The 115,343-nt window shown below is 46.4% G+C and carries 111 protein-coding genes, 6 tRNA genes, 1 pseudogene and 3 riboswitches (2 of these 121 running past the window's edge); of the genes and pseudogenes, 84 read left to right on the forward strand and 34 right to left on the reverse strand.

Features of this window, described 5'->3' with window-relative positions:
• The 3 genes from BM415_RS01260 to BM415_RS01270 form a co-directional block, all read left to right on the forward strand.
• Positions 1-250, forward strand: partial view of an ABC transporter ATP-binding protein gene (locus BM415_RS01260; RefSeq protein ID WP_091153752.1) — the 3' end only. Its footprint begins 656 nt before the window's first position; only the last 250 of its 906 coding nucleotides appear in the window; its start codon lies off the left edge, out of view; the stop codon is at positions 248-250.
• Entirely contained in the window at positions 247-1,026 is a 780-nt protein-coding gene (locus BM415_RS01265; RefSeq protein ID WP_091153754.1) for an ABC transporter permease, read from the forward strand. The genes BM415_RS01260 and BM415_RS01265 overlap by 4 nt, the downstream gene beginning before the upstream one ends.
• A 138-nt stretch (positions 1,027-1,164) precedes the next feature.
• The gene (locus BM415_RS01270; protein WP_091153756.1) at positions 1,165-2,244 is read left to right on the forward strand and encodes an AI-2E family transporter; all 1,080 of its coding nucleotides are present in this window, start codon (positions 1,165-1,167) and stop codon (positions 2,242-2,244) included.
• Positions 2,245-2,351: 107 nt separating this feature from the next.
• Here BM415_RS01270 and BM415_RS01275 read toward each other — a convergent pair whose 3' ends face one another.
• Positions 2,352-3,704 carry a hemolysin family protein gene (locus BM415_RS01275; RefSeq protein WP_091153758.1) on the reverse strand — a complete coding sequence of 451 codons (1,353 nt, stop codon included), beginning with the start codon at positions 3,702-3,704 and terminating at the stop codon, positions 2,352-2,354.
• Between the two features lie 279 nt (positions 3,705-3,983).
• On the opposite strand from BM415_RS01275, the gene cls reads away from it, so the two are divergent.
• Positions 3,984-5,423: a cardiolipin synthase gene (cls, locus tag BM415_RS01280; RefSeq protein ID WP_091153761.1), complete on the forward strand. Its 1,440-nt coding sequence runs from the start codon at positions 3,984-3,986 to the stop codon at positions 5,421-5,423.
• A gap of 183 nt (positions 5,424-5,606) precedes the next feature.
• Positions 5,607-6,494: a YitT family protein gene (locus BM415_RS01285; RefSeq protein ID WP_091158969.1), complete on the forward strand. Its 888-nt coding sequence runs from the start codon at positions 5,607-5,609 to the stop codon at positions 6,492-6,494.
• A 137-nt stretch (positions 6,495-6,631) separates the two neighbouring features.
• Here the strand turns inward: BM415_RS01285 and ligD are convergent, their stop codons facing one another.
• The 4 genes from ligD to BM415_RS01305 all read right to left on the reverse strand — a co-directional run bounded on the left by ligD (position 6,632) and on the right by BM415_RS01305 (position 10,505).
• Positions 6,632-7,522: a non-homologous end-joining DNA ligase gene (gene ligD / locus BM415_RS01290; protein WP_091153764.1), complete on the reverse strand. Its 891-nt coding sequence runs from the start codon at positions 7,520-7,522 to the stop codon at positions 6,632-6,634.
• Between the two features lie 3 nt (positions 7,523-7,525).
• Positions 7,526-8,482 (reverse strand): ATP-dependent DNA ligase, encoded by a 957-nt coding sequence (locus BM415_RS01295; RefSeq protein ID WP_091153767.1) that lies wholly within the window; start codon positions 8,480-8,482, stop codon positions 7,526-7,528.
• A 33-nt stretch (positions 8,483-8,515) separates the two neighbouring features.
• Entirely contained in the window at positions 8,516-9,376 is an 861-nt protein-coding gene (locus BM415_RS01300; RefSeq protein ID WP_091153769.1) for a VOC family protein, read from the reverse strand.
• Between the two features lie 205 nt (positions 9,377-9,581).
• The gene (locus BM415_RS01305) at positions 9,582-10,505 is read right to left on the reverse strand and encodes a non-homologous end joining protein Ku (protein ID WP_091153773.1); all 924 of its coding nucleotides are present in this window, start codon (positions 10,503-10,505) and stop codon (positions 9,582-9,584) included.
• A 184-nt stretch (positions 10,506-10,689) separates the two neighbouring features.
• Between BM415_RS01305 and BM415_RS01310 the strand changes: the two genes are divergently transcribed.
• The 6 genes from BM415_RS01310 to tsaD all read left to right on the forward strand — a co-directional run bounded on the left by BM415_RS01310 (position 10,690) and on the right by tsaD (position 14,261).
• Positions 10,690-11,013 (forward strand): hypothetical protein, encoded by a 324-nt coding sequence (locus tag BM415_RS01310; protein WP_091153775.1) that lies wholly within the window; start codon positions 10,690-10,692, stop codon positions 11,011-11,013.
• 4 nt (positions 11,014-11,017) lie between these two features.
• Complete coding sequence (locus BM415_RS01315) at positions 11,018-11,200, forward strand: H-type small acid-soluble spore protein (RefSeq protein ID WP_091158971.1); 183 nt, start codon at positions 11,018-11,020, stop codon at positions 11,198-11,200.
• A gap of 142 nt (positions 11,201-11,342) precedes the next feature.
• Positions 11,343-11,852: a tRNA (adenosine(37)-N6)-threonylcarbamoyltransferase complex ATPase subunit type 1 TsaE gene (tsaE, locus tag BM415_RS01320; protein ID WP_091153778.1), complete on the forward strand. Its 510-nt coding sequence runs from the start codon at positions 11,343-11,345 to the stop codon at positions 11,850-11,852.
• Positions 11,853-11,854: 2 nt separating this feature from the next.
• Positions 11,855-12,676, forward strand: a complete 822-nt coding sequence (gene tsaB, locus BM415_RS01325; RefSeq protein ID WP_091153781.1) for a tRNA (adenosine(37)-N6)-threonylcarbamoyltransferase complex dimerization subunit type 1 TsaB — start codon at positions 11,855-11,857, stop codon at positions 12,674-12,676.
• 20 nt (positions 12,677-12,696) lie between these two features.
• Positions 12,697-13,218: a ribosomal protein S18-alanine N-acetyltransferase gene (gene rimI, locus BM415_RS01330; RefSeq protein ID WP_091153783.1), complete on the forward strand. Its 522-nt coding sequence runs from the start codon at positions 12,697-12,699 to the stop codon at positions 13,216-13,218.
• Positions 13,215-14,261, forward strand: coding sequence for a tRNA (adenosine(37)-N6)-threonylcarbamoyltransferase complex transferase subunit TsaD (tsaD, locus tag BM415_RS01335; RefSeq protein ID WP_091153785.1), 1,047 nt, complete (start codon positions 13,215-13,217; stop codon positions 14,259-14,261). The genes rimI and tsaD overlap by 4 nt, the downstream gene beginning before the upstream one ends.
• Before the next feature lie 653 nt (positions 14,262-14,914).
• On the opposite strand, the gene BM415_RS01340 is transcribed toward tsaD, so the two are convergent.
• Positions 14,915-16,861: an ABC-F family ATP-binding cassette domain-containing protein gene (locus tag BM415_RS01340; RefSeq protein WP_091153787.1), complete on the reverse strand. Its 1,947-nt coding sequence runs from the start codon at positions 16,859-16,861 to the stop codon at positions 14,915-14,917.
• A gap of 269 nt (positions 16,862-17,130) precedes the next feature.
• Here BM415_RS01340 and BM415_RS01345 point away from each other — a divergent pair, with 269 nt between their 5' ends.
• From BM415_RS01345 to groL, 7 genes are all read left to right on the forward strand, one after another.
• The gene (locus BM415_RS01345; protein ID WP_091153789.1) at positions 17,131-17,814 is read left to right on the forward strand and encodes a 5-formyltetrahydrofolate cyclo-ligase; all 684 of its coding nucleotides are present in this window, start codon (positions 17,131-17,133) and stop codon (positions 17,812-17,814) included.
• A 21-nt stretch (positions 17,815-17,835) separates the two neighbouring features.
• Positions 17,836-18,342 (forward strand): cyclic pyranopterin monophosphate synthase MoaC, encoded by a 507-nt coding sequence (gene moaC / locus BM415_RS01350; RefSeq protein ID WP_280142836.1) that lies wholly within the window; start codon positions 17,836-17,838, stop codon positions 18,340-18,342.
• Positions 18,343-18,358: 16 nt separating this feature from the next.
• Positions 18,359-18,853: a MogA/MoaB family molybdenum cofactor biosynthesis protein gene (locus BM415_RS01355; RefSeq protein WP_047912169.1), complete on the forward strand. Its 495-nt coding sequence runs from the start codon at positions 18,359-18,361 to the stop codon at positions 18,851-18,853.
• A gap of 148 nt (positions 18,854-19,001) precedes the next feature.
• Positions 19,002-19,244: a twin-arginine translocase TatA/TatE family subunit gene (locus BM415_RS01360; RefSeq protein ID WP_091153791.1), complete on the forward strand. Its 243-nt coding sequence runs from the start codon at positions 19,002-19,004 to the stop codon at positions 19,242-19,244.
• A gap of 108 nt (positions 19,245-19,352) precedes the next feature.
• Positions 19,353-20,138 (forward strand): twin-arginine translocase subunit TatC, encoded by a 786-nt coding sequence (gene tatC / locus BM415_RS01365; protein WP_091153794.1) that lies wholly within the window; start codon positions 19,353-19,355, stop codon positions 20,136-20,138.
• A gap of 217 nt (positions 20,139-20,355) precedes the next feature.
• Complete coding sequence (groES, locus tag BM415_RS01370; protein WP_047912166.1) at positions 20,356-20,637, forward strand: co-chaperone GroES; 282 nt, start codon at positions 20,356-20,358, stop codon at positions 20,635-20,637.
• A 139-nt stretch (positions 20,638-20,776) separates the two neighbouring features.
• On the forward strand, positions 20,777-22,411 hold the full coding sequence (gene groL, locus BM415_RS01375) for a chaperonin GroEL (protein ID WP_091153796.1): 1,635 nt from the start codon (positions 20,777-20,779) through the stop codon (positions 22,409-22,411).
• 718 nt (positions 22,412-23,129) lie between these two features.
• On the opposite strand, the gene BM415_RS01385 is transcribed toward groL, so the two are convergent.
• From BM415_RS01385 to BM415_RS01400, 4 genes are all read right to left on the reverse strand, one after another.
• Positions 23,130-23,351, reverse strand: a complete 222-nt coding sequence (locus tag BM415_RS01385) for a hypothetical protein (RefSeq protein WP_244533109.1) — start codon at positions 23,349-23,351, stop codon at positions 23,130-23,132.
• Positions 23,352-23,452: 101 nt separating this feature from the next.
• Positions 23,453-24,526, reverse strand: coding sequence for a Ger(x)C family spore germination protein (locus tag BM415_RS01390; protein WP_091153802.1), 1,074 nt, complete (start codon positions 24,524-24,526; stop codon positions 23,453-23,455).
• Positions 24,513-25,589 carry a GerAB/ArcD/ProY family transporter gene (locus BM415_RS01395; RefSeq protein ID WP_244533110.1) on the reverse strand — a complete coding sequence of 359 codons (1,077 nt, stop codon included), beginning with the start codon at positions 25,587-25,589 and terminating at the stop codon, positions 24,513-24,515. Before BM415_RS01395 ends, BM415_RS01390 begins: the two co-directional genes overlap by 14 nt.
• On the reverse strand, positions 25,582-26,916 hold the full coding sequence (locus BM415_RS01400) for a spore germination protein (RefSeq protein WP_091153805.1): 1,335 nt from the start codon (positions 26,914-26,916) through the stop codon (positions 25,582-25,584). Before BM415_RS01400 ends, BM415_RS01395 begins: the two co-directional genes overlap by 8 nt.
• A 381-nt stretch (positions 26,917-27,297) precedes the next feature.
• On the opposite strand from BM415_RS01400, the gene BM415_RS01405 reads away from it, so the two are divergent.
• From BM415_RS01405 to BM415_RS01425, 5 genes are all read left to right on the forward strand, one after another.
• The gene (locus tag BM415_RS01405; protein ID WP_091153807.1) at positions 27,298-28,029 is read left to right on the forward strand and encodes a DUF6081 family protein; all 732 of its coding nucleotides are present in this window, start codon (positions 27,298-27,300) and stop codon (positions 28,027-28,029) included.
• Positions 28,030-28,231: 202 nt separating this feature from the next.
• A complete protein-coding gene (locus tag BM415_RS01410; protein WP_091153809.1) occupies positions 28,232-28,789 on the forward strand; it encodes a YdhK family protein in 558 nt (185 codons plus the stop codon).
• 226 nt (positions 28,790-29,015) lie between these two features.
• The gene (gene cdaS / locus BM415_RS01415) at positions 29,016-29,639 is read left to right on the forward strand and encodes a sporulation-specific diadenylate cyclase CdaS (RefSeq protein WP_211753645.1); all 624 of its coding nucleotides are present in this window, start codon (positions 29,016-29,018) and stop codon (positions 29,637-29,639) included.
• Between the two features lie 180 nt (positions 29,640-29,819).
• A complete protein-coding gene (locus tag BM415_RS01420) occupies positions 29,820-30,803 on the forward strand; it encodes a ring-cleaving dioxygenase (RefSeq protein ID WP_091153811.1) in 984 nt (327 codons plus the stop codon).
• Between the two features lie 86 nt (positions 30,804-30,889).
• A complete protein-coding gene (locus BM415_RS01425) occupies positions 30,890-31,174 on the forward strand; it encodes a phage holin family protein (RefSeq protein WP_091153814.1) in 285 nt (94 codons plus the stop codon).
• A 162-nt stretch (positions 31,175-31,336) separates the two neighbouring features.
• Here the strand turns inward: BM415_RS01425 and BM415_RS01430 are convergent, their stop codons facing one another.
• A complete protein-coding gene (locus tag BM415_RS01430) occupies positions 31,337-33,085 on the reverse strand; it encodes a glycine betaine ABC transporter substrate-binding protein (protein WP_091153817.1) in 1,749 nt (582 codons plus the stop codon).
• The gene (locus BM415_RS01435; RefSeq protein ID WP_091153818.1) at positions 33,078-34,283 is read right to left on the reverse strand and encodes a quaternary amine ABC transporter ATP-binding protein; all 1,206 of its coding nucleotides are present in this window, start codon (positions 34,281-34,283) and stop codon (positions 33,078-33,080) included. Before BM415_RS01435 ends, BM415_RS01430 begins: the two co-directional genes overlap by 8 nt.
• Positions 34,284-34,707: 424 nt before the next feature.
• On the opposite strand from BM415_RS01435, the gene BM415_RS01440 reads away from it, so the two are divergent.
• The 7 genes from BM415_RS01440 to BM415_RS01470 all read left to right on the forward strand — a co-directional run bounded on the left by BM415_RS01440 (position 34,708) and on the right by BM415_RS01470 (position 44,229).
• The gene (locus BM415_RS01440; protein ID WP_091153821.1) at positions 34,708-35,271 is read left to right on the forward strand and encodes a GbsR/MarR family transcriptional regulator; all 564 of its coding nucleotides are present in this window, start codon (positions 34,708-34,710) and stop codon (positions 35,269-35,271) included.
• A gap of 174 nt (positions 35,272-35,445) precedes the next feature.
• Positions 35,446-36,678, forward strand: coding sequence for an outer membrane lipoprotein-sorting protein (locus tag BM415_RS01445; protein WP_091153822.1), 1,233 nt, complete (start codon positions 35,446-35,448; stop codon positions 36,676-36,678).
• 290 nt (positions 36,679-36,968) lie between these two features.
• Positions 36,969-38,165: an alanine racemase gene (alr, locus tag BM415_RS01450; RefSeq protein WP_091153825.1), complete on the forward strand. Its 1,197-nt coding sequence runs from the start codon at positions 36,969-36,971 to the stop codon at positions 38,163-38,165.
• A 227-nt stretch (positions 38,166-38,392) separates the two neighbouring features.
• Complete coding sequence (locus tag BM415_RS01455) at positions 38,393-38,674, forward strand: CopG family ribbon-helix-helix protein (RefSeq protein WP_047912143.1); 282 nt, start codon at positions 38,393-38,395, stop codon at positions 38,672-38,674.
• Between the two features lie 3 nt (positions 38,675-38,677).
• Positions 38,678-39,028: a type II toxin-antitoxin system PemK/MazF family toxin gene (locus BM415_RS01460; RefSeq protein ID WP_047912142.1), complete on the forward strand. Its 351-nt coding sequence runs from the start codon at positions 38,678-38,680 to the stop codon at positions 39,026-39,028.
• Between the two features lie 251 nt (positions 39,029-39,279).
• A complete protein-coding gene (locus BM415_RS01465) occupies positions 39,280-41,469 on the forward strand; it encodes an alpha-galactosidase (protein ID WP_091153827.1) in 2,190 nt (729 codons plus the stop codon).
• A 570-nt stretch (positions 41,470-42,039) separates the two neighbouring features.
• The gene (locus BM415_RS01470) at positions 42,040-44,229 is read left to right on the forward strand and encodes a Tex family protein (RefSeq protein WP_091158977.1); all 2,190 of its coding nucleotides are present in this window, start codon (positions 42,040-42,042) and stop codon (positions 44,227-44,229) included.
• A gap of 72 nt (positions 44,230-44,301) precedes the next feature.
• Here the strand turns inward: BM415_RS01470 and cmpA are convergent, their stop codons facing one another.
• Positions 44,302-44,448: a cortex morphogenetic protein CmpA gene (gene cmpA / locus BM415_RS01475; protein WP_091153829.1), complete on the reverse strand. Its 147-nt coding sequence runs from the start codon at positions 44,446-44,448 to the stop codon at positions 44,302-44,304.
• A 178-nt stretch (positions 44,449-44,626) separates the two neighbouring features.
• Entirely contained in the window at positions 44,627-44,980 is a 354-nt protein-coding gene (locus tag BM415_RS01480; protein ID WP_091153832.1) for a hydrolase/acyltransferase, read from the reverse strand.
• Positions 44,981-45,099: 119 nt separating this feature from the next.
• On the opposite strand from BM415_RS01480, the gene BM415_RS01485 reads away from it, so the two are divergent.
• From BM415_RS01485 to BM415_RS01495, 3 genes are all read left to right on the forward strand, one after another.
• Positions 45,100-45,570, forward strand: a complete 471-nt coding sequence (locus BM415_RS01485) for a SprT family protein (RefSeq protein WP_170862335.1) — start codon at positions 45,100-45,102, stop codon at positions 45,568-45,570.
• Between the two features lie 43 nt (positions 45,571-45,613).
• Positions 45,614-45,689, forward strand: a tRNA-Asn gene (locus BM415_RS01490).
• A gap of 1 nt (position 45,690) precedes the next feature.
• Positions 45,691-45,779, forward strand: a tRNA-Ser gene (locus tag BM415_RS01495).
• Between the two features lie 265 nt (positions 45,780-46,044).
• Here the strand turns inward: BM415_RS01495 and BM415_RS01500 are convergent.
• A complete protein-coding gene (locus tag BM415_RS01500) occupies positions 46,045-46,923 on the reverse strand; it encodes a Cof-type HAD-IIB family hydrolase (RefSeq protein WP_091158979.1) in 879 nt (292 codons plus the stop codon).
• 2 nt (positions 46,924-46,925) lie between these two features.
• Positions 46,926-47,699 carry a DeoR/GlpR family DNA-binding transcription regulator gene (locus BM415_RS01505; RefSeq protein WP_091153838.1) on the reverse strand — a complete coding sequence of 258 codons (774 nt, stop codon included), beginning with the start codon at positions 47,697-47,699 and terminating at the stop codon, positions 46,926-46,928.
• Between the two features lie 237 nt (positions 47,700-47,936).
• Between BM415_RS01505 and BM415_RS01510 the strand changes: the two genes are divergently transcribed.
• From BM415_RS01510 to BM415_RS01520, 3 genes are all read left to right on the forward strand, one after another.
• Positions 47,937-48,008, forward strand: a tRNA-Glu gene (locus tag BM415_RS01510).
• Positions 48,009-48,186: 178 nt separating this feature from the next.
• A tRNA-Lys gene (locus BM415_RS01515) sits at positions 48,187-48,262 on the forward strand.
• An 11-nt stretch (positions 48,263-48,273) separates the two neighbouring features.
• Positions 48,274-48,356: transfer RNA gene (locus BM415_RS01520), tRNA-Leu, on the forward strand.
• A gap of 213 nt (positions 48,357-48,569) precedes the next feature.
• Here the strand turns inward: BM415_RS01520 and BM415_RS01525 are convergent.
• Entirely contained in the window at positions 48,570-49,412 is an 843-nt protein-coding gene (locus BM415_RS01525) for a DegV family protein (protein ID WP_091153841.1), read from the reverse strand.
• 257 nt (positions 49,413-49,669) lie between these two features.
• Here BM415_RS01525 and BM415_RS01530 point away from each other — a divergent pair, with 257 nt between their 5' ends.
• On the forward strand, positions 49,670-50,050 hold the full coding sequence (locus tag BM415_RS01530; protein WP_091153843.1) for a helix-turn-helix domain-containing protein: 381 nt from the start codon (positions 49,670-49,672) through the stop codon (positions 50,048-50,050).
• A gap of 71 nt (positions 50,051-50,121) precedes the next feature.
• Here the strand turns inward: BM415_RS01530 and BM415_RS01535 are convergent, their stop codons facing one another.
• The 6 genes from BM415_RS01535 to BM415_RS01560 are packed head-to-tail and all read right to left on the reverse strand — an operon-like array spanning position 50,122 to position 54,927.
• Positions 50,122-51,042, reverse strand: a complete 921-nt coding sequence (locus tag BM415_RS01535; RefSeq protein ID WP_091153846.1) for an urease accessory protein UreD — start codon at positions 51,040-51,042, stop codon at positions 50,122-50,124.
• Entirely contained in the window at positions 50,981-51,700 is a 720-nt protein-coding gene (gene ureG, locus BM415_RS01540; protein WP_091153848.1) for an urease accessory protein UreG, read from the reverse strand. Before ureG ends, BM415_RS01535 begins: the two co-directional genes overlap by 62 nt.
• 37 nt (positions 51,701-51,737) lie before the next feature.
• Positions 51,738-52,436 carry an urease accessory protein UreF gene (locus BM415_RS01545; RefSeq protein WP_170862336.1) on the reverse strand — a complete coding sequence of 233 codons (699 nt, stop codon included), beginning with the start codon at positions 52,434-52,436 and terminating at the stop codon, positions 51,738-51,740.
• Between the two features lie 33 nt (positions 52,437-52,469).
• Entirely contained in the window at positions 52,470-54,188 is a 1,719-nt protein-coding gene (ureC, locus tag BM415_RS01550; RefSeq protein ID WP_091153852.1) for an urease subunit alpha, read from the reverse strand.
• Complete coding sequence (locus BM415_RS01555; protein ID WP_091153854.1) at positions 54,185-54,574, reverse strand: urease subunit beta; 390 nt, start codon at positions 54,572-54,574, stop codon at positions 54,185-54,187. The genes ureC and BM415_RS01555 overlap by 4 nt, the downstream gene beginning before the upstream one ends.
• A gap of 50 nt (positions 54,575-54,624) precedes the next feature.
• On the reverse strand, positions 54,625-54,927 hold the full coding sequence (locus BM415_RS01560) for an urease subunit gamma (protein WP_047912301.1): 303 nt from the start codon (positions 54,925-54,927) through the stop codon (positions 54,625-54,627).
• Positions 54,928-55,332: 405 nt separating this feature from the next.
• Here BM415_RS01560 and urtA point away from each other — a divergent pair, with 405 nt between their 5' ends.
• Genes urtA through urtE form a run of 5 tightly spaced genes read left to right on the forward strand, consistent with a single transcriptional unit; the run spans position 55,333 to position 60,095 of the window.
• Entirely contained in the window at positions 55,333-56,595 is a 1,263-nt protein-coding gene (gene urtA, locus BM415_RS01565) for an urea ABC transporter substrate-binding protein (protein ID WP_244533111.1), read from the forward strand.
• Positions 56,596-56,636: 41 nt separating this feature from the next.
• On the forward strand, positions 56,637-57,542 hold the full coding sequence (urtB, locus tag BM415_RS01570; protein ID WP_091153856.1) for an urea ABC transporter permease subunit UrtB: 906 nt from the start codon (positions 56,637-56,639) through the stop codon (positions 57,540-57,542).
• 13 nt (positions 57,543-57,555) lie between these two features.
• Positions 57,556-58,650, forward strand: a complete 1,095-nt coding sequence (gene urtC / locus BM415_RS01575) for an urea ABC transporter permease subunit UrtC (RefSeq protein WP_091153858.1) — start codon at positions 57,556-57,558, stop codon at positions 58,648-58,650.
• On the forward strand, positions 58,610-59,413 hold the full coding sequence (gene urtD / locus BM415_RS01580) for an urea ABC transporter ATP-binding protein UrtD (protein WP_091153861.1): 804 nt from the start codon (positions 58,610-58,612) through the stop codon (positions 59,411-59,413). Before urtC ends, urtD begins: the two co-directional genes overlap by 41 nt.
• On the forward strand, positions 59,400-60,095 hold the full coding sequence (gene urtE, locus BM415_RS01585; protein ID WP_091153863.1) for an urea ABC transporter ATP-binding subunit UrtE: 696 nt from the start codon (positions 59,400-59,402) through the stop codon (positions 60,093-60,095). Before urtD ends, urtE begins: the two co-directional genes overlap by 14 nt.
• Before the next feature lie 114 nt (positions 60,096-60,209).
• Here urtE and BM415_RS01590 read toward each other — a convergent pair whose 3' ends face one another.
• Both BM415_RS01590 and BM415_RS01595 read right to left on the reverse strand, forming a co-directional pair.
• On the reverse strand, positions 60,210-60,836 hold the full coding sequence (locus BM415_RS01590; protein ID WP_091153866.1) for a nitrogen regulation protein NR(II): 627 nt from the start codon (positions 60,834-60,836) through the stop codon (positions 60,210-60,212).
• A gap of 276 nt (positions 60,837-61,112) precedes the next feature.
• Positions 61,113-61,811, reverse strand: coding sequence for an urease accessory protein UreF (locus tag BM415_RS01595; RefSeq protein ID WP_091153868.1), 699 nt, complete (start codon positions 61,809-61,811; stop codon positions 61,113-61,115).
• Between the two features lie 317 nt (positions 61,812-62,128).
• Here BM415_RS01595 and BM415_RS01600 point away from each other — a divergent pair.
• A tRNA-Leu gene (locus tag BM415_RS01600) sits at positions 62,129-62,211 on the forward strand.
• A gap of 178 nt (positions 62,212-62,389) precedes the next feature.
• On the opposite strand, the gene BM415_RS01605 is transcribed toward BM415_RS01600, so the two are convergent.
• Positions 62,390-62,869 (reverse strand): glutathione peroxidase, encoded by a 480-nt coding sequence (locus tag BM415_RS01605; RefSeq protein ID WP_091158982.1) that lies wholly within the window; start codon positions 62,867-62,869, stop codon positions 62,390-62,392.
• A gap of 377 nt (positions 62,870-63,246) precedes the next feature.
• Positions 63,247-63,472: riboswitch (cyclic di-AMP (ydaO/yuaA leader) on the forward strand.
• A gap of 139 nt (positions 63,473-63,611) precedes the next feature.
• A riboswitch (cyclic di-AMP (ydaO/yuaA leader) is annotated at positions 63,612-63,771 on the forward strand.
• Between the two features lie 142 nt (positions 63,772-63,913).
• Between BM415_RS01605 and BM415_RS01610 the strand changes: the two genes are divergently transcribed.
• Together BM415_RS01610 and BM415_RS01615 are read left to right on the forward strand one after the other, a co-directional pair.
• The gene (locus BM415_RS01610; RefSeq protein ID WP_091153870.1) at positions 63,914-64,327 is read left to right on the forward strand and encodes a hypothetical protein; all 414 of its coding nucleotides are present in this window, start codon (positions 63,914-63,916) and stop codon (positions 64,325-64,327) included.
• Between the two features lie 194 nt (positions 64,328-64,521).
• On the forward strand, positions 64,522-65,193 hold the full coding sequence (locus tag BM415_RS01615; RefSeq protein ID WP_091153873.1) for an HAD family hydrolase: 672 nt from the start codon (positions 64,522-64,524) through the stop codon (positions 65,191-65,193).
• Positions 65,194-65,294: 101 nt separating this feature from the next.
• Here the strand turns inward: BM415_RS01615 and BM415_RS01620 are convergent, their stop codons facing one another.
• Positions 65,295-66,209, reverse strand: coding sequence for a serine hydrolase domain-containing protein (locus BM415_RS01620; protein ID WP_091153874.1), 915 nt, complete (start codon positions 66,207-66,209; stop codon positions 65,295-65,297).
• A 153-nt stretch (positions 66,210-66,362) separates the two neighbouring features.
• Between BM415_RS01620 and BM415_RS01625 the strand changes: the two are divergent.
• The 5 genes and pseudogenes from BM415_RS01625 to BM415_RS01645 form a co-directional block, all read left to right on the forward strand.
• Positions 66,363-68,030: pseudogene (locus BM415_RS01625) on the forward strand (cellobiose phosphorylase); the annotation flags it as partial.
• Between the two features lie 210 nt (positions 68,031-68,240).
• Positions 68,241-69,206, forward strand: a complete 966-nt coding sequence (locus BM415_RS01630) for a LacI family DNA-binding transcriptional regulator (RefSeq protein ID WP_091153879.1) — start codon at positions 68,241-68,243, stop codon at positions 69,204-69,206.
• 189 nt (positions 69,207-69,395) lie between these two features.
• Complete coding sequence (locus BM415_RS01635) at positions 69,396-69,815, forward strand: organic hydroperoxide resistance protein (RefSeq protein WP_091153882.1); 420 nt, start codon at positions 69,396-69,398, stop codon at positions 69,813-69,815.
• 183 nt (positions 69,816-69,998) lie between these two features.
• Positions 69,999-70,304: a hypothetical protein gene (locus tag BM415_RS01640; protein ID WP_091153884.1), complete on the forward strand. Its 306-nt coding sequence runs from the start codon at positions 69,999-70,001 to the stop codon at positions 70,302-70,304.
• 94 nt (positions 70,305-70,398) lie between these two features.
• Complete coding sequence (locus BM415_RS01645; protein ID WP_091153887.1) at positions 70,399-70,815, forward strand: thiol-disulfide oxidoreductase DCC family protein; 417 nt, start codon at positions 70,399-70,401, stop codon at positions 70,813-70,815.
• A gap of 152 nt (positions 70,816-70,967) precedes the next feature.
• On the opposite strand, the gene BM415_RS01650 is transcribed toward BM415_RS01645, so the two are convergent.
• Positions 70,968-71,672 carry a thermonuclease family protein gene (locus BM415_RS01650; RefSeq protein ID WP_244533242.1) on the reverse strand — a complete coding sequence of 235 codons (705 nt, stop codon included), beginning with the start codon at positions 71,670-71,672 and terminating at the stop codon, positions 70,968-70,970.
• 265 nt (positions 71,673-71,937) lie between these two features.
• Here BM415_RS01650 and BM415_RS01655 point away from each other — a divergent pair, with 265 nt between their 5' ends.
• The 10 genes from BM415_RS01655 to BM415_RS01700 all read left to right on the forward strand — a co-directional run bounded on the left by BM415_RS01655 (position 71,938) and on the right by BM415_RS01700 (position 82,916).
• Entirely contained in the window at positions 71,938-73,140 is a 1,203-nt protein-coding gene (locus BM415_RS01655; RefSeq protein ID WP_091153892.1) for a nucleotide-binding protein, read from the forward strand.
• Positions 73,137-74,390, forward strand: a complete 1,254-nt coding sequence (locus tag BM415_RS01660; protein ID WP_091153895.1) for a TadA family conjugal transfer-associated ATPase — start codon at positions 73,137-73,139, stop codon at positions 74,388-74,390. The genes BM415_RS01655 and BM415_RS01660 overlap by 4 nt, the downstream gene beginning before the upstream one ends.
• Positions 74,391-74,398: 8 nt before the next feature.
• The gene (locus tag BM415_RS01665; RefSeq protein ID WP_091158984.1) at positions 74,399-75,193 is read left to right on the forward strand and encodes a type II secretion system F family protein; all 795 of its coding nucleotides are present in this window, start codon (positions 74,399-74,401) and stop codon (positions 75,191-75,193) included.
• Between the two features lie 15 nt (positions 75,194-75,208).
• On the forward strand, positions 75,209-76,081 hold the full coding sequence (locus BM415_RS01670) for a type II secretion system F family protein (RefSeq protein ID WP_091158985.1): 873 nt from the start codon (positions 75,209-75,211) through the stop codon (positions 76,079-76,081).
• A 12-nt stretch (positions 76,082-76,093) separates the two neighbouring features.
• Complete coding sequence (locus BM415_RS01675; RefSeq protein WP_091153897.1) at positions 76,094-76,279, forward strand: Flp1 family type IVb pilin; 186 nt, start codon at positions 76,094-76,096, stop codon at positions 76,277-76,279.
• Positions 76,266-76,937, forward strand: a complete 672-nt coding sequence (locus tag BM415_RS01680; RefSeq protein ID WP_091153899.1) for a TadE family protein — start codon at positions 76,266-76,268, stop codon at positions 76,935-76,937. The genes BM415_RS01675 and BM415_RS01680 overlap by 14 nt, the downstream gene beginning before the upstream one ends.
• A 6-nt stretch (positions 76,938-76,943) precedes the next feature.
• The gene (locus BM415_RS01685; RefSeq protein ID WP_091153901.1) at positions 76,944-79,157 is read left to right on the forward strand and encodes a TadE/TadG family type IV pilus assembly protein; all 2,214 of its coding nucleotides are present in this window, start codon (positions 76,944-76,946) and stop codon (positions 79,155-79,157) included.
• 42 nt (positions 79,158-79,199) lie between these two features.
• Positions 79,200-80,207 (forward strand): TadE/TadG family type IV pilus assembly protein, encoded by a 1,008-nt coding sequence (locus BM415_RS01690; protein ID WP_091153902.1) that lies wholly within the window; start codon positions 79,200-79,202, stop codon positions 80,205-80,207.
• Positions 80,208-80,223: 16 nt separating this feature from the next.
• Positions 80,224-80,778: an A24 family peptidase gene (locus tag BM415_RS01695; protein WP_091153905.1), complete on the forward strand. Its 555-nt coding sequence runs from the start codon at positions 80,224-80,226 to the stop codon at positions 80,776-80,778.
• Between the two features lie 182 nt (positions 80,779-80,960).
• Positions 80,961-82,916 (forward strand): DUF6382 domain-containing protein, encoded by a 1,956-nt coding sequence (locus BM415_RS01700; protein WP_091153907.1) that lies wholly within the window; start codon positions 80,961-80,963, stop codon positions 82,914-82,916.
• A gap of 10 nt (positions 82,917-82,926) precedes the next feature.
• On the opposite strand, the gene BM415_RS01705 is transcribed toward BM415_RS01700, so the two are convergent.
• Positions 82,927-83,829, reverse strand: a complete 903-nt coding sequence (locus tag BM415_RS01705; RefSeq protein ID WP_091153909.1) for a TIGR01777 family oxidoreductase — start codon at positions 83,827-83,829, stop codon at positions 82,927-82,929.
• Between the two features lie 197 nt (positions 83,830-84,026).
• The gene (locus tag BM415_RS01710; protein ID WP_091153912.1) at positions 84,027-84,503 is read right to left on the reverse strand and encodes a DUF2621 domain-containing protein; all 477 of its coding nucleotides are present in this window, start codon (positions 84,501-84,503) and stop codon (positions 84,027-84,029) included.
• Between the two features lie 400 nt (positions 84,504-84,903).
• Between BM415_RS01710 and BM415_RS01715 the strand changes: the two genes are divergently transcribed.
• The 9 genes from BM415_RS01715 (at position 84,904) to BM415_RS01755 (ending at position 95,412) form a co-directional block, all read left to right on the forward strand.
• Complete coding sequence (locus tag BM415_RS01715) at positions 84,904-86,031, forward strand: deoxyribonuclease IV (protein ID WP_091153915.1); 1,128 nt, start codon at positions 84,904-84,906, stop codon at positions 86,029-86,031.
• A 31-nt stretch (positions 86,032-86,062) separates the two neighbouring features.
• A complete protein-coding gene (gene purU, locus BM415_RS01720; RefSeq protein WP_091153917.1) occupies positions 86,063-86,959 on the forward strand; it encodes a formyltetrahydrofolate deformylase in 897 nt (298 codons plus the stop codon).
• A gap of 573 nt (positions 86,960-87,532) precedes the next feature.
• Complete coding sequence (gene tkt, locus BM415_RS01725; protein WP_091153920.1) at positions 87,533-89,584, forward strand: transketolase; 2,052 nt, start codon at positions 87,533-87,535, stop codon at positions 89,582-89,584.
• A 260-nt stretch (positions 89,585-89,844) separates the two neighbouring features.
• Complete coding sequence (locus BM415_RS01730; protein WP_091153923.1) at positions 89,845-91,200, forward strand: glucose-6-phosphate isomerase; 1,356 nt, start codon at positions 89,845-89,847, stop codon at positions 91,198-91,200.
• 124 nt (positions 91,201-91,324) lie between these two features.
• Entirely contained in the window at positions 91,325-91,957 is a 633-nt protein-coding gene (locus tag BM415_RS01735) for a YigZ family protein (RefSeq protein WP_091158987.1), read from the forward strand.
• 3 nt (positions 91,958-91,960) lie between these two features.
• Positions 91,961-92,542 (forward strand): TetR/AcrR family transcriptional regulator, encoded by a 582-nt coding sequence (locus BM415_RS01740; protein WP_091153925.1) that lies wholly within the window; start codon positions 91,961-91,963, stop codon positions 92,540-92,542.
• A 308-nt stretch (positions 92,543-92,850) separates the two neighbouring features.
• Entirely contained in the window at positions 92,851-93,915 is a 1,065-nt protein-coding gene (gene cysA / locus BM415_RS01745; RefSeq protein WP_091153927.1) for a sulfate/molybdate ABC transporter ATP-binding protein, read from the forward strand.
• Positions 93,916-94,143: 228 nt separating this feature from the next.
• A complete protein-coding gene (locus BM415_RS01750) occupies positions 94,144-94,593 on the forward strand; it encodes a hypothetical protein (RefSeq protein WP_091153930.1) in 450 nt (149 codons plus the stop codon).
• A 39-nt stretch (positions 94,594-94,632) separates the two neighbouring features.
• Positions 94,633-95,412 carry an MBL fold metallo-hydrolase gene (locus BM415_RS01755; protein WP_091153931.1) on the forward strand — a complete coding sequence of 260 codons (780 nt, stop codon included), beginning with the start codon at positions 94,633-94,635 and terminating at the stop codon, positions 95,410-95,412.
• A gap of 132 nt (positions 95,413-95,544) precedes the next feature.
• On the opposite strand, the gene BM415_RS01760 is transcribed toward BM415_RS01755, so the two are convergent.
• Complete coding sequence (locus BM415_RS01760) at positions 95,545-97,050, reverse strand: aminotransferase-like domain-containing protein (protein WP_091158988.1); 1,506 nt, start codon at positions 97,048-97,050, stop codon at positions 95,545-95,547.
• Between the two features lie 131 nt (positions 97,051-97,181).
• Between BM415_RS01760 and BM415_RS01765 the strand changes: the two genes are divergently transcribed.
• From BM415_RS01765 to clpP, 3 genes are all read left to right on the forward strand, one after another.
• The gene (locus BM415_RS01765) at positions 97,182-98,123 is read left to right on the forward strand and encodes a DMT family transporter (RefSeq protein ID WP_091153933.1); all 942 of its coding nucleotides are present in this window, start codon (positions 97,182-97,184) and stop codon (positions 98,121-98,123) included.
• A 196-nt stretch (positions 98,124-98,319) separates the two neighbouring features.
• Positions 98,320-99,126: an RNA polymerase sigma factor gene (locus BM415_RS01770; protein WP_091153935.1), complete on the forward strand. Its 807-nt coding sequence runs from the start codon at positions 98,320-98,322 to the stop codon at positions 99,124-99,126.
• An 18-nt stretch (positions 99,127-99,144) separates the two neighbouring features.
• Positions 99,145-99,729 (forward strand): ATP-dependent Clp endopeptidase proteolytic subunit ClpP, encoded by a 585-nt coding sequence (gene clpP / locus BM415_RS01775; RefSeq protein WP_091153938.1) that lies wholly within the window; start codon positions 99,145-99,147, stop codon positions 99,727-99,729.
• 100 nt (positions 99,730-99,829) lie between these two features.
• Here the strand turns inward: clpP and BM415_RS01780 are convergent, their stop codons facing one another.
• A complete protein-coding gene (locus BM415_RS01780; protein ID WP_091153940.1) occupies positions 99,830-100,630 on the reverse strand; it encodes a Cof-type HAD-IIB family hydrolase in 801 nt (266 codons plus the stop codon).
• Between the two features lie 45 nt (positions 100,631-100,675).
• Positions 100,676-101,677 (reverse strand): lipoate--protein ligase, encoded by a 1,002-nt coding sequence (locus BM415_RS01785; protein ID WP_091153942.1) that lies wholly within the window; start codon positions 101,675-101,677, stop codon positions 100,676-100,678.
• A 252-nt stretch (positions 101,678-101,929) separates the two neighbouring features.
• Between BM415_RS01785 and cobD the strand changes: the two genes are divergently transcribed.
• The 12 genes from cobD to BM415_RS01845 all read left to right on the forward strand — a co-directional run bounded on the left by cobD (position 101,930) and on the right by BM415_RS01845 (position 115,008).
• Entirely contained in the window at positions 101,930-103,018 is a 1,089-nt protein-coding gene (gene cobD / locus BM415_RS01790; RefSeq protein ID WP_091153945.1) for a threonine-phosphate decarboxylase CobD, read from the forward strand.
• A 3-nt stretch (positions 103,019-103,021) separates the two neighbouring features.
• Positions 103,022-103,780, forward strand: a complete 759-nt coding sequence (locus tag BM415_RS01795) for an adenosylcobinamide amidohydrolase (protein ID WP_091153948.1) — start codon at positions 103,022-103,024, stop codon at positions 103,778-103,780.
• A complete protein-coding gene (gene cbiB / locus BM415_RS01800) occupies positions 103,777-104,760 on the forward strand; it encodes an adenosylcobinamide-phosphate synthase CbiB (RefSeq protein WP_091153949.1) in 984 nt (327 codons plus the stop codon). The genes BM415_RS01795 and cbiB overlap by 4 nt, the downstream gene beginning before the upstream one ends.
• A complete protein-coding gene (locus BM415_RS01805) occupies positions 104,757-105,416 on the forward strand; it encodes a histidine phosphatase family protein (protein WP_280142837.1) in 660 nt (219 codons plus the stop codon). Before cbiB ends, BM415_RS01805 begins: the two co-directional genes overlap by 4 nt.
• 134 nt (positions 105,417-105,550) lie before the next feature.
• Positions 105,551-105,768, forward strand: a riboswitch (cobalamin riboswitch).
• Positions 105,769-105,961: 193 nt separating this feature from the next.
• The gene (locus tag BM415_RS01810; RefSeq protein WP_170862338.1) at positions 105,962-106,969 is read left to right on the forward strand and encodes an ABC transporter substrate-binding protein; all 1,008 of its coding nucleotides are present in this window, start codon (positions 105,962-105,964) and stop codon (positions 106,967-106,969) included.
• Positions 106,966-108,012 carry a FecCD family ABC transporter permease gene (locus tag BM415_RS01815; RefSeq protein WP_091153954.1) on the forward strand — a complete coding sequence of 349 codons (1,047 nt, stop codon included), beginning with the start codon at positions 106,966-106,968 and terminating at the stop codon, positions 108,010-108,012. The genes BM415_RS01810 and BM415_RS01815 overlap by 4 nt, the downstream gene beginning before the upstream one ends.
• Positions 108,013-108,134: 122 nt before the next feature.
• A complete protein-coding gene (locus tag BM415_RS01820; protein ID WP_244533243.1) occupies positions 108,135-108,869 on the forward strand; it encodes an ABC transporter ATP-binding protein in 735 nt (244 codons plus the stop codon).
• A gap of 204 nt (positions 108,870-109,073) precedes the next feature.
• Positions 109,074-110,159: a nicotinate-nucleotide--dimethylbenzimidazole phosphoribosyltransferase gene (cobT, locus tag BM415_RS01825; protein WP_091153959.1), complete on the forward strand. Its 1,086-nt coding sequence runs from the start codon at positions 109,074-109,076 to the stop codon at positions 110,157-110,159.
• Positions 110,156-110,710: a bifunctional adenosylcobinamide kinase/adenosylcobinamide-phosphate guanylyltransferase gene (cobU, locus tag BM415_RS01830; protein WP_091153962.1), complete on the forward strand. Its 555-nt coding sequence runs from the start codon at positions 110,156-110,158 to the stop codon at positions 110,708-110,710. The genes cobT and cobU overlap by 4 nt, the downstream gene beginning before the upstream one ends.
• Positions 110,707-111,522: an adenosylcobinamide-GDP ribazoletransferase gene (gene cobS, locus BM415_RS01835; protein WP_091153965.1), complete on the forward strand. Its 816-nt coding sequence runs from the start codon at positions 110,707-110,709 to the stop codon at positions 111,520-111,522. The genes cobU and cobS overlap by 4 nt, the downstream gene beginning before the upstream one ends.
• Before the next feature lie 19 nt (positions 111,523-111,541).
• A complete protein-coding gene (locus BM415_RS01840) occupies positions 111,542-113,185 on the forward strand; it encodes a cobyric acid synthase (RefSeq protein ID WP_244533112.1) in 1,644 nt (547 codons plus the stop codon).
• A gap of 425 nt (positions 113,186-113,610) precedes the next feature.
• The gene (locus BM415_RS01845; RefSeq protein WP_091153968.1) at positions 113,611-115,008 is read left to right on the forward strand and encodes an L-cystine transporter; all 1,398 of its coding nucleotides are present in this window, start codon (positions 113,611-113,613) and stop codon (positions 115,006-115,008) included.
• A gap of 131 nt (positions 115,009-115,139) precedes the next feature.
• On the opposite strand, the gene BM415_RS01850 is transcribed toward BM415_RS01845, so the two are convergent.
• Positions 115,140-115,343, reverse strand: partial view of a M24 family metallopeptidase gene (locus tag BM415_RS01850; RefSeq protein ID WP_091153970.1) — the 3' end only. 888 nt of this gene lie beyond the right edge of the window; the window shows 204 of its 1,092 coding nt (coding positions 889-1,092); its start codon lies off the right edge, out of view — the gene reads right to left on this strand; it ends in the stop codon at positions 115,140-115,142.

Raw genomic sequence — 115,343 nt, forward strand, 5'->3', positions numbered from 1 at the left:
GAGACCGGAGAACGGCGCTCTTGAGGTTCAAGAATATACGTTCGAGGTGAGCGATACCGAGGCAGCATTCAGGCTGGCAGGACAGGGACGTACTGAGGGTCCTGTGCTGAGCATATCTTGTACAAGAGACGAAGCCGCCGAGCTGAATGCAAGATTGGTTCAGCATGGCATTAAGGTCTATGGCATTCGTTCCAGAACCAGCTCCCTCGAAGATCAGTTCCTTGCAATGACGGGAGGTGAGCGTACTTGAGTAACTTTTTGATGCTGATACATAATGAGAATATGAAGATCTACCGCCGTATACGGACCTGGGTGATGCTCGGGATTATCATTGTGATGTCAATCCTCATTCCTTATCTGCTATCTAGCACGGGGGGAGGAGCCTCAACCTACTATTGGGAAGGGGCTATGCTCACGGTGTCGTTCATCAGCTTCCTGAATACGATCTTTGCGGTCGTGATTGCGGCCGATTCGGTGGCAGGTGAATTCTCTTGGGGTACGATTAAGCTGCTGCTGATTCGTCCGTGGACCCGAAGCAAGATTCTGGCTTCCAAATATGTATCCGTACTGCTATTCAGTCTGCTGACTACGCTCCTTATGACAGGGTTATCCCTGCTTACGTGCTCGGTTCTGATGTCTACGGAGGCTGTCGTGTCACAGATGTCGGGAGTTTACACACCTGCAGGTTATGCGTTCGTCAGCTGGCTGTATGAATATGTGGACTTGTTTATCACTTTGGCGATTGCATTTATGCTATCCACGGTATTCAGATCAGGAGCCCTTGCCATCGGGTTATCTCTATTTATCTTGTTTACGCAAGGGATCTTTGGTTTAATCTTTGATCCGGATCGTTATTTCTGGGGGAAATACGTTCTGTTCACTAACATGGACCTCAGTCAATATATGTTCGGTTCAGGTAACAGTGTGATGAGCCTGGGCTTCTCTATTGCGGTGCTTGCTGTTTATTATGTTCTATTTATGGGTATTACCTTTTATGTCTTTCATAAGAGAGACGTGGCTGCTTAGAATAGTAGTCTTGTCATTCGATTGTGGATACCTTCATTTGCTATAATGTCTAGGAATGCTGCGGAAGAAGAGGTTGCATAACTTGTTGTGTGACTTACATATTTACAATAGAAATAGACATGAATGGAGGAAGTGAACTTGGCTCAAACCAACAGGTTTTTCCGATTCTGTATCGGTATAATCCTGATCCTGCTTGTTATCTTCTTGGGTGACAAGGTCAAATTTATTTTTAATCCGCTATTTTCTCTACTTAGTGTGATACTAGTTCCGGCGATGCTGGCAGGCTTCTTCTATTATCTGCTAAGGCCGCTTGTTGAGCTGATGCATAAACGAAGAGTCAATCGAACGCTCGCCATTTTTCTCATATACCTGGTATTCGGTCTGATTATGGCTGGATTTATTATCGGGATCTGGCCGTCGCTTCGGGAACAGTTCCTCGCATTCATCGAGAATGCGCCGAATTTGGTTCGAATGCTGACAGAGCAAGTAGAGGATCTGGAAGAGAGTGGAATACTGGCACAGATCTTGCCAGAGGGAACTAACATTCTATCTCGTATCACTGAAGTCATTGATCAAGGATTTACGGTACTGACCAATTACATGTCCAGTGTGGTATCATTCTTCTCCGGCTTCATTATGGTGTTGTTTGTCACACCGATTATTCTGTACTTCATGCTGAAGGAAGGCGGGAAATTCGGGGAGAAGATTGTAGGCTTCATGCCTAAGCGTTTCCGTGACGAGGGCACGGATCTGATGGATGAAATCGACAGCTCTCTCAGTGGATTTATCGTCGGTCGTGTCATCATTAATGTGTCGCTTGGTGTACTAATGTACATCGGATTTCTGATCATTGATCTGCCGTACGCGCTGCTGTTGACGGTCATTGCGGTCATTATGAATTTCATCCCCTTCATCGGGGCATTCTTGTCTTCGGTGCCGATTGTCATCATTGCCTTCATCCAGTCACCTTCCATGGCAATCTGGGCTTTGGTGATTATCCTTGCCGCACAGCAAATTCAGGATAACCTGCTAGCGCCGTATATCTTCAACAAATCGCTCGATATCCATCCGATTACGACGATTGTCGTTGTGCTTGTGGGTGGTGATATTGCAGGCTTGTTGGGGGTTATTCTTGCCATTCCGCTCTATATGACGCTGAAGATTGTAATTACCAAAGTGTACCATATTTTCTTCAAGGACAAATGGGAGAAGGCGTAGCCCATGGAGCTGTTCCCTTAGTGGAGTCTCTCTAGATCTAACACAGTAAGGCCCGCAGATCTGTCACGAACAGACATGCGGGCCTTATCAATTTATATAGTAACGAATTACTCTGCAAGTGCGGATTCCTCTTCGCCGCTCGCGGCAGGCAGAGGTTCTCTCGGAATAACAGCCACCTTCAGGAAGCGGTTCTTCTCCTTCTCCAGCAGAATGAAGGTGAGTCCTTCGAATTCGTATTCTTCTTGTTCATTCATCTCGGGCTGATGGCTGTACAGCCATCCTCCAATGGTATCCCACTCGTTAGTGTCAAGTGTGGCGAGGAGTAGATCATTTACCTTGGACAGAGATACCTTCCCATTAAATATAATGTAGTTATTATCCATAATCTGGATTTCTTCTTCTTCATCTGCGTCGAATTCATCCCGAATCTCTCCGACGATCTGCTCCAGCACGTCTTCAATCGTGACGATACCCGAGGTTCCGCCATATTCATCAACGAGGATGGCAATATGATTGCCTTCCTGCTGCATCTTGTGAAGCAGTTCTTTAACCGGTGTTGTTTCGTGAACTGCGGGAATCGGTTGAATAAGACCGGTAATGTCAATATCGGAGGAGTTGTCTCCGTAATATTCCAGGAAAAATTGCTTCGTATTAATGATGCCGATAATATCGTCCTTATTCTCATTCACGACCGGGAACCGGGTGTACTGCTCTTCACGAATGATGGCGAGATTCTCTTCAACAGATTTGTTGACGTACAAGCATACCATATCGGTTCTCGGAACCATGATTTCCTTGGCGAGCATTTCATCAAAAGCGAAGATCCGGCTTACATATCCAAATTCGCTCTGATTAATCTTGCCGCTCTCGAAGCTCTCATTAATAATAATCTGCAGCTCTTCCTCAGAGTGAGCCTCTTCGTGCCCAGAAGCAGGTTTAACGCCAAACAGCTTAACAAGACCGTTAGCAGAGCCGTTCAAGACGAAAATAAATGGGTACATTAATTTGTTAAACCAAATGATCGGTTTGGCCGTTAACATGGCGACCGTTTCTGCCTTTCGAATCGCAACCGTCTTAGGTGCCAGCTCGCCGACTACGACATGTAAGTAAGTAATCGCCATAAAGGCGATAAAGAAGGATAAGAAGGATCCTACGGCCTCCGGTACATGCATTCTTTCAAAAAGAGGGTGCAGTATCTTCTCTACGGTTGGCTCTCCCAGCCATCCGAGTCCCAGCGAGGTAATCGTGATCCCCAGCTGACAGGCGGATAGATAGCCGTCCAGATTAGCAACCACTTGCCTAACTGCGGCGGCTCGCTTGTTCCCTTCTGCGATCAGTTGATCCAATCGACTCGTCCTTACACGTACAATCGCAAACTCCACTGCGACAAAAAATGCCGAAAAACCAATCAATACGGCCACGAAGGCCAGGTTTAACGCGTACCTACTACCTTCTTCCATTTCACATCTCTTCCTCTTCATGAATTTAAACTATAAAGTCGAATCAAATTCATTTGATGAATAATTTATGAATTTGATTCAGTTTAACGAATATTATAGCTCAATTCAGGCCGTCTGAAAATACGCCCTAATGCACAGCGAATGTCAAGCGATTTGATTACATCACTGTATCTTGAGTCCATATCCCATATTTTTTAGCTCGGACATGCATGTTTCTTGCAAAAATTTGTCACACTGTATAGATGACTCCGAATCTATACATAAGAAGGGGGCTGGCTCATGATTTGGCTGGTCATCGTTATACTGATCTTATTTTATTTCCTGCAAACGGTCCTCTTATTTGTACTGGAGTATGAGAGACCGGTCAAGGCGGGAGTATGGATTCTTCTATCCATCTGCCTGCCTGTTATTGGAATCATTCTCTATTTCCTGGCCGGCCGGCCCTATCATCGGATGAGGAAGCATGTGAAGAGTGAGGTGTGGGAGCACATTCATCAGCATCTCTCTTCGCAGACCAAAGTGATAACGACTGTAGAAGACATGCACAGCGCAACATTTACAGCTCACAACCGGCTGTTTAACTTGATGTCCCACATGCCGAATAGTGCAATTACGGGGTGCAACGAGACGAAGTATTTTACGGAAGGTGAGCCGTTGTTTGCTTCCCTGCTCCATGATATAGAACTGGCACAGCATCATATTCACATCCAGTTTTATATTTTTCGCGATGATATTATCGGCACCATGTTTCAGGATCTCCTTATTGAAAAAGCTGAGCAGGGCGTAAAAGTCAGCATCATCTGCGACGGGGTCGGCAGCAAAGCCCTTCCGAAGCCCTTCATTCAGAGAATGAAGAAGGCGGGGATCGAGATTCACTTCTTCCTGCCCCCGGGCCTTGCGATGAAGCTGCGTAAGCTGAACTACCGTAACCATCGCAAGATAGTCGTTATCGACGGTACCATCGGGTATACCGGAGGAATGAATATCGGGGATGAGTACCGGGGGCAATCGCAGAAAATGGGCTTCTGGCGTGATACGCATATGCGGATCAGCGGCGACGCTGTATATTTCCTGCAGACGACCTTTCTCAAGGACTGGGAGATGGTATCCGGGCAGACCGTAGAAGAGGATCGCATTCCTTCCTTATTCCCACCACATGACTGCCAGGTTGATGAGCAGGTTCAGATTGTGGAGAGCGGACCGGATGAGACGCGGCATTTGATTCAGGAAGTTTGCTTCAGTGCCATTACACAAGCGAGCAAGCGGATCTACATTACAACGCCGTATTTTATACCGGACGATGCGCTCATGACTGCACTGAAGACGGCTGTCTATGCAGGAGTGGATGTGCGAATTCTCATTCCGTATGAGGCAGACTATGCGGTCGTGCTTCAGGCAACGCTGTCTTATGTGGAAGAGCTGCTGACGGCGGGAGTTCAGTTCTATCGTTATAAGAAAGGCTTCATTCATTCCAAGGTCATCATTGTTGATGATTTGCTGGCGTCTGTCGGCTCGGCTAACCTGGATATGCGCAGCTTCTACAGCAATTTTGAATTGACCTCGGTCATGTATTCAGAGAGTGCGATCAAGAGACTGGTGACTGATTTTGAAGGGGATCTAAGCCATAGCATGAAGCTCGAATTAAGCACGTTTATTAAGCGTTCGAAATTAGGCAAATCCACTGAAATCCTGTGTAGGTTATTATCTCCTCTGCTCTAAGGATTTTGGGTGATTTCTGTGGGAAAAACCAGCTTTCTATTCCATTATCTCGTCGTTGCTGACTCTTTTCGTGATTTCTGGATGTGGAGTATGGTATAATAGTGTATCAGGTCATGTCTTTCGGACATAGAAAGGTTAAAAGAATAGGGGGATTCTATGTCAAATATGACAACGAAGGAAATGATGCCAAGTCCGGGCAAACAGACGAAGGCAAACAGTTCTCCAATTAGTCTGCGGCTGCTGCAGCGTGCGATTATGATCGTCGTCGGCGCATCGCTCATGGCTGTAGCTCTTGAGATTTTTCTAATTCCCAATGGCGTTATTGACGGTGGTATTACAGGGATATCGATTATGGTGTCTCAGCTCTTCGGTCTGCCGCTTGGTGTATTGCTGACACTGTTCAATCTGCCGTTTCTTCTGATTGGGTATAAGCAGATTGGCAAGACCTTTGCGGTATCTACACTGTTCGGTATTATCATTATGTCGATCGGTACACACCTATTGCATCATGTTCAGGCATTAACGCCGAATGAGCCGCTGCTTGGCGCTGTCTTTGGCGGTGTTATCCTCGGAGTGGGAGTAGGACTCGTTATCCGCTCGGGAGGTTCTCTTGATGGAACAGAGATTGTCGCAATTCTGGTGAGTGGAAGGTCTCCATTTTCCGTCGGACAGGTCGTTCTGGTCATTAATGTGTTCATCTTCGTTATGGCAGGCTTCGTGTTTGGATGGCCGAACGCGATGTATTCCATGATTGCGTATTATATTGCGATGAAGATGATCGACGTCACAATTGAAGGATTGGATCAATCCAAGTCGGTATGGATCATTAGTGAGAAGTACCGTGATATCGGAGAAGCTCTTGCAGATCGTCTAGGCCGCGGGGTTACATACCTGGATGGAGAAGGCGGATTCAGCGGGGACGAGAAGAAGGTGATCTTCGTCGTCATTACGCGTCTGGAGGAAGCCAAGCTGAAGAACATCGTAGAGGACTGGGATCCACAGGCCTTTGTGGCGATTGGTAATATTCATGATGTAAAAGGCGGACGTTTCAAGAAAAAAGGCATTCACTAGCGATGACTTCTGTTATTGGTATATGTATAGAGAACCCGGTATCCCTAAGATTCATTAGGGTACCGGGTATTTTTTATGCGCGGATGTGATCTGCCTCACTTCATGACACATCATATCAGCTTCGGTTCTGTCATAACCTACTTCTTGTTCAGGTGCTTCAATATATTCTCCAGTGGCTGCGGCGGCAGAGCAGCGAGAAGATCACCCTTCTCTGCTAGACGTGCGCCAATATTTAGCAGATGGAAGTCCTTCGGCCGTACGTCTGCTGCCACCTCATCCCATAACAGAGGCGTCGAGACGGAGGCGTGTTCTCTGGCGCGCGGAGTGTAGGGGGCAGCCAAGGTTTTACCCCCATAATGCTGGAGATAATCAAAATAGATCTTGTCGCCCCGGTCCTTCTTCATCCGTTCCAATGTGAATAAGTCTGGATGCTTCTGACATACATACATACCGACAAAATGACCGAGCGTACGGAGCTCCTCGAACGTAATCCCGCTCTGGATGGGCACAATGATCTGCACACCTGTGGCACCTGATGTCTTGGGTACGGATTGAATGCCAAGTGAACTTAGGGTCTGCCCGACGAGGTGCGCGGCTTCCATAATTCGGGGCTCTTCCGGCAGGCTGGGGTCCAGATCGATCATCCATTCACAGGGCAGCTTACTGCCAACATAATGAAGAGAAGGGTGAAACTCAAGTGCAGCCAGATTGCCAAGCCATAGAAGGACAGGCAGGTCCTCCATCACAATGTAGTTGATCCCTTCATGAACCGCCGTCTTGGCATAAGGAGGGAGAGGCTCAGGTGCATTTTTCTGATAAAAAAATTCGCCGTGAATCCCATGTGGATACCGGATGGTCGTGAGCAGCCGGTTCCTGCAGTATTTCAGCAGATAAGGGGAGAGCTCTGCCAGCTTCTGCAAATACATCGATTTCGTGACACCGGCTTCGGGCCAGAGAGGCTTGTCTGGATTCGTAATTGTAATATCCTGTCCTTCAATTTGAATCGTGCCCTTAATCGAACGCGGCATAGGTCAGTTCTCCTCCTTCTGTGCTACTCGGCATTCTGCTGCAGGGATATGAGGGGCGAGGCTCTCTATCGTAGGGTGACGCATCGTTCCGCCGGGTGTCCATTCGAGAAAGGTAACACGCACGACAAGCTCGGGCTGTATCCACAGTGCGCCTTGATTCCTACCGGGTATATTGACAAAAGGCATATGCTTCACACCCATGCTCAGCGCTTGTTCCGTTAGTGTCCGCCAGTCCTGGACGGTAAATCTGCCAGTTCCGGCATGCCCGATATATTCAAGCTCTCCCTGTTCATTATACAGACCCAGCAGAAGTGAGTTGACGAGCTTGTCCCTGAACGTAACCCCGCCGATAACGGCATATAAATCCCCGTTCTTCTTGCGTTTCTGCCACCGATTGTCCTTGCCGTCCATGGCGTAGGTGCTGTTCAGGTCTTTGACCACGACACCTTCAAGCTGCTGGGCTTTGACCGCTTCAAACAAGGCATTGCCATCCGGAAAATTCTGAACCAGTTGTACCTGCGGGTGAGGCTTGATCATCTCAGCGAGCAGCTGCTGCCTCTCCGACAGCGGTCTGTCCGTAACCCATACACCATTCAGGTACAAAATATCAAATACCATGTAGGTAACCGGAACGCTCTTGAGGCCTTGCCCGATACTGCGTTCGCTCCTTAGGCTGTCCCGTCTCATGATCTCGTGAAAAGACGGCTTGCCCTCTCTGAATGCAATCAGCTCTCCGTCAAGGATAAAAGAAGAAGCGGATGAATAGACATCCGCTTGTGTAAATTCGGGGTACTGCAGGGTCCGGTCATTCCGTTTGCGATTAATGAGCTTCACTTCATGCCCGTCGTAATACGTTAGCATGCGGACACCGTCCCATTTCACCTGGGCAATCCAGGGAGGGCCGACAGGAAAAAGATTCGTTCGGATCGGTTCAAAGGGAATGACCGGCGTAAGTTCCATTATCAGCTGCTTCTCCTTTAATACAATAATTAATTACTTATAAACCATGCGAATTCCAATACCAAATGGATCTGTAACATAGGCTTCAGACTCCTGAGTTGTTACGGCATATCCGCCGGATTGAAGACGCAGCAGCGTTTCATCGAACGCTTCTTTACCCTCAAATATGATAGTGAAGTAATCAATTCCTAGCGCATCGTGAGGGGTGGCCGGCGCATTCTGACCGGCCCAAATATTAAGCCCGATATGATGGTGATATCCACCAGCAGACACAAATACCGCTTGAAAGCGTGGATCATCCAGCACAATATCAAATCCAAGCAGCTTGTTGTAGAATTCGCGGGCTGCTGGGAGGCTGGATATATGAAAATGCACATGGCCGATGACGGTGTCTGCAGGCAGTCCGGTAAACGGCTTATCGCCCGCCAGCGCGAGCAGTCCGTGAACATCGACAGGATCACTTCCCATAATATAATGATTCTTCTCATCGCGGCGCCATACACTTCTTGGCCGGTCAGCATAAATCTCAATGCCGTGTCCATCCGGATCGTTAATGTACAGTGCTTCACTGACACTGTGATCGCCTTGACCAATTTCAATACCGCTGTCAATCAGTTGACGAAGTGCAAGACCCAGGGATTCCCGGTCTGGCAGAAGAATGGCAAAGTGGTACAGCCCGGCATGGCTTCTTGAGCGGATCGGCTTGGGATCCGTAAGCTCCTCCAATACGACAAGTGAACGGACACCGTCACTGGTTAGTACGGCCTGTTTTCCATGCTGAGACAGCACCTTGAGTCCTACGACTCGTTCATAAAAATCGATAGAGCGTGTAAGCTCGCTGACGCGAAGCTTCACTTCGCCCAGCGTTGTAGCGGGATGAATAGAGTATGTCATGTGTTTAATAGCCTCCTTGATCATGTCCATATGAACTAAAAAATTACTAACTTACATTAAGTTACTTTATGTAAGTTAGTATATAGTGTCTCTATGGACGCGTCAATGATAACGTACATACATGTAAACAAGAATCCAGATGACCAAATAATCAAATGACGGACGATCAGGCCAAAGCTGTAATGTAAAGCTTCTCAAGCTAAGATTAAGCACCTGTCTCTTTCTTTTTGGCGGTTTTGCGCTTCGTCTTCGGCTTGACGACCGGTTCTTCGCGGTTGTCTTCTGCGGAGGCATCCTTTTTACGAGTAGTCCGTTTCTTGGCAGGCTTGGCCGGTCCTGGATCGGTTACAATCGGTGGCTGCTGCTGAGTGGCCTCAATACTTGCTTGAAGCGCCGCCATAAGATCGACGACATTCGCTTCCGGCTTGGCTGGAGCAATCTTGTACTCTTCCCCTGCGACTTTATGATTTATGAGTTCAAGCAGTTTTTCGCGATAATCGTCAGTATATTTCTCCGGGTCGAATGGCGTACTGAGCTGATCGATCAGCATTTTGGCCATCGTGAGCTCCTTGTCGTTGACCGCAATATTCTCGGGAAGATTAGGTACCTGGGACACAGGACGGATCTCATCAGGGTAAAATATCGTCTCAATCGCAAGACAATCCTCCAGCACTCGAATAGCCGCAAGGCTGCTCTTTGAACGGATGGAGATTTTGGCAATTCCAATCTTGCCTGTTTCCCGCATGGCAGTCATCAGCAGCTGATAAGCATTGCCTCCAGACTGATCAGGAGATAAATAATAGGTCTTCTGAAAGTAAATCGGATCAATATCCGTTAAATTGACGAAATCAAGTATCGAAATGCTCTTATTGGCCTGCTCGGACAGCTGATCCAGCTCATCCTTCTCAAACAGCACAAATTTTCCTTTCTCGTATTCGTACCCCTTAGTAATTTCCTCCCATTTCACTTCTTCATCGCAGGATGGACATTTGCGAATATAACTGAGCGGACTGCCGCATTCGGTATGAATATATCGCATCGAAATATCCTTGTCCTCGGTAGCAGAGAACATTTTGACTGGGACATGAACCAGTCCGAAGCTGATCGCGCCTTTCCAGACGGTATGCATGATCATCCCTCCTTATATAATTTGTTGTATTATCCTTCTTGCTATTATGGGCAAAAAGAGACGGTTATAACCTTATTGAATGGAAGCTGAAGAAGCTTTAGGAGGCATAATTTAAGAACTTCGTGCATGAATATCGCTTCATCTGGACATATTACGGATTAAAAAATGGTGAAGGGGAGACGACATGTCCAGAACAAGCGATATGTACGAGCCGGAGAGAAGAGACAGGGAGAATGGAGATGCAGGTGGATTTGATCAATTCTTGGATGCTCTCAGCGGGACGGATATGCTTGCTGTCGATATGGTGGATTGGCATGAGGTAACAACGCCAGAAGCAAGAGATGAAGAGACGATGGAGGAAACAGCGTTCGACGTCGATCGTATGGTGAACGAGGGCCTGGGCGGTGGACAGGTCACTTACGACAATGGATATATCGGAGACAGCACTTCAGATGCATTATTTGATGAGCATGAGCTGGAGATTAATAAGGAAGAAGGAGATCTATAACATGATGAATGCAAACCGTGCAAAAGCAATTTATGAGGCGAAGGAAAATATCCCCGTCAAGCTGGACGGGGAACAACCCGTATGGATTGAGCATGTGGACGTAGAGAACCAAATGGCAACCGTGCAGATCGGTAACAATCCGCTGGAGACGCATACGGTCCGAGTGGATCGTCTGGTCGAGAGCTAATCATACGATAATGAATATGAACCCGGGGTCATAGTACCCCGGGTTTTGTGTGTCTTCCTTACCTTGCTTGGGAAGATGGAGAACTATATAATAAGATGAAGGATTTGACCTGAAACTAGTGAAATGCATTGTTATTGCTTGAATGATAGACCGAAAGAAGGTTAGCATATTGAATCACGAGCATCAGGAGTGGGAGTACCACTCCAGTAGTGTACAGGATACAGAGCGGCTTGCTGCCCATCTGGCCAGACTCGCGGTGCCTGGCTCGGTTATCGCCCTTGATGGTGATCTGGGTGCAGGGAAGACGGCATTTTCCAAATATTTTGCACAGTACCTAGGTGTAGAGGGCGTCGTGAATAGTCCAACCTTTACATTGATCAAGGAATATGAAGGCAGACTTGCACTGTATCATATGGATGTCTACCGGATTACGCTCGATGAAGCAGAGGGGCTCGGGCTGGATGAATATTTCTATGGCAATGGTGTAAGCCTGGTCGAATGGTCCAGTATTATCTCTGAGCTGCTGCCGGAGGCTCATCTGCATATCCAGATGACGGTGACGGAGACGGGAGAACGTGTCATTCGTTTGAATGGTTACGGCTCGCCTTACACGGACTGGTGCGAAGATTTGAAGAGAAGTGGAGTCGATTGAGGATGAACGAAGAACGGAAGCCGCGTGAGCGGTTTTTGGCGTTGGATACGTCAACAGCGGTACTTGCTGCGGCATTGATGGAGAACGAGACGGTGCTCTCTGAGTCGAATTCACGTACGGAGCGGAATCATGCCGTGCATGTGGTTCAGGCGCTAGAGGACCTTATGAAAGAACAACATATAGAACGAACGGAGATCGGCGGTATTGCCGTTGGAATTGGCCCCGGCTCCTACACCGGTATCCGCATCGCGGTAACGGCTGCGAAGACGCTTGCCTGGGCGTGGGGTGTGCCTGTTGCATCCGTGTCCAGCCTGGAAGCACTGGCTTGGGGAGGAATTGGTTCTCTCAAGGACAACAAGAAGATTGGAGCAGCTTCAACGGATTCAGGAAATCGAGTGAAGGCAGAGCAGGTACAATACTGGGTCGTTCCCCTGATGGATGCGAGAAGAGGACAAGCCTACACCGCATGGTTTGAAGGATACGATGCTGAGAAGCCAATGCACCGGCTTGAAGAGGACGGCATTCGGCTGGTCGAGCCATGGACGGAGAAGCTTGCTGAGCAGTATGAGCAGGCAGAAGCTTCAAGCCGGCCTGCAGGCATTATTTTTGCAGGGGAAGTGTCGCAACACGCAGAGACGATCGAGAAGCTGAGAGACCGTTTGTCTTGTGAGCTTGTGCTTATGCCGTATGACATGGAAGGAAGATATGTGGGCAAGCTGGGTGCTATGAAGCTTAAGGCGGGTCAACACGATGATGTGCATACGCTCATTCCGAATTACACACAGCTTGCGGAAGCAGAAGCCAATCTTCTACGCAAAGGATGAAGGGAGTCGTACGTTGGGGCATGGAGAGCAAGGAGCAAACCGGACGGTTGGAATTTAGATTTATGAAGCTGGAGGATATTCCAGATGTACTCGTCATAGAGCAAGAGTGTTTTACCCTGCCGTGGACGGAAACGGCGTTCGTGAATGAGCTGACACAGAATCATTTTGCGAAATATATGATCATGGAATTGGACGGTAAGGCTATCGGGTATGCCGGAATGTGGACGATTGTTGATGAAGCCCATATTACGAATATTGCGGTGAGAGAAGCCTACCGTGGACGGAAGCTGGGCGAGAAGCTGCTCCATGAGATAATGAAGACGGCAGCTTACCTGGGGATGTCGAGAATGACACTCGAAGTACGATTATCCAATACCGTAGCCCAGAACCTGTATAAGAAAAAAGGATTCAAGCCTTCAGGACTCCGTAAGGGGTATTATTCGGATAATAATGAAGATGCGCTTATTATGTGGGCTGACCTGCCTGCCAGCATTGATCATGGTTCTGATGGTGAAGAGGAAGGAAGTTTAAAGGATTCATGACACACTCATCCGATACATTACAATCCAGTTATATACTTGCTGTCGAAACCAGCTGTGATGAAACCTCGGTGTCTGTCGTCAAGGACGGACACGAGGTACTAGCGAACCTCATCTCCAGCCAGGTGGAGACGCACAAAGCATTTGGCGGCGTTGTTCCGGAGGTCGCATCCCGCAAGCACGTAGAGGTCATTACCCTGATGCTCGAAGAGGCGATTACCACTTCGGGAATTAAACCGCAGGATCTATCGGCTATTGCCGTCACCCAGGGGCCGGGCCTTGTCGGGGCTCTGCTGGTAGGGATTGTTGCAGCGAAGACACTCGCGATGGCACTTGGCAAGCCGCTCATTGCAACTCATCATATTGCTGGGCACATCTATGCGAACCGTTTAATTGAAGAGCTGGAGTATCCGGCAATGTCACTCGTCGTATCCGGGGGACATACGGAGCTTGTGCATATGGAAGCAGAAGGGAAATTCGAAGTGATTGGCCGAACGCGCGATGATGCGGTGGGCGAAGCCTATGACAAGGTGGCTCGTGCACTGGGTTGTCCCTACCCGGGAGGTCCCCATGTGGATCGCATGGCGCATGAGGCGGATCACGCGGTGACCCTTCCCAGGGTATGGCTGGAGGCTGATTCCTATGATTTCAGCTTCAGCGGACTTAAATCTGCCGTGCTCAATGTGGTGAACCAAGCATCCATGAAGAAGGAAACGCTTGACCCGGCAGCGGTGGCCCGGGGGTTCCAGGAGTCCGTTGTTGAGGTGCTGGTCGAAAAAGCCATTCGAGCCGTGCGTGCCTATGGATCGAAGCAGCTTCTATTAAGCGGAGGCGTAGCGGCAAACCGTGGACTGCGCAAGGCGCTGGAGGAGCGTTGTGCCAAGGAGGGCATTCATCTTCTGATCCCACCGATGGAGTTTTGCACAGATAATGCAGCTATGATTGGCGCGGCAGCACATCTGAAATGGCAGCGAGGCGAGCTGGCCGGCCTTGATTTGCAGGCACAGCCGGGGCTGTCACTCGAAGCGTGGTCCGTTAAATCCTAAGTGCGATAAAGATTATATAGACTAGTACAAGCTCGTCCATCAATAAGGACGAGCTTCTTTGCATTTGTCGAGGGACACGAACTTGTATCGATTGTCGAAATGGACAATAACATAGTCCCATTACCGATCAGGCAAAGTACGAACATAATTATATTTTATGATTGGGAGGTCAGCATAATGGATTTAGTAAAACAAATAGGAAGTGAATGCTAACAGTTGATGAGTATTTACAAGGGGCTTATTGATGGTGGTTTTGTTTATCCAGATGTAGAAGATTTCTGAGAAGGAAACATCAAACGTGATGCTTCCCCTCTTGTCGAAATCAAGCATAGCAATTACTCAAAAGTCGTAAAATGTCAATATGTGCACAATTTTATCCACATATCCGGAAGAATTTGGGGATAAATCCCGAAAGTCGAATTTGGACATGTTTTCGAAAATGAATGAAAATGGCCTCATCTAGTTATTAAAAAAATGTGGATAATGTGGACAATTTGGTGGATAATATTGGTTTTTCTATAAAACACCCACTATAACGCCAAAAAAACAGCCTTAACGGCTGTTCTAATGGATATATTATCCACTTTTGTTGTGGATAATGTTGTTAATTATTGCAATGAAGAAAAATGTGAAGATATTTTGAATGCTTTATATTACTCGGCCAGAGCTTCCCATTCTTCATAAGCTGTGCTGAGATTCGACTTTAATGTCTCAATATGCTGCTGAATCTCCTGGAGCTTCATATAATCCTGATACACTTCAGGCTTGGCCATTTCTGCCTGTTGAGCTTCAATCTGCTCCTCAAGGGTAGAAATTTGTACTTCCAGGCTGTCCAGCTTCCGCTGCCGGTTTCTTTCCTCTCGCTTGGCTTGCTTCTCTGCCTGGAAGCTCGCGGCTCCGGATTTCTCAGGAGCTGTCTCAACTACAGTCGTTTTATTGGCAGCTGTTTGCTGCTCAAGACGTTCCTGGGCAATCTCCTCAAGGTCTTGTTTCTTCTGGACATAGTCATCATAATTTCCTAGGAAATGCTGGGTGCCTTCCGGATTCAATTCAATGATCTGCTCTGCCATTTTGTTCAGGAAGTAGCGGTCATGCGAGATGAACAGCAGGGTGCCTTCATAGTCGATCAGAGCAGATTCCAACACTTCCTTGCTGAACAGATCCAGATGGTTCGTCGGCTCGTCCAGAATGAGGACGTTGGATTCCTGCAGCATAAGCTTGGCAAGGGAGACACGGGCTTTTTCTCCGCCGCTTAAGGAGCTGATCTTCTTGGTCACATCATCACCGCTGAAGAGGAAATTACCAAGCACGGTCCGAATACGCGCTTCCTCCATGTGAGGATACTCGCTCCATAGCTCTTCAAGCACTGTGTTTTGTGGATTGAGGCCGGTCTGCTCCTGGTCGTAGTAGCCTACCTTAATCTTGGTGCCCCAGTTGATGGTCCCAGTTCTCGGATTCATCTGTCCGGTGAGACATTTCAGTAACGTAGATTTGCCAATACCGTTGGGTCCGATGAGGGCGACCGTCTCGCCGCGGCGCAGATCAAAGGCAGCATGCTCGAACAGCGGCTTGCTCGGATCTTCAAAGCTTACAGAGAGGTCTCGGACCTGCAGCACCTCTTTGCCAGACATATAAGCGATATCAAATGAGAAGTGGGCCTTCTTCAGCTCGCCCTGCGGACGATCCAGACGATCCATCTTCTCCAGTGCCCTACGCCGGCTCTGCGCTCTCTTGGTCGTGGATGCACGGACGATATTCCGCTGTACAAAAGCCTCCATCTTCGCGATTTCATCCTGCTGCTTCTCATATTGCTTCAGCTGAGACTCGTACTCTGCAGCCTTGATCTCCATGTAACGGCTGTAATTGCCTGTATATTTCTTGGAGCGATGACGCTCAATTTCAACGATGCTCGTCACCAGCCGGTCGAGAAAATACCGGTCATGGGATACGACGAGCAGTGCGCCGGAGTAACTGCGAAGATAGTCTTCAAGCCAGGTTAGTGTTTCAATGTCCAGATGGTTCGTCGGCTCATCCAGCATGAGCAGATCAGGGGCCAGCAGCAATATCCGTGCAAGGGCAAGTCTGGTCTTCTGACCGCCGCTTAGTGTGGATATCTTCGTATCTGCCGGGAATTCTCCAAAGCCCATACCGTGCAGTACACTGCGGATCCTTGTTTCAATCTCATAACCGCCCCGATCCTTGAACCAATCGGAACGTCTGGCGTATCGCTCGAGTAATTCTGCGTATTTCTTCTCGTCTTCCATTTGCTTCGGATCAGAGATCTGCTGCTCCATGCGCCGAAGCTCGGCTTCTGCTTCTATCAGGTCGGCAAATACCTTGCGCATCTCCTCCCAGATCGTCCCGTCCGATTCAAGTCCGCTGTTCTGAGCGAGATATCCGAGCGTGGTTTCCTTGGCTTTGAAGATCTGACCTCCGTCATAGGACATTTCTCCTGCGAGGATCTTCAGCAGTGTAGATTTGCCTGCGCCGTTGACACCGACAAGTCCGATGCGTTCACGCTCTAATATTTGTAGGCTGACACCTTCAAGAATACTGTCAATGCCGTATCTTTTAATAATTCCACTAGCCTGAAAAAGCATGATGGTTCCTCCGTTAATATAATCTTCGTTCTAAAGCTGAACATGCCTATAAACATACTATTTCTAGTGTACATGAAAAAGGGCAGCTTTGCATTGCATAGAACATGTTAAAACATTTAGATAGAGCGTTTTAATGTGCTTTATTCTCTCCTTGAGGCTTATAGTCTTTTCTTCAAATAGATGATAAACTAAAAAATGAAATGAAAGCATGTAATCCATTTCATATGTTTCATTCATATAATGATTAGTGGATTGGAAGGTGCGGATCAATGGAGATGGATCAACAGCTTGACAGCAAGAAGCAGCTCCGCTCTATGATGCATCGGATTCGAAATGACCTATCCATTGACATACGGTTACAAATTTCCGAGAAGCTGTGCGAACAGGCGATCCATGAGATAGAGCAGCTGAGAATACTTAAGAACAAGGACAGGCTGGTCGTATTCTCGTATATTGCATACCGCAGCGAGGCCGATACTTCCCTGATTCTTAAGCATGGTTTCGAGCAGCAGGATATTGTACTTGTTCCCAGAGTAACAGAGGATTCTTCGCTAATGGAGCTTCGTAGAATTCAGGGAATGCAGGATGCTCAGCCTGGCAGATGGGGAATTCTTGAACCTGCTGACCATACCGAGGTATGGGAGCGGGAGCGATGGACAGACATTGATCTCGTTATTGTTCCGGGTCTTGCCTATGATCATCGTGGCGGCCGAATTGGATACGGCGGAGGCTATTATGACCGGTTCGCTGGAGAGGTTCGCGCCAGAAGCCTCAAGCTTCAGAGGTCTAACCAGCAGGTGTCGGAGCAGATGACAGAGCAGGTGATAGAGCCCGTATATGCAGGGCTTGTACTGCCTGGACAGCTGCTTCCGCCGGGAGATATCCCCATGGAGCCGCAGGACTTCAGATTGAACATGCTGTTCACGGAACACGGCGTATTACATATACAATGAATGAAGGATTGTGATTAAGTCATGAATATGAATTCAGGAGATGGACAGGCCGGGAATGGTTCACTTACGCATTTTAACGAGCAGGGTCGTGCACGCATGGTGGATATATCCGGCAAGGCGGTTACCGCGAGAACAGCCGTTGCAGAATCGAAGCTCACGATGGCGGAGACCACGCTCCAGGCGATCAAGGAAGGACGGGTCGGTAAAGGCGATGTGCTCGCCGTGGCTCAGGTTGCCGGGATTCAGGGAGCGAAGAGAACCTCGGACTGGATTCCCATGTGCCATCCACTTCCACTGACAGGTGTGAATATCTCATTCAGCGATAATGACGTGAATGAACTGTATATCGAAGTAACAGTCAAGACAGAAGGAAAAACCGGTGTGGAAATGGAAGCTTTAACAGCAGCATCTGCCGCCGCACTGACCATATATGATATGTGTAAGGCATTACAGAAGGATATGGTGATCGGGCCTACACAGCTCGTCTCCAAAACAGGTGGTAAAAACGGAGATTATTATTCCAAATAGGGGGAAGGGTGATCTTATGTTGTGGAAGACAGCGATCCTGACGGCAAGTGACAAGGGAGCGCGAGGAGAACGGGAAGATACGAGTGCACAGGTCATCCGTGAACTTGTGGAAGAAGAGCTCGGGGGAGAAATCATCGAGTATCGGATCGTCCCTGATGAGCCGGATGAGATCATTGCCGCGCTTATTGAAATGACCGATTATTTTCATGCGGACCTCGTCCTTACGACGGGTGGAACCGAGCTCGCCATAAGGGATGTTACACCGGAAGCGACACGGAGAATTATTGACCGTGAGGTTCCCGGCATGGCGGAAGCCATGCGGAGCACGGTGCTCCAGAAGAATCGGGCAGCCATGCTGTTCAGAGGGATCGTCGGCATTCGGGGCAGAACACTGATTGTGAACCTGCCGGGCACACCGAAGGGTGTTCATGAGAATCTAGCCGCGATTATGGATCAGCTTCCTGAAGCGCTGCTTATGGTCACAGGACAATTCAGACAACCAGATTTATAGTATAAATAGGATGTATAGTTGAATAAGCTCATTTTTCCAGATTCTTGAGATATGGTCTATGTATGCTTTTACATTTATGATATGATTCAAATCAGATGGACTTGGATTTTATTGGATACATATCCATACACAAGAAGGAGGAGCAGGAATGCCAAGTATTGGACCTACAGGTTTTATTCTTATCGTTGTTGTTGCTTTGCTGCTGTTTGGACCTAATAAATTGCCTGAGCTTGGACGGGCTGTGGGCAGAACCTTCCGGGAATTCAAGAATGGCGCACAGGAGATTATGTCTGATGACAGCTCGAATTCCAAGAAGGAGTCTGGCATAGCAGCATCGAAGATTGAGGAGACCAAGGCGACTACGGTGGAGGACAAGCGTCTGCCGGAATAACGTGCCGGTTACACTTTTTATGCACACAGAATGAAGATAGCATCCCTTCTCTTTTAGAAGGGTTTTGTTTTTTCTATCATGAGAGAGCAGAGAGGGAGTGTATTCAAGATGTCGGAATTTAAAGAGGGAATGTCGCTGGTAGATCACCTGGGGGAACTTAGAAGACGTCTTGTTGCCGTGCTGGCCGTTTTTGTACTAGGGCTTGTTGGTGGTTTTTTTGTCAGTGATCCCATCTACACGTATTTAACACAAGAGGGGCCGATCTCCAATTACGATATTGAGCTTCATGCTTTAACCTTATGGGATGGGCTTAGTATGTATATGAAGATTGCGCTGCTCTTTTCTTTAATCGTTACTCTTCCCTTCACAGCCTATCAGGTGTGGAAATTTGTCAGTCCCGGCCTTAAGGCCCATGAGCAGACAGCCACGCTTCGTTACATTCCTTATGTCTTTTTACTGTTTCTTGTGGGGATTGCTTTTTCATATTTCGTCGTTTTTCCCATGGCTGTAGGCTTCACGAATAATATCAATGCCAGCCTGGGCCTGGTAGAGACCTATGGTATGGCACAATTCTTTACATTTATGTTCAATCTCATCCTTCCCATCTCGCTGCTGTTCGAGCTGCCGGTTATCGTCATGTTCCTGACGAAGCTAAGAATTATTAATCCACTCCGTTTGAAGAAAATGCGCAAAATTTCTTACTTCGTGCTGGTCGTCATCGCTGTATTTGTTACTCCGCCTGATTTTATCTCGGATGTCATTGTCATTATTCCCTTGATTCTGCTCTATGAATTCAGTGTGTTCTTATCTGCAGTTGTCTATCGCAAGCAGCTCGAAGAGAAGGAAGAGTATGATGCGCAGTATGTTAAGTTAGATTCGGGTGAGAAAGCTTAATTCTCCAAGGCATATTTTTGACGAGTATGGATAGACTGGTAGAGGGCTTGCCAATGGATGGGCAAAACTTCATCTGAATTTGTTCAAAAGGACTTGAAATCATTCTCTAATTTCAGTATCATGAAATTGGTTGTTAGCACTGACGACTGTCGAGTGCTAATAGTAAGTGCAACAACCGTAACATATGTAACAATATTAATTAAGGAGGCTATTTTTCATGATCAGACCTTTAGGTGAACGCGTATTGGTAGAACCGATCGAACAAGAACAAACAACGGCTTTAGGAATCGTACTTCCGGATTCTGCTAAGGAAAAACCGCAAGAGGGCAAAATTATTGCTGTTGGCGCTGGAAGCTTGAAAGACGGTGTTCGTGTTCCTCTTGAAGTAAAAGAAGGCGACCGCGTTATCTTCTCCAAATATGCTGGCACAGAGATCAAATATGAAGGTAAAGAATATTTGATTATGAAAGAAAGCGACATTCACGCGATTCTTGGCTAATTCCTAGAGTCTGGTGAATAAGTTTGAATTCAGCAGCTTACTTATCGGTTAAGGCATTTGACTTACACTTATATGTCCGCTCTTACGACGGCTTGTACTTAGAATATTGCATATAAATTTTTAGGGAGGTTTTTCAGCAATGGCAAAAGATATTAAATTCAGTGAAGACGCTCGCCGTTCCATGCTTCGTGGTGTGGACGCTTTGGCTAACGCAGTAAAAGTAACGCTTGGACCAAAAGGACGCAACGTCGTTCTTGAGAAGAAATTCGGCAGCCCGCTCATTACAAATGACGGTGTAACGATTGCAAAAGAAATCGAGCTGGAAGATGCATTCGAGAACATGGGTGCTCAGCTGGTTAAAGAAGTTGCAACCAAAACCAACGATGTTGCTGGTGACGGTACAACGACGGCAACGGTACTTGCTCAAGCCCTGATCACAGAAGGTCTTAAGAACGTAACTGCGGGCGCTAGCCCAATCGGTATCCGTAAAGGGATCGACAAAGCGGTTCGTGCAGCAGTAGAAGAACTGCGCAGCATTTCCAAACCTGTTGAGAACAAACAATCCATCGCTCAAGTTGCAGCAATCTCCGCAGCGGACGATGAAGTAGGCGAACTGATCGCTGAAGCTATGGAAAAAGTGGGTAACGACGGTGTGATCACGGTTGAAGAATCCCGCGGATTCGAAACAGAGCTTGAAGTGGTTGAAGGTATGCAGTTCGACCGTGGATATATTTCTCCATACATGATTACAGACACGGACAAAATGGAAGCTGTCCTCGACAACCCTTACATTTTGATCACAGACAAGAAGATCACAAACACGCAAGAAATCTTGCCTGTACTTGAGAAGATCGTTCAACAATCCAAACCACTTCTCTTGATCGCAGAAGATATCGAAGGCGAAGCGCAAGCGATGCTGATCGTGAATAAACTGCGCGGTACATTCAATGCAGTAGCGGTGAAAGCTCCTGGATTCGGTGACCGTCGTAAAGCAATGCTGCAAGATATCGCTGCTCTGACTGGCGGCCAAGTGATCACAGAAGAACTGGGTCTTGACCTGAAAACGGCTTCCATCGATCAACTGGGTACTGCTCGTCAAGTACGTGTTACCAAAGAAAACACAATCATCGTTGACGGTGCAGGAAGCAAAGAAGACATCGATGCACGTGTTAAACAAATTCGTTCCCAATTGGAAGAAACGACTTCCGAATTCGATAAAGAGAAATTGCAAGAGCGTCTGGCTAAACTGGCTGGCGGCGTAGCAGTCATCAAAGTCGGTGCTGCAACAGAAACTGAGCTCAAAGAGCGTAAACTGCGTATCGAAGATGCGCTGAACGCAACTCGTGCTGCAGTTGAAGAAGGTATCGTATCTGGTGGTGGTACTGCCCTGGTTAACGTATACGGCGCTGTATCTGCGGTTGCTGACCAATTGCAAGGTGACGAGCAAACAGGTGTGAACATCGTGCTTCGCGCGCTCGAAGCTCCAATCCGTACGATCGCTGCTAACGCAGGTGAAGAAGGTTCCGTAATCGTGGACCGTCTGAAACGCGAAGAAGTTGGCGTAGGCTACAACGCTGCAAACGGCGAATGGGTGAACATGATCGACGCAGGTATCGTTGACCCTGCCAAAGTAACTCGTTATGCATTGCAAAATGCAGCTTCCGTAGCAGCTATGTTCTTGACGACTGAAGCGGTTATCGCTGACAAGCCAGAACCAGCAGCTCCTGCAGCTCCAGACATGGGCGGCATGGGTGGAATGGGCGGCATGATGTAATTCAGGCATACAAAGCCTATAATAGCAGTAAATAAAAGACTCCCGAGAGGGAGTCTTTTTTATTAAGTCGCAAAAAATATGGGAGTTAAACGCCGTTTAACTCGAAGAACAAGGTATTACAACAACTTGTATTGAAGATCACTAACCCTAAAACTTCTGGATTTACACCTCAATGGTCACAATTTAGAGGTTTTTCAATTGTATACAATAAGCAAGCTTTGGATTCAAACAGTTAATATATTTACCCTAATACATCTGGGGTAATGGAGTTCCTGGAGGTCTCCACCAAGATTCAACCGTTCTCCAAGCGGTATCAAAATCGTAGCCTTTTCCCATTAAATATCCAATGGCAACTGCTTCTGTTAATGCATGATGATACCCAAGGTAATGGGCTTCTCGTAATCCATGTCTAACAGCAGGGCTTATAGTTGTAAGAGTCTGGTGTTGAAGATGTTGTTGATTAGTCATATTCATTTTGTTATTCCTCACTTTTTATTAAATGATTTGTAATAAGTTATGAGGGTATAGGTAGATGTGGAACATGTCTTTTAAATATTTCAGGTCCGATTGTGGGATTATACCCCAAGAGTAAACCACCCGTTGGTCGGGTGGTCATGATTAAGTCGCAAAAAAATATGAGAGTTAAACGCCGTTTAACTCGAAATTCAATTGTATACAATAAGTTAATCTTTGGATTCAAACAGTTAATATATTTATCCTAATACATCTGAGGTAATGGAGTTCCTGGAGGTCTCCACCAAGATTCAACCGTTCTCCAAGCGGTATCATAATCGTAGCCTTTTCCCATTAAATATCCAATGGCAACTGCTTCTGTTAATGCATGTCGATACCCAAGGTAATGGGCTTCTCGTAATCCATGTCTAACAGCAGGGCTTATAGTTGTAAGAGTTTGGTGTTGAAGATGTTCTTGATTAGTCATACTCATTTTATTACTCCTCACTTTTTATTAAATGATTTGTAATAAGTTATGAGGGTATAGGTAGATGTGGAACATGTCTTTTAAATATTTCAGGTCCGATTTTATATTGTTTTTAAATACCCTTTATTTTGAATATCTATTTCGAATTGGATATCCATTTTCATATTTCGATAATAATCGGATCTCCAGTTTTTTAATTCTTTCAGTGAAATTTTGTTGCGGTAAAACTGGCCTATACCCAAAATATCCGCTTCACTCTTTTGAATTTTCGCAAACATTTTATTGAATCGCTCGGTTAGAAGTGTTTTCAATTCCTCTTTGATTAAACTGGTTGAGGTTTCCCCTTTTGTCTCCAAGATGACGACCTTTAAGTTAACCCGGGTTTTTAGAAATGGCTTATTATCAACTAATACGCTTTTATGATGCATGGAATTACCAGTAATCATGACACTTGCATGCTCCATTACTTCTACTTTCCCCTGGGTGCTTTCTCCTTCAAAAGCATTAAATAGCAGGGTTTCGTTTGAGCTGATTTGTTCTACCATCTTTCCACTCTTTATTACGGCAGAGCCAGATTGTTCAATAGCTGTTGTTCTTCCTGTACCAATTATAGGGATCGCAACATCGCGTGTATAGGAATGGATACTCCGGTAAACCTCCCATATCCTTGTAAGGGCGATATCCGGATTCCATCCTGCATTTTTTTCAAAAAAGTCGAACATGGTGGTTGCTTTAACATTTGAATCTTGCAGTTTTTTGAAAAACTCATTTAAATCTTCTTTACAAATCGCGACTAATGCTTTTGGAGGGATTTCGCGTGATCGCATAAAGCCAGCCATGATATCATTCATTCCTTTCTCAGCGGTTTTCTGCTCAATCAATATTAGTTTTACATGAAGCAAATCTACGCTACTCTCCATATTCCTGCTGACTGAATCAACCGCCATTGAAATCGTTTCTCCTGTTCCGGATACAATTTTGTTTTTCGACATATCATCAGACTTCGGAATTTTTAGAAAAACCTTGTATTGTTCGTCAACCGTCGATATACCAAGGACAACTGGGAGAACCCGATGATTAATGTCCCTATTGTCCCAGCAACCGCTTAGGGTAATGATCGCCAAAAGCAGGAAAATAGTGATAAGGACTTTGGATTTTGGCTTAAATGGTTTCATTTTTATCCTTCCTCTTTTTAAGAAGTCCAAAGATAAAGATAGATAAGGGAATCGTAATCAAGATGTAAAATCGTAAAAAAGTATTCCACCAAAATAATTGCTCGATATCCTTCCAGTCCGGAATTAAAAAACATGAAAAAAAGACGGCCGCTGAAAGTACTATCGACAGGTTAAATGGTTTTATCGAAGGAAGGTAATGGCTCAAGATACGGATTATTTTCCATGTTACGAGAGAAAGGAAAAGCATAATAAAGGAAAGTAGACTTAACAGAAAAAACATGGTAACCCTGTCAAACATCAGCCATCTAATATTTATGGCGTCCACAGTAACAACGTAGGGCAGTAAGGTCGTTGCTGATGTGGGTTGTCCCAATGTAAGAACAGGTATATAGACTGAAAATATAAAAAAGGGAATAAGGAAGGCTGCAGCCCATAAAACATACTTTTTGTCGTAAGAATAATAGGGCTGTACAAAGCCAAGAAACAGAAATCCTCCCGAAAAGGCAAAAAAACCTTCTAAGTAGGAACGCTCTGTAATGAAGCTGAAATCAGTATTGAATGGAATTGCATATCTCCAATCTACGTTTTGAAATGAAGCAAAGAAGATAAATAAAATGATGGGAAGAAACAGAATGGATAAGAGAAACACGGTGCGAAACATCACTTCGACACCTTTAGCTGCAATATAGGATGAAATAGAAATCAATAATAGTATGATGGCCCATAAGGGTGTTTTTGATAAAAAGACAATGGTGATGATTCCAGAGTAAGCCCGGACGGTTATCAATAAAATCATGATGAAATAAAGGAAAATAGGGACAATAAATAAGAAAGCTGTGCCTTTTCCAATCTCTGAGTAGATAGTGATGATATCTTTTTTCGGAAAAAAGCTTAATCCCTTCATATAAATATATATAAATATAAAATGAACGGTTATGCCTATGAGGATGGGAAGCCAGTGGCCCTGCTCTGTACTAGAAATGATATTATCCGGGTACAAAAAGAAAATAAGTCCCAAATGGCTTACAATATACATCAGCATGACATGCAAACTTTTACCCATTATTGCTTTCATCCCCTTTTATGTTTATGTAGAGATAGGACTTGCCGAAGGTGTTTAGGTTTGCTAAGTAAGCGCTAATTAGAACCATGCCCGCAACAATGCCTAATAGGCCAAAAATCGCTGCAAGAAATAAAATGGCATATTTAAATAACCTGATGGAAACATTGTTTTGAACCCCAACTATTGTTGAATTAGCAATGGTAGTAGCTGCAAGAATAATGATGAGCAGATTGCTGACTAATTTAGCTTCAACTGCAGCCTGTCCCAGGATAATCCCGCCGACCATTGTAATCGTTGGACCAATGGATTTGGGTAGCCTAACACTTGCTTCCAGAATTAATTCAAGAATAACGAGCATGATCATAATCTCCACCAATGCTGGATATGGAACTCCTTGACGGCTTTCGACAACGGATAAAGCAAGCTGAATCTGCAGCACTTCAGGATTTATTGAAACTAATGCCACGTACAGGCCCGGACTGATCAGAGTCACTAAAAAACCTATAACTCTTATAGCTCGAATGGCAACCATAATGGGCAGAGGAAAGTTCCGGTCATTGTCTTCCGCAAACATATCCCAGAGAAGGTTGGGAAGAATGAGCGCAAAGGGCAATTGATCCACAAAAAGAATGACTCTTCCTTTTTTCAGATATTGAATTGCTTGAAGAGGCAGCTGAGTGGTATTAAATTTCGAAACTGCTTCCATGGATGGAAACCCCAACATTTTAGACAGTCCCTGCACATCACTTATTTCCATATTGTAATTTTTTTGGATATGGGCATGAAGATTATCAACCATTTCTGAATCAGCTTGACCCTCTATATAAAGCAAGGAGAGCTTCTTTTTCTCATTATGTCCTTTTGAATAAGAGTGTAAGTGAAACTTATCCGTGTTCAGTTGTTTTCGGACCATTCCGATATTTGCATCAATGTCCTCTGTGAAGGAAATTAACGGACCTAGAATCACATTTTCATTAGAAGGAGGTTCAATGGAACGATCCAGCATTTTCAATACAGGCTCCATGATTATATACCGATTGGTATTTTCAATATTAATAATCAGTTTGCCTGCATATATGGATGAAATGGCTTCCTTTGCATCTCCTTCTTTCATTTCACCTATTGCACTCCATAGCTCTTCAGAGGATCTATCTTGAAAAATGATGCTCTCAGCATGCTTTTGAAGGACGGTTCTCGTTTTTATAAAATCAACTAAACTATTAAATCCTAAAAGGAAAACGGGTGTATCAGCAAGGTAATCCCTCTTCAAAAGAAAATCAACGTTTTTGCCAAGCTCTGCTTTAATTTCCTGAACTACTCGATCCATAGCTGAATATCCCTTCAAAAAGTAATATTATTAGTTTTCTCATTTTGGAGATTTTTATTCGTAGGCTCATATATTAGGTGATGGAGAATATCAGGCAACCGTATACTCTTTGGTCATATGAAAGACGAGCTTTATTTCAATTGATTCTAACGAAGACAAGCAGATGATAAGGTCTATGGAAAATGCTTCTCGGGAGGAATTATTCAGTGTTTTCCTTTATACTAAAACAAGATGCGGCTTGTTAATGCACTGAGTATATTCTTAGTTGCATATGTGTAATTAGCCAGTCTTCCTTCGGGACGAAGGGGAAGCATTTCATGTAAAAGGCTTGATATAGATGGAGCCTCATGTTGAATATTCTTTAGAAAGAAGGATCGATCAATGGAGCAACAACGCGTTTTTGGAGATTTTCACTCCATTTTAGATGAAGGTAAAGTGTGGAAGATTGGAGGGTTCGCTCTTCCGGACGGGTCGTTCTGGGAATACCGGGAGCCGGATGCGGTGGTCATCGTACGCAACGGAATATTATATGTACGTGCACCGCTGAGCCGGCAGCATAACCAGGTTCAGATCCTGGATAATGCGAAGCATATGTATTATTCTGTTGAGGAAGTAGAAGTGCCGGAATCCGGAGAAGTGACATTTGAGCTGCAAATTCGTGCTCGTACAAGAGGAACCGTTCTCGGGGATTTTTATGATGGATATGTATCCTTGAACCTGCTTGATTTCAGCACCGGAGCAGCACTCGACTTCTTTGCTAACAATGAGCAATTCTGCAGTGTATATGCCATTCTTCCATTCCCGGGCGTGAAGGTGCCTGAATCGGACAAGACCCGGTACTTCAGCATCTTCAAAGAGGACGATGCTCACTTTAAGCCCCAGGAGTTCAACACATATACCATCACGTACAACCGTGCTAACGATGAAGCGGTATTCCTGGTTAATGGTCACGAGGTTCGCCGCGAGATTGGCATTCCGGTCAAAATGAACAAATTCACGATTGCACTTGGCATTATGACGGAGAAGGATTTATCTCCGCAAGGCAGCGTATCCGTTCACGGCCAGACAGTCATAGCTGAGTATTCACCAGTGACAGTGACGATTAAGGAATAGCGGATTCGATTCCGAATAGCAAGCTCTCTTTCACAGCCTTTGTTCCCTTAGAACGAAGGCTGTGTTTTATTTTTATACGATGCGTGAGAATCATTGCAGATTTTCCCCGAACCAACGAAGCAAGAAAAAATATGTGTTTTAATTATACCCCTATAGGGTATAATGTTATTGCAACAAAGACACAAACTGAGGTGAATGAAATATGAAAAAAGAACTGGCACTAATCGGAATTACAGCCATGCTCATTATGAGCGGATGCGGCAATGCTGGAGACAGCAATTCAAATGAGACGGCAGACACAGCGGCACACGAGGATCATTCTGCCATGAATCATTCTTCGTCAGGTGAGGTTCCTGAAGGTTTGAAGGAAGCGGTGAATCCCAAATTTAAAGTCGGAGACACTGCGAAGATCACTACAGATCACATGTCAGGCATGGAGGGAGCAGAAGCTACCATTACCGGAGCCTATGATACGACCGTTTATACCGTTTCATATACACCTGTTAACGGTGGAGAGCAGGTAACGGACCATAAGTGGGTCATCCATGAAGAAATCCAGGATGCGGGCAGCGAGCCGTTTACACCAGGCAGTGAGGTCGTGCTGATGGCGGATCATATGGAAGGGATGAAAGGGGCAGAGGCCACAATTGATTCGGCTAAGCAAACCACTGTATATATGGTTGATTTCACTCCAACTACGGGAGGCGAACCTGTCTCAAACCATAAATGGGTGACGGAAGAAGAACTGGCAGCACTCTAAACAGGATGATATGAAGCAGATATGAGAGAATTCAGTAGTACACCATACAGGAGGATTGCTCCTGCTACATAAGCATTTTGTTAGCAGCTTTGAAGGCTTTATATACTTCAGGATTTTGCATCATTTGATTTGGCTGATGCAAAATCCTCACCTGTATAACTTTACTGTTATGCGGGGAAATCTAGTAAGGATTGAAGTTATCTTGCGTAGGAGGCATGAAGCAATAATGGATATACGTGAACCGGCACTGCCAATAACTATGAAAAATCAGTTGAATGATCAGCTGCATCTGCTGATGGACGGCATCCATCGTGTACTTGACACCATTGAGGAGAATGAGTGCTGTATTCTGAATCAATTTGAGCAGATGAATCAGCAGTTTCGGGCCATTCATACCATTGCTGCCTCCTATTACTTAAGAACGTACCTTGAGCCGTATACCGATCATTATGCGACGCTGGCAACGACCGTGCAGCATTTATCGGAGCGAAGACATGGAGCGCTCATTGCTATCCGAAGAAAGGATGAGATCAAGCCTTTTGTTCATTCAGGCATTCCGATTAATGCGATATTATCCTTCTCACTAATGGAATCGATATTCTACCCAGGGAATCCACTGCATGACGGAGGGGTTGTCGTCGATAAGAATGTAATTCTATCCGCAGGCAATATTTATCCTACCGCACAGTTTTATGAAGGGGAGGAAATGCTGGGGACACGTCATCGTGCGGCCATCGGGCTGACCGAACGAACAGACTGTCTTGTACTGGTCGTTTCAGAGGAGACGGGACGCGTGTCATTTGCTATTCAGGGCAAACTCTATCCTGTTCAGCCGAGCGGCTTGCTGTAGCCGTTACGGTTTAGTCGGTGAGTGTCTTGTGATTGCTTCTGTCATAAAGAGTCTTGACAATCCATCAGTTTAGTTATAAACTAATACTCACAGAAGCATATCAAAGCATTGCTTCACAAGAAATTATCTTAATTTTAAAATACTTTACTTGTTTATAATATCTACTAAGGAGATGACATAATGAATCATTTAAAAGGAATCCATCACGTAACTGCAATCACCAGCAATGCAGAGAAGAACTATGAGTTCTTCACTTATGTTCTGGGCATGCGTCTCGTTAAGAAGACCGTTAACCAGGACGATATTCAGACCTATCATCTGTTCTTCGCAGATGACAAGGGAAGTGCAGGAACCGACATGACCTTCTTCGATTTTCCCGGCATCCCGCAAGGCAAGCATGGTAACGATGAAATCTACAAGACTTCATTCCGGGTGCCGAGCGATGCAGCGATTGAATACTGGGTCAAGAGATTTGACCGCCTTGGCGTCAAGCATACAGGAGTGAAAGAGCAATTTGGCAAAAAGACATTGTCCTTTGTTGATTTTGATGATCAGCAGTACCAGCTCATCTCGGATGAGCATAATGAAGGAGTGGCTTCTGGTACACCTTGGCAGAATGGTCCAATCCCACTGGAGTATGCCATTACGGGTCTCGGGCCGATCTATATTCGTCATGCACAGTTCGATTACATTAAAGAATTGATGGAGCGGGTATTATTATTCAAGGAAATTGCCTCTGAAGGTTCGCTTCATTTGTTCGAGGTCGGTGAAGGAGGCAGCGGAGCTCAGGTTGTTGTTGAACATAATACGATGCTTCCGCCTGCTCGCCAAGGATTCGGAACCGTTCATCATGCCGCATTCCGCGTAGAGGACCGCGCCGTGCTTGAAGAATGGATTGAGCGAATGTCGAGCTTCGGATTTACAACCTCAGGTTACGTAGACCGGCATTTCTTCGAATCGTTATATGTGAGAGTAACACCGCAGCTACTATTTGAATTTGCAACGGATGGTCCTGGTTTCATGGGGGATGAGCCTTACGAGACATTGGGAGAGAAGCTGTCCTTACCTCCATTCCTGGAGCCACACCGTGAACAGATCGAGCGAGATGTACGTCCGATTGACACGATGCGAAGCGATAAAGTAATTGAAAAGGAATATGAGTAACAGCTAGGGAGAAAGGGTTTGTACTTATTTCATGAGGGATTGCATATATAAATAATATCTTTTAGTGAAATAGGGGGCGGCCCTTAGTGGAATGGAGCGCGATATGGGAATTGATCGATCCAAGATTGATCGGAGTCGTGGCGGCATGCTGGGTGGTAGGGTATATTCTGAAGTCAACTCCATCCTTCCCTGACTGGACGATTGTTTATGTCATAGTCATTGTTGCTGTCGGTTTGAGTGTATGGATACTGGGCCTATCGCCCGACTCTGTCATACAAGGTGTTCTTGCAGGAGCATTCTCGGTATATGGACACCAGGTTGTGAAGCAGACAAAAATTGCGAGAAGCACGACGCCTGGGGAGAAAACATAGCAGATAGAAAAACAGCAAATAGCAAGATGCAAGAAGAATTGCTAAGCCCTCACCATTTGGACATCAAGATTATAATCTTGCGCCATGGAAATTCAGATCCGAAACAGAAAAGCCGCAGTGAACTAGGTATTCCCTAGATCACTGCGGCTTTATGCTGTCAGCTTACTTCAAATCTTCAATGGAATCAATGTCCATGTAAGCAGGTACGGTAAGACCCGTCTTGGCGCCTTCCAGGTTAACGCCTAAATCATCGATTTGATTCTTGTATTTCTCCAGGTAAGCAGCGGAGGTAACCGGCAGCCAAGCAGCAAGGGATGCATCTACATCTCCGCTGGCTACGCCCTGCCACATCGGTCCCATTTCAACCTGAAGTGAAGTGACATTATAACCGAGCTTCTCGGACAGAATGTAGTGGGCGAGGTTGGTACTCGCAATTTCGGAATCCCAAGCTACGTAGCTGAGCTTGATGGAATCACCATTAACCGGTGATAAACCACTTATCCATTCATCAACTTTATCCGGATGAGCTTCAGCCCATTCAGCTGCAGCCTCCTCAGCAGAATTGCCATCTTGAATGGCAATCATAATTTCACCCATGTCCTCAGGAGTCCATTGGAACCGATCCAGGAACTCATAAGCGGTCGGAAGGTCTTCTTGAAGTCCTTTGCGTGCTACGGTATGAATTTCTTCTGCTTCACCGTAAGACTTCTTCGGATCTTCTAAGTATTTCAGATCATATTTGTTAAACATCCAGTGAGGGGTCCAGCCGGTTACAATAATCGGCTGTTCATTCTGGATTGCTCTCTCCAGCATGGCGGTCATCGCTGAACCGGAGCCTTCGACAAGCGTCCAATCCGTCAGCTCATAATCTTCAATTGCTTTATTGGTGGATGCCATAATGCCGGCACCCGGGTCAATTCCGATAATCTCATAGTTTACTTCCTCACCAACACTGCCGCTGGCGGTAGTCCCGCCTGTATTCGATCCGCCGACAAAATATTGGGAGAATCCCGCAATCAGTACAATAGCTGCTGCAGCTGAACCGATCCAGACGCGCTGCTTGGAAGTAAGACGGCTTTTCTTCTTTTGTCCTGGCTTCCCGACCAGGTTCTGTGTAAAGCGGTCAAGCACAATGGCGAGCACGACGACTACGAGTCCCGCTTCAAAGCCCTTACCAATCTGAAGCTGGCCTACCGCACGGTATACTTCTGCACCAATCCCTTGTGCACCGATCATGGAAGCAATAACGACCATGGACAGTGACAGCATGATGGTCTGGTTAACACCGCTCATCAGTGTAGGCATGGCAAGCGGGAGCTGAACCTTTAACAGCTTCTGGCTTGAAGTTGAGCCAAATGCATCTGCAGCCTCAACCAGCTCTTTCGATACCTGACGAATACCGAGATGGGTCATTCGAATCGTAGGCGGTATGGAGAAGATAACGGAAGCAATAACACCCGGTACAACGCCTAGACTGAAGAAGGTTACTGCCGGCAGCAGGTATACGAAGGCAGGCATTGTCTGCATCAAGTCTAGAATCGGTGTAACGATCCGCTCTATAGAACGGCTGTATGCAGACAGAATTCCAAGAGGAACCCCGATCACAATAGATATAATACCCGAGGTAACGACAAGTCCAAGTGTATCCATGGACTGCGGCCAGTAGCCCAAGTTATAGATGAGCAGGAAGCCCAGTACAGTAAACAGGGCGAGCTTCCATCTACCAAGCAAGTAAGCAAGGGCCCCAATAATGATAATGAACAGAATTGGGTGCGGGAGCATGAACAGCCCTGAGAAAAATCCAACGACACTTTCAATAACTGTTGAAATGAGACGGAAGAATCCGGCAATGGATACATTCAGCCAATCAACTATGGCATCAATCCACTCCGCAATAGGTAATTTAGGCATTTATAGATTCCTCCTTCGTTGCAGACACTTCTCCGCCGAGCGCACCGAGGAGTGCACCTCGGACAATAACGCCTTCCAATCTTCCGTTCTCATTCACGACAGCGAGCGGAACCTTCGCTGAGCTTGTGATTTCGAACAGTTCATTCATAAGCGTTTCCGGCGGTACTTGAGGTCCATCGGTTATCAGAATATCCTGAATGGTTTGTCCATCCTTGGATGCGCGGGCAGCATCCTCAGCGGTAATAACACCAAGCAGCATCTTCGAACGGTCGATAACAAATAGGTTGGATATCCCTCTCTCACGCATCAGCTCAAGAGCAACACGAGGTCCGCGGTCCAAAGTAATGGTCTCCGGTCTGCGCATGACATGAGCAGCAGTCAGGACCTTGGACAGATCCACATCTTCCACAAATCGTGCTACGAAGGAGTTCGCCGGTTGGATCATGATTTCTTCCGGTGTTCCAATCTGTTCTACTGCACCGTCTTTCATCAGTGCGATTCGATCCCCGATGCGGAGCGCTTCATCCAGATCATGTGTAATGAAGACAATGGTCTTCTTCATCCGGTCCTGCAGCTCGAGCAGCTCGTCCTGCATATCACGGCGAATCAGTGGGTCAAGTGCACTGAACGCTTCATCCATGAGCATCACTTCAGGATCATTGGCAAGTGCTCTCGCGAGACCAACACGCTGCTGCATACCACCGCTCAGCTCACTAGGCAGCTTGTCTTCCCAGCCCTTGAGACCGACAAGTGCCAAGGCCTCTTTCGCTTTTTCAGAACGAATGGATTTATCGACTTTTTGAATTTCAAGTCCATATTCTACATTATCAAGCACCGTACGGTGAGGCAGAAGCGCAAAGCTCTGGAACACCATGCTGATTGTTTTCCTTCTAACTTCACGAAGCTGTTCTTTGTTCATCTTGCGAAGATCCTTGCCATGAACGAGGATTTCACCGGAGGTTGGTTCAATCAAGCGATTTAGCATTCGTACAAGGGTAGACTTCCCGCTGCCGGACAAGCCCATGATGACGAAGATTTCTCCCTGCTTAATCTCCATATTGACTTGGTTCACACCAACAGTGATTCCTTTTTCTTTGGCCAGCCGTTTCTTATCCCAGCCTTGACTGAGAAGCTTTGCGCCTTCGCTTGCGCCGGGACCAAACAGCTTGCTGACGTTTCTGACTTCCAGAATGGTCATAGGTACACTCCTTTATATTTAGCTTGCAGAGCGATGTGCAGCTCTTTGAAGCTCGTTTTCTGAACATAAGCCTTTGCCAGTGTAACAAATAAAATGTATAATTTCAAACGAACGTTCAGAACGTAAAGTATGTACAGAAAATACTGTACAAAGTTTAAAGTGTTGGTGCATCAAGGAAAAACGGTATTTTTGATGTCAATCTAGGGCCGTGGTTTCTTTACTTTTAATGATGCTTTTTCTAAAATAGATCATGTTATCTGAACAGACACTTTGTTTATCTTTGAGATCTAACGATCTGCCTTTGGTAGACAATTTGGCGAATATATTTTGTCCTGATTGGATTCAGTTTATGACGGTGAGAAGATAAGACCTCTTATCTTAACTATCTTTAGTACCTGACGATTTAGAATGGGAGGTTGCAAGCATGAGCTTGGACCAATTAAATGAACAGCAGCAAGATAAACTAATGAATATTCGCAAGCGGGTAATCCAAACCGTTGGTAAAAATATGGACTTGTATGGACTCAGCTCCTCTTCCGGGCACTTATATGGATTGCTTTTTTTTGCCGATAAACCCATGACGCTGGATGATATGGGGCGAGAGATGGAGATGAGCAAGACCAGCATGAGTACAGGAGTCCGTAATCTCCTTGATATGAAGATGGTAAACAAGGTATGGAGCAAAGGTTCCCGCAAAGATCAATATGAGGTTGAATATGACTGGCATCAGACATTTACGGACTATTTTGCTATCAAATGGAGAAAAGCAGCGGAGAGTAATCTGCTCTCTTTCAAGAAGGCCATTGAAGAGATTGAGCGCATGCTGAAATCGAATGAGGATGATGAAGCTCTGAAGGAGGTCCTGGCCCAGGATATGGAGAAGATGAAGGCGGCTGTTGCTTATTACAAATGGTTGAATCGTCTCATTGATACAATGGAATCGGAAAAAATCTTTGATCTGGTTCCTAAGGAAGAAGATCTCGAGTAGCAGCATGCTGCAATCATAGAGCCTTAAGGGGCTCTTTTCGTATTATTAGGTCAGCCAGAAACTTCTGGTTGGCCTATTTTTCTTTATGCTTGTCAGGCCAGTCTGCATAAATCGAACAAGTCCCTCATAGACATGTATCAATCAGTTGAAATCAGTGTTAAAGGGGATGATGTCATGCGCCGGATATCATGGGTCCTAGCCATGGTTCTGTGCTTTTCAGGTCTGCTTGCGGCTTGTGGACCAAAGGATGCAGATTCAGTAGTCAAGGATTTAAACGAAGTCGTGGGTGGTCTTGAGAGTTATCAGGGATCGGGTGTAATGACCTTCTATTCAGGAGAGACGCCTCAGGAGTACAAAGTTGAAGTATGGCACCAAAAGCCTTCGTATTACCGTATTGCCCTGACGAATGCCAAGAAGGACATCACACAGATCGTGCTGCGCAATGATGATGGTGTATTCGTCCTTACACCAAGTCTGAACAAGAGCTTCCGCTTCCAAAGCGACTGGCCGGATAATCAAGGTCAAGTGTATCTGTACGAAACACTGGTACGCAGCATTATTGGAGACAACACACGCCAATTTGTCGATGAGGAAGAAAGCTATGTATTTGAAGTCGCTGCCAACTATAATACCCATTCACTTGTACGCCAAAAAATTTGGCTGAACAAAGCAGACTATGCGCCGAAGCAGGTATCTGTATCCGATGCCAATGCGAAGGTCGTAGTGGATGTGAAATTTGAAAAATTCGAGTTTGGTACCAAGTTTGAGAAAGAAGCCTTTGATATGCAGAAGAATATGTCTGTAAATACAGGGGAAGGCCAAGCGCCTGCCGAAGGCACAATTACCGAGCCTAGCGAGAGCGGTGAAACTGTACCGCAAGTAAACGAGGAGGTTGCGACACCTGAGAACAATGTGGGAGAGGCTGATCCGGAAACAGAATCAAGAACTCCAGAGACCAATGCGCCGGGTGCTAAGGTCGACAGCGAGCAGGCGCCGGAAGGGGATTCAGCAGAGGCGCCAGAGAGCACCGATGAAACGACAGGAGCAATCGAAATTCCTGAACTTGGAGACTTCGGTGTGATCGAGCCTACCTATCTGCCGGAAGGTGTGGATTTCAAAGGTGAGCCGACCATTATGGAGACTGAAGAAGATTACGCGGTTATGCTTCGATTTGAAGGAACATATAATTACACCATTATCGAAGCAAGACCGCAGGACCGCGCATCCTCATATGCGGTAACAAGCCCGGTCGATCTCGGATTCACGATTGGCATGATTACCACTGAGCTGCCGAGGACCCTGACCTGGTTTGATGAAGGAATGGAATACAGAATTACGAGTGATGATCTGCCAGAATCCGAAATGGTGAAAATCGCTGCTTCAATGCAGGATCAATCGGGTAAATAATTTGGCAAAATCTGCTTAATGACTGAGAACCAAATCATTCTATATAGAATATAATGAATTAGCCGTTATTTATGGATGTCTTCCGTAAAATAACGGCTGTTCGCCTCTTTTTGGACGGATCTATCTGTCTGCTATGATTTTTATCTGCGGAAGTATTGGGTATGTTATGAGTGTATTCTCTTTTTCAAGTTCCATAATTAGAAACACCTGTATTTGACAGAGGTCTCCCTGTTTTATACGATAAGACTTATTGCTGAAGTGGAAATGTAAATCAGGGAAGGTGACTGCGGGTGCAAGGACAGTATCGCCCGACCCAAGCTGAAATCAACTTGGATCATTTAAGACATAATGTTGATGGTTTTCGTAAGGTATTGCCAGAAGGGGTGCTCTTCAGTGCATGTGTGAAGGCTAACGGCTATGGCCATGGAGCAGTGGAAATTGCAAAAGAGCTGGAAAGGCTGGATGTGGACTATCTGAATGTCGCATTCCTGGATGAAGCGCTTGAGCTGAGACAGGCAGGTATTCACGCACCGATTCTAGTCATGGGATATACACCGCCTGAAGGCATTGAGGTTGCTTATAAGCAACAAATTACGGTTACAGTGTTTAGTGAAGAGGTGCTGCAGAGCATTGAAGCTCTGGAACCTATCGCCAAGAATGCTCATCAAGGTAACCCATTGAAGGTCCATCTTAAGATTGATAGTGGAATGGGCCGAATAGGTGTCATCACAGCGGAAGATGCTGAATACTATGCTCAGCGATTGAGTCGTTTGTCTTATGTCATGCTTGAAGGGGTATACACCCATTTTGCCAAAGCAGATGAAGAGGATAAAGCCTATACACTTATACAGTACCAACGATTTATGGATGTGGTGAGTGCACTGCGAAATCAGGGCTACAGCATCCCGATCATACATACAGGGAATAGTGCAACTGCGATTGATACGCCGACGCTTAGTCTGGACATGGTTCGAGTAGGCATCAGCCTATATGGACTATATCCGTCAGCCGAGGTGGATCAGCATGCGGTTCACTTGCTCCCAGTGCTGACACTTACGACGAAGATTGTATACGTAAAAAAGGTTCCTGAACACTGGGGTATTAGCTATGGAACAAGATACTACTCGTCCAAGAACGAGAAGATTGGAACCTTGCCTATTGGTTATGCAGACGGTTTTTCACGCATGCTCGGCGGTAAGGTAGAAGTATTAGTACGCGGGCGCCGCGTTCCAGTCGTTGGTACGATCTGCATGGATCAGTGTATGGTGTCATTAGAAACGTTAAGTGAAGAACAGGAAGATATTAAAGCAGGTGAAGAGGTTGTTATCATCGGTCAGCAGATGGGCAGTACCATTAGTGCCGACGAACTGGCCTCCAAGCTGGGTACCATTAATTATGAAGTGATCTGTATGCTGGCGAATCGAATTCCACGTGTGTACATGAGGTCCGGTCAAGTCATATCTCGAGTAAACTCTCTCTTATCCTAAAAATTTCCGGAAATTTTTCGCTTTAGAAAAGAGGATTTTCGTCTAATGTCCGCGAAAAGTGTAGTTATTCGCAAAATGGATGATGTACGTATGATATCATACCGTTTATAATGAGTAATGCATAGTTGATATACGCGGGGCATATATATCCTCTTGTATAAATTTCCTTAAATAACGTTATACTGGTTCACAGTGGCGTAAGGTTTTGTGTGGGGGTGGAAGAGAACTTGACCAATGTACAGAACACCAAACGGATTATGATTAGTTTGCCGGATCATCTCTTACAAGAAGTGGATGGTATTGTAGCAATGGAGAATTCGAACCGCAGTGAATTCATCAGGCAAGCCATGAAGCTGTACTTAAACGAACGGAAGAAGCGTTATATCCGGGAGTCGATGCAGCGAGGTTATATGGAAATGGCCAAGATTAATTTGACCATGGCTTCCGAAGCTTTTCACGCGGAGGATGATGCAGACAGCACTCTGGGCCGCTTAGTGAGCGGGGTGTAAACATTGATCGTTAAACGCGGCGACGTTTTTTTTGCGGATCTTTCACCCGTTGTCGGTTCCGAGCAAGGGGGAGTCAGACCGGTGCTTGTGATCCAGAATGATATTGGCAACCGTTTCAGTCCTACTTGTATCGTTGCGGCCATCACGGCTCAGATTCAGAAGGCGAAGCTGCCGACCCACGTGGAAATTGATGCAGAACTGCACGGTTTTGATCGGGATTCTGTTGTGTTGCTCGAACAGATCAGAACGATTGACAAACAGCGTCTGACTGACAAGATTACGCATCTGGATGATGATACGATGAAGCTTGTTGGTGAAGCTCTACAGATCAGTCTGGGATTGATTGATTTTTAATAGTTGTTCGAGTAAAGAGAGTGCATGGTCTTATATAGGCCGTGCACTCTCTTTTTTGCAGGCGATATTAATGGATTGGTACATTTTTTGGTTGAAGACTCTAACAAGAGACGAAGATAATTCATTGCATTCCGCTCTATAGAAATCTATACTGATGAGAGAAAAAAAAGACGTCTCATGTTGTTGAAAGCGCTATTATTTTTCCGAATGATAGATCATACGCTGGAAACCAGGAGGCCATGGAGGGTAATATGGGGATTTTCTATACCGAGGAAAAGCGATTATTTCATCTGCAAACCGTAGAAGCAAGTTATGTATTTCAAGTAATGCCTACAGGACATTTGACCCATCTGTATTATGGAAAAAAACTGAGACACGGTGATTTAAGCTGGCTTCAGGTGCGTCAGGAGCGCTCCTCCTTCAGCCCGAATCCAGTGCCTGAGGATCGGACGATATCGTTTGATACGCTGCCACAGGAATATCCGGTATACGGCACGAGTGACTTTAGAAATCCGGCGATTCAATTGAAACAAGCAAACGGTTCCACCGTAACCGAGTTCTTATATACAGGCCACAGTATTGTACGCGGCAAGCCGCAGCTTGAGGGTCTTCCGCAGTCCTATGTAGAACAAGAGGAGGAGGCAGACACTTTAATTATTCAGCTGGAGGATGCTGTTGCTGGAATCAAGCTTGAACTTAGCTATACTGCCTACAATAACTACAATGCCATTACCCGCTCAGCCCGAATTACCAATACAGGAGAGACGACCAGCGAGATTTTACGTGCGCTGAGCGCAAGCATTGATTTTCCTCATGCCGATTATGAATGGCTTCAGTTATCCGGTGCTTGGGTTCGGGAGCGGGAAATTATACGCAAACCACTGACGGTGGGCACGCAAAGTGTCGAAAGCCGCCGTGGATCCAGCTCACATCAGCAGAATCCATTCGCAGCGCTTCTTACGCCTGGAGTAACGGAAGTGTCTGGTGAAGTATTTGGTTTCAGCCTTGTGTACAGTGGAAGCTTTGTTGCAGCGGCAGAAGTAGATCAGTTCAAGACGACGAGATTGTCCCTTGGCATTAATCCATTTGAATTCGGGTGGCAGCTCACGCCCGGAGCGTCGTTCCAAACACCAGAAGTCGTCATGGTATATTCTGATCAGGGCCTTGGCGGCATGTCACGCAGCTACCATGCATTGTATCGTGAGAGATTAGCCCGCGGGAAGTTCAGAGATCAGCAGCGTCCAATTCTGGTCAACAACTGGGAAGCGACGTATTTCAATTTCAATGCGGACAAGATCGAGAGCATTGCAGCAGCCGGCAAAGAGCTGGGCATTGAATTGTTCGTCCTGGATGACGGCTGGTTCGGTCATCGTGACAGTGACAACTCTTCACTAGGGGATTGGACTGTCGACAAGAAGAAGCTGCCTGATGGACTCGATAATCTGGTGAAACGTGTGACCGATACCGGAATGCAATTTGGTTTGTGGTTTGAACCGGAGATGATCTCCCCAGACAGCGATTTGTATAAAGCGCATCCGGACTGGTGTCTGCATGTACCGGATAGACGCCGGACAGAGGGCAGACAGCAGCTGGTGCTCGATATGTCACGGAAGGATGTACAGGATGAGATCGTACGCATGATTTCGGACATTTTATCAAGTGCACCGATAACTTATGTGAAGTGGGATATGAACCGGAATATGACCGAAATTGGTTCTGCACAGCTTCCTGCGGAAAGACAGAAGGAGACGGCACATCGCTATATGTTAGGTCTATATGATGTAATGGAACGCATCACATCTGCTTTCCCTGACATTTTGTTCGAGAGCTGCTCCGGCGGCGGCGGACGTTTTGATCCGGGGATGCTGTACTACATGCCACAGACCTGGACGAGCGATAATACCGACGCGGTATCCCGTCTTCGCATTCAGTATGGTACAAGCCTTGTCTATCCGGTAAGTGCGATGGCTTCGCACATCTCGGCTGTACCTAACCACCAGGTAGAGCGTACGACATCACTTGAAACTCGCGGTAATGTCGCAATGTCAGGCAATTTTGGCTATGAGCTGGACCTGACCAAGTTCACAGATGAGGAGAAGTCAATTGTAGCTGCACAAGTTGAACTATATAAGGAGATTCGCGAGCTTGTACAATTCGGTGTGTTCTACCGGTTGTTAAGTCCCTTCGAAGGAAATGAAACGGCTTGGATGTTCGTATCCAAGGACGGCACCGATGTGGCTGTATTCTACTTCCGTGTCCTTGCAGAGCCTAATGCTCCACTGGTCCGCCTCAAGCTGACCGGATTGGATCCAGAGCGTGATTATGCACTCGTTAATGGAGAAGGCGTATATAGTGGAGATGCACTGATGTATGCAGGAATTTCGGTGGGAAGCAAGAATGGGGACTTCCACAGCGAGCTTCATCGTTTCAAGAGAGTGTAAAGCTTTGAGTTAGACTTATATTGAACAAAAAGGACTGTTTTGGTCATCACTTTGATGTGCCGAAACAGTCTTTTTTTATCTTGAAATTGGCTGTAGAGCGGGTCAGATGTGGAAATTAAGGTCAAGTTCTGTGATAATAAAGTATCATCATTCATTTACGGATGATAAAATCATCATTTAAACACCAAAAAATAAAGAGAATGAAGCGGGGAACAAACCGACTTCTACTAACCTTGGGATTTATGCAAAATCCTTCACCTAAAAAATATGTGCAGTATATAAAAAATAAAAATTGGACGGCGCGATATTTTTTGGAGGACTCATCAGCAATACACGGAGCGCTGCGGAGCAAGTGAGAATGGGCTGTAGAGCGAATGCGTACGCCTTTGTTCTTAGAGTTGAACCTGTTAGGTCTTATTAAATCGTATAACTCTATGAACAACAGCGATGGGAAGACCATACTCACAGGCGCAGCATTTAGCTTCGTGCGTTTTCTCTGATGTCTCCAACTCAAGATCGCCCCAGGTAATCCTACAGGAAAGAGGGATTTTTTTGACGGAACCAACGACGATGGAAGTAAATGAAGAACAAGTAAAACAGGAGCGTGAAGAGCGAATTGTTAAGCAGGTGGCGAAGGAGCTGTCGCTTACAATCAAGCAGGTTAGAACAACGGTTGGCCTTCTGAACGAAGGGAACACGATCCCCTTCATCGCCCGTTATCGTAAGGAAATGACAGGTGAACTGGATGAGAACGTATTGCGGCACATCGAAGAGCGTACGATTTATCTGCGTAACCTGGAGGACCGCAAAGTAGAAGTCATCCGAATTATTGATGAACAGGGTAAGCTTACAGCAGAACTTTCCACAGCCATTACCGAAGCGGTGAAGCTTCAAGAGGTAGAGGACCTGTACCGGCCTTATCGTCAGAAAAGAAAGACCCGTGCCAGTGTTGCCAAAGAGCGAGGTCTTGAGCCCTTGTCCGAATGGATATGGAATCAGCCCAAGCAGGGGAATGTGCTTGATGAGGCAGCGAGCTATGTAAATGAGGAGCTGGGCGTAGAGAGCGCAGAAGCAGCACTAGCAGGAGCACTGGATATTTTGGCTGAAAATATTGCTGACGATGCGGAAATTCGCAAATGGGTTCGCCGTTATACTCTGGACCATGGAGTGCTTACTTCCGAGGCGAAGGATACAGAAGTCGAATCCGTGTATGAGAACTATTACAGCTATCGCGAGCTGGCCAAAAAAATGCCGCCACACCGCATTCTAGCTATTAATCGGGGAGAACGGGAGAATATTCTCAAGATCGGTCTAGATGTTAATGCAGAACCGGTGCATAACTATATTGGACGCCAGATTCTGAAGCCTTCCTCGGTCGTAGAGGAGCAAATTCGGTTCGTTATTGAGGATGCCTACAAGCGTCTGATTGCTCCTTCCATAGAGCGAGAGGTAAGAGCCGAGCTTACGGAAAAAGGGGAGAACCAGGCGATCTCAATCTTCTCTGGTAACCTGCGCAGTCTGCTTCTGCAGCCGCCGATCAAGGGCAAACGTGTGCTGGGAGTCGATCCTGCTTACCGTACAGGCTGTAAGCTTGCGGTTGTGGATGATACCGGTAAATTGCTGGAGGTGGCTGTCACCTATCCAACACCGCCAAACAATAAGAAGCAAGCAGCGAAAGAGAAATTTAACGAGCTGATCCACAAGTATGATATTGAGCTGATCGTAATTGGTAACGGAACGGCTTCTCGCGAGACGGAACAATTCGTGGCCGAAGTTATTCAAGAGCTTGAAGCCAAATCTCTCGCTTATCTGATCGTTAACGAGGCAGGTGCCAGTGTATATTCTGCTTCCAAGCTGGCTCAAGAGGAGTTCCCTGACCTGGATGTTGCAGAGCGCAGTGCTGCCTCGATTGCCCGCCGTGTACAGGATCCGCTCGCAGAGCTCGTCAAGATCGATCCCAAGGCCATTGGAGTGGGGCAATATCAGCATGACGTCTCCCAGAAGCATCTGGAGGACAGCTTGAAGGCTGTTGTTGAATCTGCAGTTAACCATGTAGGCGTAGATGTAAATACGGCTTCTCCTTCCCTGCTGTCGTATGTGGCAGGCGTTAATTCAACGATCGCCAAAAATATCGTGAAGTTCCGAGAGGAAAACGGCAAATTCACTTCACGCAAGGAGCTGCAAAAAGTACCTCGTCTAGGAGCGAAGACCTTTGAGCAATGTGCAGGCTTCATGCGAATCTCTGAAGGAGTTAACCCGCTGGACCGCACCGCGATCCATCCAGAATCCTATGCTGTTGTGGATCGGCTCTTCCAGGAGCTGAAGGTGGACCTGGACAAGCTTGGCAGTGAAGAGCTTGCACAAATGCTGGATGAGCAGCGGATCGAAGAGCTTGCAGGCAAGTTAGAGGTTGGTGTGCCTACACTGCGAGACATCATGGATAGTCTTCAGCGTCCGGGCCGTGATCCGCGGGACGAGCTGCCACTACCCATCTTCCGTACTGATGTGCTTAAGATTGAAGATTTGGAAGCGGGAATGGAGCTGCAGGGAACCGTTCGGAATGTGATCGACTTCGGGGCTTTTATTGACATTGGAATTAAGAGCGATGGGCTGGTCCATATTTCGCAAATGAGTGAAGGGTTTGTTAAGCATCCGATGGACGTTGTTTCTGTAGGAGACAATGTGACGGTATGGGTACTTAGTGTCGAGCTGAAGAAAGGCCGAGTAGCACTGACCATGAAGAATCCGAATAAAGCTTAAATCGACGCAGACGCATGAATAAGAAGCAGCCGGTGAGCCAAGCAAGAGAGGCTCATCGGCTGTGTATTAATATTAGAGCCTGGAATTATTGGTCTCTATTCCTCCAGTATTGCCCGGACGGTTGCGATAGAAGAACCAGCATTCGTTCAACAGCTTAATTTGACGACTGTCCTTTTTGTGGAACGCACGCATAAGTTGGTTACTGAGCCACTGTGGCAAGGGAATCCCTCCTAACACCCGTTAACATCTGTACGTTAGCATATGGGGGAAACGCCCGATTAGTGCAGGTCTACATCAAATAACCGTTCTAGCAGATAGGCTAAAGAAGACATCGGTCATTTCTTTAGTTCGATCTGCAGAACGGTTATTTTTTCATTTCTAGTTCACGATAAGTTGATTAGATCAGTTCTTCTTCCTCATACCATTGTTCGAGCTGAGCCTGAAGGGCGCGAATCTCTGTTAACAGGGCTATCAGGGGGTAATGCTCTTCTTTGACGGAAGCAAAGGATTGCTCCAGCTGGTTAATATAATCGAGACCGCCTGTGATGGCGTAATGCTCTTCCAGCAAATCCAGCTGGTCGCATTCAGCAATGGCTCTTGGTAATCTTGGAACAGCATCTGCTGTAAGCTTGCTGATCTCCTTATGGAGGCGCAGATTCAGAGCACTGAGCTGATAGGCATAATCAGATGGCATTTCTACAAATTCGAGCTGATCAGCATGTTGCAAAATGATGTAGCGCATCTTGGACATAACGATGATTCTCCCCTTTTGGTCGTCGTTCTTAAACGTTCCTTGACAGTGTATCCCAAGGTATAGTTACAATCAAGTAGAAACGATGCACGGAAGTGAGCTGAATAAGAGTGAATCTAATGACAAACGAAGAACTACAGGCTTGGATTGAGCGAATATCTATGGATAGCTTCGGTGTGCCTTTTCGGCATGAGGCTGTCTTTAACAAACGCTTGACGACAACAGGCGGCAGATATATGCTGCGCAGCCATCGTATTGAGATTAATCCGCATCAGTTGGCGGTGCATGGTGTTGATGAGGTAGAGAAGATTATTAAACATGAACTATGCCATTATCATTTGCATATCCGTGGAAGAGGCTATAAGCATCGTGATCCCGAATTCAAACAGCTGTTAGCTCAAGTAGGAGGGAGCAGGTACTGCCAGGGCTTGCCCGGCGGTAAAGCTCGCAGAACACTTCCCTATAAATATGAGCTGATCTGTCAGAGCTGCTCGCAGGTGTACAAGCGTAAGCGTAAAGTGGATGTTCGCAAATATCGCTGTGGACGCTGCAGTGGCAGGCTCAAATTATCGGAGCTGGCGAAGGCTTGACTCTCGCCTAAACTTTTGATAAATTATTAATTACAGCTGACGTTCCCTGATAGCTCAGTTGGTAGAGCACTCGACTGTTAATCGAGTTGTCACAGGTTCGAGTCCTGTTCGGGGAGCCATGGAGAGATACCCAAGTGGCTATAAGGGGACCCTCTGCTAAGGGGTTAGACTGCGTAAGCGGTGCGAGGGTTCGAATCCCTCTCTCTCCGTCATAAAGAATAAAAGAAGCCCGTGAGGGCTTTTTTTGATTTATGACTTGAAGATGGGATGAGAACCCATAGGGGTTCGCCGGAGCGTAAGCTTCGATAGGTAAACATCGCAGTCTCGACCGAAGGGAGAGTATCCCTCTCTCTCCGTCATCAATAATAAAAGAAGCCCGTGAGGGCTTTTTTTGATTTATAGAACATGAAGGATGATAGGCGAACCCAAGGGTTCGCCATTTTGTTGTGATAGAGCAGCCTTAGTAATATCAAATTAAGATAAGGATGACTCCAAATTCATGCCGGCCAGCTTACGTTCAATAGCGTAGGCAACGCCATTCTCAATATTGGTAAGTGTAACCTCTTTGGCGATAGCCTGAATGTCCGGGTGTGCATTGCCCATCGCGACGGAGCAGCCTGCAATGGTAAGCATGGATACATCATTATTGCTGTCTCCAATAGCCATTGTATTTTCCAGCGAAATGCCGAGCCTAGCAGCCAGTTTCCTCAGCGCATTTCCTTTAGAAGCATCTGGATGCTCAACTTCAAAATTGTGATCTGCTGAAATGACCATTGTCACCTCTGGATTATTCCGAAATTTCGCACGTCCGAGCTCAAGCTTCTGTTTATCAAAGGAAAGAGACAAGATATTATAAATTTCCGCATCCTCTGGAATGCTGAGATAAGAAGGGATACGCACGATACCTGTTTGTTCATATTGCTTCTCTGCCATACGGAGCAGGCGGTCCAGACTTTCTTCCGGATTCGCGCTTAAGGCCCGGTCAATTTCTATAGACATGAGCTGATGGCCTTCATTTGGCGAGTAAATCGCTTGGTCAGTGAGGACTTCATAATAGAACTGGTTCTGATCAAGCCATTCCAGCACGGACATGGCTGTATTTCTATCCATTGGAATGGATTCCACTCGGTTTGAATTCTCATCATGCGTTGTAGCTCCATTCGCGCCGATAACCGGTGTATTGATTCCAGCTTCTTTACATATCGCTTTGACGTCAGCATGAGCTCGCCCTGTGGCAATCGTGACGTGTACACCGAGGTTTTGAGCTTTGCGGATAGCATTTGCATTTTCTTCACTAATCTTACTGTCCCTGTTTAGCAGTGTTCCGTCCAGATCTATAGCAATAAGTTTAATCATTATATAACCTCCTGATCGTCGTCGGGAATTAACACTTCGACCTGATTTTTTTTGAAAAAATCGAGCATTTCTTTGTCTGGAGAACGATCTGTAATAATGATGTCGACCATGCTCCAATCTGCGAATCGGTAAAAATAATTACGCCCGAACTTCGAGTGATCCGCGAGCACAATGACGGTATCGGCTTGTTCCATCATCTTGAACTTTACCTTACCTTCTTCATCACCGGAGCTCATGCCATCGGTTGTCACACCACCTACACCTATAAAAGCCTTCTCGACATGATAGTTGGATAAGGTTTCAATGACGGAGGCGCCATAGACATAACGATGCTCTTTATGCAGTATTCCTCCCAGGAGCCTGATCTGAATGAAATCTTTATCTGATAGCAGGTCTGCTGAGTTAATGGAATTCGTAATCACGGTGCAATCTTGTGGATGTAAATATTCGGCACAGGCCTGAACTGTAGTTGAGGAGTCCAGAATGATCCGATCTCCCTTGCGTACTAAAGCAGCGGCTAGACGGCCGATCGCCTTTTTCTCATCCGACACCGTAATCAGACGGTCCTTATAATTTTTAAATTCCTGAATCGGGGAGGGGAGCAGTGCGCCTCCTCTGGTGCGTACAATGAGATCCTGCTCTTCAAGCTTGATAAGATCTCGTCTTGCTGTATCCCGGGACACGTCAAAGATCGAGCATATATCTTCTATGGAGATTCGACCTGACTTGGCTAGATGATCCATGATAAGCTGCATGCGTTCTTCCTGATACAAGCGGATACCTCCTTACGTTGATGCATCGTTATAAGTTATTTTAAGTCAAGTTAAGCAATTATGCAACAAAAATGACTTACCAAGCTTGTTAACATGCATTATTCTGCATCAATATGGAAAAATATAGAGAATAATTTCGATTTATAATTTTTTTGTTTTTTTGAAAAAAAGGGCTTGTCAAATGCTTTATTTATTTGATATACTCTAAAAGTCGCCAATGAGCGATCGAGAAATTAAGGCCCGTTGGTCAAGGGGTTAAGACACCTCCCTTTCACGGAGGTAACAGGGGTTCGAATCCCCTACGGGTCACTTTAAACTTTAGCTTCGATTGGGGATGAGAACCCATAAGGGTTCGTCGAAGCATCAGCTTTGGGAGGATTGCATCGCAGTCTCGAACGAAGAGAGAGTATCCCCTACCGGTCACTTTAAATTTATCCAAGCTTTATGTACCTCGCATAGTGGCATACAACATTGGATTACTCAGCAAGAGCCATTAGCTCAGTTGGTAGAGCACCTGACTTTTAATCAGGGTGTCGAAGGTTCGAGTCCTTCATGGCTCACCAGTTTAATATTTGCGGTCGTGGTGGAATGGCAGACACGCTATCTTGAGGGGGTAGTGGGTGTATACCCGTGGAGGTTCGAGTCCTCTCGACCGCATCCTAACTAGTGAAGGAGTCTTACGTGTTTATACGCGTAAGACTCTTTTTATGTTCTGTCGATGCTTATTGTATTGTATATACAAGCTTGAACCAAGTGCTTACTGCTAAATCGTACATCGAAAAAAGGACTATTTCTTGATGCGTCGTAGCTGCCTCAAGAAATAGTCCTTCTCTTATCTTAACTCGAATAATAGATTAGTTCCGGTTGAGCTTACCCGCAATAATAAACAAAGCCGATTGCTCCTACACCGGTATGCGTACTAATAATGGGAGAGGTATAGCTGATATCAACATCCTTATGACCTGTCAGATCCAAGATCGCCTGCTTCAGCTGCTCTGCCAATTTATGACCTTCTGCATGGGCGATTCCTACTTTATGAATGGTCTTGCCTTTCACATCTTCTGCAAATTGTTTAGCCAAATGTCTGACGATTTGGGCGTGACTGCGCAGATTGACGACAGGTGTATATTTTCCCTCTGACAGGGTAGCTATCGGTTTAATATGAAGCAGAGAGCCGATGAGACCCTTGCTCTTGCCGATACGCCCGCCCTTCACGAGGTTCTCGAGGGTATCGACTGCGACAAATAGCTTTGTCTGATTGCGGATTTCGGTAATCCGATCGACAATCTCAGAAGTCGTCTTACCTTCTGCGGCCCATTCTGCTGCTTCAAGCACCTGAAACGAGAGACCCTTCGAAATGTATTGGGAATCTATAACGGTTACTTTGGCACTGGACATCTCGGCAGCCATTTCTGCTGAGCGTACCGTGCCGCTTAAGCTGCCTGTCATGTGAATAGATATAATTTCATAGCCTTCTTCATGAAGCCTGTTGTAACGCTCCAAAAACTCGCCAGCTGAAGGCTGAGAGCTCTTTGGCAGCTCACTGCTTTGCTTCATTTTTTGAATAAATTGTTCCGGGGTGATATCGATCCCATCGATATAGTTTACACCATCAATAGAAAAGGAAAGAGGCACCACTTCGATGTCATGCTTCTGAATGACGGATTGAGGTATATCCACTGTAGAGTCCGTCACAATCTTAATTTTCTTCATTCATTCACTCCTTATGCCAAAATCCAGACAGATCTATGTGTTTCACGTGATTCAGCTTATCCTAAAGTTCGAATAGGCGTGGTTGTTTAGCACTTTGGCTCAATCTATCTGGACATTTATATTAGTATATACGAGCAGGCATATTAGGTTCAAATGGAAGGCTGAGGATGGAATCTGTGTGTGATATAATATGGAATTATTGTGAATTTTATTTACAAAATCAACTACATAATGACATAACTGGAAGGCGGTCTTTTATGAATTCGATTTATTCACGAATTGAGGAATTGATTAATAAACGAGGGATGACAAAAAAAGCCTTCTGCGAGGAACTCAAGATTAGCACCGGGAATCTGGGTGACTGGAAACGGGGAAAGTCCGTACCAAGTACGACCAAGCTGATTGAGATTGCTGCCTTTTTTGATGTCAGTCTGGACTGGATCATGGTCGGGAGAAGTAAAGTGATCATTAAAGAGCAGAATATGACTTATAAGACGGGAGATTATCCAGAAGGGCATACTGACAGTACAATTTCAGAGTTAACGGTAAAGGAGCAGGAATTCATTAAGGAATATATCGAATTCACCCGTTATCGGAAGCAGAAGCGAGCTGACATAGGCACTGACGAATCTTCTTGAAAATAATATTAATATATTATACATAACAGGCCATGATTTGCTTTGCAGCAGATCATGGCCTTTATTTGACTCTATTTTCTAAATTGCAGCGGAACCTTACCTATTATTGCAGGTCTGATTTGATTCCACAAAGAGATGCAAAATTCCTGAAGCTCGTAGGCTGCTCTCCCGAGCATGCGTACGGCGATCCCTTGTCCACCTGCGAGAAGGGTTGCACCTGCTAGAATGCCACCGTTCGCAGGAAGGTCTTCACGTATAGCAGCAAGTTCCTTCTGTCCAATATTCTCTCCTACGATCCATAAAGCAGCCATGTGCGTATAATCGAGCATGCCTGATAGGTTATTCACTTGCTCATGACCAGGCTCTAGAGAGAATCGATCCCAGACAAGGAGTTCTTGCTTCTTCCATACCTCTGTGTGGCCTTGGAAGTGAATGAAGTCAAATTGCTCTCCGCGGTGCACCCGACCAGCTGACCACACATCTGCATAGACCAGGGTGGAGCTCTCACCGAGATGGAATGATGTCGTCAAGGTGGAACGGCTTCCGGCAAAAGGGATGACACATTCTGGGAAATACTCAAGTATTGCACCTTGCTCCAAATGAAAAGTATGGCTTACAGAGGAAGGGAGTGTCGGGGTGGGATGCAGTCTCGTAGCCGAAGTACTTGTGAGAACAACATGAGCTCCTTCCTTGAGCAGCCAATTGGAATCATACTCATCCCCATTCATCACACCGGGTGATACATCTGAGGTGTATACACATAGCTCTCCGTCACTGCCGGGAAGGCGAAAGGTCCGGCTGATTCTCAGCGGCACGGCATGATATCGGTCCGTAATATAAGTGAGGCCACCTTTGTTCTCAAAGGTGGCATACAGCTCACTTCGTTTCATACCGGACGGATACAGGTCTGTCCGCTCTTCTGATCGAAGATTAATGGGAGTGCTGATGGCCATGTTCATGATCGTGCTGATGGGCAGCAGCTGCCTCATCATCCATGAATTGGTGCTCAAGCCAATGGATAATTTCGGATACGCCTTCACCGCTCATCAGATTGGACATTACATAAGGGCGGCCTTCACGCACTTTTTGCGTATCTGACTCCATGACGCTGAGGTCTGCGCCAACGAATGGAGCGAGGTCGGTCTTGTTGATGAGCAGGAGGTCCGAACGAGTAATACCAGGGCCGCCTTTACGAGGGAGCTTCTCACCTTGTGCTACATCTATAATGTAGATAAACACATCGGCCAGTTCTGGGCTGAAGGCAGCGGACAGATTATCTCCTCCACTCTCAATAAAGATCATTTGCAGATCTTCGAAACGTTCTTGCAGCTCCTCTACGGCTTCGAAGTTCATGGAAGCATCCTCGCGAATAGCGGTATGCGGGCAGCCTCCAGTCTCAACACCGATAATGCGGCTGCTATCCAGAGCATTCTGACGAAGAAGAATTTCGGCATCCTCTTTGGTATAAATATCGTTGGTAATTACTGCGATGCTGTAACGGGTGCGTAGTGCCTTGGACAGTTTTTCCACAAGGGCCGTCTTGCCGGAGCCTACCGGACCGCCGATACCGATCCGCATGGGACGACTGTGGTCAAACGGAATTCTCTCCCAGTTTGCGTGATGCTGATGATTTGAGCCTGTTCCACACATATGAATCATCCTCCTAAAATTTATGGATACATCTAAATTAAGACATAAACAATCTGGCCGGCAGTGTTTCGTGCCTCATGGCGTAAATTTCTTGAGCAAAACTATAGCTGCTCATCCCCATAGGGTCGGTATCTTTGACTGCGTTCCAGGCTGCTTCGATATCAAGAATGAGCTCCTGGATCAATCTCTGCGCTTCAGTCTGGCCTATCGGCATAAGCCGTAACGCACTGTTTACATATGCTGTGACAGCGGTATACAAATGCCCGGTTACTGCTTCATCCAAACCAATCTCCAGTCGAAAGGCGATATAGGCATGCACTGTCGGCAGACAACATAGAGCACCATGGTCCCGAACGGAGATATCGAGCAAATCAAGCTCTAGATCGGGGTATATGCTTCGTGCCAGCTTCATCAGACGCTTTCCCATTTTGTGTGAGCTCTCTCGCAGCTCTCTTGGAGAGCGCTGGGCAAAGAGACGTTTGTCATAGAGGGCGATTCCTACAGGGTTGTTATTCGCTGCTGCCTCGTACACGCCCTTCATGGCAAGCCCGTCTAATCGGGTGAGACTCCCGGTCAGCTGGCTGCGAATGAATGAAGCGAGTTCTTCGCTTGTCCGGATTACCCCTTCGGCGGTATAGGTTTCGAGTCCCGAAGAATGGGAGAAGCCTCCTATGGGAAGTGCCGAATCCAGCAGCTGTGCGTATCTTAGTAATTTAATCGTAGAGCTGGTCTGCAATATGTCACCACTTCCTTAAGTCTGATGAGCTGATCAGAACATAAAATATCGCTGTGTCATCGGAAGACTCTCCGCAGGCTCGCAAGTAAGCGGCTCTCCGTCTGCTTTGACTTCATATGTTTCGGGATCAACTTCTATGACCGGCGTGACATTATTGTGGATCATGTCCTTCTTGGTCACGCTTCGGCAGCCTTTAACTGCCTCAATACGTTTAGTCAAGCCAAGCTGTTCACCTATGCCTGCTTCTTTAGCTGCTCGGGAGACGAAGGTGATCGAGCCTTTTTGCAGCGCTTTACCGAACGAACCGAACATAGGGCGGTTAAACACGGGCTGCGGTGTCGGTATGGAGGCGTTCGGATCACCCATCTGTGCCTGGGTTATAATGCCGCCCTTCAGCACCATCTCTGGCTTGACTCCAAAATACGCAGGGCTCCATAGCACAAGATCTGCCCATTTGCCGACTTCAACTGATCCGACAATATGACTGATGCCGTGAGCTATTGCAGGATTAATTGTATACTTGGCAACATAACGTTTAATCCGGTCGTTGTCCGATGGTGAATTCTCGCTGATCGAGAGCTTGCCGCGCTGCTTCTTCATCTTGTCGGCGGTTTGCCAGGTACGAATAATGACTTCGCCTACCCGTCCCATAGCCTGAGAATCCGAGCTGATGATACTAAATACGCCGAGGTCGTGAAGAATATCTTCAGCCGCAATGGTCTCTGGACGAATCCGTGAATCAGCAAAAGCAACGTCCTCAGGTATGGATGGATCAAGATGATGGCACACCATCAGCATGTCCAGATGTTCTTCAATCGTATTACGAGTATAAGGTCTGGTCGGATTGGTGGAGGATGGGATAACGTAGTTCTCTCCGGCAGCACGAATGATATCAGGCGCATGTCCGCCGCCCGCTCCCTCTGTATGATATGTATGGATGGTCCGGCCGTTAATTGCGGCAAGCGTGCTCTCCAAGAATCCAGTCTCATTGAGTGTATCCGTATGAATTGCGACCTGTACGTCTTGCTGCTCGGCTGCAGTCAGACAAGCGTCGATCGCAGCGGGTGTTGTGCCCCAGTCTTCATGCAGCTTCAGTCCGATGGCACCTGCCTTGATCTGTTCGATGAGCGGTTCCGTTGTGGAGCTGTTGCCTTTGCCAAGGAACCCGAGATTCATTGGGAATCCTTCCGCAGACTGCAGCATCGTATGAATATGCCACTCGCCTGGAGTGCAGGTTGTGGCTTTGGTGCCTGTAGCAGGTCCGGTTCCACCGCCGATCATCGTCGTAATACCCGAATTGATGGCGGTACGTATCTGCTGTGGTGCGATAAAGTGAATATGTGTGTCTATTCCTCCAGCAGTTATGATATGCCCTTCGCCGGCGATAATTTCCGTTGCTGCGCCAATAACGAGAGCAGGATCGACACCGTCCATCGTATCCGGGTTTCCGGATTTCCCAATGCCGCAAATAAACCCATCTCGAATACCGATATCCGCCTTTACAATACCCCAATGGTCTATGATGACGACGTTTGTAATAACAGTATCCGGTGTTCCTTGGCTTCGCAGTGCAGAAGCCGATTGGCCCATGCCATCGCGAATCACCTTGCCTCCGCCAAACTTGCTCTCATCACCATATACGGCATAATCCTTCTCGATTTCTGCCCACAGTTCCGTATCTGCGAGTCTGATGGCATCACCTGTTGTCGGACCGAACATGGATGCGTATTGCTCACGAGTCATCTTTTTCATGATGGGTCACCTTCGTTATTCGCTGCAGGAGCACCGAACCTTTCAATAAATGTCTTAAGCTTGACTTCATCAGCAGGCTGATCGAGCGATCCGTTGGTCAGATTGTTGAATCCCTGAATTCGACGTTTCCCGCCAAATGTAGTAAGATCGACCGGCTTCTCCTCACCAGGTTCAAAACGTACGGCGGTTCCTGCTGGAATATGCAGCCTGCGTCCGTAGGCACTCTTACGATCGAAATCAAGCTGGGCATTCACCTCGTAAAAATGGACATGTGATCCGATCTGCACTGGCCGGTCTCCCCGGTTGATCACGGTGAGCTGAATCGTGTCACGATCAGGATGACAGATGATGTCGTCCTTCTTTAACCTGTATTCTCCTGGGATCAAGATGAATTCCTGCCTTTCTATGAGTGTATTCCGTTACTAGTGGGTAAGAGTCAGCGAATCGGCTCATGAATGGTTACAAGCTTCGTCCCGTCAGGAAATGTAGCTTCCACCTGTACCTCCGGAATCATATCCGGAACGCCCTCCATGCAGTCTTCTTTCGTTAATACCGTCCCTCCATAACGCATCAGCTCTGCTACAGTCATGCCGTCGCGAGCTCGTTCCAGCACTTCAGAGGTCAGGATGGCGATGGCTTCGGGTACATTTAATTTGAGTCCGCGTGCCTTGCGCTCCCTGGCCAAGTTGGCAGCTACGGTAACAAGCAGTTTGTCTTTTTCTTCCTCAGTCCAGTGCACATGAATCCAACCTTTCTGCCCTGCATTCTATTTCTAGATTTTTCAAGTTTTGATATCTAACATCATAATACAACGGATGGCTTGAACAAAAGTGTTCATTTTGTCCGTTGTGCAATTAGACAATTCAGACTGCTAGTGAGGATCGAAACTAGCTGCCGTTGCTAGAAAAGATAGAATTGAAATAGATCATTTTATGTTAAATATACTCACACAGATAAGAATGCTTTGTCAATGATAATCATATCATTTTGTGAAGATGCATGATCGCGTTAGGCGAAAAATAAAATTATGTAAGGAATATTGACACAACAAAATCGATGCACCTATAATGTGATCACCAAACATTGTTGGAAAAAATTATGAGAATGTTCGGTCTGAAGGAAAAAACAAAGGGGAGTGGAGTCAATGTTAAAGAAAAAGTTCGGCAAATGGTTTCCTGTCATGATGGCTGGTGTTCTGATGCTGTCTGGATGCGTATCCGGTGGAGAAACAGCTACACAGCAAACAACCGGTACGAATGGAACGGAAACGGCAGCTGCTTCAGAAGGGGATACGATTAAAGTTGGCGTGCTGCATTCTCTTAGCGGGACGATGTCCATCAGTGAGGTATCGGTTAAGGATGCGGAGATGCTGGCGATCGAGGAAATTAATGCAGCCGGCGGCGTGCTTGGCAAACAGATCGAACCTGTCATAGAGGATGGCGCGTCTGACCCGGCGATCTTTGCTGAGAAGGCAGGTAAGCTGCTCCAGCAGGATAAAGTGGCGGCTGTGTTCGGAGGATGGACTTCCGCGAGTCGTAAAGCGATGCTGCCTGTCGTTGAATCTAACAATGGACTTCTCTTCTATCCTGTTCAATATGAAGGCTTGGAGGCTTCGCCTAACATCTTCTATACAGGCGCGACGACGAATCAGCAGATTGTACCCTCGGTCAGCTGGCTTCTGGAGAATCGGGGCAAGAAGTTCTTCCTGCTAGGCTCAGACTACGTTTTCCCTAAGACTGCGAACAAAATTATAACGGCTCAGCTTCAGGCTGAGGGCGGAGAGGTTGTAGGAGAAGAGTATACTCCATTAGGACATACGGACTACAGTACAATCATCAGCAAGATCAAAGCGGCTGATCCAGATGTCGTATACAACACACTGAATGGGGACAGCAACGTTGCCTTTTTTAAACAATTAAAGGATGCGGGCATCACCGCTGAGGATATGACGACTCTATCTGTCAGCGTAGCGGAAGAAGAGATTCGAGGCATTGGTGCTGATGTGCTGACGGGTCACCTTGCAGCATGGAATTATTATCAAACAACAGAAACGCCTGAGAATACAAAATTCACAGAAGCTTACAAAGCAAAATACGGTGAAGACCGCGTAACGGCAGATCCGATTGAAGCGGGCTATACGGCGGTCTATTTATGGAAAGCAGCGGTTGAGAAGGCAGGATCTACGGATGTGGAGAAAGTGAAAGAAGCGGCGAAAGGGATCGAGTTTGATGCGCCAAGCGGAAAAGTAACGATTGATGGCGACAATCAGCACATTTACAAAACGGTTCGAATCGGTGAAGTGCAGTCAGACGGACAATTCAAAGAGCTGTGGAATTCAGGCGAGCCTGTGAAGCCGGACCCATATCTTGAAACCTATGAATGGGGCAAATCACTTAGCGCTGAATAAACCGCTTATCTTCTATATTGAGGGAAGGAGGCAGAACTCGGATGGATATGTTTATACTTCAAGCCTTTAATGGACTTAGTGTAAGTTCGATACTGCTCTTGATTGCACTGGGTCTTGCTGTAACCTTTGGGCTCATGAACGTCATCAATATGGCGCATGGGGAAATGATCATGATTGGAGCTTATGCGACATTCGTCACGCAAACCCTGTTTATTTCCTACATGCCTGCTTCTTGGTTTAATACTTATTTTCTGGTGGCATTGCCGGTTTCTTTTCTGGTTGCTGCAGCTGTAGGGTGGCTGCTTGAAGTTCTGCTCATTCGCCATTTATACGGACGTCCCCTGGATAGCCTTCTGGCTACCTGGGGCGTCGGGATGATATTGCAGCAGCTGGCACGGACGATATTTGGTGCCCCGAATGTCGGGGTAACCAGTCCTTCGTGGCTGAGCGGGGGGTTCGCAGTGACTGATTCAATCGTTCTCCCATATACAAGATTGTTTATCATCCTGCTAGTCGTTGTGGTGCTGCTTCTAATGTATATCTATATCTATAAGACAGCTCAGGGGCGTCGTATGCGAGCGGTGATGCAAAACCGCAATATGGCGGGGTGTCTCGGGATTTCCACTAGACAGGTAGATGGACTTACCTTCGCCATAGGTTCTGGCATCGCGGGGATCGCGGGCTGCGCACTCACACTGCTCGGACCGATTGGCCCATCCCTTGGAACCTATTATATAGTGGATGCATTTATGGTTGTCGTTCTTGGCGGTGTTGGCAAGCTGGTAGGTACTGTTGCTGGTGCGCTTGGTATTGGAGTATTTAATACGTTGTTTGAAACGTACACAAGTGCATCGATTGGCAAGGTTCTGGTATTTGCTTGTATTGTTGCATTCTTGCAATGGAAACCGCGGGGACTCGTGGCGCTGCGCTCACGCAGTTTAGACTAGAGGAGGGATACCGATGCCGATTGTTAACAAACTTGGAGTTCGTGGACAGCGTATCGCCTGGGGGGTAGTCCTCATTCTAATGAGTCTTGCGCCGCTTGTCTCCACGGAGTTCCGACTAAGTCTGCTTGCGAAATTTTTGGCAGTGGCTATTTTGGCTGTAGGTCTGGATCTTATATGGGGGTATGGCGGCGTGCTCAGCTTGGGACATGGCGTTTTCTTCGGTCTCGGAGCTTACGCGATGGCGATGTATTTGAAGCTGCAAGCAAGCGGTGCTTCACTGCCTGATTTTATGGTATGGAGCAGTGTTGAGAAGCTTCCTTGGTTCTGGGAGCCCTTTCGATCCTTTCCGATTGCGATGCTGCTAGGGATTATACTGCCGGCACTGCTGGCATTTCTACTCGGTTTTTTCACTTTCAAAAATCGGATCGCCGGCGTGTACTTTACGATTCTGACGCAAGCGCTTGTCATGATTGTTGTTACCTTGTTTGTCGGCAAACAGGAGTGGACAGGTGGAACGAATGGTCTGACCGACTATACCCACATCTTCGGAATGCAGCTGCACCATCCAACCACCACAATTATGCTGTATTATGTAACACTGGTGGTCCTGGTTCTCGCCTATATCCTGTGCAGACGTATCGTTCGCAGCCGGTTTGGTCAGGTGCTTGAAGCGTCCAGGGACGGAGAGAATCGTGTACGATTTCTGGGTTATGATCCTGCTTGGTACAAAACATTGGCTTTTACCTTGTCAGGAGCGCTTGCCGGTCTTGCAGGAATGCTGTATGTGCTGCAAGTAGGTATTATCTCTCCATCTATGATGGGCATCGTTCCTTCTATTGAAATGGTGCTATGGGTAGCTCTTGGAGGCAGAGGCACTTTGATTGGTGCTGTAATTGGCGCTGTCATTCTGAATGCGGCGAAGACGGGGATCAGTGAAGCTTATCCAGAGGGCTGGCTGTTTGTTATGGGTGGTTTATTTGTAGCCATCGTCTTGTTTATGCCGCGTGGACTTGTCGGGGTGTATCATAATCTGTCCAGATGGTGGAGACGAAAGAGAGGTGCTCGAGATGCCAAGTCCGTTGTTGAAGCCGAGCAAGCCGCATCCTAAAGGGGAGTCAGTCCTGTCCGTTCAGGACATAACCGTGTCCTTTTCGGGATTTATCGCTGTGAACGGGATGAACCTTAACCTGAGGTCGAATGAGCTCCACTTTCTGATCGGCCCCAACGGGGCAGGCAAGACCACGATGCTTGATGTCATATGCGGCAAAACCAAGCCGGTGTCCGGCAAGGTGGTGCTTCCCGATGGAACGGACTTGACCCGTAAAAAAGAGCATCAGATCGCAAGGCTCGGGATCGGACGGAAATTTCAAGCGCCTTCCGTGTTCGGTGGTCTAACCGTCAAGGAGAATCTGGAGCTTGCTGATGATCAAAACAAAGGGGCGTTTCATTCTCTGCGAGGCCTTCGTGGTGGCGAAATGAGCCAGGCGATGGAAGAAGTGCTCGCCCAGATCGGTTTAACCGATCGGATCCTGGTGAGGGCAGGAGCGTTGTCCCATGGAGAAAAACAGTGGCTTGAAATCGGCATGCTGCTGCTCCAGGAACCTAATGTTCTGCTCCTGGATGAGCCGGTAGCTGGGATGACTGATGATGAAACACTGAAGACGGGTGAGCTGCTTCGCAGTATTGCCAAGAAACGCTCTGTTGTCGTTGTTGAGCATGATATGGAGTTTGTCAGACAATATGCAGAAAAGGTTACAGTGATGCATGAGGGCAAGCTGCTTACGGAAGGGACGATGCTTGAGGTTCAGCAGAACCCTGTTGTGGCCGAGGTCTATTTGGGCAAAAGGAGGAAGCAGGATGCTGTCACTTAAAAATATTGAATCTGGCTATGGCGAAAGCATGGTACTCCGCCGTGTCCATTTGGATATTGAGCCAGGGCAAGTCGTGTGCTTGATGGGCAGAAATGGTGTTGGTAAATCGACTCTGCTTCGTACGCTAATGGGTGTTCTCAAGTCGAGCCAAGGTGAAATACGCTGGGAAGGTACGGATATCTCGGATTGGAATTCAGCGAAGAGAGCTCGTGCGGGCATCGGGTATGTTCCTCAAGGTCGAGATATTTTTCCACAGTTGTCCGTGAAGGAGAACCTGATGCTGGGCCTTGAAACAGCTCCCCAGAGAAGCAAGGTATTCCCAGAGGATGTGCTTGCTATGTTCCCGGTGCTGCCTACGATGTATCAAAGACAAGGCGGAGATTTAAGTGGAGGGCAGCAGCAGCAGCTAGCCTTTGCCCGAGCGCTGGCTGCAAGACCTAAGCTGCTGCTGCTGGATGAACCGACAGAAGGAATTCAGCCGTCGATCGTAGATGACATTCGTGATGTCATTATTCGGATTAAGAATCAGAAGGATACAGCTATTCTACTCGTTGAGCAGAGTGAGGAGTTTGTGCGCAGTGTGGCAGATTATATCTATGTCATGGATAAAGGCAGTATTGCGATGCATGGCAAGCCTGAGGAACTTGATCTGGCAGCATTTGAGCACTATCTGACCGTCTAGATTTAAACTTAAAAAATACGGTATCTCAAGAAAACACTCACCCTGATTCGGATGGAATCCGTTCTAGGTGAGTGTTTTGACGCTACACGAGATTTGTAAACTGATGTTATTAGCTCAAAGGTGGGGATCTAAAATCCTTGCATATTGCGGATACAGCTTGCGAATGCATTCAGGGCATATATCATGCGTGAATTCGGCATGCGTATGCTTCTCTACAAAGCTCTCGACGGTATTCCATTCATCTTCTTCATCTCTAATGCGCTTACATACAGCGCAGATCGGCAGCATTCCTCGAAGAGTTCGTATTTGGGAAGAGGCATCCTGAAGATGGTCTTCAAGATGTTTCAAGTGTGTGATATCGATGTGTGTAACGATAAGTCCTCTAAAGTCATTTTGCAGGGAAGTTTCATAAAGAGATGCTTCTAGACGAAGCCAAATATAACTGTCATCACGTAATATCCTGACTTCGCATACGTAACCTGTCATGTGGTTATTTAATACTTCCTTGAGGTGATTAATGATGTTGTTCATGCTGTGGGGGCACGCCCCTGGAAATGACGCCATTATATTGAAGTAATTAGAGCCCAGCCAATTCTCACGGGTAAGACATTCATAACGGGACATTTTCTCAGGAAGAGTGTGATTGTACGAGCATATCGTTCCGAAAGCATCAATAATGACAGTGGTCGTCTTGAAATCTTCGGACGAGGTCTTTATAAATAAGGGTTCGGCTTCGGGCAATTGTAGTCTCTCCCTATACATATATTGATATTTTTAATGGAACTAAGGTGTTATGTTGATATTTGAGTCCTCTTCCAAAAAAAGTATGATCATATTATATACGTTATTACGTCATCTAACAATCATTAATCACTTACATACGTCGTTCTTTTTTGACAGTATAGGGTGGTATTATGACGAAAAAAAGCACGCTGGCAGAGGAGGGAGCCTGGCGTGCTTTTAAATATAGGGAGGGGCTTGGGAGGCCTGAAGAGGTGAGCTGGAGGGGAGTTAGGCTTAAGCTCTTGTATGTTCAATACCGGATTCGTGGAAGGGGAAGCCCGGTATGAGGGATTGCATTGACAGAATCGAGCTCTGGAAGGGCTGAAGACTTGCGCTTCTGGCTCTATTCCATTCTTCCTCGAGGTCACCGTCCAGTACGCTGGACAAGGCATTAATTTCACAGGCCTCAATATTTAATAGTCGTCTTGCGTGGATCAGGCATACATCCTTGGCGGCATGAAGATAACCGGAAGCTGCATCGTCAGCGGTAACCTCAAGCTGGCTATTGATCCAGGCGTGAACGACGGGGAGTGAGCCAACAGCATCATATCGATGGATAAGTTCTTCGAAATGCTCAAAGTCCATCCATGGATGCAGCGCTTTAGATAATTTGAGGAGGCGCTTTCCCATGGCTCTTGAAGATTCCCGTTTGTAAACGGGGGTTCGCTTGTTGTGAATGATCTTATCAATGAGGGCGATTCTCCACTCATCCTTCTGCTCCACCGCTGTGTAGATGGCTCTGATCGCCATGCCTTCCAACTGCACAAGACTTGGATGTAGCTCGCATCGCATGAATGTCTCCAGGTCGGTAGTCGTTTGAATCGTACCTTCCTCAATGTATGACTTGAGTCCGAAGGAATGAGAGAATCCTCCGACCTGCAGTGAGGAATCAAGCAGTTTTACATAATCTAGAAGCTTATTTCCTCTGTTCACCAGATTCGCCCCCTTATAGTGTTAAACGTGGTAACCATCTTGGTTGGAATTACGCGTTATGTATATGTCAACTTATTATATAATATCATTATGTTTGATATGTATTTTTACATAAAAATCCGATTTTTGTCAATAAAAAACTAAACATCAATGTGAAAAGAGGTGATAAACCTTAATTCATGTTAAATATAATAACATATACATGACTTATTATTCTCTTCGGAAAAACTACAGCATAATTCGAAATAAACCCTTTACTTATAGGTTGTAGTTGTGTATAATATATTTTGTTGGCACGAAAATGCTATACAAGATGCGCGGTCGTGGTGGAATGGCAGACACGCTATCTTGAGGGGGTAGTGGGTGTATACCCGTGGAGGTTCGAGTCCTCTCGACCGCATCATAACGAAAGAGCTTGAAGCAATTGCTTCAAGCTCTTTTTTGGTGTGCCCAGTATGGGCTTCAACACGATATGACATAGAAGGTGAACAAAAAGAAGAGAAGTCTCTACTGAGGCTTCTCTTGGGGGATGATGATTTAGTCGATCGATTGTACATATTAGGATTTATGCAGGAATTCTATTTTAACAGCTTGGCGATATCCGCTTCAATCTTGTCCGGTGTCGTTTGTGGGCTGTATCTTTTCACGATATTTCCGCTCTGATCAATAAGAAACTTGGTGAAATTCCACTTAATTGTTTTGGATCCAAGTATACCTGGTGCATTATTCTTCAAGTGCTTGAACAGCGGATGCGCCTCGTCACCATTCACTTTAATCTTCTCAAACATCGGGAAGCTTACGCCATAGTTCATTTGGCAGAACTCAGCGATTTCCTCATTTGAGCCGGGTTCTTGTTCGGCAAATTGGTTGCTGGGGAAACCGAGAATTTCAAAGGATTGATCATTGAATTTGTCATATAGCTCCTGAAGTCCTTTGTATTGAGGGGTTAATCCACATTTGCTTGCTGTATTTACGATCAAGAGTACTTTTCCTTTGTACTCCTCCATGCTTAATTTCTGACCCTTTAGTGTATTCACTTGATATTGATAAATCGACATGCCTTCATCCATCCCTTCCTAATTATTATGGAATATATAAATGATGCTTGTATAGCCGCTCTTATTCAATCTCTATATATATTGATAACAATTTAATTTTAAGCAATATATGAAGAAAGTCAAACATGGCTTAGAAAATGAATGAATATATTGTTGATGCCCAACTTGGTTATTTGAATTAAGCGAGAAATCGAGATAAACTTAGAACAGATTAGCTAAATGCACAGTGGTGAATGTTTTATTCTTATTCTATCCCAAAACAGCCCTAGATCGTCAAAATGAACCACTTCAGGAGCTTTACATCGATTTTCTACGGGTGTATGATTCATATCGTAAATCTTGAGCAAATGAAAACCTTATATTAGAGTAGTTTCTCATTGCTATGATAGCTTAATTTCTGCCTAATCTGGCGGAGAGCGGGGGAACCAAAGTTAGCAGAGTGCTTGATTCGGTGTGAGAGCCGAATGAAACACGCTTGCATGGGGTGAATTCTGAACCGAGGATTCATGTGGGAATCTCCATATGGAATCATCAGGAACAGATAGGACGACTCTCACCGTCCGAATCCGACAGCTAACCTCGTAAGCTGTACAGAGCTAAACTAAAGATGTGGAAGATACGCAAGGTTCTTCCTTCACTTCTTTACAGTGATTATTCTTTAGTTATCTTCTGTACGAACGTTTGAGAGAGGAATGATAAATCTTGTGAGCGATCAGCCACAGGGGTTTAGTCCTCTGTGGTTTTTGTTTGTGCGCTGAATTTTTGTCGATAGCAAAAAGCGGGGGACCCAGATGTGGATGCTTCAGATCCATGGGGTGAATTTCATGGCTCTTGCCATGAATAGGGCAATCTCTCTTGTCCGAATCCGACAGCTAACCTCGTAAGCGTAAAAAAGGGAGAGGCAGCAAGCCGCGTAGCATCTTTATAACAGGTCATGTTTTGCCATGTTCTGATATAAAGGTGGGAGAGCACCGGGCATGCCTTTGATCTGTCGGTGTTCTTTTTTTTGTTGTCTTTTTCTAAAACAGGGAGGATATTATTGTGATGAGTGATGAAGTTATTTTAGTTACGGCGCCGAATGAAGCCGCCAGAAATTTTATTCGATTATTAATGTACAAGAAGCTCTCTTTTGCTGTCCTGACAAATAGTGCGCAGGAAGAGAAGCAGGTCAAACGACTTGGAGTAGAGCACATTATACGTATGGATACTGCGTTTGCAAGTAAATGGCTGCTGCCTAATGCAACGGTAGGGCGTATTTTTATTTTTGAGAACAGCTTGAATCTGACCTGTCGGTTCTTGCAAATATGCAGACCATGGACACGTAAACCGATTACGATTATTACACAGCTGAATCATCCTCGCGGAGTATACCGCGGTATGGGTGCAGACCACGTTATTTTTACAATCAAGGGCGAAGTTGGATTCTTGCTAAATGGCGAACGGGCTGCCGTTAATTAATTGATCTGTACGTACACAGCAATAGAAGCAGGAGACTGCAGCTTGCAGCTAGTGTAGGTGCTTACGATACAGTTTGCGTAATTAGATATAGGGTTGATATACTGGAGTTAAAGAAAACATAGCATGTGAGACTCGTGATATAACCATGGGTCTCTTTTTCTATATTTACAGATGGAAAGGTTGAGAATGGCAATATGGGGAAATTTGATCATGTGAAATGGCTCTTTTTTGATATAGGAGATACACTCGTAAATGAATGGGTTCCCGTTGATCACATTATCGGTCAATTTGTAAAGGAAGCAAATGGACTTGGGTATAACATCACGATGGAGGACGTTCGCAGTAAATTTATTCAGAGCTATTCGAATTATATAGCTTCTCCCATGCAATACGCGATTTCAGAGCTCGTGCCTTCCGAGGAAGACAGAGAGTATATCAAGTCAAGGCTCAAGTTTCAAAAGGAGCTGGAAGAGCCGTATGCTGAAGCTAGGGCCGTTCTCAAACAGCTGGGTGAGCGCTACAGGATCGGTATCATTGCCAATCAAAGTCCGGGTACGGAAGAGCGGATGGTGAAATATGGACTCCGTTCTTATGTGGATGTTATCGCTTGCTCGGCCGAACAGGGATTGTCCAAACCGGATATGCGCTTATATCAGTATGCTTTGAAAACAGCTGGAGCAGAGCCCAATGAATCCATCATGATTGGTGATCGAATTGACAATGACATTATCCCAGCCAAGTCACTTGGGATGCTTACAATTCGAATTATGCAGGGTTACGGCCGCTATCAGCCTTCCACTGATGATAAGGATACGCCGGACTTTACTGTAAATGATCTAAGCGCACTGACTGCACTGCTTCTATGAGCTATGAATCATAATACCGAGATTCTCTAAGCAGTGGATTTTGCAATATCCTCAGTCTAATAAGCTGTAGAGAATCTCAAGTTTATTTTGGTTCAAGTGACTTAGTCTAGAATAGGCAGAACTTCTTCCCACACCGCGTCAAGGATAGACTGTATACGATCTTCCTCGCTGTTAACAGCAATCACGGCTCTTCGATCTGGAATGATGACGAGAAGCTGACCGTGTGCCCCATCTCCTCGATAAGCTCCATGGGAACACATCCAAAACTGACAGCCATAGCCGAGCGACCAGTCTCCTTCACCGACAGAATCAATATGCTTGCGTGTCACAAATTTAATCCATTCAGCAGGCACCAGCTGTCTGCCCTCATATACGCCCTCGTCCAGCAGCAATTGACCGAATCTGCTTAATTCTTCAGTGCTGATCACGAGGCCCGCGCATCCCAGTGTGACCCCAAGAGGCGAGGTTTCCCATTCGACATGATGTATACCGAGAGGATCAAACAAACGAGGCTTCAAATAACGGTGGACAGTCTCAGCGACTGCTGCTTGAATCAACGCCGAGATCATGAAGGTATCCCCGCTGCTGTAGGTGAACTGCTCACCGGGAGGTCTGTTCAGCGGCAGAGATAAGTAGTATTTGACCCAGTCCTTCTCAGCCAGTGATTTCCTCTCTGGCAGCCATAGCGGAGGAGAGTCATGTCCCGAAGACATCCGAAGCAAATCGTAAAGGGTGAGCTCATCAGGAGAAGGGATCATAGGGTCCTGAGAGCGATAAGTTGTATTATAGTTAAAAAATTCACCAAGCTTCGTATCTAGTGAGAGCTTTCCTTCCTCAATGGCAAGACCAGCGGCCATGCTCGTAAACGATTTGCTGATCGAATGCTGCTGACGACGTATGTCAAGGTCCTGGTTCCATTCTCCAACCGTCCTGCCATCCTGCAGTACACGAATCGAAAAGACGTTTAAGTCTTGCGATCTAATCTTCTCCACAAAGCCGCTTAATGTACGTATCATAGGTTCCTCCATTCCTGTTCCGCCAGCAATCATCTGACTCAGGATACATGAAAGTAAAAAGCTTCGAAACGTTTAGAATAGTGCTCTGAATTTCGTGAATTATGGTATTACAGGGGCATATGAAAGTCAATATCTCCAGGTAAGCTTTTTAGACTGTTTGAAATCGGATTTAACTACGTTCGATGGTATTATAAATTGAAGGATGACATGCTCGTCATCACGAATTTTACATCAGTGGACCGTCCAGAAGTTCAGCTTCAGATTCATTCTGAGAACGGCTGCAGCTATCGGTATTTGGTAACCAATCAGATGACAATGAATGTCAATGAATTTGAGGTACCCGTGCACTGTAGAGAGAAAGAAAGCAAGTTGATATTTACAGCAGATTCATCTGCCGTAAATCATGAGGTGTACCCTGAGCTAACCCATGCAATGTGGATTGATGGCGCGGAATTTCAGATTCATGATGAGACTTGTCTTGCAGAAGGGGTAATGCCGGGTGATGCATCTCTGACTGTTTTACAAATTTCGGATAGCCAGAATTGGACTTTAACGATGCAGGGATGGCTGGACGGTAAGTCACTATCCCCGGTTACTCCTAGTTTTACGGAAGAGAAAGAAAAGTATCGTGCATTTTTCCGCAGTGTAATGAATGGGTTCCATTTGAAATTTCCTGATCAAGAGCGCTCTAAAGCGTTATTCAAAGTTAATTCCCTTGCCTGGTGGTATACGCATAATATGCTGGTTCATTATTCGGTTCCGCACGGACTTGAACAATACGGAGGAGCTGCATGGGGGACGAGGGACGTATGCCAAGGTCCTGTGGAATATTTCATGGCGACACAGAAGTATGAACAAGTCCGAGATATTCTTAAAATGGTATATGCTCACCAATATAAGGACGAGGGAAATTGGCCGCAGTGGTTTATGTTTGACCGATATTACAAGATCCAGCAGGAAGAAAGTCATGGCGACATTATCGTATGGCCTCTGAAAGTGCTCAGTGATTATCTAATTGCTACACAAGATTACAGTATACTGAATGAGCGGGTTCCGTATACGTTAAAGCACAGCTTTATTTTTAGCAAAGAAACCTATACAATTCTGGAGCATATTCAGAAAGAAATAGGATATATCCAGAATCATTTCCTTCATGATACTTACCTTTCGTCCTATGGAGACGGAGATTGGGATGATACGCTGCAGCCGGCTAATGCCCAGCTCAAGCAGTACATGGTCAGCAGCTGGACAGTCGCTCTAACGTATCAAACGCTGCGGCAGCTGTCACGGGCGATGGAGTCTGTTCATGGTACCCTTGCCGAAGAGCTCCTGAGTATATCGGGAGGTATTAAGCGGGACTTCCAGAAGTACATGCTGAATACGAACGTTATACCGGGCTTCATCTATATGGAGAATCCAGAGGAAATAAAGCCTATGCTCCATCCTTCCGATATGGAGACGGGGATTCAGTATCGTCTGCTTCCGATGACGAGAAGTATGATCGCTGAATTGCTTAGTCCGGAGCAGGCCGAATCCCATTACGAATTGATTAAAAGACGTTTATTTTGCCCGGATGGCGTAAGACTGATGAACAGCCCCGCCTTTTATGCCGGAGGTGTAAGCACGCATTTCAAGCGGGCTGAGCAGGCGTCTAACTTTGGGCGTGAGGTTGGTCTCCAGTATGTTCATGCCCACATAAGGTACGTAGAGGCCATGGCAAAGCTTGGCTATAAGGATGAGGTGTGGAGCGGACTTGGTTTAATTAACCCGATTGGCATCACCGAAGTAGTTCCAAATGCTGAACTGCGGCAAAGTAATGCTAAATGGTAAGGAAGCAGAACCGATTCGGTTAGATCATCCATACGGGATGGCGGATTTCGGATTAAACGCGATATTCTGGAAGAAGAGCTGGATCAGCGGCAGAATGTAATTGATGTATATATGTGAATCAATCATTAGAATTAAAATTGATATCAAAGAAAGCTCTAAGCAAAAACAAGGCTTGGTTACAAATGAGGGAGCATAGGACTATTGGTCAGTATTAAGGACATTGCCAAAAAAGCCGGGGTTTCTATTTCTACGGTCTCTTATGCCCTTAATGGGAGCAACAAGGTGACGGACGAAACAAGCTCTAAAATTCTGGCCATTGCCAAAGAATTGAATTATGTGCCTAATGCGGCGGCACGGAATTTGAAGAAGCAGGAGACCAAAATCGTTGGTGTATTTCTGACGGACTTCCGCGGGGACGTGTATGGTGATCTTCTTCATGGTATGAAGGGGATCAGTAATTTACAGGGATACGATCTGATAGTATGCAGCGGAGAACAATCTCACAAAATACTGCCAGAGCGGATGATCGATGGTGCAATTATATTGGATCAGATGTTTGCAAGCGAGGAATTGTTGAAATATGCCGATTTGGGTCATAAAATCGTTGTGCTGGACCGCGAGCTCGATCATCCGAACATTAATCAGGTGCTCCTTGATAATAAAGCAGGCGCTACGCTTGCGATGGAGCATCTGATTGAACTTGGGCACAAGAAAATCTATGTGGTGACCGGTCCGGAAGGCTCTTATGATTCCATGCAGCGGATGAAAGCAGTGCGGATGGTTTCGGAGCGTTCTCAGGATGTGGAATGCATCGAGATTAGCGGAAACTTCGAGAAGACCGGAGGAGAGAAGGCTGCCGATCAGATTATAGCTGAATACAAAGAGCCTGCAGCTGTGTTCTGTCTTAATGATGAGATGGCCATTGGATTATGGAATCGTATATCGGAGACTGATCTGAAGATCGGCGAGCATATCCATTTGATCGGTTTTGACAACATTGAGCTGGCAGGTTATATGCAGCCGAGGCTATCTACCATTAACTACTCTAAGCAAAAGTGGGGAGCTCTCGCCGCGGAGCAGCTCCTTAAGCTGCTCTCCGGAGATATGGTCGAGAATGAGCGGATATACGTAACTTTGATTAAAGGAGAGTCTGCTAAGCGAGTGTGATTGATAATTATCGTGTTTAATTTATACATAACAAGGTTAAGAAAAAAACATAGGTAAGCGGATGGGGCAATAGATGTTGCATCAGATGATATATACAGCTTGCTATGGTTGGCTCTTGCCTTGTTTATGAATAACAGAGCAACGAGCAGTGCACGATAATCTAAGATTACAGAAGAGGGAGCGATTATAATGGAAGCATTGTATACAGCAACAGCGACAGTACGCGGTGGCAGAGACGGTAAATTCGAAACATCGGATGGGGTATTGCGTCATGACTTGTCGACTCCAAAGGAGCTCGGCGGTGCAGGCGGCAATGCAACGAATCCGGAGCAGCTGTTCGCAGCCGGATATGGAGCATGCTATGAGAGCGCACTTTCCAACATCGCCCGCAAAGAAGGCGTGAAGCTGAGTGATGTTGAAGTAACCAGCAACGTTATGATCGGTAAAGACCCGCAGGATGACGGCTTTCAGCTCGCTGTTCGTCTGGATGTCAAAATTCCGGGTATAGATCGTGCGCAGGCAGAGGATCTTGCTCAAAAAGCGCATGAGTTCTGCCCTTACTCCAAAGCGACACGCGGTAATATTCCGGTTGAGCTTAATGTAATCTAAGATCCATCCAATCGCGCTTAAGATGCCGGGGCTCTTGCATAATGCTGGAGTTCCCGGCTTTTTTATTGAAAATACAATGAAATATTTCAGATAGTAGGAAGGTTTCTTTATTTTTAGTGTATATGGATTTGACATCAGGGTTAAAATTCTTTAATATGACTAAGTACTAATGCGCTACGTGGCATGAATAAATTTGAAATCACAGGTGATTACATGTCTTATAGACCACAGATTGTAGACTTAACAACTGCCAGCCGAAATGAAGAAGCCGGACTTTACGAGTTTACAATGAAGCTCGCGGACGGAACACTGTGCCGTGTATTCTATTCCCGTGATAAGGAATGGAAAATGACAAGCATCAGCCGTCTTCAGAAGACACCTTGTCCGGTATGCCGCAAAGACTTTATCTGCAAGTGCATGGAGAAGTTTGCAGGCGAGATCCATGAGCAAATTCAAGATAATCAATTGATCGAACAAGCGACGAAGTAAGAAGTTGCTTCGATGACAAGCGACTAGGAAGAGCATCCTAGCGCTTTTTTTCTATATATAGGTATATGCATTCATTATAATACGGGAGAGATGAATGATGCAGAATTATAACGACAAGCATATTGTCCTCATCGATGGGGTGTGTCATTTATGCCAGGGCATAACAAAATGGATTATTCAGCGGGATCCGGAAGGTGTATTTTATTTTGCATCGCTTCAGTCTGAAGTAGGAAGGCATTTACTGGAGCAAGGGGGACTATCCGTGGATGCGCTGGACACCTTTGTATATATTGAAAAAGGAATATATCACACGCGCTCAACGGCTGCGCTAAAGGTAGCCCGAAGATTGAAGTTTCCTTATTTCTTGGCTTATGGATGCATCATTGTACCGAAGTTTATTCGAGATAGAGTGTATAACCTAGTTGCCCGCAATCGATATCGCTGGTTCGGACGAGATGGGGAAGATGCCTGTATGCTGCCGACACCGGAAATTCGGGAGCGATTTTTGTAATTACGCGTAAAAAATCCGTCCTTCAGAACATTTGAAGGACGGATTTTTTTCTGAGCTGAGAAAGCTATTAGAGTTGTACATGCTGCTAGAGCTGTAAACTTTTCCGGATTAGTCGTGTGTGGCTAATAAATTCAAGCGGCATCTCCACTGGGTTATTTTTTGGGTGCACGAAAACCGGCCAGTTCAGCCTCTTCTTCTGTACAGAACCATTCCTCAGGTATGGTTGCTGTGTATTGAGGGGACTCCTTGGTGTGGTATATTTTCTCTCCGCTGGAGTTGATATTACCTTTGATAGTACAAGAAAGATCGGGCTGTTGACCGGAATAGTCATTAGGTGCACTGTCGTCATTTGAACCTGAGGCAGGTTCGGATTTGTATTTTTCCTTGTGGAAGCCGTCTTCCTGGACATAATTTTCATATTCCCATATTCCAATGGCTTTGTTCTGGCTGTCTTTCTGTATGGCTTCGAATTGATCTACATACCGCACATTCGGCGGATAGATATAGGCGACTCGTGCATAGCCTTGTTCAAGCAGTGATTCCTGAAGCATGACACCATCGACATACACATAAGCAAGCAGTCTAGAATATTTATCCCGATTGGGCCCAATGTCAAACTCCAGCTCGATCTGGTCTGCTTGTTCAAGCGCCTGTTTGGTATACTCTTTCGCTTCATTACCCAGAGGCTGAACACCAAGCTTCGGATGAGAGGTTTCCGGGGTATCCACGAGCAGCATACGAACTGATTGGCTCTTGCCTTCGTACATGACATTGAATGTATCTCCATCTACGGCTCGATCCAGCGTAACGGGAACCCGTGGGAATTCATGTTCATCTTGCGGTGTACAACCCATCATGATTACGAAGATACATAGAATGCATAGGACTGCCCACTTCTTCGACATATTGATCACTCCATTCTAAGGTGTTGTTATGTAGGGAGCAGGCATCTCAATATTCTACTATATAATCAGAAAAAAGAGAACAAATGTTTGATTTGACAGAGAAGGATAATAAATTGTGCTTGCTCAGCATGGAATATTATGCTAATCTATCAATAAATTAAACAGCACGTGACGGAAGCACCGTCCATTTTACCGTATGAGATACGGGAGATGGACGGTGCTTTTTTTGTGCTCGAAGGGAGAGGTGCATCTGGTCATTAGGAAGGTAGTGCTGGCAAGTAGAACACGTGAGTACGTAGATGCAGTGCTTGATTATGTGCAAGGAAGCGAATATTCAAGGAAGTTTCATGTCACGGCCTTCTCGCAACCGGAAGCGATGATGAGATATATGAGTGAGCAGACTCGTGCATCGATGCCGGATTTGATTGTTGGTGAATTGGAATTTATAGAGCTGATGCGGGATGGATTAGATCAAGAGCGTGTCCCGATTCTATTACTGGCTGAGCAGCGTTCTACTGATGGAGACCTGCCCCTTGTGATGAAGTACCAGCCTTTGTTTGTTTTGCTTGGAGCTTGGGAAGAAGCTGTTTCAAACTCAGGCACCGTTCGTTTGGTGAGCAAATTATCCGGAGATGAGTCATTGGTGATTGGGGTCACGTCGGCATCCGGGGGCTGCGGCAAAACGACGGTTGCCTTAAACCTTGCGAAGCAACTAGGCCGTGCAGGATATTCAGTATTTTATTTGAATTTGGAGACACTCGACAGCACCAAGCCTTTCCTGCAGACAAGCCATCAGGCAGCGCGTGAAGAAGAGCTGGAAGAAGCCTTCTCAAGGCTAATGTATCTTATCAGAGCAAGGCGTTCAGGAGGAAAGGCTTCGGAACATAGAGTTGATATCAGATCCTACGTTATGTGGAATGAACAGATTAAATCACACTATTTCTACCCGGCCAGGAACCGGAATGAGATGCGTCAGCTCACGAAGTCGGATGTTTATGCCCTGCTAGAAGTCCTGATTGAATCAGAACAATATCAATATATCATTATTGACCATGACTCGGTATGGGATGAGAGAGCTGAAGCCTTAATGGATAGTTCCAATCTGCTGATCTGGCTTCTGTCTGATGATATCCTTACGTTAGGTAAGGCCTCGGAGTGGGTGAAGTATCAAGAGCAGCTTGATCCTACGAGGTATGCTCAAATTCAGGAGAAGTCCACATATGTCATTAATCGGTATACGGGAACGGTTGTGAATACGATGCCTGATGAGTATATACAAACCTGCTTTTATTTGCCATATATTCCTTCATGGAAGCAGATGAGAGAGCCGGAATTGCTGCTCGGGTCACCGATTTATCAAAAAGAAATGCGGAGATTATGCGAGGCTGCCGGAATATTGGAGAAGGAATATTCGTTATGAAGGATACTTCGTTTAGAGAACTAAGAAACTCGATTCGAGCAACTCTTGATGTCACTTCTGCGGCGGGTGACTCGGAGCTGATGGAGCATATTGAGGCAAGGGTATTCCACCATTCTGCGCTCACTCATTTAACCTCTGGTGAGAAGCATGCACTAATTAGAAGACTATATGATTCCTTTCGTGGTCTTGATGTGCTTCAGCCGCTGATTGACAATCCGCATATTACAGAAATTATGATCAATGGGCATACCGAGGTATTTATTGAAGAGCGTGGAGAAGTGCGCCAAGCACCTGTTATGTTTGAATCGGAAGAGCGGCTGCAGGATATCATTCAGACGATCGTCTCCGGTGTAAATAGAATCGTGAATGAATCCTCTCCAATCGTGGATGCCAGGCTAAAGGACGGTTCAAGGGTGAATATAGTGCTGCCGCCTGTCGCGTTAAAAGGGCCCACGATGACCATTCGGAAATTTCCGGACAAGCCAATGCGTATGGAGGACCTTATTCGAATAGGAGCCATTAGCGACGAAGCTGCAGAGCTGCTCAGAAAGCTTGTTCGAAGCAAATACAACATCTTTATCAGTGGAGGAACCGGGTCGGGGAAGACAACCTTCCTTAATGCATTGTCTCAGTTCATACCTCCAGACGAAAGAATCATTACAATAGAAGATTCAGCTGAGCTTCAGATCGTTACCGTTCCGAATCTCGTGTCGCTGGAGACACGCAATGCAAATACAGAGGGGAAAGGGGAGATATCCATTCGGGATTTAATCCGCTCCTCTCTGCGTATGCGTCCCAACCGAATCATTGTCGGTGAGGTCCGAGGAAGTGAGGCGCTGGATATGCTGCAGGCCATGAATACTGGACACGAAGGGAGTCTGTCCACGGGCCATGCAAACAGTATTCGGGATATGATCTCACGACTGGAAACAATGGTGCTCAGCGGAGCTGACTTGCCTGTTGCAGTGGTCAGACAGCAAATCAGTTCTGCTATCGATATTGTTATTCATTTATCACGTCTCCGGGACCGCTCCAGACGAGTGACGGAGATTAGTGAGGTTGTTGGCATGAAGGACGGGGAGATACAGCTGAATTCCTTGTACCGTTTCGAGGAGCTGCATGAAGTGAATGGACATATCAAAGGGCAGCTTGCACGTTCCTCCGGAATTCTTGTACATCAGGATAAACTCAAGGCGGCAGGGATTCAGGACCCTGTTCTTGAGGGGGAGAGTGAGGTAAGGAACGTATGAATCGTCAAATGGAAGCAGCGAGGATTGCAGATAAGACTGTGAAGGCTTCTGCTCTTCAGAAGCTACCACGTTATATGGAGCACACGTTGTCCTTTTGGCAGAGAGCCGGCTGTATCGCGGCAAGTGCCATTTTATTTTTCGGGATAGGCTATTTGTTTTACCATCACTGGATTCTGGGACTGCTTCTGTCAATCACTGCTCTTCTCACACCGAGATACTATAATGTCTATCTGCTTAACAAGAGGAGAGAGGCGCTTAGTCTTCATTTTAAACAGGCGCTGTATTCATTATCATCGTCTCTTGCTGCAGGTAAATCGGTGGAGAATGCTTTTCGTGAGGCGGTGCATGATCTTAGAATGCTGGACCCTCAAGCAGACCACGATCTTATTAAAGAGTTGATTATCATATGTACAAGGATGGAATATGGCGAACCCATTGAAGATGCATTAAGAGATTTTGCTGACCGTGCACAAATGGAGGATATCACTAATTTTGCGGATGTGTTTGTTACCTGCAAACGTACGGGTGGCGATTTGGTTGAAGTCGTACGCAGAACCTCATCCGTCATTGGAGAGAAGCTGGATATTAAGCAGGAAATCGCTGTGACCATTGCGCAGAAGAAGTTTGAATCCAAGGCCATGTTTGCAGCACCATTTTTATTTTTGATTTTTTTAAGCCTGACTTCACCCGATTTTCTGACACCATTGTATTCTGGGGCTGGATATATCATATCAAGTATCGCACTTCTTATCTTATTTGGCTGCTTCATCTGGGTTCAGCGCATTATGGATGTACGGGTGTAGGGAGAATAAAACATGATGATTACATGCAGTGTTATTACTGTCATTATACTCGCTCTAGGGTGGATCATCTTTAACCAACGGGCGGGCTCAAGATACCGCGTACTAGATTCTATCGAAATGAAAGGTATGCGTTTTCGAAGACTCCATGCTCCTTTTTTAAATTTAGTAGAGAAGCTGCAGATGACGAGAAGGCTGCCAATGCTGGTGTACCGGATACAGCACTCGGTGCAAAGAGTGTATGGTCTGAAGCATAGCAATGAGAAGACTTTAATGTTTATTGCGGAAATGCTCGTATACAGCTGGATGTCTCTTATCGCGGGGGCGCTGCTCACTTTGTGCCTTGAGGGAGATCCCTTAGGATTCATTGCCGGAGCATTGCTTGCAGGCGTAATTCCGTTTGCCCAAATGAAGGATCTGCATAACAAGGTTAAGCTGCGGGAGCAGGATATCTTAATGGAGCTTCCTGAATTTCTTAACAAAATTGTCCTGCTTGTTAGCGCCGGCGAGACGGTCCAAAGAGCGATTCTTCACTGCACGGAACGAAAAAAAGGTTCGGCTCACCCTCTCTATATCGAGCTGGGCCAGATGGTGGCAGAGTGGAACAATGGATACTCATTTCAACAGGCATTTGAGCAGTTCAGCAAACGATGTGGAGTCCAGGAGGTCTCCATTTTTACCACAACCGTGCTTCTGAATTTTAGACGAGGCGGGGGGGATTTTGTTCTTTCACTCCGTGATCTTTCGAGAGTGCTGTGGGACAAGCGCAAATCACTCAGCAGAACACGCGGTGAACAGGCTTCCTCCAAGCTGGTATTTCCAATGGTGGTGATCTTTTTGGTCATTGTCGTTATGGTTGGAGCACCGTCATTTATGATGATGAATTTATAGGGGGATACGATAATGTTAGCATTGTGCAAACGAAAAATGGCAGACTTTTGGAAGGAAGAGGATGGGTTGGGAACACTTGAGATGATCCTGATAATAGGTGTGATCTTGATCGTAGCTCTTATTTTTAAGGATCAGATCCAGGCTTTGGTTGAGAACCTGCTTGAGAGTGTTACGAACAAAAGTAATGAATTCTTCTAAAGGCAATAACCATTTGAAAGGAGAGGAGGGGAGCTTCACAATTGAAGCTTCTCTCGTATTTCCTGTCATTCTGTTGTCCTTGTGTGTGCTTATGTTTTTTTGTGTGCTGCTGTACCAGAAATCGGCACTTATGCAGTATGCTTCAGCAACAGCAGAACGTGCATCATATAGCTGGGATAACAGCCACAAAGACGCCAGGACCGGATCTTACCCGGAAGGTGAAGCTGATCCCCTGTATTGGCGTTTTGCAGACGATCATATGATTGGTGCGCTCTTCGGGTCAGTCAGCGGTGGTCAAATCACAAGGATGGAGCTTCCTGGAGGAGCTGCAAGTGACGATCTGCCCATCAAGAAGCTGAGTCAATCCGGAGCAGCTCTGCCAGTGTTGTACAGCGGTCAGATGGAATATGCGAATCAGATGCTGGATCGCCAAGTCTGGACCAAGCTGAACCAAAATGTGAGGCTGCCTATGGTCGATTTTTTATTCTCGGGTGATCAACGGATACAACATTCAGGCAAATCCACGGTTGTAGAGCCCGATGAATTCATTCGAAATGTAGAGCTTATGCGATATTACGGAGCAAGATTTGGGGGAATGGGTACACCGGGGAATCCTTCGGAGGTCGCACAGATTTTGCAAAAATTTGCTGGGATGTGAAAGAGCTTGTTTAGACGAGGTGACTCCGAGTCCGGAGCGGTGACTATATTTTTGGCAATGGTGCTTGCCGTCGTGTTCTTGTTTGTCGCTGTATTTATCGACTATGCCCGAATTGCTGCTATGAAAGTACAGGCTGAGAGACTGGTCCATGCTGCGGCTCGGTCCGTGATGTCCTCTTATATCCCTGAGCTTCAGGAAAGGTATGGGCTGTTCGCCCATGAAGGCGATCAAGGAGACTATGTTCTTGCCAAAGTGCTAAATGACAGTACTAAGCCCACGCCGCATGAGGATGGATTTCCTTTAATCGGTATGGAGGTTGTTCAGTCTGGACTTGCTCTTGAGCGGGAGCTTGGACAATTCGAGAACTTCAATCAGCAGATACAAGAGGAGATGAAATATAAGGCTCCAGTTGATTTTATGGTAGAGGCTGTGTCGAGGTTCAAACCGTTATCAGCGGAAATGAAGCAGGCTGCACATTCGGTAGATGTCCTGCGGAAGCTCCAGAAGCTGTATGACAAGCGTGAACGTCTGCTTGAAGAGGCAATTCAAAAAAGGCGAGAAGCCGCCAAAACGGCAGCACCCTTGGCCAAATTGGTGATGGACCCGCCGAGTACGTACTTTAGTGACAGTCAGCTCGGAGGGAGAATTGATAGCGCAGCAGATGCCTCTGCGAAGTATCGCGATTATTATTCGAAGTATACGGAAGATGAGGCCAGGGAACCGCTTGATCGAATATATATGTTTGAGCTGGGCGAATATCGGTCAGATGTGAATCGGATCGTGGCAAGCATTAATCGTGAGAATCAAGAGGCTCTCATGATACATCAGCAGGCATTGAGCCAAGCGAATGATCGAGTTGAGGAAGCCAAGAGTATAAATGAACAGATGAAGCAGGTCATTAAGGAAGGAGAGATGAGAGCGGCTAATGCCGCATACGATAACGTCGGTAAGGCCAAGACACCAGGTACAGGCGCTTCATCATCCGGTGTTGGCAGCTTCGGAGATGAACTTCGCAAGCAGACAGATCAGTTAGTCCGGAAGGACTCGGAGTTTGCTGAGTTTACAAATGGTCATGACGAGCAGCTAGGAGATTTTAAGGCGGCTCATCAATCGATTACTGTCTCTTCTAGCTCGATTAGTCTATTAAGTGATGGTGATTCTCATCGTAAAAGACAGCATGTTCTGACTGCGAACCGTGAAATACAGCAATATATCGCCAGATATGCTGCAGCCGGCAGCGGAAATGTGATCGATCAGGCTGCCAATCAGATTGATGATTACCATTCTGCAGACAAAGAAAGAGCCAAGGTGGACAAGCAGTCAGAGCAAAAGCTGAAGGAAGCGCAGAACAGAATCAAGCTGCTGGTTGCTACTGCCGGGATTGAGAAGGCAACAGAGCAATTCAAGCAGCTGGAAGGATATTATAACGAAAATATTAGCTTCAATCAGAATCAGGCAAGCGGTGCAGCTCCTTCGGAAAAACAGATTTCACAGGATCCCTATGATGCCGGAGGTGAGGCGATGGCAGATATGGATCAATTATTTGGTGGAATGTCGAATCTCCTTGATGTAGTAAGTGATGAGCTTTATCAGAATGAGTACGCTCTGCACTACTTCAAATCGGTTAACTTATCGATGATTGCTGGCAGCGATATGAATAATAGCACGATGAGTCCAGAAACGTTCTTTCTTCCGGAAAGTCAGGAGCTGGAATACATCATTTATGGATTCCACAATCCATACGGCAATATCGTAGCTGCTTATACAGAGGTATTTACGATTCGGCTTGCGATAAGAACAATGGAAGGCCTTGTTGAGAACAGCAAGCTTGGAAATCCGCTGCTCGTATTATCAAAAGCGATTCTCCATGGTCTTACAGAGGCTCTCGCTGATATGCAGAAGCTGGCGGATGAAGGTCAGGTAGAGCTGTCCAAGTATGCGAAGCAGATTTCGATTACATATAGAGATCATCTTCGATTGTTTTTACTGGCACACAGCAATAATGACAGGAAGATGTCTCGTATGAGTGCCATTATTCGCCTGAACACGAAGATCGACCTTAACAAGACGTACACGTATGCAGCTAGCCAGGCCGAAATGAGAATGAGGCTGTGGTTTCTACCTGGCATAATGAGAGCAATAGGGACTATGAGTGGTAGCGCCGACCGAATAGAGGATGGACACATTTATATTTCACTCCAATCAGACTATGCTTATTAACTGAATTGCTTCATAACCAGAGGAATTAGGGGTTTGACTATTATGGCATATACATGGAAAAGTCGAGAATCTTCTCAGAGATCCAAGGATAATATAGTCAATCGTGATGGGAAGGATCAAGGCAGCATTGTTGTTGAAGCGTCTCTGGTTCTACCTGTCTTTATATTCTTTATTGTGTTCTTGATCTACTTCGTTCAGATGACATTGTTCTCAACCGCATTGCAGACAGCAGCTTCCGAGACAGTCAAAAAAATATCGTCACATATCTATCCTGTAGCTATCGCCATAGAATCTGCCGGTTCGATAGAGTCAGGTATAGGAGAGGTGCTGCCCGGAGACTCACCTGCGGATGTACTCATGCCCAAGCTGTCGTTAACGGATTGGGTGACTGAATATGCATCCACTCTGCCTGACCCGATCGGATCATGGGCTTCCATGGCTGCTTCAAGCGGACAAGAGCCGCTGGATCATCTTCAGGCCTCGGTATCGGAGGCGGTTCTAGATCCGGTTATTAAACCGTTAATTCAACCGGTGATTGAGGATACGATACTTGAGTACGATTCTCTACACGTCAATGGAGTAGACATTCCTAATCTTCAGGACAAGTCCAATCCTTATTTTGGTATAGAACTCACCTACGAATTACCAATCAAAGTTCCGTTTCTGAATAAGAGCCTGCGGGTTCAGGCCGGTGCAACAGAAAGGATCTGGATTGGTGCTACAGACGAAGATGATCAAGGCACAAATGGGGATAGCGGCACTAAAGGCAGCGTAGAGATTATTGCCAAGCCCAATCCCGCTTATGTAGCCGGGCATGCGACGATACGTGCCAAAATAACACCTGGCGCGTCAGCCAACTTATCTGTCTTCTATAAGACAGGAGAGAGTTCAGCACAGCATGTGGGCTGGGCAACTGCGGACGAGAACGGATTCGTGGAATGGACATGGTTTGTGGGGACGAGAACGACGCCTGGGACTTGGCCATTTGTGATCGAGACTAGCGACGGTTCCAGAATTGAGGTAAGGTTTGACGTTGTCAAAAGATCATGACGAGAGAGGATAAGTAATGGAGATAGCTTATATAGCTTGTGGAGGTTTTGTCATAGCAGCGTTTATAACGGATATTCGGTCCATGCGGATACCTAATATCTTGACAATGTCTTCGATACTGAGCGGCTTGATTGTACATTTAATCTTGGGAGGAATTGCAGGCTTTAATACAGCGGCTATTGGTCTTGGAGTGGGCTTTGGACTGATGATAATACTATACCTTTTAGGTGCGGTAGGTGCGGGGGATGTTAAGATTTTTGGCGGTATTGGAGCTTGGACAGGGGCCTTGTTCACAATGCAAGTAATGTTGTATTCCATTCTCATATCCGGTGCAATTGGTCTTCTTATCTTGATATATAGAAGAAGAGCGGCCGTATTCAGAATGAGAATGAGAAGAAGCCACAGCGTTTTGATGTTTGTCCAGAGACTGACAAGGGCGGTTAGTGTCGGCAAGACGGGAAATGAAGGGGTTATAAGCGTTAACAGTACGGAGACATCGGTTCGATTTCCCTTTATGCTTGCCGTACTTCCCGGGGTAATCATTGGTTATGTACAAAATTTTCATTACTAGAATCAATTTTATAATGCCTTTGGCTGCTTGAATCAAGGGTATTTATAGATCAAAAATGATTTAATTTGTCTATATTTAGTCTCGAAATCACCTTTTTAATGAGTTATGAAATTGATTCACTATAAATAGGTTCGACAGAGCTATGGTCTGAAGGTATTTAGCAGATATGAAGGAGAGGTACCATGAAGGGGCTATCCAGAGATTTTATACATAACGACAGAGTGTTGATGATTGTGGGGAAGAAGGAAGGCATTGCAAGTAGCGACTTGAGCCAGGTCCAAGTAAACATGATTATGCATAATGATATTCCCGGGCACTTGAGAATGCAGATGAGGGATATCGATGGCACTATAACATTCAGCTATGATATTACGGGACGTAAAATGCTCTCTCACGTTGTGAAAAGTGAAAGGGTAACACTTTCTGCACTTTATAATTTGCTACTGCAGGTGACTCATACTTTGATCGATTGTCGTTTGTACATGCTGGATGAACGTCAATTTCTGCTGCATGAGGATTATATGTTTATGGAAGGTGAGATGGAAGAGGGGAAGATCAAAATTTGTTATGTGCCCTTTCAAGCACAGCCTGATCAGGAGAAGGTCTCCGAGCAGCTGTACCAGTTGATCGTAAGATTAATGCCTTATGTTACAGAGTTAAAGGGGAACGGGCTGCAGAGTGTGCTGCAATTATGCGCCGGAGATCATTTTCACCTGTCTGCATTAAACGAGTTGTTGCTTGAATTGTTGACGGAGCATACATTAGGTGGCGCACTCCCTCAGATGCACGACATGCGTAAATTACAGATGCTTCAAGCAGGTGAGACTCATATAACGCAAGCAAGCAATTCATCAGCACAACAATCACACGGTTCTCAATCACAAGGTTCTCAAGCACACGGCCCAAAAGCACGCAGCCCACAGGCACACAGTCCTATAGCATATAACCCACAGCCGCATCACGGAAATCCTCAGACAGAACAGCGTAGTTCTCAATTTCAAAGAACTGGTGATGCATATGCGCCGACGTTGCAGTCACGCTATCCGCAGGACGATGCGTTTCAGCACCAGAAGAAGATGCAGGCAAATAAGGCCGATGGTTCAAACGAGCATGAAATGAGGCTGCACATGGATATGCCGCTTGCCGCAGAAGGTTCTATTTTTACAGCGTTTGATACACCAAGCTTTGAACAATCAAATAGTGTTGCCTTGTCTTTAACAGAAGGGGATACGGTTAAGAAGCCTGTTAATCCAATGTATTACTGGCTTGCTTGTTTGCTGGCCTCATCTGTCGTATGGAGATTTATATACATGGATAGGCCCACTTCTACACGTCTCATCGTATGTATGGTGATTACCATCGTATTCGTGATTCTTGCCTATGTGTCTGCTCGGGGGATTCGTCTGCCTTCTTTTACAGTAAAAGACAAGTCTTCAGAGACCGACACGGGAGATCATTCATCCACTCTAACAGCAGCAAGGGACTGGCTTGTAGTCAGGAAGAAGGGGGAGTCTCGCGAGTGGTGGCGATGGAATAAGGGAAATATGGCTGCGGAAGCTGGCCTTGGGACTATGAATGCTTCAGCGAATGAGTCAGCTATATATGAGAGCTCGAATGACGTGACTCACAGCCGCTATGATATGCACAAGACAGCCATGGATCATTCAAATGATGTCATACAAGAAGATAGTGAAGGCTCTGATACCAGCTACTATGATTCGCTGAAGCATAACACCCAGATCCTATCTGCCGCAAAAGTACAGGCTACGGTGCTTCTATCTAAGATGGGACAGGAGACGACAAGCTCAAGTATGGCGAACGAGAGTATAGCTTATCTGGAACGCTGCTCACCAGAAGGAAGTGTGGATACAATCCCTGTTGGCAAAGGCAGCTTCATCATCGGAAGGTCCAATGACGTCGCCAGTTATGTTGAAGCAGGAGTCGGCACTTCCCGTGCTCATGTAGAGATCAGCAGATCGGATTCAGGGTACGTAGTCAAAGATTTAAATTCAGTGAACGGAACTTTGTTTCAGGATGAAGCGATGGTTCCTTACAAAGAATACATTCTCCAAGATGGAGACAGCTTCGTTATAGCCAAGGCAAAGTATACTTTTCATCTTAATATTTCGCATCATTGAATTAGCTAAGTTAACTTCGTATCTCATGCACAATGGCTTTTGGGAGTTCCGGGTAGTTGAATGTAAAATGGTAATTCTGTGCCTTCTGCGGCAGAACCTTCTGTCCCTTAAGTATAAGGAAGGACATCTCACCAAGGACCGTCTTTAGTACAAAGGAAGGTAGAGGGAACCAATGGGGCCTGTGGAGAACTTGTCCGATGGTTTTGCCGAACTCATCATTGCTCACCGGATAAGGGGCTGTCGCATTCAGCGGCCCTGAAATTTGTTCATGCTGAACAGCAAAATCAATCAATCGCACCATATCCGCAATATGAATCCAGGACATGTACTGTCTTCCACTGCCAATCGGTCCGCCGACGCCTAACTTATATGGAAGCTGCATAAGTGGAAAAGCGCCCTTGCTACCCAGTACTAGACCGGTTCTTACAATAACTAATCTGGAATAGTCCAATCTCTGTTTAGCTGCATTTTCCCATTGATGACACACATCAGATAAGAAATCTATAGGCTCAATTGAAGAGGCTTCCGTATATATTTGGGTATCTGAGGTTCCATATATACCGATCGCTGAGGATTGTACAATAACCTTCGGCTTAGACTCCAATCGATCTAACACATCAGCCAGTTGGTGAACAGAATGTAGCCGTGACTGAAGAATTCTCTGCTTTACTTTGTCGGACCAGCGCTGGTTCAAACTTTCTCCGGCCAAATTAACGACTCCGTCCAAGGACTCCAGCGTGCTGGGGTCCTTATTGATCTGTTCCCAGGTGACATAAGAGATTCCCCGGCTCGCAGAATCTCTCGCCTTATCTGCATTCCGGGTAATGATCATAACCTGATGGCCTTGTTCTTGCCATAGATTCGCGAGATGACTTCCGATGAATCCCGTTCCTCCACTGATTGCATAATTCATGGTCTCTAGTCCTCCTGACTTGAAAAAAAGACAAGCCTCCTGCTTCGTGTTCCCTTGGACGGCATGGATTACGCCAATGCTTAGTTAACCCAAGACAACCTAATACAGAGGCTGACTGTTGTTTAAGACACATTACCTTCCAATAAGCATTTGATGAACGAAAATTTCATATGATCTCCATATTGGAGTGCTGCTCGTTATTTATTCATTAAATGTTTGTATGGCTGATAATCAATCTGTTTCTTGTCGAGGAAATGAATCAGAAATTTATTATCTCTGGAGGGTGTCGCCACGATATAACCCTTGATGCAGTGATCTCGGGTAACTTCGGCAGCGCCGCACTCCAAAGCGATCTTTCCAATCTCGGCGGCAATAGAGTGCTTCGCGATATCCCGGAAGGGTCCTGGAACAGGCTGTACCAGCTCATCTAAGAATGATTTGGCATCCTCTGTCCATAAGTGCCGGCTTGACTCGACCCAGTGGTTCTGCCAGTCCAGCTTGGATTTGCCGTCAGCCTTTGGAAGCACCTTGAGAAATTTGCGAAACATAAAAAATCCGCCAATGACCATAGAACCTAACAGGATAAAGGTCCAGAATGCAATCGAGTTCATAAACCAGTTATTGATGACTGGAACAGACAGCGTTAACTTATCATTTAACAAGAGAAAGTCCATTTGCTTCACCTCTAAGTTTCAATAGAATAAGAGACAGGCCACAGAAATTAACGAACATAGCTAACGTATTATAAATTTGAGTCATACTATGAAAATAAGGATTTTGCATAAATCCTGAAATAAATCTATCAGGTTTAAAATGGCATAAATATGTAAATGAATTTTTCATGAGACATTAGAGAAGGTTTATTGTAAAAAATGCCCTGTTATAGAAATTATATCGCACACAGGCTTCTTTTTCGATAGCTTCCTTCACGCTTTCATTTCTTGATGATATTGCTTGACCTCCTCAATCAAGTTACAATAAGCAATAAATCTTTGGATACAGTACTTGTGTTCATTCTATTAACTTGGATATTGCACAATCCTAAATCCTAAATTATAGGGGGAGTAAATTAAGATGCTCAAAATAGGTTCCCACGTTTCCTTTTCAGGTAAGGGTCTGCTGACAGCTACGGAAGAAGCGGCAAGCTACGGTTCTTCTTCGTTCATGATATATACAGGAGCTCCGCAAAATACACGCCGTAAACCGATGGAGACGATGTTTATCGAAGAAGGCAAGCAAGCCATGCTTAGCGGAGGCTTCGAGGATATTGTAGTCCATGCACCATACATTATTAATCTGGGTTCATACAAGGACAACACTTATGAGCTTGCGGTCAGCTTCCTGCAGGAAGAGATTCGTCGTACCCACGCGATTGGGGTTAAGAACATCGTTCTTCACCCGGGTGCTTTTACAGATAAGGATGCAGAATATGGCATTCAGCGTATTGCCGAGGGCTTGAATGAGGTGCTGAACGGTGTGCGTGAAACGGATGTCAACATAGCCCTTGAAACGATGGCTGGCAAAGGCACAGAGATGGGCCGCAGCTTCGAAGAGATCGCACAAATTATTGATAAAGTCGAGCATAACGAGCGACTGACCATATGTATGGATACTTGCCATATTCATGATGCCGGCTATGATATCGTCAATGATCTGGATGGTGTGCTTGAGCAGTTTGACCGCACCGTAGGATTAGACCGGATCGCTGTGGTGCATATCAATGACAGCAAGAACCCTACAGGTGCACGGAAGGACAGACATGCTCCGATCGGCTCCGGCTGGATTGGTTTTGATACCATTCATCGAATTGTTCATCATGAACTGCTTGCTGGTCGCCCATTCATTCTTGAAACGCCGTGGATCGGTAAAGATGCGAAGACGCAGCGTCCAATGTATGAAGCGGAAATTGCGCTGCTTCGCGGCAATGTAACGGAACGGTTTGGCAACGCTTTTTGGGGAGATGTAGAGAAGCTGGACCATTTCTTCAACGGACAGGATATTCATTCACGCAGCTTTATTCTAGACACATGGACTGTACTCAAGAATGATGCCAAAGCCAAGAAGGCTGACCCGCGGGAACCACTGGAGCGTTTATATGATCTTGCTGCCGGTGCAGACCTGTTCCCTGAGCTGTCTGAGGAGGCACTGAATCATCGCCTGGTTGCCTGGCTTGCAGGCAAGGAAGCTATGGTCAAAGCATAGGAGTTATATCAAGGGGGAGAGTATTTTCACAATGGATATTCATACTAAAAACGTAACTGCACACCCAGCACACGAACACCCGGATCGTGCTCGAATGCTGATTTCTTGTCCTGATGGTCCGGGAATCGTGGCCACGGTCTCCAAATTTCTATTCGAGCACGGAGCCAATATCGTTCAATCCGATCAATATTCAATGAACCCGGATGGCGGTATGTTCTTTATGCGTGTAGAATTTGATCTGCCTCAGCTAATGGGTCGTCTTCCTCAGCTGGAAGCTGACTTTGGAGCAATTGCTTCCCAGTTCAAAATGGAATGGAAAATCTCCAGCGTAAGCCGCCGGAAAAAGCTGGCGATCTTCGTGTCCAAAGAGGATCATTGTCTGGTAGAGCTTCTCTGGCAATGGCAAGCCGGTGATCTGGATGCAGAAATTGCGCTTGTTGTAAGCAATCATCTAGATATGAAGGCTTATGTAGAGTCCTTCGGTATCCCTTATCATCATATTCCGGTGACACCGGATACAAAAAAAGAAGCAGAGCAGCGTCAGCTTGAAGTGATCGGCGCAGACATTGATGTCATTATCCTTGCCCGCTATATGCAGATCATTTCACCAACATTTATCGAACATTTCCGCAATCGCATCATCAATATCCATCATTCCTTCCTTCCTGCGTTTGTCGGCGGCAAGCCATATGCCCAAGCTTACAAACGGGGAGTTAAACTGATTGGAGCTACAGCCCATTACGTTACAGAAGAGCTGGATGGAGGGCCGATCATTGAACAGGACGTTGAACGTGTAAGCCATCGGGATGATGTACCCGAGCTGAAGCGGATCGGCCGCAATATTGAACGAGTTGTCCTTGCGAGAGCTGTAAAATGGCATGTAGAGGATCGTGTTCTCGTTCATGAGAACAAGACCGTTGTATTTTAATCTATTAAAACCCAATATAGAGTAACAGGAAGAATCGCCCGGTGACGTGAGCCGCGGCGATTTTTTTTGCTATGCGACCCGAAATTGTTGTGTGTTCCAGAGTTTTTGTCATGTTCCAGAAATATTCGTATATGAATCAATTTCATAATACTTTTAGCTGCTTATGTGTTATGAAATTGATTCTTTTACGCGGAGTTTGTTTTGGTTTAATGAAAGTCGGATAATGTAGAAGAGAACTGTCTTATTAGGATTGATGCATAAGTCTTGTTTACAAAAATTTTGCTATTTTTCATTGCCTATTTTTGTATTCCTTCCAATCAGGTATGCTTTTCTCCAAAGAGGAGATACTTTTGTCGATGTGTGGATGAAATTTATTGGATGTGAAGAACGGTATGGAAAAACTGGACGTGAAGTGATACAATAGCAAACGAATAAGTCAAATTGAAACATTCAAGCGGATTAACTTGCTTTAAATCAACTCGTTTGTCATTTTAAGTTAAGTTTTAAGTCGCCTGAGTGTAAGTCCGTTTGCTTATCCTGACATCTTTTTTGAGATTATGAGGAGGACAAAAAATGACTGATCAACAAACGAAAGAACAAAGCATTCACAAGAATGAAAATTCGACAATCGATAACTTGTCTATTACTACAGTACGTACTCTAGCGATTGACGCAATTGAGAAAGCCAAATCCGGTCATCCGGGTATGCCAATGGGTTCTGCGCCAATGGGTTACCAATTGTTTGCAAAAACAATGAACCATAACCCTGCGAATCCAACTTGGATTAACCGTGACCGTTTTGTGCTGTCTGCAGGTCATGGCTCCATGCTGCTGTACAGCCTGCTGCACCTGAGCGGATATGATCTTCCTATGGAAGAAATCAAGCAATTCCGTCAATGGGGAAGTCTGACTCCAGGTCACCCTGAGTTTGGTCATACTGCAGGTGTCGACGCGACTACAGGTCCGCTGGGACAAGGTATTGCAATGGCAGTAGGTATGGCGATGGCTGAAGCTCAGCTGGGTGCGACTTACAACAAAGATAAATTTGATATCGTAAACCACTTTACTTATGCGATCTGCGGCGACGGCGACCTCATGGAAGGGGTTTCCCATGAAGCAGCATCTCTTGCGTCTCACTTGAAGCTTGGCAAACTCGTTGTATTGTACGATTCCAACGATATTTCTCTTGATGGCGAACTGAACCTCTCCTTCTCTGAAAGTGTACAAAAACGCTTTGAAGGTTACGGCTGGCAAGTTCTTCGCGTAGAAGACGGAAACGATCTGCCTGCGGTAGAAAAAGCGATCAAGGAAGCTCAAGCTGATCTCAGCCGTCCTACGTTGATTGAAGTGAAGACCGTAATTGGTTACGGCAGCCCGAACAAACAAGGTAAAGGCGGTCATGGCGGTACACACGGTTCACCACTGGGTGCTGAGGAAGCGAAGCTGACGAAAGACTTCTACAAATGGGTATATGAAGAAGATTTCTTCGTTCCAGACGAAGTTCGTGCTCATTTCGCACAAGTTAAAGAACGCGGAATTGAAACGAACAAAGCATGGGATGCGCAATTTGCTGAGTACAAGAAAGCTTACCCTGAGCTTGCAGCTCAGTTCGAAACCGCAGTAGCTGGCGAGCTTCCAGAAGGATGGGATCGTGACCTTCCTAAGTACAGTGCCGAAGACAAAGCAGTATCCACTCGCGTTGCTTCCGGTAATGCACTGAACGGACTGGCTCCAAACGTTCTTAACCTGACAGGCGGATCTGCTGACCTTGAGAGCTCTACCATGACACACCTGAACAACATTGCACAGTTCACACCTGCAGACTATTCCGGCCGTAACATCTACTTCGGTGTACGTGAGTTCGGTATGGCAGCAGCAATGAACGGTATGGCGCTGCATGGCGGCGTTAAAGTATTCGGAGGTACGTTCTTCGTATTTACTGACTACCTGCGTCCAGCTGTACGCTTGTCTGCAATTATGAATCTGCCTGTAACTTATGTTCTTACACATGACAGTATCGCTGTTGGTGAAGACGGTCCTACGCATGAGCCGATCGAGCAGCTTGCTTCCCTGCGTATTATCCCTAACCTGACTGTGATCCGTCCTGCTGACGGTAACGAAACTTCTGCAGCATGGGCTTATGCTGTTGAGAACAAAAAGAATCCGGTAGCTCTGGTATTGACTCGTCAAAACCTGCCGATCCTTGCTGGAACAGTAGACGCTGCTCGTGAAGGAATCAAACGCGGAGCATACGTTGTATCCGAAGCAAAAGACGGCAAAGCCGTTGCACAAATCATTGCTACAGGTTCCGAAGTTCAGCTTGCAGTCAAAGCTCAAGAAGCGCTTGCCGAAGAAGGTATTGCGGTACGTGTTATCAGCATGCCGAGCTGGGATCTGTTCGAGAAACAAGACAAAGCTTACAAAGAATCCGTTATTCTTCCGGATGTTAAAGCTCGTCTTGCTATTGAAATGGCTCATCCAATGGGCTGGGAGAAATATGTTGGCGACGCTGGAGATATCCTCGGAATCTCTACATTCGGTGCATCTGCGCCTGGCGATCGCGTAATTAAAGAATATGGCTTCACTGTTGAGAATGTTGTCAGCCGCATCAAAGCATTGCTGTAATTGACAACAAGCTGCACACAACAAGAGCTTAAGTAAATAGGTAAAGCTGCCCATACGGCAGCTTTACCCTTTTTAAATAACGTGACTATTGTCATGTGAGCGCGTAGCACCAGCACTTTATTAGGCTCCCATTCGGTCAGAATGACGGATGCCTGTTAACTTGCCAGCTTATACAATTTACAGTATTCTAAGTCATAAGTTGTTCCTTGGCTTAGTTTTCATTAGTGAGGAATCAACTTTATAGGGAGGTAATTATTATCATGGCAAAAAAAGTAACGTTTGATTATAGTAAAGCACTTGAATTTGTTGGACAGCATGAAGTGGACTATTTCGCAGAGCCGATTCGTCTTGCACATGAACAGCTTCATAACGGAACAGGAACAGGTTCCGATTATCTTGGCTGGATCGATCTGCCGACAAATTATGATAAAGAGGAATTCTCTCGTATTCAAAAAGCGGCTGCGAAGATCCAAAGCGACTCTGATGTGCTGATCGTCATCGGTATTGGTGGTTCTTACCTCGGTGCACGCGCAGCGATTGAAATGCTGTCTCATTCCTTCTACAATGAGCTGCCGAAAGAGAAGCGCAAAACACCAGAGATCTATTTCGCAGGTAACAATATAAGCTCTACATATGTCAACCATTTGCTTGAGCTTATCGAAGGTAAAGACTTCTCCGTGAACGTCATTTCCAAATCCGGTACGACAACAGAACCGGCGATTGCTTTCCGTATATTCCGCGCAGCGCTGGAGAAGAAATACGGCAAAGAAGAAGCTCGTAAGCGCATCTATGCAACGACAGACCAAGCAAAAGGCGCACTCAAAAAACTGGCGACTGAGGAAGGCTATGAGTCCTTTATCATTCCGGACGATGTAGGTGGCCGTTATTCGGTACTTACAGCGGTAGGACTTCTTCCGATTGCTACAGCGGGTATCAGCATTGAAGAAATGATGCAAGGTGCTGCTGACGCTTCAAAAGAATACAGCAATCCGAACGTAGCCGAGAACCAAAGCTATCAATATGCGGCTGTTCGTAACGCGCTATACCGTAAAGGCAAGGGTACAGAAATTCTCGTGAACTACGAGCCGTCTCTGCACTTTGTATCCGAGTGGTGGAAGCAGCTGTACGGGGAGAGCGAAGGGAAGGATTTCAAAGGAATCTATCCTGCTTCTGTCGACTTCTCTACAGACCTTCACTCCATGGGTCAATTCATCCAGGAAGGAAGCCGCAATATCTTCGAAACGGTCATTCAAGTCGAAGAGGTTCCAAGCCATATTACGATTGAATCCGATCCGGACGATCTGGATGGACTGAACTTCCTGGAAGGCAAAACGATGGACTTCGTTAACAAAAAAGCGTTCCAAGGAACACTGCTCGCGCATACAGACGGACAAGTACCGAATCTTATCGTAAATATTCCAGATATGACTCCATATTCTTTCGGATATCTGGTATACTTCTTTGAAAAAGCTTGTGGCATCAGCGGTTACCTGCTTGGCGTGAATCCATTTGACCAGCCAGGGGTTGAAGCTTACAAGAAGAACATGTTTGCTCTCCTTGGCAAGCCTGGCTACGAAGAAGAAAAAGCGAAGCTTGAAGCAAGACTATCTGAATAATCAAGGGTATCAGGAATATATGTAAATTACGTGTTTAACTAAGAAAGCAGTTCACCCGCACTTGGATGAGCTGCTTTCTTAAAAATATAAATCTAGTTATGTTAGCAGAAAGGTAGTAGAAATGATGATTGAGCGTTACCGTACGGTTCGAATGTCGGGAGATAAGGAAATTGTAATCAAGAAATCGCGTTTCATCGGCCATATCAAGCCTGTGGAAACCGAGGAGGAAGCAGTTTCTTTTATCGAAGAAATCAAGAAAAAGCATTGGAATGCAACGCATAACTGTTCAGCCTATATGATCGGTGAGCGTGATGAGATTCAGAAGCAGTCCGATGACGGCGAACCAAGCGGAACCGCAGGTAAACCAATATTGGAGGTGATCAAGAACCAGAGGCTCAAAAATGTCGCCATTGTCGTTACTAGATATTTTGGCGGTATTATGCTTGGTGCAGGCGGTCTTATCCGTGCATATACCGACGGTGCGGTTGCTGCCATTGAAGCCGGTGAAGCCATTAAGAAGGTGCTGCATCGCGAAGTATTTGTAGAGATTGATTACACGTGGCTTGGAAAAGTGGAGAATGAGCTGAGAGGCAGAGAGACTCGGATGGGTGAAACAACATTTACTGACAAAGTCAGGCTGACATGTCTTCCAGTCGATAGTGAAGCAGAGCGTTTTATAGATTTTGTGATCGATCTAACACAAGGTCAATCTGTAATCACGGAGGGACAGCAGCTTTATTTTATTGAAGGGGAATAAGATATGGCTAGAAGAGCAGTGGAACAGGAGTTGTCAAGGGAACGTATATTGGAAGCGGCGAGGCATCTGTTCGTAACGAAGGGCTATCGTTCGATTTCCATGCGTAGTATAGGACAGCATCTAGGGTACAGTCATGGTTCTTTATATTATCACTTCAAGGAAAAAGCAGAACTGTTTTACGCGATTGTGATTGAGGATTTTAATCATCTGGGACAGATGCTGCTGCAAGCCATGGCGAGAGAATCAAGCGAAGGATTGTCTAAGCCTGAGCATGTCATGATGGAATTTATCCGGTTTGGACTGGAGAATCCATATCAGTACGAAATCATGTTTATGATTCGGGATGAAGAGCTGCTGGCATATTGCCGTGCAGAACAGAACCGATGTTATGAGTTATTCGCAACCATTATCCGCTATCATATGAATGGTCAGGAATATACGCCAGATCAGAAGCTGAAATTACCTCACAGTATGTTTTTATCTATTCACGGTTTCATTTCTTATTATATTCAAGACCGCTCTCAATTTGAGGACGTAAGACAAGAAGCCATTTCCCACGTAAAGATTATGTGCAACAGAATTTAGTTCTCATTATCACTCATCACCATTGGTGGTTGGACAGCCGTTATGCATAAACATTGTACCCCGCTGTGCCGCCTCATTATCTGTGAAATAAGTCAATAGATGAAATCTTAAGGCCTATTCACGCTTACATACTTCAGAGCGGTGAAATGTCATAACGTTGCATTGTCATAACGGTGAAATGTGAAAGTGCTTGTCTTGTTTATAATAACGACTTTAAATGATTGACGTAATCCCCTTATATTTGGTAAAGTATCAAATAAAGTAATTCCTAGCGCTTTTCTAGGGAATGAATTGGGGGATGGGGAAATATGCACGTTGAAGTCCGTGGGTTAAATAAACATTTTGGGAATTTTCATGCGGTTAAGGATGTTTCCTTTGATATTGAAAAAGGTCATCTCATCGGTTTGCTTGGACCGAGTGGTGGAGGTAAAACTTCAATCTTGCGCATATTAGCCGGTCTTGAACATCCGGACGCAGGTGAAATCCGTTTCCATGGACAGCTCGTTAATGACCTTCCTCCACAGGAACGGGGAATCGGCTTTGTTTTTCAGAGCTATGCGCTATTTAAACATATGACTGTATTTGAGAATATAGCGTTTGGACTTAAGGTCAAGAAGCAATCGAAAGCACAAATCCAGGATCGGGTTATGGAGCTTGTGGAGCTTACCGGCCTAAGCGGCTTTGAGAAGCGTTATCCTCATCAACTGTCCGGAGGACAGAGACAGCGTGTTGCATTTGCAAGGGCGCTGGCTCCTGAGCCGCAGCTGCTGCTGCTTGATGAGCCTTTTGCCGCGATTGATGCAAAGATCAGACAGGAGCTTCGTTCATGGCTCCGTGAATTGATTGAGCGGGTTGGAATTACTTCGATCTTCGTTACCCACGACCAGGATGAAGCTATAGAAGTAGCTGATGAGATTATGATCATTAATCAAGGTGCTTTGGAGCAGAAGGGAACGCCTTGGGACATTTACAAGCGCCCGGAAACACCATTTGTCGCTTCGTTTATCGGAGAGTCCACCATTGTCGAGCATGCTCGTGAACTAAAAGGTTTTGATATCGAAGCTGTTTCTAGTGATGCGAAGGCCCTCATCCGTCCTGAATATATTGAAGTAGGTAAAGAGAATGAGTTCACACTTCTATCTGCCACGGAGGAAGGCGTTGTAAGAGCTCTTCATTTCCGTGGGAGTGAGTGGCTTGTGGAAGTCACGGTAGGCAAGCATCGGCTGATCACTTATCGTTCTCTTGAGAAAGAAACCCTTTCGGTTGGCCAGGAGGTTCGTGTGCTTGTTCATCGAGCGTATCTGTTTAATGATCGGGATAACTGGATGGTGGAGAATAGTTTGAAGCGTGATCCAATGCCAGTAACGATCTAGACATCACGCTGCTAGGACATTAATCACATAGGAAGCTGTGTTATTACCCTGACGTGTGATACGTGCAGGGTTTTGTTTTGTTCAATCCGCAATATTTAATCATCGCTTCATATTCAAGAATGCTGGAATAATCCCCAAGCTTTAAAAGAAGCGTTCATTCATTTTATAATAGGTACAGATTCGTATACTACATCATTTAATACATAATTCAGGGGTGTATCATCAACCATGACCAATCAAGTTAAATTATCTCAGTATTCAGCAATATTATTAGAACATGCGCGTCGTTACGGTGTCACAGAGGAAGAAATACTTGCTGCTCTTCGTACCGGGGATTTGACCGCTTTTACCAAAGCGGAACGCGAGCATTATTCTTACGAGACTTTTCTTTCGTATGCCAAGGAGCATGGGGAGGAGCTTGAACGGGCCATTCAAGATGGATACCGCATCACGTTCAATACCAACAATGGACTTAAGAATTGGATTGCAATTACGTTTAATCTGACGCCAGGGAAGGATTTTAACGCAGCAGAAGGTCTTGTAGACCGTCTCGTACTATCTGAAGAGCAGGCAGAGAAGCTTAGAGAGGCGCTTGCTTCCAACTGGCATGTAGCGGAAGAGAGCGATACGGCAGATGGTTATATAGAGCTTACTTTAAGGCTCCAGGGAATGTCATAAAAAAAGCCTTAAGCATCGGCAGGAAGGACATGACGACGTATGACGACAACGGATAAACTAACGTTTCTGGGCACAGGAGATGCGATGGGAGTTCCAAGACTATACTGTGACTGCGAGGTATGCATGGAAGCGAGGGGAACCGGGATCAACCGCAGGTACCGTTCCTCCGTGCTTGTCCATGGGCCAGAGGGTGAGTTCATGATTGACGGAGGTCCGGATTTCGCGCATCAAATGGAACTGCTGGGCAAGCGCCAGCTGCACACGATGCTGGTCACGCATCCTCACTTTGATCATATCGGTGGACTGCCGGAGTGGGCGGATGCCTGCAGGTGGCTTGGGGAAAAAGGGGAGCTGTACGCCCCGCAGGAGGTACTTGAAACGATCCAAGCGCAGTTCCCCTGGCTGTCCCGGCATATTAGAATGCAGCCTTGTGATTCTGGAGTTGAGCTCGCCGGATATCAGATCCGCACCTGGAAGGTCAATCATGGCAAAAATGGATACTCCTACGCATACCGCCTGGAGAAGAACGGTTACAGCTGGGTTTATTGCTCGGATTCCATCAATTTGAATGAACAGGAAAGGCAGCAGCTCCATCATCTGGATCTGTTAGTGCTTGGGACCAGCTTTTATCATGAGCTGGCTGAGTTTCATACCCGCTCTGTATATGACATGATGGAAGCACAGGAGCTTCTTCGGCGGGTTAAGCCTAAGCAAACCATTTTTACACATATGTCACATGATGTGGATGTCCGGCAGAAGTATGATCTTATGCCGGACATCACACTTGCCCGGACAGGAATGACTCATATTCTAGTGTAGTGCGGCATTACATGTTCGAATTGATGAGCCTGGATGCAAAGACACGGTCAGGATGGGGAGTTCAGCTTGTGATGAAGCTTGTTACAGAACATGAGATCACGGTTCGCTTTTGTGCAGTCTGTTTAAGAAGTGCTATTGCAGCTTCGCGTACGCTATCAGCAGTCGCTCCATTCCTTCTTCAATTTGCTTCTCGCTTGTATAACAATAGCTGAGCCGGATATAAGCTTCCGAGCCGTGCGGAAGCGGATCGCAGAAGGGACCGGGAACAAAGGCAACCGACTGTTCAAGGCTCTTCTCAAGCAGGGTGATTGCATTGATGTGAGCAGGGAGCTGAACCCATAGGTCGAGACCTCCGTCTGGGCTGATCCACTGACAGTCTGTCTCTGTCAGCATTTGCTCCATCTTTTCTTTTCGTAAGCTAAGCGCAATTCGCAGCTTCTCCATATGAATCTGCATACGGGATGAAGTGAAGTAATGCTGAAAAATTTTCTGACCAAGCAGCGGTGAGCCGCCGTCCGTCAGTGATTTAAGAGTCAGTGCTTCCTTCATAAGCCATGGTTTGCACAATATGAAGGCAATGCGTAGACCTGGCGCTACGTACTTGCTGAAGCTGCGAATGTACATGACGACTCCTTCCGTATCATAGCTGTAGATCGGCAGAGGAGGCTCTTCTTCAAAATACATATCATACGTCGTATCATCTTCTGCAATAATGAACTGATAGTGTTCAGCTAGCTCAACCAGCAGCTTGCGCTTCTCCTCTGGGAGAACATATCCTGTCGGGTTATGATAAGTGGGATTAACATACATAAGCCGCGGACGTGATTCCACAATAATCTGCTCAAGCAGCTCCATATCATATCCGTCTGGCCGCATCTCTACAGTGACGATACGCGCACCAGCCTGTCGTAAGATATCAATGGCCGTACTGTAAGTGGGACGCTCAACGAGCACAACATCGCCAGGTTTAATGAGCATCCGTGCTGCAAGATCGATGGCCTGTGTGGCTCCGGATGTGACGAGGATATCCTCTGGTGACAAGAACATGCGGTGCCGTGCGTTAAAGTATTCTGCCATGACTTCTCGGAGCTGGAAGTCTCCTTGCACGGTGGAATAGGTGCCGAGCAGCTTGGGATACATATCAAACACCTGCTTGACGTACTCGGACATATAAGCATTAGGAAGCAGAGAGGGGTCGATCAGTGCCTTGGAGAACTGATACGTAACCTCCTGCTGATGCAGAGCTGATAACACATGGGTTCGCCGGGTCAGGGATAGGAAGGGCAATGATTCCTCTTTCTTCAGCTGGCTTGTGGCTGTGCGCAAGGGCTGTGCCGTGAGTGTCTGCTCTGGATTCCCCTTCTGACGCGAACGGAATACATCTGCCGAATCTATACTGCACGGGCATACATAATAACCTGAACGATCTTTAGCATAAATGAAACGATCCTTGACGAGCTGCTGATACGATTTATATACGGTCAGTCGATGTACTCCAAACTGCTCTGCGAGCGACCGCACTGAAGGAAGCCGGTCATTTGGAGCATAATCCCCCCGCTCAATCCGCAGATGAACATAGTCGTATACTTGCTGTGATAAAGGTTCCTTTGTTAGAAACTCCGAGCGTTTATTTTTCATCTTATCCACCTCATCCACTGATGCCTTTATTCCATTGTACGATATTATGATCATAAACTGTTCTATTCTGTACCTCCTGTTCTATTCCATTTCGCTTACAATGTGGCAATAGACGAGGAGGCTGGAGTAGAATGCGTTTATTTATTGCTTATCTGAGCATGTGTTTAATTTTTGGTACGACCTTCCTGGCGATCAAGATAGGAAATGATGCAGGTCTTCCGCCGTTTTTTGCGGCTGGGGTGAGGTTCTGTCTCGCAGGAGCCATTCTGTTTGTATGGTGTCTATGCAGCCGAAAAACAAGCATTAAGCTGCTACTTCGTAAAGAAGTTATTATTATAGGCAGCTGCTTAACCTTTATGACCTTTGCTGGGCTATACTATGGAGAACAATATATCAGTTCTGGCGTGGCGGCTGTCTTGTCTGCTACCGGACCCATCATGATTATAGGAATTCAGACATGGGTTCTCAAAAAGAAAGCCTCAGCGCTCTCTTTGCTGGGCTGCTTAACCGCATTTGTCGGCGTTATTCTTATACTGGTTCCTGAACTGACGATACAGGCAGGGGGAATGTGGCTGGCAGGTGCCTGCGCGGTATTGATTGGTGAGGTATTCTATGCCTCAGGTTCTGTATATTCAGGAGCAACGAGATCCAGACTGAGCGGTTATTCGCCGCTTGCGGTGAATGGTGCTCAAATGCTGTATGGCGGACTTATGCTGCTGATTATATCCTTCATCACAGAACAGCCTGATCCGGAAGTTCTTCTGTCGTCTGGAGCAGCGGGGTCGGTCCTCTATTTGACGATATTCGGCTCTATGATTGGACACAGCCTTTTTTATTTCTTGGTCACGAAAACAGGGCCGCTCTTTCCGTCGACCTGGCTATATATTTCTCCAATGATTGCACTTGGTGTAGGTATGTTATTTTATGGAGAACATGTAACCCTATTGACTGCTTTCGGCTCGGTAATCATTATTGGCGGCCTTATCATGGCGAATTGGCATACACTAACAGAGTGGATCCTGCTTAGAAGTCATCGGAAAAGCGAAGCAGACGGAAGAGGCATGACAACGTAATACGAATGACAATTGGAGATGCATGACAATGTAATAAGAATGTCACAATAAGTTACGCTTTACGCTTGCAACCTAAATACACCGACCAGGCATTTATTTCTTGATTTTTTATAAATCATTCTGCGTATCTTTCTGGTGGTCTCAGACGTCTTCACAGTATAAGTACTTATAAGGACTAAACAAAGGGGGGCCCCGAATGATGGCCTTTGTAAGATCCGAACCGTATCAAATATTTCTAAAGTCAGCGAGTGGTGACGACCATTTGCGGATGGTGGGATTAACCGAAGGGATGATGTTATCCCTGTATAAATACTGCCTGTCTCTAACCGGATCAAAAGAGGATGCTGAGGATTTGTGCCAGGAGGTTTATGTCAGATTACTGCCGCATGCCGCGGGTTTGAGCAAAAGAGAAGGTTTTTCAATGGAGGGTTATCTGATTCGTGCAGCGCATAACGTCTGGGTCGATGGCTTGCGTAAGGAAGCGAGGCGAAGAGAGCTCTTGGATCAGCAAAAAGAGCAGTACAGCTGCTCTCATCAAGAGCTCGGCGATGGCCTGGCTCTGGAAGAAGCATTCCAGGTGCTCCTGTCGCAGCTGACGGACTGGCAGCGGACAATATACATTCTCTGTGAGCTGTTTAACTATAAGGCGAGAGAGGCCGCTAATTTGCTCGATTCTACGGAAGGAGCCGTAAAGGCAGCTCTTCGCAGGGCAAGAGAAGTCATCGCAGAAGAAAGACAGCGGCAGTTACAATTGGATGAACCCGGTGTCTTAGTGAGCCCCGTCTTTGAAGAGGATGCAGAACGCCTAAGAGATTACCTTGGTGCTTTTCGTACAGGTGACACCGAGCGTATCATACAGCTGGGGCTTGGCGGCGCAGCAGATGTGATGATGGTGACAAGTCAAGTACTCGGCATGAAAATGCACAGCAGCACAGCTCCTCAGCTTACGAATGCAAGGTACGACAGCCTGCAGCTGATCTCACGGTTAGAGATGGTGGCATAAAAAAGGAGAGAAACATAAATGTCTACCATTCCTTATGTTGTGGAGCAAACGAGCCGGGGGGAGCGCAGCTACGATATTTACTCCAGGCTTCTGAAGGACCGAATTATTATGATCTCGGGCGAGATTGAAGACCAAATGGCGAATTTGATCGTTGCCCAGCTGCTGTTCTTGACGGCAGAAGATCCGAAGAAGGATATTCAACTGTATATCAACAGCCCTGGGGGCTCTGTGACCGCAGGGTTTTCCATCTACGACACCATGAAATTTATTGAACCTGATGTATCCACCATATGCACGGGGATGGCGGCAAGCTTTGGCGCGATGTTGTTAACCGCAGGAACCAAAGGCAAACGGTTTGCTTTACCTAACAGTGAGATCATGATTCATCAGCCGCATGGCGGCAGCCGAGGCCAGGCCTCTGACATTCGTATTCAAGCGGATCGAATCCTTAAGCATCGAGAGCTGCTTAACCGGATTCTCGCGGAGTCTACGGGCCAGCCAATCGAGCGCATTGAGAAGGATACCGATCGCGATCATTTCATGACTGCAGGAGAAGCTGTAGAATATGGCCTGGTGGATAAGGTGATTACTAGGCCATCATAACAAGTTTGGTATATTGAGATATAAAAATACCCGGGTGCCATACTGCATAGTACAGGACTATGTTTGTAAGCAGCCGGGTATTTGTATTATCTATATGGTCTTAAGCCTGTAGAATGAACTTCTCAATGACATGCTTCACGCCGTCCTCATTGTTGCTCAGCGTAACATAGCCCGCAATTTCTTTCAGAGCAGGAATGGCATTTCCCATGGCAACCCCGAGACCTGCAGCTTCCAGCATCTCATGATCGTTCCAGGAATCGCCTACCGCAATCGTATCCTTAAGATCAACGTTAAAATGATCCGCAAGGAAGGTCAACGCATGTCCTTTGGTTCCTTCATGATGCATGATTTCGAGAAAATGCGGCTTGGACTTGGTAATATGCACTTCAGGACCAAGCAGCTCGCGCAGATCAACAGCCACCTTGTCCAAATAATCCGGATCATCAATGATAAGCAGCTTAGGTGCTGGCTGTTCAATCATTTTTACAAAATCAGCTTCAATGTAGTACGGAGTTTTGTTCAGCTTGCAGTAATCAACCAGCTTCTCATTCTCTTCACGGGAATATAGCTTGTCGTCAATATAAGTCTGCAGGTGCAGATTGTGCTCCAGGCAATACTCATACAGCTTGCGAGCAGCTTCCATTGGAACGTAGCGCTCATACAGTACTTTCTCGTCCATCAAATTCTTGATCAGAGCTCCCTGGTACGTAATGATCGGTACGTTAAGTCCAGTTTGACGGGCAATCGCTTGTGCAGAAGCATAAGCGCGTCCTGTCGCGAGAGTAACTACGACATCCTTGGCCACAGCAGCCTCGAGTGCTTTTTGTGTGGGATTCGTAACTTCCTTCTCATCATTAATCAGTGTGTCATCGATATCGATGGCAATCAGCTTGTAAGTCATGGCTTCTCTCTCCTCAATTATCTATCTATATTTAGTGGGTCAGTTCTACTCCTCCAGGAATACCAGACCGATGAAATCATCGAATTCCAGATTGCCGAAATAATGCTTGATATCTGTATCTTTGAGAGCATCACGTACTTCCTGTTCTTCATAACGCTTGCCGCGGAGCAGATCCTCGATATCGGCAACATCGCCTACTCCGAAGAAATCTCCATAGATTTTGATGTCCTCAATGCGGCCTTCTTTAATATTCATACGCAGATCGATGATCCCGACCGGGAACTTCTTAGAATGCTTCACATTGCTTTCGGGTGACAAGCCATAGTTCCAATCCCAGTTCTGGTAGCGTTCCTTGGAAATTTCGTGAATCTTCTCCCAGTCCTGCTCGGTCAGCTTGTACTCAGGAACTTCATTTGCCTCCATGCCAAAAATATGTCGAAGCAGCTCCTCACGGAATTCCACTATCGTCATCTCTTGATCCATCAGGGAGCTGATGTTAGCTACGCGGCTGCGAACAGACTTGGTGCTCTTGGATTTGAACTTCTCTGGATTGACCTTGAGGGAAGCGGCCACGTTCTCCAAATTAAGGTCAAACATCAAGGTGCCATGGCTGAACATCCGGCCGCGTGTGGCAAACTGTGCATTGCCCGAAATCTTTTGTTCGCCGACTTGAAGGTCGTTGCGCCCTGTAAGCTCTGCATTCACGCCGAGGCTGTGCAGCGCCTCAACCACCGGCTGGGTGAATTTGCGGAAGTTGTGGAATGAGTTGCCGTCGTCCTTGGTGATGAAGCTGAAGTTCAGATTGCCGAGGTCGTGGTACACCGCACCGCCGCCAGACAGCCTGCGAACAACCTGAACCCCATGCTCCTGCACATATTCCTGGTTGATTTCTTCAATGGTATTCTGGTGCTTGCCGATGATGATGGATGGAGCATTAATGTAGAACAGCAGATAGCTCTCATCCAGGGATAAATGCTTGAGGGCGTATTCCTCAATCGCGAGATTGATGCGCGGGTCTGTAATCCCTTGGTTGTCAATAAACAGCATGGTCTATTCCTCCAATATATAGTTCAATATGTAGGCAAGGACAGGACGTATGCCTGAAGCCTTGGTGTCTTGTAACACTCCATCCCTATTGTAAACGAATTGGGTGTGGGACACAAAAGGAAATGCCGTTGACGGGTGATTATTTGTAGCTTCATAATGTAAAGGATACGCGAGTAAGAGTCGCGGAGCGTTTGCATTAAATTGTATACGATACACGAACAAGAGTCGTCTAGCAGAAAGGAAGGGACACCTGTGATAGAGGTTTATGGACATGGCGGTGATGTGGAGACCGCGGCAGTAAAATACGGACGATCACCAGCGGACTTCCTCGACTATAGTGCCAATATCAATCCGCTTGGTCCGCCTCCTGCGGTTACACGAGCTCTCACAGAAGGGATGCATCACATCCTTCGCTATCCCGATCCGGGCCATCGCCGTCTTAAGCACAAGCTTGCAGCCAAGCTGAAGCTATCTCAGAACCAGCTTCTGATCGGCAACGGGGCTGCCGAATGTATGGCGCTTATTATCCAGGCATTTACACCTGCAGCAGTAGGCATCATTGAACCGGGATTCTCGGAGTATCGTCAGCTGGCAGAGCAGTATGGAAGCCGAATAGAGTACATATATGGGCATAAAGAGCTGAATTATAGAGCTGAGCTGTCTGAGATTTTGCATCTTCTCAATAGAGTAGAGCTGCTATTTATCGGTCAGCCAAATAACCCGAACGGGAGCCAATATTCCCGAAGTGAGCTGGAAGCGATTGCTTCCCATGCAAGAGGCCGGAGTGTCCAGGTTGTAATTGACGAAGCTTTTATCGATTTTATACCAGAGCATGAGCGTGAGACACTGACCGGGTCCCTGGAGCAGTACCCGAATGTCATTGTGATTCGTTCCATGACGAAATTTTATGCGATCCCGGGACTTCGCCTTGGGTATGCGATAGGCCATCCTGATATCATATCGGCAATGTCTAGAAGACAGGTAACCTGGAGCGTAAACGGACTGGCTCTGCTGGCAGGTGAAGCTTGTCTAGAGGAGGACAGCGCATATGAAGAGCAGACCCAGGCTTGCATTAAGGAGCAGCGAAACCGTCTGATTACCGAATTGACCTCGCTTGGATTTCAGGTATATCCGGGTGTGGCTAATTACTTACTGCTGGAGACACCGGAAGGCTGGAACGCTCTATCCCTGCAAGAGTCGATGGGGAAGCAAGGCATTCTTATTCGAAACTGTGCCATGTATGCAGGTCTCAACGACAAATCCGTTCGTATCGCGGTGAAGGGGCGGCAGGACAATAGCCGGTTTCTTGAAGTGCTGCGATTATTATTGGGGGAGCAATAGATAATGACAACACCTTTTTTACATAGCTTAGCTTCTAACCAGGCTATTCCAGCAATTTATTCCTCTACATTCTGGCCTGGCCTCAAGCTTACGAAGCACCACAATGCGTATCTGCTAGTGGAATCGCCACAAACTGTACAATCGCTGTCGAGCAGTGTTTATGGCGGAGGCATGAGCCGGATTGATCGTGCGGTCAATATATATGTAGATAAGCATTTTGCGTCAGATGATCCTGCAGGAGAGATCGAAGTGCGTTTAAACAAGTGGCAGCTCCCAGCAGCAAGCACGGCTGGTCTTTTGACAGCGGTGAAGCTTACACATGCATCTGTCTTAGAGGAGATTACTGACCATGCCGTTGTCTTCTGCTGCACGACAGCGGGTGCCGGCAATGCAGCCAGAGCGTCGTCTCCAAGAACTGTTTTTCCCGCGGCTTATACTCCGGGCACGATAAATACGATGCTGTTTATTGCTGGTGAGCTGACTTCTTATGCCATGGTCAATGCTCTGCAAACGGCAGTGGAAGCAAAGGCTTGTGCCTTGCAGGACCTCGGAGTCAAGGATGCTGAGAATGGAATGATCGCTACAGGAACAACAACAGACGCCGTTGTACTTGGTGTCAGCGGATTGAGACCGGATGGAAGCATACCGGACAAAATCCATGCTTATGCGGGCACAGCTACAGAGCTTGGCTCCTGTATCGGACGACTCGTATACGCGACGGTAACTGAAAGTCTACTGGCTGGAAAGGAGAAGGCAAAATGACACTGGCGATTATTCTTCTCTCTGCATATATTCTTGACCGGATCATCGGTGATCCAAGATGGATTCCTCATCCGGTCATTGGTATGGGCAGAGCGATCTCGGCACTGGAGAAGTCGATTCGTTCCAGAGTAGCTTCAGATAAGGGCTTATTGTTCGCAGGATTGCTGTTCCCGATTATCATCGCAGGCGGTTCTTTTCTTATCACCTGGGCTGTACTGAAGCTGCTTGCGTTAGTTCATCCTTATCTTGCCATTGCTGCCGAAATCGTCCTGATTGCAACCACGATTGCAGCCAAGGGACTGAAGGAGGCGGGAATCGAGGTATACAAGCATTTAAGAGTCAGAAATCTTCCCGAGGCAAGGAAGTCGCTTGGTATGATTGTAGGCCGGGACACTGCACATTTGGATGAGCCGGAGATGGTCAGGGGAACGGTGGAGACGATTGCGGAAAATATCGTCGATGCCATTATATCTCCCTTATTTTATGCTATGATCGGCGGAGCTCCTCTAGCGATGGCGTACCGTGCAATCAATACGCTTGATTCGATGGTAGGCTACAAGAACGAGAAATATTTCTACCTTGGCAAAGCCTCAGCCCGGCTTGATGATGCAGCCAACTATCTTCCTGCTCGAATTTCCGCACTGTTGCTGTTTGCTTCGGCCCGCATTCTAGGACTGCATGTCGAGAATAGCATTCGTACGGTGAAGGAGGATGCAAGCAAGCACCCGAGTCCAAACGGCGGATACCCCGAATCGGCAGTCGCAGGCGCAATTGGAATCCGGCTCGGGGGATACAACGTATATCACGGCGTGGAATCCTTCCGTGCTTATATGGGTAAGCCTTATCATACGCTTGAGGCTGCACACATCAAGACGAGCATCACAATGATGCTTGTCGCTTCCGGTTTGTTTGTCTTGATTCTCTGTGCTGCTCTATCTGTTCTCTCCATCTTCGGTATCGAATGGATGTGGTGGACATGAACTCAGGCCTTGATCTTTATCTCGTCAGACACGGGAGGACCCAATGGAATATGGAGAAGCGATATCTGGGGCATACCGATGTGCCTCTCCTCAGTAATGCCGCATCTGAATTGAAGCCGCTCCGGCTTCACATTGAGCAAGAGAGGCTGACATTCCAGTATGTGTTCGTTAGTGATCTGATTCGTGCGGTGCATACCCTTCAGATCATTGCGCCGCATCTTGTGGATCAGGCTATAAGGGACCACCGGATCCGAGAGTATCACTTTGGTGAATGGGAAGGCTCGACCTATGACATGCTCAAGAGCAACCCCGCTTACCGCAGCTGGATCGATCATCCGGAGCGGATCACGCCGCCGGGTGCAGAGGCTTTTACCGCCTTCCGAGAGCGAGTATCTCAATTTGTGGACAACAGGTTGCTGCCAATTCTGGAGAACAAGCATGGGATGGATCATCGCTCAGAGCATACTTGTGCAAGTAAAGATATTTCATATCCGAAGGTACTTATGGTTACGCATGGCGGTGTCATCAGGCAGCTGATGTCAACGTATGTACAGAATAGCAATTTCAACTCTGTAGTGTCTGGTCCAGGAGAATTGCAGGTGCTTCGACTTCGTCTTCAAGCAGGACAGCTGAGCGGAGAGATTTTGTATAAGTAATCTAGGGGGGAAGCCCTTCTTCAAGGGAAAACTTGGGTTGTAGAAATACAGCCATTCCCCTATAATCAACAACAGAAGTTAAGGCCACTAGGCACTAGAACAAGGATGCATGATTTAGAATTTATACTGCAAAAACGAATAAGAGCCGACAAGGTCCTGGCAGCAAATGACGTTAATACAGCTGTTCAGGTTAAAAGGGAAGCCGGTGCAAATCCGGCACGGTCCCGCCACTGTATACCAGGGGCAGACAGCGAAATATCCACTGTTTCTTATGCGAGAAATGGGAAGGGAAGCTGTCCAGCCATACCAAACCTGGGTAGTCAGGAGACCTGCCTTGACGGAAGGAAGCGTGCGATCCTTCGAGGAAAGGATACGTTTTGCGATGTTCTATGCCCATTTTTAAGGGGCAGATGCGAGACGTAACCTTGATCCTGGCTTAAGGACCAAGGTTTTTTTGCTATGGGATTGGAAGTCTCAGGTGGATAGTTTAAGGACTTAGGCTTTGTAATTATTACTAATTAACCAGATCTGAAAGGGAGAGAGTCATGAAAAAAATGAACAAAAGCGTATTATCCTTGCTGCTCACATTAATGATGGCATTGATGCTCGCTGCATGCGGCACCGAGACGGAAACGTCTGAAGGAACGGGACAAGCTACCCAGCAGGAAGCAGGACAAGCAGCCGATCAAGGGTCGGAGACGAATAGTGACAGCGAGACCGAATATCCGCTGACCTTAACGGATGCAACCGGAGAATCGTTTACGTTTGAACAAGCACCAGAAAAAATCGTGTCCGTATCTCCAGCAGAAACAGAGTCCCTCTTCGCCATTGGACTCGATGAGCAAATTGTAGGGGTATCTGATTTTGACGATTACCCGGAAGCAGCAGCCTCCAAGCCAAAGATGGGAAGTCTCTATGAACCAAATGCCGAAGCCATTATCGCGGCTGAGCCTGATATCGTGTTCACGGGAATTTCCATGGATGAGGCAGCAGTGCAAAAATTGCGAGATCTCGGCATTGTCATCTTCAAAACAGACCCTAAAACAATCGATGATGTCATGAAGAATATTGAAGTATATGGCCAAATTACAGACCGCCAAGCGGAAGCTGCAGAAGTTGTAAATAAAATGAAAGCTGATATCCAGGAAGTATCGGATCAAGTTGCTTCACTGTCGGATGAAGATAAGAAGCAGGTGTATGTTGAATTCTCCCCAGGCTGGACAGTAGGCAAAGGCGAATTTATGGATGAAGTCATAACCCTTGCCGGCGGCGTGAATGTAGCAGGTGATACAGAGGGCTGGAATGAGATCAGTGAAGAGAAGATTATTCAAGCTAATCCTAATGTGATCCTGTATGCAAGCGATGTTGTTGATGATAACAACCAAACGCTGGATCAAATTATTAAGGCTCGCGATGGCTGGAATGAAATTTCGGCCATTAAAGAAGATGCAGTCTTCTCTATTGACGCCAATCTGCTCAGCCGTCCGGGTCCACGTGTAACCGAAGGCTTGAAAGTTGTAGCTGAAGCGATCTATCCGGATCTGTTTCAATGAAATCGAAGCTAGCAGGATTTGGAATTGCCGGCACTCTCCTGCTGGTGCTGACCTTGCTCTTGTGTCTGGCTATTGGAGCAGTGGATCTGCCTGTTCGCCATATTGTGGGAATCCTTGTCAATCATTTACCTTGGGTTTCGGAGCCAATTGAGCCAATCTGGAATTCTTCCTCGGAGCAGATTATTATAAAGGTCCGGCTTCCCCGAGTACTGCTCGGTATGCTGGTGGGGGCAGCGCTTGCCACGGCAGGAGCTGCCTTCCAGGGCGTGCTGCGAAATCCGCTGGCAGACCCGTATATACTCGGTGTGTCCTCCGGTGCATCGGTTGGCGCAGCAGTGATGATCTATTTTGGCCTGCAATATGCGGTTCTTGGAGAATGGATGCTGCCTCTGGTTGCTTTTGCAACAGGGATGTTCACGTTGTGGGCGGTGCTCGCTCTTGCAAGTGAAGGCGGTAAGATTCCGACGCACAGCCTGATTCTATCCGGTGTAATCATGCAGTCCTTCCTTGGGGCGTTTGTGTCCTTCTTAACAGCCATGTCCAAGGATACAGTGAATCAGATTCTATTCTGGACGATGGGAAGCCTCAGCTTACGAGGATGGTCCTATACGGCCATCCTTTTTCCATACTTGGTGATTGGAATTTTATTCCTGTGGAGCCGGGGAAGGGCGCTTAATCTGCTTGCTCTCGGTGAGAGGCAGGCCGCACATTTAGGAGTCAAGGTAGAATGGCTCAAGCTCTCTGTTCTTATCGTTGCTACCCTGCTGACCGCCGCTGCTGTGTCGGTAGCCGGAGTCATCGGATTTGTCGGACTCGTGATTCCGCATATGCTCCGGCTATTGGTCGGACCGGACTATCGTCTCCTTATTCCGCTATCGGCAATACTGGGAGGCATCTTTCTGGCGTGGGCCGATATGGGGGCGAGAACCATTCTTGCACCGGTCGAGATCCCGCTAGGGGTCATTACTGCGTTTGTAGGAGCACCGTTTTTTGCTTACCTGCTGCACCGCAATAAGAAACTGCGAAGGGGAGGAATGAAATGAATTCACGAATTCAGGCTGAGCAGCAGATCATCTGCTCTAATCCACAAGGCTTGCCCGCGCCAGCTCATTCCTCCACGCCGGTGCTTGAATTGAAGTCAGCTGCCAAAGCATATGGAGACCATATGGCACTTCGTAATATTGACTTCACGGTACATCCGGGTGAATGGTGGGGCATCGTCGGACCCAATGGCAGCGGTAAATCCACAATGCTTCATTTGTTGTCCGGTGTTCTACTCCCGAGCTCCGGCTCTATTCTAATCAAAGGCAAGCCGGTTAGAGAATACAGCAGGCGAGCGTTATCCCGCCTTATTGCTGTATTGCAGCAGGACGGGCTGCCCGAGATTGATTATTCTGTAAGAGATGTTGTAGCCATGGGCAGGTATCCTTATCAGGACTGGCTGGGACGGGATCAGGCTGATGGGGAAGAGGTGGTGGATCGCGTGCTTGAACAGCTTGAGCTGTCTCCTTTTGCCGATCGTCTGCTTACTGAATTAAGCGGAGGTCAGAGACAGAGGGTTGCAATCGCCAAGGTAATGGCTCAGGAGCCGGAAATTTTGCTGCTGGATGAGCCGACGACCTATCTTGATATCCATTATCAGCTCCAGTTCATGGAACTCCTCGCTGATTGGCGTAGAAGAACGGGGATTACCATTGTCGCCGTGCTGCACGATCTTAATCTGGCTTCGCTTTTTTGCGACCGCATCTATGGACTGCAGGCAGGAGAGAGCTTCATGCAAGGGAACCCCGAAGAATGTGTCACAGAGGAGCATTTGAGAAGTCTGTTCCAGGTCGATCCCGTCATGATTCATCATCCACACCATGAGCTTCCACAATTCCTGCTTAAGAAAAAAGACTAGGCTCGGTATAAGAGCGACAATATAGCAGCTCGTTACTTTATTCGAGAAATCCAAAAATCCACCTCTGAAAAGAAGGGGTTGTCTATATTCAGAGGAGCTTCATCTATAGTGCGTATGCATTTAGGTGGAGAGGTTCACGTGCATGCCCTTTTTTCGTTATAATCTATTAAAAAAGAGGATTTAACATAAAGGAAGTGCGTGGAGATGGAGAGAGAACAAATATTGATGGATTGGATACATCAAATTCGGCCGCTTGACTCATCAGCCGGGCAGGCCGCAGCTGCGCATTTGGAACAGCTGACCAAGCCGCCGGGGAGTCTTGGCAAAATAGAAGAGCTGGTTGTTCGGCTGGCGGGAATTACGGGAGAGACTCATTCGTCCTTTGACCGTAAAGCGGTCATTGTTATGGCGTCAGATCATGGTGTAGTGGAAGAAGGAGTCAGCGCATTTCCGGCAGTCGTAACCCAGCAGATGGTACATAATTTTCTTGCCGGTGGAGCGGCGGTGAACGTTCTTGCCCGTCAGGCCGCTGCAGAGGTTATATGCGTAGACATCGGGATCAATGGAGACATCGAGCATTCTGAGCTGGTTCAGCGATCTGTTCGTAAAGGAACAGCAAATATGGCGCATGGCCCTGCGATGAGCAGAGAGGAAGCGGTGACGGCCATTCTTGCAGGGATTGAGGTCGTAAAGGATGCGTATGACAGAGGTGTTCGACTCTTTGTCACAGGTGAAATGGGCATCGGAAATACGACACCGAGCGCTGCAGTAACCAGTGTGCTGACCGGAGTTCATGTGGAAGCTGCTACAGGCCGGGGAACGGGAATTGACGATGCGCGTCTGAAGCATAAAGAGCAAGTAATAAAGAAGGCTATTGAGCTGAATCGTCCCGATTCAAACGATCCGCTGGGTGTACTCGCGAAGGTCGGTGGTCTTGATATTGCGGGACTAACCGGTGTTATTATCGCTGCCAGCGCATTGAAATGTCCTGTGGTCATTGACGGCTACATTTCTACAACAGCTGCGCTGATTGCTGCAAGACTTGCTCCTCTGTCCATTCATTATATGATTGCCTCTCATAAGTCGGAGGAGCGGGGACATGCAGGACTACTGAAGGAGCTGAACCTATCACCTATGATCCATCTGGACATGCGTCTCGGAGAAGGGACAGGCGGCGTACTATGTCTGCATATCATTGAAGCTGCCACCCGATTAATGAAGGAGATGGCGACATTCACAAGCGCAGGCATTTCCGGGAGCAATGTGGATCCCGAGGTGAGCACACCATGACCATACTTATTACTGGCGGCGCGCGCAGTGGAAAAAGCACGTTTGCGGAGAGGCTGTGTATGAGTCGTTCATCTGAAGCGATCTATCTGGCAACGGCACAGGCGTTTGATGAAGAGATGAAGGAGCGCATTTCAGCGCACCGCCTTCAGCGATCTGATGAAGCCTACCTGTGGCACACCATAGAAGAGCCGATCGAAGTCGCGGATACACTGGAGAGCATTGGGCAAGCGACCTATCCGGCACCGACAATATTACTGGACTGCCTGACCTTATGGCTGTCCAATATGATACTGTCGAAGGAAGAAGAGGGCCATGATGTCATCCTGCAGGAGATGGACAGGCTGGTAAACAGTGTTCAAACTTATCCGGGTCTTATCATTCTAGTTACCAATGAAGTAGGGGACGGCATTGTACCGGAATATCCGCTGGGACGCTTGTACCGGGATATGGCCGGAATTCTGAATCAGAGAATGGCGGCAGTTAGTGAAGAGGTATTTCTAGTAACCGCAGGAATTGCCATTGAATTGAAGAGCAAGGAGTACAGAGTATGAAGGATGAAGTAAAGGCGGCGGCAGCCGCTTTTCAATTTTTATCCCGATTTCCGGTGAAGATGAATCTTGATTTTACACCTGAACTGATGCAGCGTAGCACCGTTTATTATCCATTGGTTGGCATTTGTATCGGGCTCATCCTATGGGTGGCGGGTATAGTGTCAGGATTGGTGCTGCCGTCCTTGCCTGCTTCCATCGTTACGCTGGTCGTCTGGGTATGGCTTACCGGTGGACTGCATTTAGACGGGTGGATGGATTCGGCGGATGCGCTTCTCAGCTACCGTTCGAGAGAGCGTATGCTGGAGATTATGAAGGACAGCCGGGTTGGAGCCATGGGGGTCATCGCCTGTGTGCTGCTGCTGATGCTGAAGGCTTCCTTGCTTGTCAGCTTCATTCATCAGCCGATCATGATGGGGATGGCAATCCTCCCACTAATATGGAGCAGATTCTTCATGGTGTATACGATATCGAGATACCCTTCTGCACGAGCCGGAGAAGGACTTGCAGCGATGTTTGGCACAATCCCTACCCGTTTTTTTAACCAATCGCTTGGATGGGCTATCGGTATGTCTATGGTCTTATTAAGTATGATCAGCATAATTAATCATTCGACGAGTGCTGTTGCACAGGTTCCTGTACTGATTGCCTTTATCATCGTTCCGATCGTCATGTGGGCGATAGGAAGACTGGCCGCTGACCGAATGAGCACACGTCTCGGGGGATTAACAGGGGACACCTACGGAGCGCTTAATGAAGGCCTGGAGACGCTCGGTCTGCTGATGCTGACCATGGTTCTACATATTGCATCTTAGGGGGAGGAGACATATCGTTATGGCAGGAATCAACTCGGATACAAAACAAAGTAAGGAGCAGAAGGCGAAAAATGGAGCTGTTCTCATGCTGCAGGGTACGGCTTCAGACGTTGGAAAAAGCATTGTAACGACAGCGCTATGCCGTATATTCCTGCAGGATGGTCATCAGCCTGCTCCGTATAAATCGCAAAATATGGCGCTCAACTCCTATGTAACACTGGACGGTAAGGAGATTGGCAGAGCTCAGGGAGTACAGGCAGAGGCATGTGAGATTCCGGCGACGACGGACATGAATCCGATACTTATTAAGCCAGTCAAAGATATGCATTCTCAAATTGTCGTTCATGGAGTGCCCGCGATGCAGATGAGTGCGATGGATTACCGCATGAAGTTCCTTCCCACAGCGAAGACGATTGTGCTGGAGGCGCTCGATCGATTGCGTGCAGAACATGATATCGTCCTGATGGAAGGGGCGGGCAGTCCGGCAGAGATCAATTTGAAGGATCGTGACATTGTCAATATGAATCTTGCGGGCTGGGCAGATGCTCCGGTTATCCTTATTTCCGATATTGATCGGGGAGGCGTATTTGCGTCCATCGTAGGTACACTTGAGCTGCTTGAACCGCATGAAGTCCAGCGGGTCAAAGGCTTTATCATTAACAAATTCCGGGGAGACCTTGCTCTGCTGAAGCCGGGGCTGGACTGGCTTGAAGCTCGTACCGGTATTCCGGTGCTTGGCGTGCTTCCGTATATTCAGGATCTGCGGATTGAAGCTGAGGATTCGGTCGTGCTCGACGAGCTGCAATATAAGAAGCAGCAGGAGAAGCAACTGGATATCGTCGTAATTCGTTACCCTCGCATCTCAAACTTTACGGATTTTGATCCTTTACGCTGGGAGCCGGATACGGTCCTTCGTTACGTGAATTCTGCTGATGAGCTAGGCACACCTGATATCGTCATTCTGCCGGGCACCAAGGATACAATCAGTGATCTTCAGTTCCTGAAGCAGAGAGGACTGGATCAGGCCTTATTCAGGCTTTTGGAAGAGCATCACACCCAAATCGTCGGGATTTGCGGCGGTTATCAAATGCTTGGGTATTCACTCTCCGATCCTTATGCGGTGGAGAGTGGTGTTCAGGAAGAAGCAGGGCTTGGACTGCTGCCGATCAGGACTACATTTTTGAAGGAAAAGCGAACGATAAGAGTTTCTGGAAAACTGCTGGATGGACAGATGTTACCGCTGGAGAGTACATGTTCGATTATCAATGAAGCTCCGATCGAGGCCTATGAAATTCATATGGGAGTTTCCGAGCGAATGGACCAACATCAAGTGGATTATGACTATAACGCCTTGTTCAGGCTGACTGAAACAGACCCTCCGGCAAGGGATGATTCCTCTAACTCTAATCCTTATGCTTCGCCCCATCTAGAAGGTCTGGTTAGATCGGATAATATGGTGTGGGGTACCTATTTACACGGATTATTTGAGAATGATGCTCTGCGCAGGTCCTGGCTGGATCAGACTCGGAGCCGGAAGGGACTTCCTCCCGTTCTCTCGACCTTCTCGGCGAAGGAGCGGAAATACGAGGAATTTGATCGTGTAGCAGGTGTGGTAAGAGAACATCTTGATATGGAGAGAATTTATCAGATATTGAATTCCTAGATGAACCATGAAGAATCCAGTTATAACTTATCGAAAAGTAAATCCAAAAGTATATAGATAACGGAGACAAACCCGGAGCTGTCCATCATGAACAGCCTCGGGTTCTTGTGCATGGATATTATTGAGAATTATTAACGTAACCTTCGTCTGATTATATATAATTATGCAATATTTTGAAGGAGAAGGTATAACCAAAATCAGTATAAACCATCCTAAGCATAGCTAAAAATTAAATATCGAAATAAGCTTGAAATGAAAATAAGTAAGTGACTTTAAAATTTATTTGAAAAAAGTCTACCCGAATAGTCGGCTTTATGCTATAGTAACATATGCTGTAAGGTGCTTACCGGCCCTTTTGAATAAAGCATATTGAATATATACATAAGGGAACAGCAAATCATTGTAAGTTGAAGGGAGTCAATTGGATGGAAACTTTACAGGTAATCATTAACGTAGCAGTGATGCTTGTGTTAATTGGCCTTCTGTATTGGATGCAGAAGAAGCATATATCTTTTACAAAGCGTGTATTTACAGGTCTGGGCTTGGGTCTTGTATTCGGAATACTACTACAGCTAATTTACGGGGCAAACTCTGGTGCCATAGAGACGAGTATAGACTGGTTCAGTATCGTCGGTTCCGGCTATGTAAGCCTCTTGCAGATGATCGTCATTCCACTAATTGTGGTATCTATTATATCTGCCATCATGAATTTGAAGGGTAATCAAAATATCGGGAAGATGAGCTTCTCGATTATCGGAACATTGCTTATTACTACCGCCATTGCTGCAAGCATTGGTATCGGTGTCACGCTTGCTTTCGACCTCGAAGGCATCAATGTTGAGAGCGGTGAAGCGGAAACGGCGAGAACCCAAAGACTTGAAGAGCAGCTCGTTGATGTAGAGGATATGACCATTCCTCAGCAGGTTCTGGAGTTTATTCCCAGCAATCCATTCGAGGATATGACAGGTGCACGCAGCACCTCGACAATTGCAGTCGTTATTTTCTCTGCTTTTGTAGGTATTGCCGTTCTTGGACTTGATCGGAAGAAGCCAGAGCAGGCGGATACTTTCCGTAAAATGATTAATGCACTTTATGCCGTTGTCATGCGTATCGTAACTCTGGTGCTGCGATTGACGCCATATGGTATTCTAGCTCTGATTACGAAGGTTACCGCAACGACAAATGCACAGGAGATCTTGAAGCTCGGCGAGTTCGTTATCGCTTCTTATGTTGCCTTGCTGCTTATGTTTGTGGTTCATCTTATTCTCGTTTCCGTATTTGGATTCAATCCGATAGCGTATCTCAGAAAAGTGATGACCACGCTGGTCTTCGCGTTTACGTCCCGTTCGAGTGCCGCAACCATTCCATTAAATGTGGAGACGCAAACTAAGAAACTGGGTGTATCCGCAGGAATTGCAAATCTGTCCGCTTCCTTTGGCGCAACGATCGGCCAGAACGGCTGTGCAGGGATCTATCCAGCTATGGTTGCGGTTATGATCGCTCCTACCGTAGGCATTGATCCGCTCAGCTGGGATTTTATCATTACACTCATCTTGGTTGTCATGATTAGCTCCTTCGGTGTAGCTGGTGTAGGTGGCGGAGCGACATTTGCTTCACTGATCGTACTCTCCACGATGAACCTGCCTGTTGCTCTGGTTGGGCTCCTGATCTCTGTGGAGCCGCTGATTGATATGGGGCGTACGGCGCTGAACGTTAATGGTTCAATCACGTCCGGTCTGATTACCAGCAAGATCTTGAAAGAGAATGATCGAGATACGTTTAATCGTCCGAATACGGAATTGGATGCTCCAGCAGAAGCTTAAAATAAAAAAAGAGTGCGGTCCCTTGGCAACAATCGAGGGAACCGCGCTCTTTTTTTTGGATTACATTATAGTCGCCACCAATCACAAAGTCCTATCAAGCGATCTATGGCAGTTTGTCTCTATGTGAGACCTTAGCCCAATATTTGCAGCTCTTTCGGGAAGCTGGTTAGCAGTTTGACTCCATCTGCTGTAACGAGGACTTCATCCTCTATGCGTACTCCCCCGAGATTCGGTACATAGATGCCAGGTTCAATGGTGAAGGTCAGTCCTTCAGTCAAGAGCTCCTGATTCGCTCCATGCACGGATGGATACTCATGCACATCGATACCCAGACC

Source organism: Paenibacillus sp. 453mf, from assembly GCF_900116105.1.
Classification (GTDB): Bacteria; Bacillota; Bacilli; order Paenibacillales; family Paenibacillaceae; genus Paenibacillus; species Paenibacillus provencensis.

What these genes read in the sequence shown, in the direction of transcription:
- BM415_RS01360 (WP_091153791.1), top strand. Translation starts at nt 19,002, where the DNA reads ATGCCAAGTATTGGACCTACAGGTTTTATTCTTATCGTTGTTGTTGCT.
- tkt (WP_091153920.1), top strand. Translation starts at nt 87,533, where the DNA reads ATGACTGATCAACAAACGAAAGAACAAAGCATTCACAAGAATGAAAAT.
- BM415_RS01525 (WP_091153841.1), bottom strand. Translation starts at nt 49,412, where the DNA reads ATGAAGAAAATTAAGATTGTGACGGACTCTACAGTGGATATACCTCAA.
- BM415_RS01410 (WP_091153809.1), top strand. Translation starts at nt 28,232, where the DNA reads ATGAAAAAAGAACTGGCACTAATCGGAATTACAGCCATGCTCATTATG.
- BM415_RS01645 (WP_091153887.1), top strand. Translation starts at nt 70,399, where the DNA reads ATGATGCAGAATTATAACGACAAGCATATTGTCCTCATCGATGGGGTG.
- BM415_RS01700 (WP_091153907.1), top strand. Translation starts at nt 80,961, where the DNA reads ATGAAGGGGCTATCCAGAGATTTTATACATAACGACAGAGTGTTGATG.
- BM415_RS01485 (WP_170862335.1), top strand. Translation starts at nt 45,100, where the DNA reads ATGACAAACGAAGAACTACAGGCTTGGATTGAGCGAATATCTATGGAT.
- BM415_RS01705 (WP_091153909.1), bottom strand. Translation starts at nt 83,829, where the DNA reads ATGAATTATGCAATCAGTGGAGGAACGGGATTCATCGGAAGTCATCTC.
- BM415_RS01715 (WP_091153915.1), top strand. Translation starts at nt 84,904, where the DNA reads ATGCTCAAAATAGGTTCCCACGTTTCCTTTTCAGGTAAGGGTCTGCTG.
- urtB (WP_091153856.1), top strand. Translation starts at nt 56,637, where the DNA reads ATGGATATGTTTATACTTCAAGCCTTTAATGGACTTAGTGTAAGTTCG.
- cobT (WP_091153959.1), top strand. Translation starts at nt 109,074, where the DNA reads ATGGAGAGAGAACAAATATTGATGGATTGGATACATCAAATTCGGCCG.
- cobU (WP_091153962.1), top strand. Translation starts at nt 110,156, where the DNA reads ATGACCATACTTATTACTGGCGGCGCGCGCAGTGGAAAAAGCACGTTT.
- BM415_RS01300 (WP_091153769.1), bottom strand. Translation starts at nt 9,376, where the DNA reads ATGACATACTCTATTCATCCCGCTACAACGCTGGGCGAAGTGAAGCTT.
- BM415_RS01770 (WP_091153935.1), top strand. Translation starts at nt 98,320, where the DNA reads ATGATGGCCTTTGTAAGATCCGAACCGTATCAAATATTTCTAAAGTCA.
- ligD (WP_091153764.1), bottom strand. Translation starts at nt 7,522, where the DNA reads ATGCCGCGTTCGATTAAGGGCACGATTCAAATTGAAGGACAGGATATT.
- BM415_RS01355 (WP_047912169.1), top strand. Translation starts at nt 18,359, where the DNA reads ATGTTGTGGAAGACAGCGATCCTGACGGCAAGTGACAAGGGAGCGCGA.
- rimI (WP_091153783.1), top strand. Translation starts at nt 12,697, where the DNA reads ATGGAGAGCAAGGAGCAAACCGGACGGTTGGAATTTAGATTTATGAAG.
- BM415_RS01730 (WP_091153923.1), top strand. Translation starts at nt 89,845, where the DNA reads ATGGCAAAAAAAGTAACGTTTGATTATAGTAAAGCACTTGAATTTGTT.
- BM415_RS01440 (WP_091153821.1), top strand. Translation starts at nt 34,708, where the DNA reads ATGAGCTTGGACCAATTAAATGAACAGCAGCAAGATAAACTAATGAAT.
- BM415_RS01340 (WP_091153787.1), bottom strand. Translation starts at nt 16,861, where the DNA reads ATGCTTTTTCAGGCTAGTGGAATTATTAAAAGATACGGCATTGACAGT.
- BM415_RS01345 (WP_091153789.1), top strand. Translation starts at nt 17,131, where the DNA reads ATGGAGATGGATCAACAGCTTGACAGCAAGAAGCAGCTCCGCTCTATG.
- BM415_RS01765 (WP_091153933.1), top strand. Translation starts at nt 97,182, where the DNA reads ATGCGTTTATTTATTGCTTATCTGAGCATGTGTTTAATTTTTGGTACG.
- BM415_RS01665 (WP_091158984.1), top strand. Translation starts at nt 74,399, where the DNA reads ATGGAAGCAGCGAGGATTGCAGATAAGACTGTGAAGGCTTCTGCTCTT.
- BM415_RS01640 (WP_091153884.1), top strand. Translation starts at nt 69,999, where the DNA reads ATGAATAAATTTGAAATCACAGGTGATTACATGTCTTATAGACCACAG.
- BM415_RS01430 (WP_091153817.1), bottom strand. Translation starts at nt 33,085, where the DNA reads ATGCCTAAATTACCTATTGCGGAGTGGATTGATGCCATAGTTGATTGG.
- BM415_RS01310 (WP_091153775.1), top strand. Translation starts at nt 10,690, where the DNA reads ATGTCCAGAACAAGCGATATGTACGAGCCGGAGAGAAGAGACAGGGAG.
- BM415_RS01605 (WP_091158982.1), bottom strand. Translation starts at nt 62,869, where the DNA reads ATGTCGATTTATCAATATCAAGTGAATACACTAAAGGGTCAGAAATTA.
- BM415_RS01470 (WP_091158977.1), top strand. Translation starts at nt 42,040, where the DNA reads ATGGAAGTAAATGAAGAACAAGTAAAACAGGAGCGTGAAGAGCGAATT.
- ureG (WP_091153848.1), bottom strand. Translation starts at nt 51,700, where the DNA reads ATGTGTGGAACAGGCTCAAATCATCAGCATCACGCAAACTGGGAGAGA.
- BM415_RS01435 (WP_091153818.1), bottom strand. Translation starts at nt 34,283, where the DNA reads ATGACCATTCTGGAAGTCAGAAACGTCAGCAAGCTGTTTGGTCCCGGC.
- tsaB (WP_091153781.1), top strand. Translation starts at nt 11,855, where the DNA reads ATGAACGAAGAACGGAAGCCGCGTGAGCGGTTTTTGGCGTTGGATACG.
- BM415_RS01535 (WP_091153846.1), bottom strand. Translation starts at nt 51,042, where the DNA reads ATGATGAGGCAGCTGCTGCCCATCAGCACGATCATGAACATGGCCATC.
- BM415_RS01305 (WP_091153773.1), bottom strand. Translation starts at nt 10,505, where the DNA reads ATGCATACCGTCTGGAAAGGCGCGATCAGCTTCGGACTGGTTCATGTC.
- groL (WP_091153796.1), top strand. Translation starts at nt 20,777, where the DNA reads ATGGCAAAAGATATTAAATTCAGTGAAGACGCTCGCCGTTCCATGCTT.
- BM415_RS01405 (WP_091153807.1), top strand. Translation starts at nt 27,298, where the DNA reads ATGGAGCAACAACGCGTTTTTGGAGATTTTCACTCCATTTTAGATGAA.
- BM415_RS01690 (WP_091153902.1), top strand. Translation starts at nt 79,200, where the DNA reads ATGGCATATACATGGAAAAGTCGAGAATCTTCTCAGAGATCCAAGGAT.
- BM415_RS01480 (WP_091153832.1), bottom strand. Translation starts at nt 44,980, where the DNA reads ATGTCCAAGATGCGCTACATCATTTTGCAACATGCTGATCAGCTCGAA.
- BM415_RS01695 (WP_091153905.1), top strand. Translation starts at nt 80,224, where the DNA reads ATGGAGATAGCTTATATAGCTTGTGGAGGTTTTGTCATAGCAGCGTTT.
- BM415_RS01750 (WP_091153930.1), top strand. Translation starts at nt 94,144, where the DNA reads ATGACCAATCAAGTTAAATTATCTCAGTATTCAGCAATATTATTAGAA.
- cbiB (WP_091153949.1), top strand. Translation starts at nt 103,777, where the DNA reads ATGACACTGGCGATTATTCTTCTCTCTGCATATATTCTTGACCGGATC.
- BM415_RS01610 (WP_091153870.1), top strand. Translation starts at nt 63,914, where the DNA reads ATGAGTGATGAAGTTATTTTAGTTACGGCGCCGAATGAAGCCGCCAGA.
- BM415_RS01780 (WP_091153940.1), bottom strand. Translation starts at nt 100,630, where the DNA reads ATGACTTACAAGCTGATTGCCATCGATATCGATGACACACTGATTAAT.
- BM415_RS01420 (WP_091153811.1), top strand. Translation starts at nt 29,820, where the DNA reads ATGAATCATTTAAAAGGAATCCATCACGTAACTGCAATCACCAGCAAT.
- BM415_RS01805 (WP_280142837.1), top strand. Translation starts at nt 104,757, where the DNA reads ATGAACTCAGGCCTTGATCTTTATCTCGTCAGACACGGGAGGACCCAA.
- BM415_RS01275 (WP_091153758.1), bottom strand. Translation starts at nt 3,704, where the DNA reads ATGGAAGAAGGTAGTAGGTACGCGTTAAACCTGGCCTTCGTGGCCGTA.
- BM415_RS01795 (WP_091153948.1), top strand. Translation starts at nt 103,022, where the DNA reads ATGACAACACCTTTTTTACATAGCTTAGCTTCTAACCAGGCTATTCCA.
- urtC (WP_091153858.1), top strand. Translation starts at nt 57,556, where the DNA reads ATGCCGATTGTTAACAAACTTGGAGTTCGTGGACAGCGTATCGCCTGG.
- BM415_RS01285 (WP_091158969.1), top strand. Translation starts at nt 5,607, where the DNA reads ATGCCAAGTCCGGGCAAACAGACGAAGGCAAACAGTTCTCCAATTAGT.
- moaC (WP_280142836.1), top strand. Translation starts at nt 17,836, where the DNA reads ATGAATATGAATTCAGGAGATGGACAGGCCGGGAATGGTTCACTTACG.
- clpP (WP_091153938.1), top strand. Translation starts at nt 99,145, where the DNA reads ATGTCTACCATTCCTTATGTTGTGGAGCAAACGAGCCGGGGGGAGCGC.
- BM415_RS01295 (WP_091153767.1), bottom strand. Translation starts at nt 8,482, where the DNA reads ATGGAACTTACGCCGGTCATTCCCTTTGAACCGATCCGAACGAATCTT.
- BM415_RS01735 (WP_091158987.1), top strand. Translation starts at nt 91,325, where the DNA reads ATGATTGAGCGTTACCGTACGGTTCGAATGTCGGGAGATAAGGAAATT.
- BM415_RS01740 (WP_091153925.1), top strand. Translation starts at nt 91,961, where the DNA reads ATGGCTAGAAGAGCAGTGGAACAGGAGTTGTCAAGGGAACGTATATTG.
- cdaS (WP_211753645.1), top strand. Translation starts at nt 29,016, where the DNA reads ATGGATATACGTGAACCGGCACTGCCAATAACTATGAAAAATCAGTTG.
- tatC (WP_091153794.1), top strand. Translation starts at nt 19,353, where the DNA reads ATGTCGGAATTTAAAGAGGGAATGTCGCTGGTAGATCACCTGGGGGAA.
- BM415_RS01810 (WP_170862338.1), top strand. Translation starts at nt 105,962, where the DNA reads ATGAAAAAAATGAACAAAAGCGTATTATCCTTGCTGCTCACATTAATG.
- cls (WP_091153761.1), top strand. Translation starts at nt 3,984, where the DNA reads ATGATTTGGCTGGTCATCGTTATACTGATCTTATTTTATTTCCTGCAA.
- BM415_RS01680 (WP_091153899.1), top strand. Translation starts at nt 76,266, where the DNA reads ATGAATTCTTCTAAAGGCAATAACCATTTGAAAGGAGAGGAGGGGAGC.
- BM415_RS01445 (WP_091153822.1), top strand. Translation starts at nt 35,446, where the DNA reads ATGCGCCGGATATCATGGGTCCTAGCCATGGTTCTGTGCTTTTCAGGT.
- BM415_RS01710 (WP_091153912.1), bottom strand. Translation starts at nt 84,503, where the DNA reads ATGGACTTTCTCTTGTTAAATGATAAGTTAACGCTGTCTGTTCCAGTC.
- urtA (WP_244533111.1), top strand. Translation starts at nt 55,333, where the DNA reads ATGTTAAAGAAAAAGTTCGGCAAATGGTTTCCTGTCATGATGGCTGGT.
- urtD (WP_091153861.1), top strand. Translation starts at nt 58,610, where the DNA reads ATGCCAAGTCCGTTGTTGAAGCCGAGCAAGCCGCATCCTAAAGGGGAG.
- BM415_RS01845 (WP_091153968.1), top strand. Translation starts at nt 113,611, where the DNA reads ATGGAAACTTTACAGGTAATCATTAACGTAGCAGTGATGCTTGTGTTA.
- purU (WP_091153917.1), top strand. Translation starts at nt 86,063, where the DNA reads ATGGATATTCATACTAAAAACGTAACTGCACACCCAGCACACGAACAC.
- urtE (WP_091153863.1), top strand. Translation starts at nt 59,400, where the DNA reads ATGCTGTCACTTAAAAATATTGAATCTGGCTATGGCGAAAGCATGGTA.
- BM415_RS01390 (WP_091153802.1), bottom strand. Translation starts at nt 24,526, where the DNA reads ATGAAACCATTTAAGCCAAAATCCAAAGTCCTTATCACTATTTTCCTG.
- BM415_RS01650 (WP_244533242.1), bottom strand. Translation starts at nt 71,672, where the DNA reads ATGATGGGTTGTACACCGCAAGATGAACATGAATTCCCACGGGTTCCC.
- ureC (WP_091153852.1), bottom strand. Translation starts at nt 54,188, where the DNA reads ATGAAAAAGATGACTCGTGAGCAATACGCATCCATGTTCGGTCCGACA.
- groES (WP_047912166.1), top strand. Translation starts at nt 20,356, where the DNA reads ATGATCAGACCTTTAGGTGAACGCGTATTGGTAGAACCGATCGAACAA.
- BM415_RS01635 (WP_091153882.1), top strand. Translation starts at nt 69,396, where the DNA reads ATGGAAGCATTGTATACAGCAACAGCGACAGTACGCGGTGGCAGAGAC.
- BM415_RS01670 (WP_091158985.1), top strand. Translation starts at nt 75,209, where the DNA reads ATGATTACATGCAGTGTTATTACTGTCATTATACTCGCTCTAGGGTGG.
- BM415_RS01675 (WP_091153897.1), top strand. Translation starts at nt 76,094, where the DNA reads ATGTTAGCATTGTGCAAACGAAAAATGGCAGACTTTTGGAAGGAAGAG.
- BM415_RS01815 (WP_091153954.1), top strand. Translation starts at nt 106,966, where the DNA reads ATGAAATCGAAGCTAGCAGGATTTGGAATTGCCGGCACTCTCCTGCTG.
- BM415_RS01620 (WP_091153874.1), bottom strand. Translation starts at nt 66,209, where the DNA reads ATGATACGTACATTAAGCGGCTTTGTGGAGAAGATTAGATCGCAAGAC.
- BM415_RS01785 (WP_091153942.1), bottom strand. Translation starts at nt 101,677, where the DNA reads ATGCTGTTTATTGACAACCAAGGGATTACAGACCCGCGCATCAATCTC.
- cobS (WP_091153965.1), top strand. Translation starts at nt 110,707, where the DNA reads ATGAAGGATGAAGTAAAGGCGGCGGCAGCCGCTTTTCAATTTTTATCC.
- BM415_RS01820 (WP_244533243.1), top strand. Translation starts at nt 108,135, where the DNA reads ATGGCACTTCGTAATATTGACTTCACGGTACATCCGGGTGAATGGTGG.
- cysA (WP_091153927.1), top strand. Translation starts at nt 92,851, where the DNA reads ATGCACGTTGAAGTCCGTGGGTTAAATAAACATTTTGGGAATTTTCAT.
- BM415_RS01840 (WP_244533112.1), top strand. Translation starts at nt 111,542, where the DNA reads ATGGCAGGAATCAACTCGGATACAAAACAAAGTAAGGAGCAGAAGGCG.
- BM415_RS01315 (WP_091158971.1), top strand. Translation starts at nt 11,018, where the DNA reads ATGAATGCAAACCGTGCAAAAGCAATTTATGAGGCGAAGGAAAATATC.
- BM415_RS01395 (WP_244533110.1), bottom strand. Translation starts at nt 25,589, where the DNA reads ATGGGTAAAAGTTTGCATGTCATGCTGATGTATATTGTAAGCCATTTG.
- BM415_RS01755 (WP_091153931.1), top strand. Translation starts at nt 94,633, where the DNA reads ATGACGACAACGGATAAACTAACGTTTCTGGGCACAGGAGATGCGATG.
- tsaD (WP_091153785.1), top strand. Translation starts at nt 13,215, where the DNA reads ATGACACACTCATCCGATACATTACAATCCAGTTATATACTTGCTGTC.
- BM415_RS01760 (WP_091158988.1), bottom strand. Translation starts at nt 97,050, where the DNA reads ATGAAAAATAAACGCTCGGAGTTTCTAACAAAGGAACCTTTATCACAG.
- tsaE (WP_091153778.1), top strand. Translation starts at nt 11,343, where the DNA reads ATGATAGACCGAAAGAAGGTTAGCATATTGAATCACGAGCATCAGGAG.
- BM415_RS01660 (WP_091153895.1), top strand. Translation starts at nt 73,137, where the DNA reads ATGAAGGATACTTCGTTTAGAGAACTAAGAAACTCGATTCGAGCAACT.
- BM415_RS01400 (WP_091153805.1), bottom strand. Translation starts at nt 26,916, where the DNA reads ATGGATCGAGTAGTTCAGGAAATTAAAGCAGAGCTTGGCAAAAACGTT.
- BM415_RS01530 (WP_091153843.1), top strand. Translation starts at nt 49,670, where the DNA reads ATGAATTCGATTTATTCACGAATTGAGGAATTGATTAATAAACGAGGG.
- BM415_RS01385 (WP_244533109.1), bottom strand. Translation starts at nt 23,351, where the DNA reads ATGACTAATCAAGAACATCTTCAACACCAAACTCTTACAACTATAAGC.
- BM415_RS01615 (WP_091153873.1), top strand. Translation starts at nt 64,522, where the DNA reads ATGGGGAAATTTGATCATGTGAAATGGCTCTTTTTTGATATAGGAGAT.
- BM415_RS01465 (WP_091153827.1), top strand. Translation starts at nt 39,280, where the DNA reads ATGGGGATTTTCTATACCGAGGAAAAGCGATTATTTCATCTGCAAACC.